General features: G+C 71.5%; 106 protein-coding genes (2 of these 106 running past the window's edge). 36 read left to right on the top strand and 70 right to left on the bottom strand.

All coding sequences use genetic code 11. The annotated features are described in order from the left end of the window. Positions 1–164, bottom strand: the 5' portion of a protein-coding gene (locus tag O1G22_RS33920) for a glycerophosphodiester phosphodiesterase (RefSeq protein WP_270084798.1). It extends 1024 nt beyond the left edge of the window; the window shows 164 of its 1188 coding nt (coding positions 1–164); its start codon is at positions 162–164; its stop codon lies beyond the left edge, outside the window. A 272-nt stretch (positions 165–436) separates the two neighbouring features. Here O1G22_RS33920 and O1G22_RS33915 point away from each other — a divergent pair, with 272 nt between their 5' ends. Then, positions 437–1108, top strand: coding sequence for a lysophospholipid acyltransferase family protein (locus O1G22_RS33915; RefSeq protein WP_333492408.1), 672 nt, complete (start codon positions 437–439; stop codon positions 1106–1108). A gap of 111 nt (positions 1109–1219) precedes the next feature. On the opposite strand, the gene O1G22_RS33910 is transcribed toward O1G22_RS33915, so the two are convergent. From O1G22_RS33910 to O1G22_RS33890, 5 genes are all read right to left on the bottom strand, one after another. Further along, positions 1220–2743 (bottom strand): MFS transporter, encoded by a 1524-nt coding sequence (locus tag O1G22_RS33910; RefSeq protein ID WP_270084796.1) that lies wholly within the window; start codon positions 2741–2743, stop codon positions 1220–1222. Then, positions 2740–3291 (bottom strand): TetR/AcrR family transcriptional regulator, encoded by a 552-nt coding sequence (locus tag O1G22_RS33905; protein WP_225098207.1) that lies wholly within the window; start codon positions 3289–3291, stop codon positions 2740–2742. The genes O1G22_RS33910 and O1G22_RS33905 overlap by 4 nt, the downstream gene beginning before the upstream one ends. An 83-nt stretch (positions 3292–3374) precedes the next feature. Then, the gene (locus O1G22_RS33900) at positions 3375–4346 is read right to left on the bottom strand and encodes an aldo/keto reductase (RefSeq protein ID WP_270084795.1); all 972 of its coding nucleotides are present in this window, start codon (positions 4344–4346) and stop codon (positions 3375–3377) included. Between the two features lie 56 nt (positions 4347–4402). Further along, a complete protein-coding gene (gene argH, locus O1G22_RS33895; RefSeq protein WP_225098209.1) occupies positions 4403–5830 on the bottom strand; it encodes an argininosuccinate lyase in 1428 nt (475 codons plus the stop codon). A gap of 50 nt (positions 5831–5880) precedes the next feature. After that, positions 5881–7077: an argininosuccinate synthase gene (locus O1G22_RS33890; protein ID WP_270084794.1), complete on the bottom strand. Its 1197-nt coding sequence runs from the start codon at positions 7075–7077 to the stop codon at positions 5881–5883. Positions 7078–7247: 170 nt separating this feature from the next. Here O1G22_RS33890 and O1G22_RS33885 point away from each other — a divergent pair, with 170 nt between their 5' ends. The 3 genes from O1G22_RS33885 to O1G22_RS33875 all read left to right on the top strand — a co-directional run bounded on the left by O1G22_RS33885 (position 7248) and on the right by O1G22_RS33875 (position 9538). After that, on the top strand, positions 7248–8123 hold the full coding sequence (locus O1G22_RS33885) for a hypothetical protein (protein WP_270084793.1): 876 nt from the start codon (positions 7248–7250) through the stop codon (positions 8121–8123). Between the two features lie 119 nt (positions 8124–8242). Continuing rightward, on the top strand, positions 8243–8830 hold the full coding sequence (locus O1G22_RS33880; protein ID WP_270084792.1) for a pyridoxamine 5'-phosphate oxidase family protein: 588 nt from the start codon (positions 8243–8245) through the stop codon (positions 8828–8830). 3 nt (positions 8831–8833) lie between these two features. Further along, on the top strand, positions 8834–9538 hold the full coding sequence (locus O1G22_RS33875; protein ID WP_270084791.1) for a L,D-transpeptidase family protein: 705 nt from the start codon (positions 8834–8836) through the stop codon (positions 9536–9538). Positions 9539–9590: 52 nt separating this feature from the next. Here O1G22_RS33875 and O1G22_RS33870 read toward each other — a convergent pair whose 3' ends face one another. Both O1G22_RS33870 and O1G22_RS33865 read right to left on the bottom strand, forming a co-directional pair. Beyond that, positions 9591–11072 (bottom strand): sensor histidine kinase, encoded by a 1482-nt coding sequence (locus O1G22_RS33870; protein ID WP_270084790.1) that lies wholly within the window; start codon positions 11070–11072, stop codon positions 9591–9593. Next, entirely contained in the window at positions 11069–11809 is a 741-nt protein-coding gene (locus O1G22_RS33865) for a response regulator transcription factor (protein ID WP_225098215.1), read from the bottom strand. The genes O1G22_RS33870 and O1G22_RS33865 overlap by 4 nt, the downstream gene beginning before the upstream one ends. 263 nt (positions 11810–12072) lie before the next feature. Between O1G22_RS33865 and O1G22_RS33860 the strand changes: the two genes are divergently transcribed. The 7 genes from O1G22_RS33860 to O1G22_RS33830 all read left to right on the top strand — a co-directional run bounded on the left by O1G22_RS33860 (position 12073) and on the right by O1G22_RS33830 (position 19983). After that, a complete protein-coding gene (locus O1G22_RS33860; protein ID WP_270084789.1) occupies positions 12073–13425 on the top strand; it encodes a ferredoxin reductase family protein in 1353 nt (450 codons plus the stop codon). Between the two features lie 10 nt (positions 13426–13435). Further along, entirely contained in the window at positions 13436–13948 is a 513-nt protein-coding gene (locus O1G22_RS33855) for an FMN-binding protein (RefSeq protein WP_270084788.1), read from the top strand. A gap of 68 nt (positions 13949–14016) precedes the next feature. Further along, positions 14017–15399: a ferredoxin reductase family protein gene (locus O1G22_RS33850; protein WP_270084787.1), complete on the top strand. Its 1383-nt coding sequence runs from the start codon at positions 14017–14019 to the stop codon at positions 15397–15399. Positions 15400–15415: 16 nt separating this feature from the next. Further along, positions 15416–16246, top strand: a complete 831-nt coding sequence (locus tag O1G22_RS33845) for an FMN-binding protein (RefSeq protein ID WP_270084786.1) — start codon at positions 15416–15418, stop codon at positions 16244–16246. 4 nt (positions 16247–16250) lie between these two features. Continuing rightward, a complete protein-coding gene (locus O1G22_RS33840) occupies positions 16251–17042 on the top strand; it encodes an FAD:protein FMN transferase (protein WP_270086619.1) in 792 nt (263 codons plus the stop codon). 257 nt (positions 17043–17299) lie between these two features. Beyond that, on the top strand, positions 17300–19111 hold the full coding sequence (locus O1G22_RS33835; protein WP_270084785.1) for an ABC transporter ATP-binding protein: 1812 nt from the start codon (positions 17300–17302) through the stop codon (positions 19109–19111). Beyond that, positions 19108–19983, top strand: coding sequence for a serine/threonine-protein kinase (locus tag O1G22_RS33830; protein ID WP_270084784.1), 876 nt, complete (start codon positions 19108–19110; stop codon positions 19981–19983). Before O1G22_RS33835 ends, O1G22_RS33830 begins: the two co-directional genes overlap by 4 nt. Before the next feature lie 16 nt (positions 19984–19999). Here O1G22_RS33830 and O1G22_RS33825 read toward each other — a convergent pair whose 3' ends face one another. The 9 genes from O1G22_RS33825 to O1G22_RS33785 all read right to left on the bottom strand — a co-directional run bounded on the left by O1G22_RS33825 (position 20000) and on the right by O1G22_RS33785 (position 29863). Further along, positions 20000–20767, bottom strand: coding sequence for a hypothetical protein (locus tag O1G22_RS33825; RefSeq protein WP_270084783.1), 768 nt, complete (start codon positions 20765–20767; stop codon positions 20000–20002). Beyond that, positions 20757–21344, bottom strand: a complete 588-nt coding sequence (locus tag O1G22_RS33820) for an RNA polymerase sigma factor (protein WP_270084782.1) — start codon at positions 21342–21344, stop codon at positions 20757–20759. Before O1G22_RS33820 ends, O1G22_RS33825 begins: the two co-directional genes overlap by 11 nt. Before the next feature lie 110 nt (positions 21345–21454). Next, a complete protein-coding gene (locus O1G22_RS33815) occupies positions 21455–22000 on the bottom strand; it encodes an arginine repressor (RefSeq protein WP_225098224.1) in 546 nt (181 codons plus the stop codon). Positions 22001–22007: 7 nt separating this feature from the next. Beyond that, entirely contained in the window at positions 22008–23225 is a 1218-nt protein-coding gene (locus O1G22_RS33810; RefSeq protein WP_270084781.1) for an acetylornithine transaminase, read from the bottom strand. Beyond that, positions 23222–24130, bottom strand: coding sequence for an acetylglutamate kinase (gene argB / locus O1G22_RS33805; RefSeq protein WP_270084780.1), 909 nt, complete (start codon positions 24128–24130; stop codon positions 23222–23224). The genes O1G22_RS33810 and argB overlap by 4 nt, the downstream gene beginning before the upstream one ends. Continuing rightward, positions 24127–25278 carry a bifunctional glutamate N-acetyltransferase/amino-acid acetyltransferase ArgJ gene (gene argJ, locus O1G22_RS33800; protein ID WP_270084779.1) on the bottom strand — a complete coding sequence of 384 codons (1152 nt, stop codon included), beginning with the start codon at positions 25276–25278 and terminating at the stop codon, positions 24127–24129. Before argJ ends, argB begins: the two co-directional genes overlap by 4 nt. Next, positions 25275–26303 (bottom strand): N-acetyl-gamma-glutamyl-phosphate reductase, encoded by a 1029-nt coding sequence (gene argC / locus O1G22_RS33795; protein ID WP_270084778.1) that lies wholly within the window; start codon positions 26301–26303, stop codon positions 25275–25277. Before argC ends, argJ begins: the two co-directional genes overlap by 4 nt. Before the next feature lie 217 nt (positions 26304–26520). After that, a complete protein-coding gene (locus tag O1G22_RS33790; RefSeq protein ID WP_270084777.1) occupies positions 26521–29094 on the bottom strand; it encodes a YfhO family protein in 2574 nt (857 codons plus the stop codon). Positions 29095–29269: 175 nt separating this feature from the next. Continuing rightward, on the bottom strand, positions 29270–29863 hold the full coding sequence (locus O1G22_RS33785; protein WP_270084776.1) for an ABATE domain-containing protein: 594 nt from the start codon (positions 29861–29863) through the stop codon (positions 29270–29272). A 97-nt stretch (positions 29864–29960) separates the two neighbouring features. Between O1G22_RS33785 and O1G22_RS33780 the strand changes: the two genes are divergently transcribed. From O1G22_RS33780 to O1G22_RS33770, 3 genes are all read left to right on the top strand, one after another. After that, positions 29961–31193, top strand: a complete 1233-nt coding sequence (locus O1G22_RS33780) for a cysteine desulfurase (RefSeq protein WP_270084775.1) — start codon at positions 29961–29963, stop codon at positions 31191–31193. A gap of 44 nt (positions 31194–31237) precedes the next feature. Next, positions 31238–31684 (top strand): carboxymuconolactone decarboxylase family protein, encoded by a 447-nt coding sequence (locus O1G22_RS33775; RefSeq protein ID WP_270084774.1) that lies wholly within the window; start codon positions 31238–31240, stop codon positions 31682–31684. Between the two features lie 250 nt (positions 31685–31934). Beyond that, a complete protein-coding gene (locus O1G22_RS33770; RefSeq protein ID WP_270084773.1) occupies positions 31935–32387 on the top strand; it encodes a DUF6314 family protein in 453 nt (150 codons plus the stop codon). Here O1G22_RS33770 and O1G22_RS33765 read toward each other — a convergent pair. Continuing rightward, the gene (locus tag O1G22_RS33765) at positions 32369–32962 is read right to left on the bottom strand and encodes a histidine phosphatase family protein (protein ID WP_270084772.1); all 594 of its coding nucleotides are present in this window, start codon (positions 32960–32962) and stop codon (positions 32369–32371) included. The genes O1G22_RS33770 and O1G22_RS33765 overlap by 19 nt on opposite strands. A gap of 88 nt (positions 32963–33050) precedes the next feature. Beyond that, positions 33051–33488, bottom strand: coding sequence for a GNAT family N-acetyltransferase (locus O1G22_RS33760; RefSeq protein WP_270084771.1), 438 nt, complete (start codon positions 33486–33488; stop codon positions 33051–33053). Between the two features lie 48 nt (positions 33489–33536). Between O1G22_RS33760 and O1G22_RS33755 the strand changes: the two genes are divergently transcribed. Then, the gene (locus O1G22_RS33755) at positions 33537–34151 is read left to right on the top strand and encodes a DUF6461 domain-containing protein (RefSeq protein WP_270084770.1); all 615 of its coding nucleotides are present in this window, start codon (positions 33537–33539) and stop codon (positions 34149–34151) included. Here the strand turns inward: O1G22_RS33755 and O1G22_RS33750 are convergent. Beyond that, the gene (locus tag O1G22_RS33750; protein WP_270084769.1) at positions 34148–35581 is read right to left on the bottom strand and encodes an aminotransferase-like domain-containing protein; all 1434 of its coding nucleotides are present in this window, start codon (positions 35579–35581) and stop codon (positions 34148–34150) included. The two genes, O1G22_RS33755 and O1G22_RS33750, sit on opposite strands and share 4 nt — an antisense overlap. On the opposite strand from O1G22_RS33750, the gene O1G22_RS33745 reads away from it, so the two are divergent. Continuing rightward, entirely contained in the window at positions 35580–36491 is a 912-nt protein-coding gene (locus O1G22_RS33745; protein WP_270084768.1) for a DMT family transporter, read from the top strand. The genes O1G22_RS33750 and O1G22_RS33745 overlap by 2 nt on opposite strands. A 20-nt stretch (positions 36492–36511) precedes the next feature. Then, a complete protein-coding gene (locus O1G22_RS33740) occupies positions 36512–36709 on the top strand; it encodes a DUF1918 domain-containing protein (protein ID WP_270084767.1) in 198 nt (65 codons plus the stop codon). 1 nt (position 36710) lies between these two features. Here O1G22_RS33740 and O1G22_RS33735 read toward each other — a convergent pair whose 3' ends face one another. After that, entirely contained in the window at positions 36711–37946 is a 1236-nt protein-coding gene (locus O1G22_RS33735; RefSeq protein ID WP_270084766.1) for a glycoside hydrolase family 10-like protein, read from the bottom strand. 169 nt (positions 37947–38115) lie between these two features. Here O1G22_RS33735 and O1G22_RS33730 point away from each other — a divergent pair, with 169 nt between their 5' ends. After that, a complete protein-coding gene (locus O1G22_RS33730; RefSeq protein ID WP_225098241.1) occupies positions 38116–38991 on the top strand; it encodes a 3-hydroxybutyryl-CoA dehydrogenase in 876 nt (291 codons plus the stop codon). A gap of 191 nt (positions 38992–39182) precedes the next feature. Beyond that, entirely contained in the window at positions 39183–39440 is a 258-nt protein-coding gene (locus O1G22_RS33725) for a hypothetical protein (protein ID WP_270084765.1), read from the top strand. Here O1G22_RS33725 and O1G22_RS33720 read toward each other — a convergent pair. The 10 genes from O1G22_RS33720 to infC all read right to left on the bottom strand — a co-directional run bounded on the left by O1G22_RS33720 (position 39437) and on the right by infC (position 50340). Continuing rightward, the gene (locus O1G22_RS33720; RefSeq protein ID WP_270084764.1) at positions 39437–39973 is read right to left on the bottom strand and encodes an NUDIX hydrolase; all 537 of its coding nucleotides are present in this window, start codon (positions 39971–39973) and stop codon (positions 39437–39439) included. The two genes, O1G22_RS33725 and O1G22_RS33720, sit on opposite strands and share 4 nt — an antisense overlap. Before the next feature lie 76 nt (positions 39974–40049). Beyond that, complete coding sequence (locus tag O1G22_RS33715; protein WP_270084763.1) at positions 40050–41390, bottom strand: NsdA family TPR-like regulatory protein; 1341 nt, start codon at positions 41388–41390, stop codon at positions 40050–40052. Between the two features lie 101 nt (positions 41391–41491). Further along, positions 41492–42547, bottom strand: coding sequence for a PP2C family protein-serine/threonine phosphatase (locus O1G22_RS33710; protein WP_270084762.1), 1056 nt, complete (start codon positions 42545–42547; stop codon positions 41492–41494). Between the two features lie 284 nt (positions 42548–42831). Then, positions 42832–45354 (bottom strand): phenylalanine--tRNA ligase subunit beta, encoded by a 2523-nt coding sequence (gene pheT, locus O1G22_RS33705; RefSeq protein WP_270084761.1) that lies wholly within the window; start codon positions 45352–45354, stop codon positions 42832–42834. After that, positions 45354–46475, bottom strand: coding sequence for a phenylalanine--tRNA ligase subunit alpha (pheS, locus tag O1G22_RS33700; RefSeq protein WP_225098247.1), 1122 nt, complete (start codon positions 46473–46475; stop codon positions 45354–45356). Before pheS ends, pheT begins: the two co-directional genes overlap by 1 nt. 125 nt (positions 46476–46600) lie before the next feature. Beyond that, positions 46601–47743 (bottom strand): sensor histidine kinase, encoded by a 1143-nt coding sequence (locus O1G22_RS33695; RefSeq protein ID WP_270084760.1) that lies wholly within the window; start codon positions 47741–47743, stop codon positions 46601–46603. Positions 47744–47793: 50 nt separating this feature from the next. Beyond that, entirely contained in the window at positions 47794–48654 is an 861-nt protein-coding gene (locus tag O1G22_RS33690) for a TrmH family RNA methyltransferase (RefSeq protein WP_270084759.1), read from the bottom strand. 226 nt (positions 48655–48880) lie between these two features. Beyond that, positions 48881–49264, bottom strand: coding sequence for a 50S ribosomal protein L20 (gene rplT / locus O1G22_RS33685; protein ID WP_006141703.1), 384 nt, complete (start codon positions 49262–49264; stop codon positions 48881–48883). A 106-nt stretch (positions 49265–49370) separates the two neighbouring features. Continuing rightward, positions 49371–49565 (bottom strand): 50S ribosomal protein L35, encoded by a 195-nt coding sequence (rpmI, locus tag O1G22_RS33680; protein ID WP_004933563.1) that lies wholly within the window; start codon positions 49563–49565, stop codon positions 49371–49373. A gap of 112 nt (positions 49566–49677) precedes the next feature. Continuing rightward, the gene (gene infC / locus O1G22_RS33675) at positions 49678–50340 is read right to left on the bottom strand and encodes a translation initiation factor IF-3 (RefSeq protein ID WP_225098250.1); all 663 of its coding nucleotides are present in this window, start codon (positions 50338–50340) and stop codon (positions 49678–49680) included. A 368-nt stretch (positions 50341–50708) separates the two neighbouring features. Between infC and O1G22_RS33670 the strand changes: the two genes are divergently transcribed. Next, positions 50709–51065, top strand: a complete 357-nt coding sequence (locus O1G22_RS33670) for a DUF1844 domain-containing protein (RefSeq protein WP_158919391.1) — start codon at positions 50709–50711, stop codon at positions 51063–51065. A 1-nt stretch (position 51066) separates the two neighbouring features. Here O1G22_RS33670 and O1G22_RS33665 read toward each other — a convergent pair whose 3' ends face one another. Then, positions 51067–51798: an SseB family protein gene (locus O1G22_RS33665; protein WP_270084758.1), complete on the bottom strand. Its 732-nt coding sequence runs from the start codon at positions 51796–51798 to the stop codon at positions 51067–51069. Positions 51799–51939: 141 nt separating this feature from the next. Between O1G22_RS33665 and O1G22_RS33660 the strand changes: the two genes are divergently transcribed. Continuing rightward, a complete protein-coding gene (locus O1G22_RS33660; protein WP_270084757.1) occupies positions 51940–52890 on the top strand; it encodes a serine hydrolase in 951 nt (316 codons plus the stop codon). Positions 52891–53051: 161 nt separating this feature from the next. On the opposite strand, the gene mycP is transcribed toward O1G22_RS33660, so the two are convergent. Together mycP and O1G22_RS33650 are read right to left on the bottom strand one after the other, a co-directional pair. After that, positions 53052–54269 (bottom strand): type VII secretion-associated serine protease mycosin, encoded by a 1218-nt coding sequence (gene mycP, locus O1G22_RS33655; RefSeq protein ID WP_270084756.1) that lies wholly within the window; start codon positions 54267–54269, stop codon positions 53052–53054. After that, positions 54266–55315 (bottom strand): hypothetical protein, encoded by a 1050-nt coding sequence (locus O1G22_RS33650; protein WP_270084755.1) that lies wholly within the window; start codon positions 55313–55315, stop codon positions 54266–54268. The genes mycP and O1G22_RS33650 overlap by 4 nt, the downstream gene beginning before the upstream one ends. Positions 55316–56879: 1564 nt before the next feature. Between O1G22_RS33650 and O1G22_RS33645 the strand changes: the two genes are divergently transcribed. Further along, positions 56880–58082 (top strand): amino acid deaminase/aldolase, encoded by a 1203-nt coding sequence (locus O1G22_RS33645; protein WP_270084754.1) that lies wholly within the window; start codon positions 56880–56882, stop codon positions 58080–58082. Between the two features lie 6 nt (positions 58083–58088). On the opposite strand, the gene O1G22_RS33640 is transcribed toward O1G22_RS33645, so the two are convergent. The 3 genes from O1G22_RS33640 to O1G22_RS33630 are packed head-to-tail and all read right to left on the bottom strand — an operon-like array spanning position 58089 to position 61623. Beyond that, positions 58089–58871, bottom strand: a complete 783-nt coding sequence (locus O1G22_RS33640) for a 3-oxoacyl-ACP reductase (RefSeq protein ID WP_270084753.1) — start codon at positions 58869–58871, stop codon at positions 58089–58091. Then, a complete protein-coding gene (locus tag O1G22_RS33635; protein ID WP_270084752.1) occupies positions 58868–60241 on the bottom strand; it encodes an aldehyde dehydrogenase family protein in 1374 nt (457 codons plus the stop codon). The genes O1G22_RS33640 and O1G22_RS33635 overlap by 4 nt, the downstream gene beginning before the upstream one ends. Positions 60242–60264: 23 nt before the next feature. Next, positions 60265–61623, bottom strand: a complete 1359-nt coding sequence (locus O1G22_RS33630) for a glutamine synthetase family protein (protein ID WP_270084751.1) — start codon at positions 61621–61623, stop codon at positions 60265–60267. 96 nt (positions 61624–61719) lie between these two features. Between O1G22_RS33630 and O1G22_RS33625 the strand changes: the two genes are divergently transcribed. Together O1G22_RS33625 and O1G22_RS33620 are read left to right on the top strand one after the other, a co-directional pair. Beyond that, complete coding sequence (locus O1G22_RS33625; RefSeq protein WP_270084750.1) at positions 61720–62457, top strand: FadR/GntR family transcriptional regulator; 738 nt, start codon at positions 61720–61722, stop codon at positions 62455–62457. A gap of 53 nt (positions 62458–62510) precedes the next feature. Continuing rightward, positions 62511–63200, top strand: coding sequence for a gamma-glutamyl-gamma-aminobutyrate hydrolase family protein (locus O1G22_RS33620; protein WP_270084749.1), 690 nt, complete (start codon positions 62511–62513; stop codon positions 63198–63200). Between the two features lie 45 nt (positions 63201–63245). Here the strand turns inward: O1G22_RS33620 and O1G22_RS33615 are convergent, their stop codons facing one another. Beyond that, positions 63246–64169, bottom strand: coding sequence for an aminoglycoside phosphotransferase family protein (locus tag O1G22_RS33615; protein WP_270084748.1), 924 nt, complete (start codon positions 64167–64169; stop codon positions 63246–63248). 52 nt (positions 64170–64221) lie between these two features. Next, a complete protein-coding gene (locus O1G22_RS33610) occupies positions 64222–65145 on the bottom strand; it encodes a LysR family transcriptional regulator (protein WP_270084747.1) in 924 nt (307 codons plus the stop codon). A gap of 70 nt (positions 65146–65215) precedes the next feature. Here O1G22_RS33610 and O1G22_RS33605 point away from each other — a divergent pair, with 70 nt between their 5' ends. Continuing rightward, the gene (locus tag O1G22_RS33605) at positions 65216–66352 is read left to right on the top strand and encodes a TDT family transporter (protein WP_270084746.1); all 1137 of its coding nucleotides are present in this window, start codon (positions 65216–65218) and stop codon (positions 66350–66352) included. Here the strand turns inward: O1G22_RS33605 and O1G22_RS33600 are convergent. Continuing rightward, complete coding sequence (locus tag O1G22_RS33600; RefSeq protein WP_270084745.1) at positions 66300–67022, bottom strand: helical backbone metal receptor; 723 nt, start codon at positions 67020–67022, stop codon at positions 66300–66302. The genes O1G22_RS33605 and O1G22_RS33600 overlap by 53 nt on opposite strands. Then, positions 67019–67591 carry a helix-turn-helix domain-containing protein gene (locus tag O1G22_RS33595; protein WP_270084744.1) on the bottom strand — a complete coding sequence of 191 codons (573 nt, stop codon included), beginning with the start codon at positions 67589–67591 and terminating at the stop codon, positions 67019–67021. Before O1G22_RS33595 ends, O1G22_RS33600 begins: the two co-directional genes overlap by 4 nt. Before the next feature lie 338 nt (positions 67592–67929). Between O1G22_RS33595 and O1G22_RS33590 the strand changes: the two genes are divergently transcribed. Together O1G22_RS33590 and O1G22_RS33585 are read left to right on the top strand one after the other, a co-directional pair. Next, positions 67930–68850, top strand: a complete 921-nt coding sequence (locus O1G22_RS33590; RefSeq protein WP_428986430.1) for a 5'-3' exonuclease — start codon at positions 67930–67932, stop codon at positions 68848–68850. Between the two features lie 113 nt (positions 68851–68963). Further along, a complete protein-coding gene (locus O1G22_RS33585; RefSeq protein WP_270084743.1) occupies positions 68964–69809 on the top strand; it encodes a siderophore-interacting protein in 846 nt (281 codons plus the stop codon). Between the two features lie 13 nt (positions 69810–69822). Here O1G22_RS33585 and O1G22_RS33580 read toward each other — a convergent pair whose 3' ends face one another. Together O1G22_RS33580 and O1G22_RS33575 are read right to left on the bottom strand one after the other, a co-directional pair. Further along, positions 69823–70761 (bottom strand): 5'-nucleotidase, encoded by a 939-nt coding sequence (locus O1G22_RS33580; protein ID WP_225098441.1) that lies wholly within the window; start codon positions 70759–70761, stop codon positions 69823–69825. A gap of 40 nt (positions 70762–70801) precedes the next feature. Then, complete coding sequence (locus O1G22_RS33575) at positions 70802–71383, bottom strand: GNAT family N-acetyltransferase (RefSeq protein ID WP_270084742.1); 582 nt, start codon at positions 71381–71383, stop codon at positions 70802–70804. Positions 71384–71470: 87 nt separating this feature from the next. Here O1G22_RS33575 and O1G22_RS33570 point away from each other — a divergent pair, with 87 nt between their 5' ends. Further along, positions 71471–72406 carry a pseudouridine synthase gene (locus O1G22_RS33570; protein WP_270084741.1) on the top strand — a complete coding sequence of 312 codons (936 nt, stop codon included), beginning with the start codon at positions 71471–71473 and terminating at the stop codon, positions 72404–72406. 106 nt (positions 72407–72512) lie between these two features. Here the strand turns inward: O1G22_RS33570 and O1G22_RS33565 are convergent, their stop codons facing one another. From O1G22_RS33565 to O1G22_RS33490, 16 genes are all read right to left on the bottom strand, one after another. After that, positions 72513–74000 (bottom strand): cytochrome P450, encoded by a 1488-nt coding sequence (locus O1G22_RS33565; protein WP_270084740.1) that lies wholly within the window; start codon positions 73998–74000, stop codon positions 72513–72515. Positions 74001–74045: 45 nt separating this feature from the next. Next, positions 74046–74666: a GTP-binding protein gene (locus O1G22_RS33560; RefSeq protein ID WP_270084739.1), complete on the bottom strand. Its 621-nt coding sequence runs from the start codon at positions 74664–74666 to the stop codon at positions 74046–74048. After that, positions 74647–75069, bottom strand: a complete 423-nt coding sequence (locus O1G22_RS33555) for a DUF742 domain-containing protein (RefSeq protein ID WP_270084738.1) — start codon at positions 75067–75069, stop codon at positions 74647–74649. Before O1G22_RS33555 ends, O1G22_RS33560 begins: the two co-directional genes overlap by 20 nt. Beyond that, complete coding sequence (locus O1G22_RS33550) at positions 75066–75470, bottom strand: roadblock/LC7 domain-containing protein (protein WP_067134384.1); 405 nt, start codon at positions 75468–75470, stop codon at positions 75066–75068. The genes O1G22_RS33555 and O1G22_RS33550 overlap by 4 nt, the downstream gene beginning before the upstream one ends. Continuing rightward, positions 75467–77134, bottom strand: a complete 1668-nt coding sequence (locus tag O1G22_RS33545; protein ID WP_270084737.1) for a sensor histidine kinase — start codon at positions 77132–77134, stop codon at positions 75467–75469. Before O1G22_RS33545 ends, O1G22_RS33550 begins: the two co-directional genes overlap by 4 nt. Before the next feature lie 350 nt (positions 77135–77484). Beyond that, complete coding sequence (locus O1G22_RS33540) at positions 77485–80337, bottom strand: DEAD/DEAH box helicase (protein ID WP_270084736.1); 2853 nt, start codon at positions 80335–80337, stop codon at positions 77485–77487. 117 nt (positions 80338–80454) lie between these two features. Then, positions 80455–81399: a twin-arginine translocase subunit TatC gene (gene tatC, locus O1G22_RS33535; protein ID WP_270084735.1), complete on the bottom strand. Its 945-nt coding sequence runs from the start codon at positions 81397–81399 to the stop codon at positions 80455–80457. A gap of 47 nt (positions 81400–81446) precedes the next feature. After that, positions 81447–81734, bottom strand: coding sequence for a Sec-independent protein translocase subunit TatA (gene tatA / locus O1G22_RS33530; RefSeq protein ID WP_225098276.1), 288 nt, complete (start codon positions 81732–81734; stop codon positions 81447–81449). A gap of 235 nt (positions 81735–81969) precedes the next feature. Further along, positions 81970–82164: a hypothetical protein gene (locus O1G22_RS33525; protein ID WP_225098277.1), complete on the bottom strand. Its 195-nt coding sequence runs from the start codon at positions 82162–82164 to the stop codon at positions 81970–81972. 10 nt (positions 82165–82174) lie between these two features. Beyond that, positions 82175–82435 (bottom strand): hypothetical protein, encoded by a 261-nt coding sequence (locus tag O1G22_RS33520; protein WP_225098442.1) that lies wholly within the window; start codon positions 82433–82435, stop codon positions 82175–82177. A gap of 176 nt (positions 82436–82611) precedes the next feature. Next, positions 82612–83592, bottom strand: coding sequence for a helix-turn-helix transcriptional regulator (locus O1G22_RS33515; protein WP_270084734.1), 981 nt, complete (start codon positions 83590–83592; stop codon positions 82612–82614). Between the two features lie 15 nt (positions 83593–83607). Next, positions 83608–84585 (bottom strand): helix-turn-helix transcriptional regulator, encoded by a 978-nt coding sequence (locus O1G22_RS33510; protein ID WP_270084733.1) that lies wholly within the window; start codon positions 84583–84585, stop codon positions 83608–83610. 119 nt (positions 84586–84704) lie between these two features. Further along, a complete protein-coding gene (locus O1G22_RS33505) occupies positions 84705–85076 on the bottom strand; it encodes an FKBP-type peptidyl-prolyl cis-trans isomerase (protein WP_270084732.1) in 372 nt (123 codons plus the stop codon). A gap of 85 nt (positions 85077–85161) precedes the next feature. Continuing rightward, the gene (locus O1G22_RS33500; protein WP_270084731.1) at positions 85162–86166 is read right to left on the bottom strand and encodes an FKBP-type peptidyl-prolyl cis-trans isomerase; all 1005 of its coding nucleotides are present in this window, start codon (positions 86164–86166) and stop codon (positions 85162–85164) included. 143 nt (positions 86167–86309) lie between these two features. Continuing rightward, entirely contained in the window at positions 86310–87671 is a 1362-nt protein-coding gene (gene pafA, locus O1G22_RS33495) for a Pup--protein ligase (protein ID WP_270084730.1), read from the bottom strand. Between the two features lie 9 nt (positions 87672–87680). After that, positions 87681–88940, bottom strand: a complete 1260-nt coding sequence (locus O1G22_RS33490) for an MFS transporter (RefSeq protein ID WP_270084729.1) — start codon at positions 88938–88940, stop codon at positions 87681–87683. Positions 88941–89183: 243 nt separating this feature from the next. On the opposite strand from O1G22_RS33490, the gene O1G22_RS33485 reads away from it, so the two are divergent. Further along, positions 89184–90200 (top strand): LacI family DNA-binding transcriptional regulator, encoded by a 1017-nt coding sequence (locus O1G22_RS33485; RefSeq protein ID WP_270084728.1) that lies wholly within the window; start codon positions 89184–89186, stop codon positions 90198–90200. 93 nt (positions 90201–90293) lie between these two features. Here O1G22_RS33485 and prcA read toward each other — a convergent pair whose 3' ends face one another. From prcA to arc, 5 genes are all read right to left on the bottom strand, one after another. Then, positions 90294–91049: a proteasome subunit alpha gene (gene prcA / locus O1G22_RS33480; RefSeq protein WP_225098286.1), complete on the bottom strand. Its 756-nt coding sequence runs from the start codon at positions 91047–91049 to the stop codon at positions 90294–90296. A gap of 64 nt (positions 91050–91113) precedes the next feature. Next, entirely contained in the window at positions 91114–91959 is an 846-nt protein-coding gene (gene prcB / locus O1G22_RS33475; RefSeq protein ID WP_270084727.1) for a proteasome subunit beta, read from the bottom strand. 201 nt (positions 91960–92160) lie between these two features. After that, positions 92161–92379, bottom strand: coding sequence for a ubiquitin-like protein Pup (locus tag O1G22_RS33470; RefSeq protein WP_225098288.1), 219 nt, complete (start codon positions 92377–92379; stop codon positions 92161–92163). 172 nt (positions 92380–92551) lie between these two features. Further along, a complete protein-coding gene (dop, locus tag O1G22_RS33465; protein ID WP_346434242.1) occupies positions 92552–94063 on the bottom strand; it encodes a depupylase/deamidase Dop in 1512 nt (503 codons plus the stop codon). Positions 94064–94306: 243 nt separating this feature from the next. Further along, positions 94307–96073, bottom strand: coding sequence for a proteasome ATPase (gene arc, locus O1G22_RS33460; RefSeq protein ID WP_270084726.1), 1767 nt, complete (start codon positions 96071–96073; stop codon positions 94307–94309). A 539-nt stretch (positions 96074–96612) separates the two neighbouring features. On the opposite strand from arc, the gene O1G22_RS33455 reads away from it, so the two are divergent. Then, positions 96613–96915 carry a ferredoxin gene (locus O1G22_RS33455; protein WP_225098290.1) on the top strand — a complete coding sequence of 101 codons (303 nt, stop codon included), beginning with the start codon at positions 96613–96615 and terminating at the stop codon, positions 96913–96915. A gap of 31 nt (positions 96916–96946) precedes the next feature. On the opposite strand, the gene O1G22_RS33450 is transcribed toward O1G22_RS33455, so the two are convergent. The 3 genes from O1G22_RS33450 to O1G22_RS33440 form a co-directional block, all read right to left on the bottom strand. Then, a complete protein-coding gene (locus tag O1G22_RS33450; protein ID WP_270084725.1) occupies positions 96947–97519 on the bottom strand; it encodes a hypothetical protein in 573 nt (190 codons plus the stop codon). A 224-nt stretch (positions 97520–97743) separates the two neighbouring features. Next, positions 97744–98643 carry a tRNA (adenine-N1)-methyltransferase gene (locus O1G22_RS33445; protein ID WP_270084724.1) on the bottom strand — a complete coding sequence of 300 codons (900 nt, stop codon included), beginning with the start codon at positions 98641–98643 and terminating at the stop codon, positions 97744–97746. 38 nt (positions 98644–98681) lie between these two features. After that, complete coding sequence (locus O1G22_RS33440; protein ID WP_270084723.1) at positions 98682–100223, bottom strand: site-2 protease family protein; 1542 nt, start codon at positions 100221–100223, stop codon at positions 98682–98684. Positions 100224–100401: 178 nt separating this feature from the next. On the opposite strand from O1G22_RS33440, the gene O1G22_RS33435 reads away from it, so the two are divergent. Beyond that, positions 100402–101292 (top strand): RecB family exonuclease, encoded by an 891-nt coding sequence (locus tag O1G22_RS33435; RefSeq protein ID WP_270084722.1) that lies wholly within the window; start codon positions 100402–100404, stop codon positions 101290–101292. 14 nt (positions 101293–101306) lie between these two features. Then, a complete protein-coding gene (locus tag O1G22_RS33430) occupies positions 101307–101978 on the top strand; it encodes a response regulator (RefSeq protein ID WP_067050555.1) in 672 nt (223 codons plus the stop codon). A 326-nt stretch (positions 101979–102304) separates the two neighbouring features. Here the strand turns inward: O1G22_RS33430 and O1G22_RS33425 are convergent, their stop codons facing one another. The 3 genes from O1G22_RS33425 to metH all read right to left on the bottom strand — a co-directional run bounded on the left by O1G22_RS33425 (position 102305) and on the right by metH (position 108778). Further along, entirely contained in the window at positions 102305–103909 is a 1605-nt protein-coding gene (locus O1G22_RS33425) for an ABC transporter substrate-binding protein (RefSeq protein WP_270084721.1), read from the bottom strand. A 448-nt stretch (positions 103910–104357) separates the two neighbouring features. Beyond that, on the bottom strand, positions 104358–105053 hold the full coding sequence (locus tag O1G22_RS33420; RefSeq protein WP_270084720.1) for an HAD family hydrolase: 696 nt from the start codon (positions 105051–105053) through the stop codon (positions 104358–104360). Between the two features lie 209 nt (positions 105054–105262). Continuing rightward, entirely contained in the window at positions 105263–108778 is a 3516-nt protein-coding gene (gene metH, locus O1G22_RS33415) for a methionine synthase (protein ID WP_270084719.1), read from the bottom strand. Between the two features lie 340 nt (positions 108779–109118). Here metH and O1G22_RS33410 point away from each other — a divergent pair, with 340 nt between their 5' ends. From O1G22_RS33410 to O1G22_RS33395, 4 genes are all read left to right on the top strand, one after another. After that, positions 109119–109883: an IclR family transcriptional regulator gene (locus tag O1G22_RS33410; RefSeq protein WP_225098298.1), complete on the top strand. Its 765-nt coding sequence runs from the start codon at positions 109119–109121 to the stop codon at positions 109881–109883. A 346-nt stretch (positions 109884–110229) separates the two neighbouring features. Next, a complete protein-coding gene (locus tag O1G22_RS33405) occupies positions 110230–111024 on the top strand; it encodes an MIP/aquaporin family protein (protein ID WP_270084718.1) in 795 nt (264 codons plus the stop codon). A gap of 63 nt (positions 111025–111087) precedes the next feature. Beyond that, the gene (gene glpK / locus O1G22_RS33400) at positions 111088–112626 is read left to right on the top strand and encodes a glycerol kinase GlpK (protein ID WP_270084717.1); all 1539 of its coding nucleotides are present in this window, start codon (positions 111088–111090) and stop codon (positions 112624–112626) included. Positions 112627–112667: 41 nt separating this feature from the next. Beyond that, positions 112668–113590 carry the 5' portion of a glycerol-3-phosphate dehydrogenase/oxidase gene (locus O1G22_RS33395; RefSeq protein WP_270084716.1) on the top strand. Its footprint extends 694 nt past the window's final position, so 923 of the gene's 1617 nt are visible here — the first part of the coding sequence; it begins with the start codon at positions 112668–112670; the stop codon falls past the right edge of the window.

Genomic DNA, 113590 nt, shown 5'->3' with positions numbered 1-113590 from the left:
CCCCGTCCCGCGGACCTGGCCGGCCTGGCCTGCGCCGCACCGGCCGTACCCGGCAGCCCGAGGACCGCTCCGCCGGCGCCGAACACCGCCGCGCCGAGGAGCGCCCGCCGTCCGGTGCCCTGTCCCGTGCCCTGATTCCGCTCGTTCGCCTGGTCGCTGACCATCAGCGTCTCCTGCCGTCCACGTTCGCGTCTTTGAAGTCGGGGCGATCGTAGGGTCGCGCACATGACCGAAGGGAGACCTGAGCCGGAACACCGGGGTGACGCCATGTGTCCTGTGCGGTGTCCGGCCGAGGGCGGGACCTGCGGGTAAACCCGTGTCAACAGTTCGTAAGACCTGGGTGAACCGGACGTACCCGATGTGCGTTCGGCCGGGGACCGCGAGTAATGTCCTCACCTGCACAGACTCATAACGCCTCTCGGCATCGGAGGACCCGTTGTCCCGCTTCCGGCTCATCAAGGCAGTGCTCGGACCGATCATGCGCCTGATGTTCCGCCCACAGGTGGAGGGCGTGGAGCACATCCCGGGGGACGGCCCGGTGATCCTGGCGGGCAATCACCTCACCTTCATCGACTCGATCGTGCTGCCGCTGGTCACCAAGCGGCAGGTGCACTTCATCGGCAAGGACGAGTACGTCACCGGCAAGGGCGTCAAGGGCCGGCTGATGGCGTGGTTCTTCACCGGCGTCGGCATGATCCCGGTGGACCGGGACGGGGCCAACGGCGGTGTGGCGGCGCTGATGACCGGGCGGCGGGTCCTGGAGGAGGGGCGGATCTTCGGGATCTACCCCGAAGGCACGCGCTCGCCCGACGGCCGGCTGTACCGGGGGCGCACCGGTATCGCGCGGCTGACGCTGATGACCGGTGCGCCGGTGGTTCCCTTCGCCATGATCGGCACGGACAAGTTGCAGCCGGGGGGTTCCGGGATTCCGCGGCCGGGCAAGGTGACGGTCCGTTTCGGTGAGGCGATGGAGTTCTCGCGGTACGACGGGATGGACCGGGACCGGTATGTGCTGCGGGCGGTGACCGACTCGGTGATGGCCGAGGTCATGCGGTTGGGCGGGCAGGAGTACGTGGACATGTACGCCACGAAGGCCAAGGCGGCCTAGCGCCGCCGGCAGTTCGGCCGGTTTTCGGGCGCGGGTTTGTGGTCGCTTTTCGCGCCCAAGCGGCGGAGCCGCATATCGGATACAGCCCCGCGCCCCTTCGGGGCGCTCCCCTCATCCGGCACTTTCCAGTTTCTGGTTCTTCAGCAGGAACCACGCCGCCACCGCCGTTCCGAGCAAAACCGCCGCTCCTGCGCCCGAGGCCAGGTGGAGGCCGTGGACGAAGGAGTCCCGGGCCGCGTCCAGCATCTCGGCGGCCATGTGCGGAGCCATGTGCTGCGACGCCTCCACCGCCGCGCCCAGTGACTCGTGGGCCTGGGGCGGGGTGCCCGCCGGGCCGGTGAAGTCGCGGTAGACGCCCGTCACGATCGAGCCCAGCAGGGCGATGCCCAGGGCCGCGCCCAGCTCGTACGCCGTCTCGGAGACCGCCGAGGCGGCGCCCGCCTGTTCCTTGGGCACGCTGGAGAGGATCACGTCGGCCGTCACCGTGAAGGAGAAGCCGGCGCCGATGCCCACGACCAGCAGTGCGGCGCCGAGGACCGGGTAGCCCGTCGACGTGCCCAGGGTGGTGAGCACGGCCAGGGCGAGGCCCACCGCGGCGAGGCCGCCGGAGACCACGGCCCGGACCGAGAAGCGGCGGGCGGCGGCGCCCGCGATCAGGCCGGCCACCACCGCGCCGACGGCGGCGGGCAGTTCGGCGAGGCCCGCCTCGAACGGACGCCTGCCCTGGACGAGTTGCAGGTACTGGGAGAGGAAGAACACCAGGCCGGACATGCCGAGCACGGTCAGCAGGTCGGCGAGGACCGCCCCGCTGAAGCCACGGTGCCGGAACAGCCGCATGTCCAGCAGCGGGGCCGGCATGGTGAGCTGGCGGTGGACGAACCCGTAGAGCGCGGCCGCGCCCAGCAGGCCCGCGGCGAGCGGGGGCCAGGTGACGCCGTGCGTGGCCAGCTCCTTGACCGCGTACACCACGCCGATCATGCCGACCAGCGACAGCAGGACGCTCATCAGGTCCCAGGGGCCGGGGTTCGGATTCCGGGACTCGGGCAGCGTGCGGATGCCGACGAGGACCAGGACCGCCATCACCGGCAGGTTGATGAGGAAGACCGAGCCCCACCAGAAGTGTTCGAGCAGGAAGCCGCCCACGATGGGGCCGACGGCCGTACCGGCTGAGGCGGTCGCGCCCCAGATGCCCACGGCGAGGCTGCGCTCGCGCGGGTCGTGGAAGAGGTTGCGGATCAGGGCGAGGGTGGCGGGCATCAGGGTCGCGCCCGCGACACCGAGCAGCGCCCGCGCCAGGATCATCAGCTCCGGTGTCGTGGCATAGGCGTTGAGCACCGATATCGCGCCGAACGCCGTGGCACCGCCGAGCAGGATCCGCTTGCGGCCGATACGGTCGCCGAGGCTGCCCATGGAGACCAGCAGACCGGCGATGACGAAGGAGTAGACGTCGCCGATCCACAGGAGCTGGGTGCCGGAGGGGTTGAGGTCTTCGCTGATGTAAGGGGTCGCCAGGCCGAGGACGGTGGCGTCGACGGCCACCAGCAGCACGGCCAGGACGAGGACGCAGAGCGCGAGCCAGCGGCCCGGTCGCTGCTCCGCCTCCGCCGCGCGGGCCGGCTGCAGGGTGCTGGTCATGGTTCCTCTCTTCGCACGGCGCCGCCGAGCAGCAGCTCGGCGACCATGGTCGGGAAGTCCCGGGCGGCCACGCGGCCGTCCAGGGTGGCCCAGGCGCACGAGGCGATCAGGCCGTACAGCGCCTCGGTGAGCCAGACCGGGGTGAGGTCGATGCGGAATTCGCCCGCTTGCTGGCCACGCAGGAACACCGCGCCCATCCGGGCGTCCAGGCTCTGCCAGCCGTCGTTCTGGCGGTCGCCCTCCCACAGCTGGCTCTCGCCGTAGAGGAAGGCGAGCAGCCCGGCGGCGGGCTGGATCTCGCGCACCAGCCGTCGTACGGCCTCGCTCGCGGGCCCTTCGTCCAGCCGGGCGCGGTCCACGGCCGCCTCGCACTCCGCGATACCGAGCGCCTCCAGCGCCCGGACGAGCGCGTCGCGCCCGGCGAAGTGCCGGTGGAGCGTGGCCCGGCTGATCCCGGCGGCCTTGGCGACCTCGTCCATGGTCGCGGTGGATTTACGGGTCAGCAGGGCGGCTGCGCTGCGCAGCACGTGGTCACGATCCAGGGCCATGAGACAAGGGTAGACCATGTGAGACGTCTTTGTCTCATGTTAGGCATACGTGACTCACGGCCGCCGGTCGCCCCAGGTGCGCGTCAGTGCCAGGGCAGCTCCCCGCGCCGCTCCCAGTAGGCGCGCGGGTCCTCGGCGAGCGTGGCGAGGCGGGTCAGCTGGTCCACGTCGAGGTCGACGGCGGGGGCGTGCAGATTGGAGAAGAGCTGCGGGACGGTCGCGGCGCCGGAGAGGACCACACCCACCCAGGGCTGGCGCAGGATCCAGGCGAGGGCCACGGCGTCACAGCCGAGGGAGGTCTCCTCGGCGACGGCCGTCAGCGTCTCCGGCGCGTGCGGCGCGGCGAGCCGGCCGTTGGCCATGCCCTCCTTGACGATCACGGTGAGCCCGGCGTCGTGCGCCTCGGCGAGGGCGGGTGCGGCCGAGGTCTCCAGCGCGTTGTACGTCGACTGGACGGTACGGAAGAGGCGCTCGCCGCCGACGGTGATCTCCAGGGCGGCCCGGATCGCGTCGGCCTGGGCCGGGCCGCTGGTGGAGAAGCCGATGGTCAGTCCCTGGGCGGCGGCCTCGGCGAGCCGTGCGTGCAGGTCCTTGTCGGTGAGGGCCGGGCTGTCCGGGGTCACCGAGTGGATCTGGTAGAGGTCGAGCCGGTCGCCGAGCAGCGCGTCGGTCTCGGCGCGCTGGCGGTCGTACGTCGCCAGGCTGTGGTCCTTGACCTCGTGCGTCTCGGCCTGTGCCGACCAGCCGGCGGTGTAGGAGTAGCCCCACTTGCTGCCGACGACCACGTCGTCGGCATCGGGGTGGGCGTTCAGCCAGTCGGCGAGGAACTCCTCGGAGCGGCCGTAGGAGCGGGCCACGTCGAAGTAGCGGACGCCCTGGGCGTAGGCGGCGTCGAGGAGTTCGAAGGTACGGGCGCGCAGGGCCTCGACACTGCGGTTCTCTCCGAGGTCTTCTTCGCGGCCGAGGTTGATGTAGCCGGGGCGGCCGACGGCGGCGAGACCGAGACCGATGTGGCAGGTCGGCGTCGTGGCGTGCGCGAGACGGGCGAAGGGCATCGCGGGCTCCGTTCGGTCGGCTGACTGCGACCAACGTAACCCGCGATGCCCTCACGTCACTTCTTTGCGTCCGCCCACTGATGCTGCGCCGCCACGTCCGCCTTGACCTCGGCCAGCTGGACCGCGACCGCGCTCGGCGCCGTACCACCGCGCCCGTTGCGGGACGCGAGGGCGCCCGGGACGTTGAGGACGGACCGCACCTCGGGCGTGAGATGCGCCGAGATCTTCGCGAACTGCTCGTCGGTCAGGTCGTCCAGTTCCTTGCCCTCGGCCTCGGCGACCTTGACGCACTCCCCCGCGACCTCGTGCGCCACGCGGAACGGCACGCCCTGCTTGACCAGCCACTCGGCGATGTCGGTGGCGAGGGAGAAGCCGGCCGGGGCCAGTTCCTCCATGCGCGCGCGGTTGACCGTGAGGGTGGCGATCATGCCGGTGAAGGCGGGCAGCAGGACCTCCAGCTGGTCGCAGGAGTCGAAGACCGGCTCCTTGTCCTCCTGGAGGTCACGGTTGTACGCGAGCGGCAGGGCCTTGAGCGTCGCCATCAGGCCGGTCAGGTTGCCGATCAGGCGGCCGCTCTTGCCACGCGCCAGCTCCGCGATGTCCGGGTTCTTCTTCTGCGGCATGATCGACGAGCCCGTGGAGAACGCGTCGTGCAGGGTCACGAAGGAGAACTCCTTCGTGTTCCAGATGATGATCTCCTCGGCGATCCGGGAGAGGTTCACGCCGATCATCGCGGTGATGAAGGCGAACTCGGCGACGAAGTCACGGGAGGCCGTGCCGTCGATGGAGTTGCCGACGCTGCCGTGCTCGAAGCCGAGGTCCTGCGCGACCGCCTCCGGGTCGAGGCCGAGGGAGGAGCCGGCCAGGGCGCCGGAGCCGTACGGCGACACCGCCGTGCGCTCGTCCCACTGGCGCAGCCGCTCCGCGTCCCGGGACAGGGACTGCACGTGGGCGAGGACATGGTGGGCGAAGAGGACCGGCTGGGCGTGCTGAAGGTGGGTGCGGCCGGGCATCGCGACGTCCGAGTGGGCCTCGGCGAGGCCGATCAGGGCGTCCTGGAGGTCGGCGATGAGGCCGCCGATCGTCCGGGCGTGATCCCTGAGGTACATCCGGAAGAGGGTCGCCACCTGGTCGTTCCTCGACCGGCCGGCGCGCAGCTTGCCGCCGAGGTCCGGGCCGAGGCGCTCCAGCAGGCCGCGCTCCAGAGCGGTGTGCACGTCCTCGTCGGCGATGGTGCCGACGAACGCGCCGGAGGCCACGTCGGCCTCCAGCTGGTCCAGCCCGGCGATCATGCGCCGCAGCTCGTCCTCGGTGAGGAGGCCGGCCTTGTGCAGCACGCGCGCGTGGGCACGCGAACCGGCGATGTCGTAGGGCGCGAGCCGCCAGTCGAAGTGGACGGACGCGGACAGCTTCGCCAGGGCCTCGGCGGGACCGTCGGCGAAACGGCCGCCCCAGAGCCGTACGTCACCGCTGTTGCTGCTCACTTGCGCTGCTCCTAGAGAGGGTGGGTCGGTGGTGCGAGGTCTGCGTCAGGTTATGCCCGCAGATCACGCCGGGCGGCGATCTTCGAGGACAGGCTGTAGATGTCGATGAAGCCCTTGGCCGCGGCCTGGTCGAAGGTGTCGCCGGTGTCGTAGGTGGCGAGGTTGAAGTCGTACAGGGACGACTGCGAGCGCCGGCCGGTGACGACCGCGCGGCCGCCGTGCAGGGTCATCCGGATGTCGCCGGTCACCTGCTGGCTGGCCTCGTCGACGAAGCCGTCCAGCGCACGCTTGAGCGGGGAGAACCACTGGCCGTCGTAGACCAGTTCGCCCCAGCGCTGCTCCACCTGCCGCTTGTAGCGGGCGAGTTCGCGCTCGACGGTGACGTTCTCCAGCTCCTGGTGGGCGGTGATCAGGGCGATCGCGCCCGGTGCCTCGTACACCTCGCGGGACTTGATGCCGACGAGGCGGTCCTCGACCATGTCGATCCGGCCGATGCCCTGGGCGCCGGCTCGTTCGTTGAGCTGCTGGATCGCCTGCAGCACGGTGACCGGCTCGCCGTCGATCGCGACCGGCACGCCCGCCTCGAAGGTGATGATCACCTCGTCGGCCTCGCGGGGCTGCGCCGGGTCGGCGGTGTACTCGTAGATGTCCTCGATCGGGGCGTTCCAGATGTCCTCCAGGAAGCCCGTCTCCACCGCACGCCCGAAGACGTTCTGGTCGATGGAGTACGGGGACTTCTTGGTGGTCGCGATCGGGAGCTGCTTGGCCTCGCAGAAGGCGATCGCCTTGTCCCGGGTCATCGCGTAGTCGCGGACCGGGGCGATGCACTTCAGGTCGGGGGCGAGGGCGACGATGCCGGCCTCGAAGCGGACCTGGTCGTTGCCCTTGCCGGTGCAGCCGTGGGCGACGGTCGTGGCGCCGTGCTTGTGCGCGGCGGCGACCAGGTGCTTGACGATCACCGGCCGGGAGAGGGCGGAGACCAGCGGGTAGCGGTCCATGTAGAGGGCGTTGGCCTTGATCGCCGGAAGGCAGTACTCGTCGGCGAACTCGTCCTTGGCGTCGGCCACTTCGGCCTCGACGGCCCCACAGGCGAGGGCACGCTTGCGGATGACGTCCAGGTCCTCGCCGCCCTGGCCGACGTCCACCGCTACGGCGATGACCTCGGCGCCCGTCTCCTCGGCGATCCAGCCGATGGCGACGGAGGTGTCCAGACCGCCCGAATAGGCGAGTACGACGCGCTCGGTCATGGTTTCTCCTCACACCTGCAATCCCGATATGCATGAGTATGCAGAGGTCTGCATGATTCGTCAATTCTCGGGAGTCTTGAACAACGGCAATCGCTTTCCCGTACTCCTCGCCGAACGCAGGCGCCGCGTCTCACCGCTGAACCCACTCCTGACCCAAGTGAGGCATCCGCATGTCCAGGGCTCTTCCGAAGTACAACAAGCATCGTGTGGCCTTCATCGGCGGCGCTGCCGCCGTGGTGCTGTCCGGCGCCGTGATCGCCGGCTCGGCTCTCGCCGGGACGCCCGACAAGAGCGACGGCACGACGAACGCCCGCACGCTGGCGGCGAGCCCCGGCACGATCAGCTGCCCGGACGTCGCCTCCAAGCTCCCGGCCGTACCGGCGTCCGCACAGGCCGAGGTCAACCGCAACCTCACCCTGCTCCAGACCCAGATCCAGGAAGCCAACACCCGCCTGCAGAACACCGTCGGCCAGGGCGGACCCAACTTCGTCAACAACGCCATCCTCGGACCGCTGAAGGACAAGCGGATCTCCACCATCGACCGCATCGCCATCGCCATCGGCCGCAAGGGCACCAAGCCCACCGGCCTCGACTCCCTGGCCGCCTGCACCCTGAACGCGGGCGGCACGAACGCCGGAGGCGCGAACGCGGGTGGCGCCAACGCGGGCGGCGCGAAGGCCGGTGGCGGCACCGCGTCGAACGGCACGGCGGGCCGGCAGTCGGGCGGGGCGGCGGCGAGCGGGAACACCGGGGCCGGCACGATCAGCTGCCCGGACGTCGCCTCCAAGCTCCCGGCCGTACCGGCGTCCGCACAGGCCGAGGTCAACCGCAACCTCACCCTGCTCCAGACCCAGATCCAGGAAGCCAACACCCGCCTGCAGAACACCGTCGGCCAGGGCGGACCCAACTTCGTCAACAACGCCATCCTCGGACCGCTGAAGGACAAGCGGATCTCCACCATCGACCGCATCGCCATCGCCATCGGCCGCAAGGGCACCAAGCCCACCGGCCTCGACTCCCTGGCCGCCTGCACCCTCACGAAGTGAGGTAGCAGGCAGCTCGGGCCGCCCCGACGAGCGCCGGCCGGGGCGGCCCCGGTGTCCGTCCGCCGGACTCCCGACAATTCCTTAGACAAGCGAAGGAGTTGCGTCGATAATCGATTGACATGGGAAAGACGTATGAACGCATCGACGGCAGGCTCCGCACGTTCATCGAGGAGCAGCCCCTGTTCTTCACCGCGACCGCCCCGCTCTCCGGCGACGGCACGGTCAACCTCTCCCCCAAGGGTCTGAAGGGTTCCTTCGCCGTCCTCGACGAACTGACCGTGGCCTACCTGGACTTCGCCGGGTCCAACGCCGAGACCATCGCGCATCTGCGGGAGAACGGACGGATCACCCTGATGTGGTGCGCCTTCCAGGGCCCGCCGAACATCGTGCGGGTCCACGGCCGGGGCGAGCCGGTCTTCCGTGACGACCCGCGTTTCAAGGAGCTGCTCGCGCACTTCCCGGACATCGACCCGACCGCGCACGGGCTGCGCGCCGTCATCGTCGTCCACGCGGAGCTGGTGCGGGACACCTGCGGGTACGCCGTGCCCTTCATGGCCTACGAGCAGGACCGTGACCTGCACACCAAGCGCTTCGCCCGTGAGGACGACGCCTCGCTGAGCACGTACTTCGAGAAGAAGGAGCACGTGGCGACGAGCCTGGACGGACTACCCGGGCTGCCGTTGCCGCTGCCCCCGTCTACCGTCTGAGGCATGCGCCCCGGTGTCGCCCTCGCCCTCGTCTCCGCGTCCTCGCTCGCCCTGCTCGGCTCCGCGCCGGACCCCGGGGCCGTACCGCTGCCCGCGCGGATGGCGGACACAGGCGGCGGCCGCCAGCTGATCACCGCTCAGGCGCCCCGCGCGGACTCGACGTCGGGGACGGTCACCTGGTGGGACCTGCGGGACGGGCAGTGGGCGCAGGCGGGCTCGGCACCGGCGCGGTTCGGGGCGAACGGCCTGGTGGAGGGGGCCACACGCACACAGGGGACGAACACGACACCGACCGGGCTCTACGGCCTTCCCTTCGGCTTCGGGATCAAGCCGGCGCCGGGCGGGACACGCGTCGCGTACCGGGCGGTGAAGGACGGCTCCTGGTGGTGCCAGGACAACGACTCCACGTCGTACAACCGGTGGGTCGAGCCCTTGCCGGGCGACTGCCGGGCGTCCGAGTCCGAGCATCTGGCCTCTTACGCGGACCAGTATGCGTACGGGCTGGTCATCGGGTTCAACTACGAGCAGCCTGCGCGCGGGCGCGGCGCCGGCATCTTTCTGCATGTCAACGGGCGTGCGGCTACGGCTGGTTGTGTGTCGGTTCCGGAGGAGGCCATGGTGCGGATTCTTCGGTGGGCCGAACCCGAGAAGGCTCCGCATGTCGCTATTGGGACCGCTGAGGGAGTTACAGCGCTTTCCCGGTACTGAGCTGCTGTGCGCCCACGCGGCGGAGCCGCATATCGATACAGCCTCGCGCCCCTTAACTTGGCAAGCTCACCCGGAACGTCGTGGACCCCGGCCGGCTCTCCAGCCCCACGCTTCCCCCGTGCGCCTCCACCACCGCCGCCACGATCGACAGTCCCAGCCCCGCTCCACCGCCGGAGGCATCCGCGCGGCGGCGGTGGTCGGCCCTGGTGAAGCGTTCGAAGACGCCCGGCTGGACCTCCTCGGGGACGCCGGGGCCGTCGTCGTGGACCGAGAGGACGGCCGAGTCCGGGGCGGTTTCCAGGGTCACCGTCACCTTGGTGCCCACAGGTGTGTGCAAACGCGCGTTGGCCAACAGGTTGGCCAACACCTGATGGAGGCGGTGGGCGTCGCCGGGGACCGTGACCGGGTCCTCGGGGAGGTCCATGGACCAGCGGTGGTCCGGGCCCGCGGCCCGCGCGTCCGTGACCGCGTCCAGGACCAGGTGCGTGAGGTCCACCGGCTGCCGCTCCAGCGGGCGGCCCGCGTCCAGGCGGGCCAGCAGGAGCAGGTCGTCCACCATCTCGCCCATACGGGAGGACTCGCCCTTGATGCGCTCCAGGGCGCGGGTGACCTCGGGCGGCACCGGGCCGGGGTGCAGGAGGGCCAGTTCGGCGTGGCCGCGGACCGAGGCGACCGGGGTGCGCAGCTCATGGCTGGCGTCGGCGGCGAAACGGCGCAGCCGCTCCTCGCTGGCGTGCCGCTTGGTCAGGGCGTCCTCGACGTGCCGGAGCATGCGGTTGAACGCCGCCGCCACCTGGCCGACCTCGCTGCGCGGGTCACTGGCCGGGGCGCGCGGCGGCAGCGCCACCTCGCCGCTGGCCAGGGGCAGCTCGCTGACCCGGGTGGCGGTCGCGGCGACCCGGCTCAGCGGGCGCAGCGACCAGCGGACCCACAGCGCGCCGGCCACGCCGGCGGCGGTCAGGGCCAGGCCGAAGACGACCACCGCGACCAGTTCGAGCCGTTTCACGGCGGCCCGTACCGGCTCCGTCGGCAGGCCGGTCACCAGCACGTCGCCGTCCTTGCCCCGCCACGCCATCAGGCGGTAGTCGTGCAGGTGGTGCGACAGGCACACGGTGTGGCCCCGGCCGTCCACCGGCAGCCTGGCCAGGGTCGCCCGGTCGGCGGCGGTCAGGGTGACGTCGAGGCCCTGCCGGTCGCTGGCGGGCACCACCGCCACACTGGTGACCTTGCCGTTCAGCAGGCGGGCGCCGAACGTCCCGGCGGCCTGGCGGCGGGTGTCGCCGTGCTCGTCGCCGTCCCGGTCGGAGGGCTTGTACGTGCCGTGCTCCAGGCTCTGCGGGAAGGCCGGCCCGGCCTGCTGCAGCTGCTGGTCGAGCCGACTGGTCAGGAAGCCGTTCAGCTCGACGACGGCAGCCACGCCGACCGCGGCGCAGCTGATCGCGAGGAGCACGACCAGTCCGGCGATGAGCCGGGCACGCAGGGTGCGGGGCCGGGGCACCCGGGTCAGGCGGGCGCGCGGGCGGAAGCGGCTCACTTGGTCACCGGTTTCAGGACGTAGCCCGCCCCGCGCACCGTGTGGATCATGGGTTCGCGGCCCGCGTCGACCTTCTTGCGCAGGTAGGAGATGTAGAGCTCGACCACATGGGCCCGGCCGCCGAAGTCGTAGGACCAGACCCGGTCGAGGATCTGCGCCTTGCTGAGCACGCGGCGCGGATTGCGCATGAGGAAGCGGAGGAGTTCGAACTCGGTCGGCGACAGCTCGACCAGCTCGCCGGCCCGGGTCACCTCGCGGGCCTCCTCGTCCATCACCAGGTCACCGACGACCAGCCGCGGCCCGTCCTCCAGCTGGCGGGCCATGCCCGCGCGGCGCAGCAGGCCGCGCAGCCGGGCGACGACCTCCTCCAGGCTGAAGGGCTTGGTGACGTAGTCGTCGCCGCCCGCGGTGATGCCGGCGATCCGGTCCTCCACGGCGTCCCGTGCCGTGAGGAAGAGCACACAGACGTCGGGCTTCACCGCGTGCAGCCGGCGCAGCACGTCGAAGCCGTCGGTGTCGGGGAGCATCACGTCGAGCACGACGGCGTCCGGCAGCAGCTCGCGCGCGGTGCTGAGGGCCGAGGCGCCGTCGCCGGCCGCGCGCACCTCCCAGCCCTCGTAGCGCAGGGCGCCGGTGAGCACCTCCGCGAGGTCGGGGTCGTCGTCGACGACGAGGACGCGCAGCGAGGTGCCGTCGGGGCGGGTGAGAGCCGGGCGGCCGGAGCGGGTGGTGTTCATCGCGCTTACCAGCATCACCCCTGTCCGCGGGTGCGCGGTGCCGTCCGCCCTCTGAGTTTGCTGTGAGTGCGCTCACCGTTCGCCGTCCCGTCCCCTCCCTTCTCCTGCCTTCCGCCCCCTTCCACACCCGTCCCGCTGAACACCGGATGAGAAATCCCTCTGAGTCCGCTGTGGAAACCCCTGGTCAGGGGCTTGCTCAGAGGTGGCTCAGAGATTCGCCCGGCACAGTTGCCCGGCATGACGGACGAAAGGGTGTTGATTCCATGACCACGGTCGAGACACGGCGGACGGCCCCGCCGGGGCCCGTGACCGCCCGGCGCTCCCCGGCGGGGCCCGTGCTGGCCGCGGTGTGGGCCGGGGCGGCGGGCGCGGTGGCGCTGTGGTGGGCCGACACCGGTTCCGTGGTCGGCACGGCCGGCTGGCTGACCGGCGCCGGGCGGATCGCCGGCCTGCTGTGCGGGTACGCCTGTGCGGTGCTGGTCGGCCTGATGGCGCGGGTGCCGCTGCTGGAGAACCGGGTCGGCTCGGACCGGGTGGCCCGCTGGCACGCGATGGCCGGCCGGTACACGATCTGCCTGCTCGTGGCGCACATCGTGCTGATCCTCACCGGGTACGCCGCCCAGGACCACGCCTCGCTCTGGCACGAGACGGTCACCGTCGTCCTGGACTATCCGGACATGCTCAAGACGACCGCCGCCACGGTGATCCTGTTCGCGGTCGGCATCACCTCGGCGCGGGCCGTGCGCCGCCGGACGAGCCACGAGTTCTGGTACTACGTCCATCTGCTCACGTACGCGGCCGTCTTCCTGGCCTTCTTCCATCAGCTGTCCCTGGGGAACGAGTTCAACGGCAAGCCGGTGGCGACCGCGCTCTGGTACGCCCTGTACCTGGGCGTCGCGGCCCTGGTGCTGTGGTTCCGGATCCTCGCCCCGGTCCGGCTCAACCGGCGCCACCAACTGCGGGTGGACTCGGTCCACTTGGAGGCACCGGGTGTGTACTCGGTCGTCGTACGCGGGCGGCGGCTGGACGAACTCGGCGCGCGGCCTGGGCAGTTCCTCCGCTGGCGGTTCCTCGGCGCGGGCATGAGCTGGACGTCGACGCCGTACTCCCTGTCGGCGCCGCCGCGCCCGGACCTGCTGCGCATCACGGTCAAGGCGCTCGGCGACCACAGCGCGGCCGTCGCCCTGCTGCGGCCCGGCACCCGGGTGTGGGCGGAGGGGCCGTACGGCTCCCTGACCGCCGACCGGGCCACCAGCCACCACTCGCTGCTGATCGCGGCCGGAGTCGGGGTGACCCCGCTGCGGGCGCTGTTCGAGACGCTGCCCGGCGAGGTCACCCTGCTGTACCGGGCGCGCGGCGCGGAGGACCTGGCGCTCGGCGGTGAGCTGGAGGCGATCGCGCAGTGGCGCGGCGGGCGGGTGCTGTACGCGCTGAACGGGCCGGGCGGGGAACGCCCCGACATCTCGGCCGCGTCGCTGCGCGCGACCTTCCCCGGCCTGGCCGGCCATGACGTCTACATCTGCGGGCCGCACGGCTTCGCGCAGGACGTCTACGAGGCGCTGCGGGCGGCCGGGGTGCCGGACCGCCGTATCCACCACGAGTCGTTCGAGCTGTGAGGCAGGACCTGTGCACGTGTTGAAGAAGAACCGTCCGCTCCGCCGCATCATGCTGGCCAGTGCCGCCACCGTCTCCGGGATCGTCCTGCTGCTGTCGCTGAAGCCGCACACGAGCCCCACGCTGGTCACGGCGAACGCCAACTCCCCTGCGGTGTCGAGCAGTTCGTCCCCGTCGAGTGGAGCGAGTCCGTCGACCGGATCCGGCGGATCCACCGGGTCGGGGGGCTCCACCGGTTCCACGACCGGCACCAAGACCGTCACCGGCGACACCGTGCAGACCCGCTGGGGTCCGGTCCAGGTGCGGGTGACGATCAAGGGCGGGAAGATCACGGACGTGACGGCCCTGCAGTACCCGCAGGACAATCCGCGCGACCAGGAGATCAACAGCTACGCGCTCCCCCAGCTGCGGCGCGAGGCGCTGGCGGCGCAGAGCGCGCAGATCGACATGGTGTCGGGTGCCTCGTACACCAGCACCGGCTACAAGCAGTCCCTGCAGTCCGCGCTGGACTCGGCGGGCCGCTGAACACCGGGCGCGTGCGGCACGTATCTGTGGGCCGAGGGCCGAGTCCCCCGAGTCCCCACGGAGGAACCGTGACCACCACCCTTGCGGGCGGCCGTGCCGCCCGCCGGCAGACGATGCGCCGCATCCGCCCACGCCGCTCCCCGGCCGTCCCGCTGCTGCTCGCTGTCTGGGCCGGCGCGGCGGCGGTGCTGTGGCTGTGGTGGCAGAACACGCCGTCCATCGCCGACGACAACAGCAGGATCCTGAACGCGGGCCGCATCACCGGCCTGCTCGCCGGCTATCTGATGGCGCTGGTCGTGCTCCAGATGGCACGCGTGCCGGCGCTGGAGCGGCGGGTCGGCTCGGACCGGGTGACCCGCTGGCACGCGATGAGCGGCCGCTACACCCTCTGCCTGATCGTCGCGCACGTCTTCCTCACCATGTGGGGGTACGCGCTCCAGGCGGGCAAGTCGCTGAGCTACGTCGTCCAGCAGACCGTCGACTCCGTCGAACAGCTGCCCGACATGGGCAAGGCGGCCATCGGCATGGGCCTGTTCGTGCTCATCGGGCTGACGTCGGTCGGCCCGATGCGCCGCAGGATGCCGTACGACACCTGGTACCACGTGCATCTGCTGACGTACGCGGCGGTGTTCCTGACGTTCTGGCACCAGATCACCACCGGCAACGACTTCGCGGTCCAGCCGATGGCCAAGACCTTCTGGTACGGCTTGTACGGCACCGTCACCGTGCTGGTGATCTGGTACCGCGTGTTCACCCCGATCCGGCTGAACCTCCGGCACCGGATGTACGTCGAGGCCGTCATCGAGGAGACCCCGGGCATCGTGTCGGTGCTGATCGGCGGGCGCAGGCTGCACCGGATGGGCGCGGAGGCGGGCCAGTTCTTCCGCTGGCGCTTCCTCGCCCCGGGCATGCGCTTCAGCTCGCACCCGTACTCCCTGTCGGCCGCGCCCCGCCCGGACATGCTGCGGATCACCGTGAAGGCGATCGGCGACCACAGCGCCCGGCTGCGCGAGCTGGCACCCGGCACCCGGGTGTGGGCAGAGGGCCCGTACGGGGCGATGACCGCGCAGCGGCGCAGCCGGGGCAAGGTGCTGCTGGTCGCGGGCGGGGTCGGGATCACGCCGATGCGGGCGCTGTTCGAGACGCTGCCCGGCGCGGCCGGCGACATCACCCTCCTCTACCGGGCCAACACCACCCAGGACCTGGCCCTGTGGGACGAGCTGGCGAAGATCGCCGACGAGCGGGGCGCCCGGCTGATGTACGCGGTGAACAGCCCCGACGGCGAGCGGCCGGACATCTCCGCGGAGAACCTCCAGCGGAAGATCCCGGACATCGACCGCCACGACGTGTTCATGTGCGGCCCGCCCGGGTTCGCGCAGTCGGTGTACGAGGCACTGCGCGGCGCGGGGGTCCCCGCCCGCCGCATCCACCACGAGTCGTTCGAGATGTGAGCGGGGTCAGGGAAAGATGAGGAAGAGCCACCCGATTCGGCGGGTCGTACTGGCGACCGCCGCGACCGTGTCCGGTGTCGTCCTGATGCTGTCGCTGAAGCCGGCGTCCGACCCGGCGGCGGCCGCGGCGGGCACGGCCCCGCAGCAGACCGCGGCCGGGCAGGAGGCACCGCAGGGCGGGACCCGGCCGGCCGGTGCGGCCACCGGCACGGTGACCGGGGACGCCACGCAGACGCAGTACGGGACGGTGCAGGTACGGCTGACCGTCGCGGGCGGCAGGGTCACCAAGGCGGAAGCGGTCCAGGCACCCAAGGGCGGACTCAGCGACCAGAAGACGGCGATGGCCGTCCCCAAGCTCAACCAGGAGGCCGTCGCGGCGCAGAGCGCGCAGATCGACGCGGTGTCCGGGGCGACGTACACGAGCAACGGGTACAAGAAGTCGCTCCAGTCGGCACTGGACCAGATGAAGAAGTCCGCGCCCTCCGCGCCGTCCGGATCGTCCGGGACATCCGGCTCGTCCAAGGCATCCGGCTCATCCGGTGCGGGCGGCTCTTCGGGTGCCGCACAGGCCCGTACCGTCACGGTCACCGGGAAGGTGGCGCAGACCCAGTACGGCCCGGTGCAGGTGCGGATCACGGTGAGCGGTGGCAGGATCACGCAGGCGTCGGCGGTGCAGGCGCCCCAGGGCGGGCTGAGCGACCAGAAGACGGCGATGGCCGTGCCGAAGCTGAACCAGGAGGCGGTCGTGGCCGGGAACGCGAACATCGACGCGGTGTCGGGAGCGACCTACACCAGCACCGGCTACAAGCAGTCGCTCCAGTCGGCACTGGACCAGGCCGGTGGCTGAGGCGATGGCCGGGCCGGCCGAGGCTCCCGCCGCGGTGCGTCACGCGGAGGAGGTCATGGGGACCGTCTTCTCCTTCGACGTCCGCGGCGGGGAACCACACGCGGTCCGCGCGGCCCTTGAGGAGGCGGTCGCGGACCTGCACCGGGTGGACGCGCTGTTCTCCACCTACCGGGAGGACAGCGAGGTCTCGCGGCTGGCGCGGGGCGAACTGACCGTCGCGGACTGTTCCCCCGAGATGGCCGAGGTACTGGACCTCGCGGCCGAGGCGGAGCAGCTGAGCGAGGGCTGGTTCAGCCCGCGCTACCAGGGCCCCCTGGACCCCACCGGCATCGTCAAGGGCTGGTCCGCCGAGCGGGCGGCGCGGCTGCTGGCGGAGGTGGACGGGGTGTGCGGGGTCAGCGTGAACGGCGGCGGTGACGTCCAGCTGCTGGGCGCGCCGGAGCCACAGCGCCCCTGGCGGGTCGGGGTCGCCGACCCCCTGCGTCCCGGCGGGCTGGCGGCGGTGATCTCGACGGCGGGGGTGGCCGAGCTGTCGGTGGCGACGTCCGGCACGGCCGAGCGGGGCGCCCACATCGTGGATCCGCGCACCGGGAGGTCGGCGGTGACGGATCTGGTGGCGGTGACGGTCGTAGGGCCGAAGCTGACCTGGTCGGACTGCTGGGCCACGGCGGCCTTCGCGATGGGTTCCCGGGCGGGGCTGGCCTGGCTGGAGTCGCTGCCGGACGTGGAGGGCCTGCTGATCACCGCCGGCGACGAGGTGCGGTGCACCGGGGGGCTGGCGGCGCGGCTGGGCTGATTCCGGGATTCGTCCAGAAACTTTTTCCGGAACGCCATCCAACTCGGCTCCTGGGACGTAACTCCTATACCGGATGTTTCAGGAGGAACCAGATGGCGATCTTCAGCAAGCTCATGCCTGCTCTCCACCATGACGACCACAGCACCCACCGCAGGAGGGACTTCAGTTCCGGGCACGACAACGACCACGGGGACATGCACCACAACCATCGTCGTACCCACCACCACCGTCGGACCGGTCACCGGAGGTGACCTCGGATGCGGGCTGAGCGGGCCGGGGGTCGAGGGATCCGGTCCGCTCACGCCGTCGTGCCGCCCGCGCCCGCCGTGCCGCCGCGCGAGGTGTTCCGGAGGTTCTGGCCGTACACCCGCGGCGGCCGGCGCTGGCTCGTGCCCCTCGTCGTCCTCGGTGCGGCCGGCCCCGCCGTCGAGGCGGCCGAACTCTGGCTCTTCAAGAGCGTCGTCGACGAGGTGCTGGTGCCCCGGCAGCTGGGCCCCTTTCTGTGGATCGCGCCGGCCTATCTGGGGCTCGTCGTCTGCTCCGGAGTTCTCGGCTTCGCCGACGACATGACCTCCGCCTGGGTCGGTGAACGCTTCCTGCTCGCACTGCGCTCCGACGTCTTCCGGCACGTCCAGGGGCTGTCGCTCGGCTTCTTCGAACGCCGGCGGCTCGGGGACGTGCTCTCCCGGGTCACCGGCGATGTCGACGCGGTCGAGACGTTCCTGCTCTCGGGGGTGGCCGACGTCCTCTACTACGTGATCCAGCTGGGCGTCTTCCTCGGCCTGCTGTTCTATCTGCGCTGGGACCTCACCCTGCTCGCCCTGGTCATCGTGCCGCTGTTCTGGGGTGCCGCCCGGCACTTCTCCCGGCGGATCAAGGAGGCGTCGCGGGAGCGCAGGAGGCGCAGCGGCTCGCTCAGCGCGATCGCGGAGGAGTCGCTGGGCAACGTGGCGCTGGTGCAGGCCTACAACCGGCAGGGCTGGGAGGAGCGCCGGTTCGACCGGGAGAACCTCGGCAGGTTCCGGGCGGTGCTGGACTCGGCGCGGCTGCACGCGGTGTACCGGCCGGTGGTCGAGCTGATCGAGGTGAGCGGAGGCCTCGCGGTGATGGGGCTCGGCACCTGGAAGCTGACGCAGGGGCAGCTCACCCTGGGCGGGCTGCTGGTGTTCCTGGCGCTGATCGGCAAGCTCTACGGCCCCGTGCACGGTCTGTCCCAGCTCGGCACCACCTTCTACGCGGCCTCCGCCTCGGCCGAGCGGATCATCGAGCTGCTCGACGAGCGGCCCCAGGTCGCGCCGGCGCCGGGGGCCCGCCGGCTGGGCCGGGCACGGGGTGCGCTGGAGTTCGACGGGGTGTGGTTCCGCTATCCCGGCACGGTGTCCTGGGCGCTGTCGGACGTGTCGTTCCGGGTGGCCCCGGGCGAGACGCTGGCGCTGGTCGGGGCCAGCGGGGCCGGCAAGTCGACGGTCGCCAAGCTCCAGTTGCGCTTTTACGACCCCGACCGGGGAGCGGTCCGGCTCGACGGGACCGATCTGCGGGAGCTGCCGCTGTTCGACGTCCGCGAGAACGTCGCGGTGGTGCTCCAGGAGACGCTCGTCTTCCACGGCACCGTACGGGAGAACATCGCCTACGGCCGGCCGGGGGCGAGCGAGGCGGACATCGTCGCGGCGGCGCGCGCCGCGGACGCCCACGAGTTCATCGAGCGGCTCCCGGAGGGCTACGACACCCTGGTCGGCCAGCGCGGCCGCACCCTGTCCGGCGGGCAGTGCCAGCGCCTGGCGATCGCCCGCGCGATGATCAGGGACGCGCCCGTGCTGCTGCTGGACGAACCGACCACCGGGCTCGATGTGCGGTCGGGCCGGCGGATCATGGAGCCGCTGCGCCGGCTCATGGCCGGGCGGACGACCGTGGTCATCTCCCACAACCTGCTGACCGTCCGCGACGCCTCGCGGATCGTGGTGCTCGACCATGGCCGGATCGTGGAACACGGCGCTCACGACGACCTGCTGCGCAGCCAGGGGCCGTACGCCCGGCTGCACCGGCTCAGCGCGGGCACGGTGCTGTCATGAGCGGCCGCGCGACGCACGGCGGTGGCCCCGCGCCCCTCGTCCCGGGCACGAAGCCGGCGCCGGGGTACGAGATCCTGGCGCATCTGACCCGCACCGGCTGGCTCGACGTGTACGACGCGTGGAGCGCGGAACGGGCCTGCCGGTGCGTGCTCAAGACCGTGCGGCCGGACCTGCGGGGCGAGGAGCGGCTGGGCGAGCGGCTGCTGCGGGAGGGCCGGTGGCTCCGGGAGTTCAGCCATCCGCACCTGGTCCGGGGGTACGAGACCGTCGAGTCGCCCGAGCCGCTCGTCGTCCTGGAGACGCTGACCGGCGAGACCCTGTCCCACCTCGTGGCCCGGGTGCGGCGGCGGCCGGCCGCCGCCGATGTGGCGCTGCTCGGCGTGCAGTTGTGCTCCGCGGTCCACTATCTGCACGGCCGGGGGCTGCTGCACCTGGACCTCAAGCCGTCCAACGTGGTGGTGGAGCGCGGTCATGCCAAGGTGCTGGACCTGAGCGTCGCCCGGCCGCCCGGACCGGCGCCCGCCGGCGTGGGCACGTGCTGCTACCTGTCTCCGGAGCAGGCCCGCGGCGGTCCGCTCACGGCCGCCGCCGACGTGTGGGGTATCGGCATCACGTTGTACGAGGTCGCGTGCGGTGACGTGCCGTTCGACTGCGGCGGGACCGTGGACGAGTCCGAGGACGACGGCGCGGATGTGGCGGACGGCTGGTATCCGCAGGCCGAGGAGGCGGCTGTGCCGATCGCGTCCCGGCGGCGGCTGCCGCGCGCGCTCGCCGCGGCCGTCGACGCCTGTCTGCGGGCCGACCCGGCGGCGCGGCCCACGGTCGCGGAGCTGGCCGAGGCCCTGGAGACAGCCCTGCCCCGGCACCCGTGACGCGGACCGGCCCGCTTCACACCTCGGACTCCACGACCTGACCCATGTGCAGCTGGGCCGTGGCGAGGACGGTGCCGTCGGCCATCGTCAGCCGGGCACCGGAGACGGTCGAGAGGTCGCCGGGTACGGGCACGCCCCACCCGCCGTGTCCGCCGGCCAGGGGGAAGTCGCCGACGCGTGTGGTCGTACCGTCGGCGTGCTGGAGGAGACAGGTGACCTTGCCGGTGTACGAGCCGTGCGGGCCGGTGAGATCGACGGACACGAAGATCCAGCCGGGGCTGCCGGGGTGGGCGTAGACCTCGCCGACGGGGCCCCCGCCGCCCGTGGTGGGCATCATGTTCCCGACCAGCATGGGTTCGGACTCGGCGGCGGGCCCGGACGAGGCGACGACGTCCTCGACAGCGGTGCCGATCGCCCAGCCCGCGAACCCGACGGCGACGGTGAGCGCCGTGGCGAGGGCCGCGAGCCGCAGCCGGGCCCGGCGGGCGCGCCCGCGCAGGCCGCGGGAGGCGCGGCCGGCGGCGGCCGTGGGGCTTTCGTGCGCCGCGACCTGCTCGGCCAGCCTGCGCGCCACCCGGGTCTCGAAGCCGGGCGGTGGCTCGCGGTCCGGGAGCAGGCCGATCAGCCGGTCGCCGACCTGGGTCAGCTGGCTGACGTACTCCCGGCAGTCCGCGCACCGGTCCAGGTGGGCGACCGCCTCGGCGCGCTCCCGGCCGGGCAGCACGCCCAGCGCCAGCTCGGCGCCGATCTCCCGCAGCTTGTCGCAGTTCGCGTCACTGGACATGGTCGCCTCGCTTCGGAGACGCGAGTGTGGTGCGCAGTTTCGTCATGGCGGCCCGGATCCGCGTCTTGGCCGTGCCGAGCGGGATCCGCTCCGCGTCGGCGATCTGCTGGGCGGTCATTCCGTAGACGCCCGCCATCACCAGGGCCCTCGCCTGTTCCCGGGGCAGCCGTCCCACGGCGGCCCGCAGCTGGGAGGAGGTCTCCTCGGCCAGCGCCCACTGCTCGGGGGTCTCGGTGACGGCGCCGATGAGGGCGTCGAGGTCCTCCGGCGCCATCGGCTCGGTCCGCCGCGCCCGTACGGCGTCGACGGCGAGGTTGTGGGCGATGCTCGTGAGCCAGGTGGCGACCGAGCCGCGGCGCGAGTCGTAGATCTGCGCATGACGCCACGCCCGCTCGAACGTCAACTGGGCGACGTCCTCGGCGAGTTGCTCGTCCCCGGTGACGGCCATGGCAACCCCGAAGACCCGGTGCTGGAATCTGCGTACGAAGATGACCGCGAGGTCCGGATCACCGGTGGCGAGCCCGGACAGCAGCGCCTCGTCCGGGAGGCGGCCCACGGGGGACCGGAAACCCGACACACCCCTGTATACGGTCGACGGCCGCCAGGGGATTGCCCGCCCGCCTGCCCGCCCGTCGCGGAAGATCACATTCCCATTCTCCGCCGACGGGTGGGGTGCCGCATGCGGGCTCAGTGCCCGTTCTGCGCCAGTCGCAGCATGTGGTCCGCCAGCGCCTGACCGCCGGTCGGATTCCGACTGATCAGCATCAGGGTGTCGTCACCGGCGATCGTGCCCAGGATGTCGTGCAGCTCGGCCTGGTCGATGGCCGAGGCCAGGAACTGGGCGGCACCCGGCGGGGTGCGCAGGACCACGAGGTTGGCCGAGGCCTCCGCGGAGATCAGCAGCTCCTGGGACAGGCGCCGCATCCGCTCCTCCTTCGCCGACTCCCCCAGCGGAGCGCGCGGCGTGCGGAAACCGCCCTCGCTCGGCACCGCGTAGATCAGGTCGCCGTCGGTGTTGCGGATCTTCACCGCGTTCAGCTCGTCGAGGTCCCGGGAGAGCGTCGCCTGGGTGACGCTCAGCCCGTCGTCGGCGAGCAGCTTGGCCAGCTGGCTCTGCGACCGCACCGGCTGCCGGTTGAGGATGTCCACGATCCGGCGGTGCCGTGCGGTGCGGGTCTGCGGTACGGCGGGCCCGGCACCCGCCGCCTGCTCGTGGTCCTGCGCCTCGCTCATCGTCGTCTCATTCTCCGGATCGTCCGTCCCCGTCGATCGGGTTCGCTGCGTCGAGGATGCCGGGCAGCGCCTGGAGCAGCGCACCCACCTCGTCGTCGCGGAGATTCAGCGGCGGCATGAGCCGTACGACGTCGGGGGCGGGCGCGTTCACCAGGAACCCGGCCTCCTGGGCCGCCTGCTGCACCTGCGGTGCGCGCGGCCCGGTGAGCACGATACCCAGCAGCAGACCGGCACCCCGAACATAATCGATCAACGGGTGGCCCAGCGCCTCGATTCCCTCGCGCAGGGCGGCGCTCTGCCGCTTGACGTTCTCCAGCAGGCCCTGGTCGGCGATGGTGTCGAGAACGGCGAGCCCGGCGGCGCAGGAGACGGGGTTGCCGCCGAAGGTCGTGCCGTGGTGCCCGGGGTGGAGGAGTTCGGCGGCCCGGCCGAAGGCCACCGTGGCGCCCAGCGGCAGTCCGCCACCGAGCTGCTTGGCCAGGGTGACGACGTCGGGCAGCACGCCCTCGTGGGCCTGGTACTCGAACCAGGTGCCGGTGCGCCCGATGCCGGTCTGCACCTCGTCGAGGACCAGCAGGGCACCGGTCGCGGCCGTGATCGCGCGCGCGGCCTTCAGATAGCCGGCCGGGGGTACGACCACCCCGTTCTCGCCCTGGATCGGCTCGATGATCACCAGAGCCGTCTCCTCGGTGACCGCGGCGGCGAGCGCCTGCGCGTCGCCGTACGGAACGTGGGTGACGTCACCCGGCAGCGGGCGGAACGGGTCCTGCTTGCCGGGCTGGCCGGTGAGCGCGAGGGCGCCCATCGTACGGCCGTGGAAGCCGCCGGTCGTGGCGACCATGTGGGTCCGCCCGGTCAGCCGGCCGATCTTGAACGCGGCCTCGTTGGCCTCGGCGCCGGAGTTGCAGAAGAAGACCCTGCCCTCGCGGCCGAAGAGCGTCAGCAGCCGCTCGGCGAGGGCGACCGTGGGTTCGGCCATGAAGAAGTTGGAGATGTGGCCGAGCGAGGCGATCTGCCGGCTCACCGCCGCCACGATCGCCGGGTGGGCGTGACCGAGGGCGTTGGTGGCGATGCCGCCGACGAAGTCGAGGTACTCCCGGCCCTCGGCGTCCCAGACCTTCAGGCCTTCGCCGCGCACGAGGGGCAGCCGCGGGGTGCCGTAGTTGTTCATGAGGGCGCCCTGCCAGCGCGCCGTCAGCTCGCCGTTGCCCGTGTTGTCCGTCATGACTGTTCCCCCTCGGCTCCGTCGGGCACGACCATCGTGCCGATGCCCTCGTCGGTGAAGATCTCCAGCAGGATCGAGTGCTGGACCCGGCCGTCGATGACGCGGGCGGTCGTGACACCGTTGCGTACGGCGTGCAGGCAGCCCTCCATCTTCGGCACCATGCCGGAGCTCAGCTCCGGCAGCAGCTTCTCCAGTTGGGAAGCGGTGAGGCGGCTGATCACCTCGTCGGAGTTCGGCCAGTCCTCGTAGAGTCCCTCGACGTCGGTGAGGACCATGAGTGTCTCGGCGCCCAGAGCAGCAGCGAGTGCCGCAGCCGCCGTATCAGCATTGACGTTGTAGACATGTCCGTCGTCCTGCGAGCGGGCGATCGAGGAGACGACCGGGATGCGGCTGTCCGCCAGGAGCGCCTCGATCGCGCCGGTGTCGATGTCGGTGATCTCGCCGACCCGGCCGATGTCGACCCGTTCGCCGTCGATCTCCGGGGTGTGCTTGGTGGCGGTGATGGTGTGGGCGTCCTCGCCGGTCAGGCCGACGGCGAGCGGGCCGTGCTGGTTGAGCAGGCCGACCAGTTCGCGCTGCACCTGGCCGGCGAGCACCATCCGTACGACGTCCATGGCGTCCTCGGTGGTGACGCGCAGGCCCGCCTTGAACTCGCTGACGATGCCGTGCCGGTCGAGGGCGGCGCTGATCTGCGGGCCGCCGCCGTGCACCACGACCGGCTTGAGGCCGGCGTGGTGCAGGAACACGACGTCCTGCGCGAACGCGGCCTTCAGGTCCTCGTCGATCATGGCGTTGCCGCCGAACTTGATGACGACCGTCTTGCCGTTGTGCTTGACCAGCCAGGGCAGCGCCTCGATGAGGATCTGGGCCTTGGGGAGCGCGGTGTGTTTACGCGTGGTGCTCATGAGGAGTAGGCGCTGTTCTCGTGGACGTAGTCGGCGGTCAGGTCGTTGGTCCAGATCGTCGCGGTCTCGGCGCCCGCGGCGAGGTCGGCGACGATGTGCACCTCGCGGTAGCGCATGTCGACCTTCTCGCGGTCCTCGCCGACCGAGCCGTTCTTGCACACCCAGACGCCGTTGATGGCGACATTGAGCTGGTCCGGCTCGAAGGCGGCGCTCGTGGTGCCGATCGCGGAGAGGACCCGGCCCCAGTTGGGGTCCTCGCCGTGGATCGCGCACTTGAGGAGGTTGTTGCGGGCGATGGAGCGGCCCACCTCGACGGCGTCCGCCTCGCTGGCCGCGTTGATCACCTCGACCTTGATGTCCTTGCTGGCGCCTTCGGCGTCGCCGATGAGCTGCCGGCCGAGGTCCGCGCACACCGTCTCCACGGCGGCGGCGAACTCCTCGTACCCGGGGGTGATGCCGGAGGAGCCGGAGGCGAGCAGCAGGACGGTGTCGTTGGTGGACATGCAGCCGTCGGAGTCGACCCGGTCGAAGGTGACCTTGGTGGCGGAGCGCAGGGCGCGGTCCAGGGTCTCGCTGTCGAGGTCGGCGTCGGTGGTGAGGACGACCAGCATGGTGGCGAGGCCCGGCGCGAGCATGCCGGCGCCCTTGGCCATGCCGCCGACGGTCCAGCCGTCCTTGGTGACGACCGAGGTCTTGTGGACGGTGTCGGTGGTCTTGATGGCGATGGCGGCCTTCTCGCCGCCGTGCTCGGAGAGCTGGGCCGCGGCCGTCTCGACGCCGGGGAGCAGCTTGTCCATGGGGAGCAGGACACCGATGAGTCCGGTGGAGCAGACGGCGACCTCGATGGCGCCCCGGCCGAGTGCCTCGGCGACCTTCTCGGCGGTGGCGTGGGTGTCCTGGAAGCCCTTGGGGCCCGTACAGGCGTTGGCGCCGCCGGAGTTGAGGACGACCGCGGAGACCTGGCCGCTCTTGAGCACCTGCTCGGACCACTGCACCGGTGCGGCCTTCACGCGGTTGGAGGTGAAGACGCCCGCGGCGGCACGGCGGGGCCCCTCGTTGACCACGAGGGCCAGGTCCGGGTTGCCGTTCTCCTTGATCCCGGCGACGATGCCTGCCGCCGTGAATCCCTTCGCTGCCGTCACGCTCACGGCGCAACTCCGATCGTCGTCAGCCCGGTGGACTCGTCGAGACCCAGGGCGATGTTCATGCTCTGGACGGCACCGCCCGCGGTGCCCTTGGTGAGGTTGTCGATGGCGCTGATCGCGATGATGCGGTCCACCTCCGCGTCGTACGCGACCTGCACCTGAACGGCGTTGGAACCGTAGACGGACGCCGTCGCGGGCCACTGGCCCTCGGGGAGCAGGTGGACGAACGGCTCGTCGGCGTAGGCCTTCTCGTACGCGGCCCGCAGGGACTCCGCCGTGACGCCGGGCCTGGCCGAGGCGCTGCACGTGGCGAGGATGCCGCGGGGCATCGGGGCCAGCGTCGGTGTGAAGGAGACCCGCACGGTTTCGGCGGCCACCCCGCTGAGGTTCTGGATCATCTCGGGGGTGTGCCGGTGGCCGCCGCCGACGCCGTAGGGCGACATGGAGCCCATGACCTCGCTGCCGAGCAGGTGCGGCTTGGGCGCCTTGCCCGCGCCGGAGGTGCCGGACGCGGCGACGATCACCGCCTCGGGCTCGGCGAGTCCGGCCGCGTAGGCCGGGTACAGGGCGAGGGAGACGGCGGTGGGGTAGCAACCGGGCACCGCGATGCGCTTGGACCCCTCCAGCGCGGCGCGGGCACCCGGCAGTTCGGGCAGGCCGTAGGGCCAGGTGCCGGCATGCGCGGAGCCGTAGAACCGCTCCCAGTCGGCCGGGTTCTTCAGCCGGAAGTCGGCGCCCATGTCGATCACGAGAACGTCGGGGCCGAGCTGTTCGGCGACGGCCGCGGACTGCCCGTGCGGCAGCGCCAGGAAGACCACGTCGTGCCCGGCGAGCGCCTCGGGGGTGGTCTCGTCCAGCACCCGGTCGGCCAGCGGCAGCAGATGCGGCTGGAGCGCGCCGAGCCGCTGTCCGGCGTTCGAGTTTCCGGTCAGCGCACCGATCTCGACCTCGGGGTGTGCGAGGAGCAGGCGCAGGACTTCGCCGCCCGCGTATCCGCTCGCTCCGGCCACCGCCGCACGTACCGCCATGTCATCCTCCTCTTGATGGCATGACTATACGTATCGCCGCAGTTTTATGCAACGCCCGTGGCTGTCCGCACACCGGCGGACGCGACCGTGGGGCCGCCGCCGCCGGCGCCAGGTCCCGCATGGGGGCGGCCGGCGATCAGGAAATCGGTCGGGCGTTTCAGGGAAAAGCGACCCGGTCGCGCCGAGCGGAAATGACTTCAAGGAGTTTCAAGGAATTTCAGGGAATGAGGTCTTTCGTACGTTCCCCTTCGGTCGCCGTCACCAGGAAATCCGGGCGAGGTGCGCGCCGGCGGCGGACGGCGGGAATGGCGGTGAGCAGGACGAAGGCAATCAGTGAGACCGCCCCGACAGCCGTGCCCAGCCGCAGGCCGGGTGGGCGGAAGGTGCAGGTGAGGCTGGTCGACGTACCGTCCAGGGGGACGGCGACGAGCCCGTGGTGGTTCAGCGCGGGCCGGGCCGGGCCGTCGCCCGTGGCGCACCGCCAGCCGGCGATCCGGGGCGCGGCGAGCACCGCGATCCCCTTGCTGTGGGCGGGGAGCACGGCCCGTACCGTGCCGTCGGAGACGGTCACGTCGGTGGCTCCCGTGGCCGTCAGCCGGGCGGCGGCCGTACTCAGCCGGGCGGTGTCGAGGCAGCCGACAGCACCGGCGGAGATGCTGCTGGGGCGGTTCGGGGTCAGCTGGATGCGGACCTGTCCGGAGGCGGGGGTGCGGCCGAGCGGTGCCATGGGGGCGCGGTTGCGCGGGTACGACGAATCGAACCGGGCGGCGGCCCCGGAGAACCGCGCGGTGCCCGAGAAGTACGGTGCCCACAGATGCACCTGGGTCCCGGCCGGGCAGCGGGCCGTGACCGTCGGCCGGGTCCGGGCGTTGCCGGTGCCGACCTGGCCGTCCGCGACCGGCCTGCCGGTGTCGTCGTACACGGTGACGCGGGGCACGGTGTAGACGCGGGTGCCGAGCAGCAGTTCCTGGTTGCGGTACGGCGACGGCCCGAAGGGCGCCGGGTCGGACGCGGGCCGTACGGTCACCAGGGGCGGCACGGCCCGCCGGGTGACGGTCGACGGGCCGTCGTCCGCCGGCCGGTGGGTCCGGTGCGGGTCCGGCGGGTTGTGGACCCGGGCGCCGACGGAGAACACGACGTCGGTGACGGCGTTGTCCAGGCTCTGCAGACTGCGCCCGCCCGAGGTCCAGCCGCCGCCGAGTGCGGTGAGGGTGCGGTAGAGGACGTCCGAGGTGAAGCTGCTGTAGTACTGGGCACCCTGACCGCCCACCAGCAGTGGGTCGTTGGCGACGGTCTGCTCGCGGCCGGGGTCGGTACGGTACCGGGGCCAGCCGTCGGCACCGGCGATCGCCGCCGCCTGCCGGTCCTGCCGCTGCCCCCAGGGCGCGTAGTCGTCCAGCAGCTCCAGCCGGAGCTTCGTGGTGTCCGCGGAGGTGACGGCCGCCTCCCCCGCCTGCGCGCCCAGCAGGATGACGACGGCCAGGCCGGCGAGCCGGGTGCGCGGCCCGGCGCGGTACAGCAGGGCGAGTCCGCCCAGGGTGCCTGCGACGGCGAGCAACAGCACCGGCCAGGTCGCCGGGCGGACCAGCGTGCTGCGGCTGGCGACGGCGGTGATCAGGGCGAGCAGCGCGGTCGCGGCGCCGAGGGCGCGCCAGTCGGGCGGGCCGTACGCCAGGGCGTGCCAGGCGGCGATGACCAGCAGCCCGCACAGCACGAAGGTCTGCCGGTAGGAGCTGCCCTGCGGGACGGCGAAGGCGTGCCAGGCCAGGCTGGTGGGCGCCCACTGGAGCGACAGGGTGACCGCGAGCACCAGGGCCGTCCAGCCCGCGCGGACCCGGCCGGGGACCGCGCGGTGGAAGGGCAGCGCGAGGGCGAGGACGAGGGCGGTGATGCCGACGTAGAGGCCTGGGGTGCCGAAGCCGTACGTCGTCGGCAGCAGCCGGGCGAGCAGATCGTCGGCCGGCGCCCGCGTGAACTGCCGGAAGTGGCCGGGAGAGGCGTGCTTGGTCCCCAGGTAGATGACGATGGCGAGCGGGGCGGCCAGGCCCATGCCGAGGACGGCGGTGAGGACGGCACGGCCGGCCGTGGCGAGGGCCTCGCGGCGGGAGGGGCGGGCGAGCAGCAGGCGCAGCAGCAGGACCAGGCCGGCGCCGAGGGTGGCCATGTAGGCGGTGTAGAAGTTGGCGATCCAGGCGAGGGCGACGAGGAGCACACCGGCCGCCCGGCGGCGCCGCCCGAGGGTCCACTCGCCGACCAGGCACAGCAGCGGCAGGGCGATCAGGCCGTCGAGCCACATCAGGTTGTAGTCGGCGTCCGCCAGGGTCCAGCCGCACAGCGCGTACGACGCCCCGAGCAGACCCGCCGCCCACCAGCGGCCGGGGCGCAGCGTCAGCAGGAGCCAGGCCATGGCGGCCGCGGCGCAGGCGATCTTCAGGACCGTGATGACGTAGACCGCGAGGTCGATCTCGTCCCGGGGGAAGAGGGCGACGAGGAGCGCGAACGGGCTGCCGACATACATGCCGAGGTCGGGCAGGAAGCTGGCGCCGTACCCGGACTGCCAGTTGACGAGGAGGCCGCCGTCGGTGTGGCCGTGCAGCAGGTCCCAGAGGTGGGCGTGGTAGGGCACGTACTGGTTGCCCAGGTCGTTGACGGTGCGGGTGCGGGGGCCGAAGGGAAAGCTGCGGGCGAGGACGCCGGCGGCGCAGTACACCGTGGCCGCGACGGCCGCGGCGAGCAGGGCGGCGGCGCGTGCGGGCTTACGGCACCCGTCGGGCGAGGCGGTGCGGTCCATCGAGCGGAAGTCCTCAGCGAATTCTTCGAGATCTCGGAAATTTCGCCGACTTAGACAGGGCGGCTTTATGAATGGTTGTGCCCTCGCCGGAAAAAGGCGCCACCGGATCGGACATGGCGAAGATACGGTGAATTCTGGGGGCCTTGGGGAAACGGCGGATTTCAGCCGGGTGAGATCAGGGTGAATGGCCCTTTCGGGCGGCGTAGGCCCGGGCCGCCCGGACCCGGTTGCCGCACTGGGTGGTGCACCAGCGGCGGGCGCCGTGGGAGCGCAGGAACCAGCGGGCGCAGCCCTGGGCGGCGCACTCGGTGAGCTGACCGGCGTCGGCGCCGGTGAGCAGGTCGGTGGCGTCCTCGGCGAGCTGGGAGAGCGCGGCGGCGGCCGGGTTGCCGGTGTCGGGGACGTCGGCGCGGCGGGGGCCGTCGGCGGTCCAGGCGAGCCGGGGGGTGGCGGGGGCGGCTGCGAGGGCGGCGTTCAGGGTGTCGAGGGCGTCGGCGGCGGGAGGTGTCCCGGCGGCGCGGGCCTCGAACAGGCCGCGCAGCGCCTCGCGGAGACTGCGCAGCCGGCCGGACTGCCTGCCGTTGAGATCGACCCGGTCGGGCAGCAGCTCGTGCCGGACGAGCCACAGATGGGCGGCCTCGGTGTCGTCGAGCAGGTCGACCCGGCCGTGGCTGACGGTGAACCGGGTGTTGACGAGCGCCAGCGCGACGTAGCGGTCCTCGCCGGGGACCGGGAGCTGATGCAGGTAGACGGGGGCCTCATGATCCATGTTCTCATGGTAATCCTTGCGATTCTCCGTGAGGAGGGCTTAGCGTGCCTCACGGAGAACTTCCGAAAATGCCGTGAGACATGAGAGGTGGACCGCCGTGGCCTTCGACGTGGACGCGCTGCGCAAGGACTTCCCGATCCTGGAGCGGACCCTGGACGGTGGCGTGCCGCTCGTCTACCTGGACTCCGGTGCCACCACGCAGAAACCTCTCCAGGTCCTGGACGCCGAGCGGGATTTCTACCTGACCCGCAACGCGGCCGTGCACCGCGGGGCGCACCAGCTCGCGGGCGAGGCCACGGAAGGCTACGAGCAGGCGCGGGCCACGGTGGCCCGGTTCATCGGGGCCGCCGCCGACGAGGTGGTCTTCACCCGGAACACCACCGAGGGCATCAACCTCGTCGCCTACGCGCTGGGCAACGCCGGCCGGCTCGGTCCGGGCGACCGGATCGTGGTGACGGAGATGGAGCACCACGCGAACCTCGTCCCCTGGCAGCAGCTGGCCGAGCGGACCGGGGCGCGGCTGGACTGGTTCGGCCTCACCGACGAGGGCCGGCTCGATCTGTCCCGGGCCGACGAGCTGCTGGACGAGCGCACCAAGGTGCTCGCCCTCACCCACCAGTCCAACGTCCTCGGCACGCTCAACCCGGTGCGCGAACTGGCCGACCGCGCCCATGCGTTCGGCACCCTGGTGGTCGTGGACGGAGCCCAGTCGGTGCCGCACCGCCCGGTCGACGTCACGGACCTGGGCGCGGACTTCCTCGCCTTCTCCGGGCACAAGATGCTCGGCCCGAACGGCGTCGGTGTGCTGTGGGGCCGGGCGGAGCTGCTCGCGGGTCTGCCGCCGTTCCTCACCGGCGGCTCGATGATCGAGATCGTGGAGATGGACCACAGCACCTTCCTGCCCCCGCCCCAGCGCTTCGAGGCGGGCGTGCCGGTGACCTCCCAGGCGGTGGGTCTGGCGGCGGCGGTGGAGTACCTGGAGCGCCTGGGCATGGCGGAGGTGGCGGCGTACGAGGACACGCTCACCGCCCGCGCCCTGGCCCTGCTCGCCGAGGTCCCGGGCGTCCGGATCGTCGGCCCGTCCGGCCTCGCCGACCGGGGCTCGGCCGTCTCGTTCACGGTCGACGGCATCCACCCGCACGACGTCGGCCAGGTGCTGGACGACCGGGGCGTGGCCGTCCGCGTCGGCCACCACTGTGCCCGCCCGATCGTGCGGCGCTACGGCATCCCGGCGACGACCCGGGCGAGCTTCTACGTCTACAACACCCTGGCCGAGGTGGACGCCCTGGTGGAGGGTGTGCGGGCGGCTCAGCGGTACTTCGGGGTCTGATCACGCTTGCGTTGGAGTGTGCTCCAACTCCTACGGTTCCGGTCATGAACAACGGACAGAGCACCACCCGTGAAGAGCGCTTCGCCCACGGCCTGGAGGTCCTGCAGAAGGTCGACGGTGAGGCCGGGCAGCGGGTCGTCGACTCGCTCGCGGACATCAGCCCCGAGCTGGGCCACCAGATCGTCGCCTGGGCCTTCGGGGAGATCTACGACCGGCCCGGACTCGCCCCGCGCGACCGGCAGCTGGTCACCCTGGGCATGCTCACCGCGCTCGGCGGCTGCGAGGCCCAGCTGGACGTGCATGTGAACGCGGCCCTGAACGTGGGCCTCACGGCGGAGCAGATCACGGAGGCGCTGCTGCACTCCGCCGTGTACTGCGGCATACCGAAGGCGCTGAACGCCACCTTCGCCGCGAAGAAGGTCTTCGCCGAGCGTGGGCTACTGCCCCTCGGACAGCAGCCCACCCAGGAGACGCCGGCTACGTCTGCTTGATCACCTCTGCTTGATCCTCAGGAAGGTGACCGGGGACGCCGGGAAGACCGGTCGTGGCGAGCAGAACGGCGCTCGCTCCCAGACCGAGTCTCCAGCGGGCGGTGCGTGACATGGATACTCCGCGGCTCTGAGGTGTCCGGACAACAGATTGTTCGAAATATCAGACACTGGTCAGCACTTCGAACGCACGGTAAGAGGAGGGATGCGAGCACGTCAATGGGGCGAACGCGGCGACCCGTAAGCTCGACCCATGGATGTGCAGCCGCGGTACTGGCCCGTCGGCGATGTGCTGGCGTACCTGGCCGGGCGCTGGCGCGTCGAGCGGAGCGTGCGGGATCGGGCGAGCGGGGACGAAGGGCACTTCACGGGAGTGACCGTCTTCAGCGCGCTGGACGACGGCGGCCTGCTGCACGAGGAGTCCGGGGACTTCACCTGGCAGGGCGTGACCCGGCCCGCGACACGAACGCTGCGATTCCTGCCCGGGTCCGTGCCGGGCACGGCTGACGTGCGGTTCGCCGACGGGCGGCCCTTCCACGAGCTGGACCTGAGCACGGGGTGGTACGTCGCCGGCCATCCGTGCGCGGCCGACTTCTACCGCGGCGTGTTCACCGTGCGGGACGCCGACCACTGGCGCACCGTGTGGGGGGTCGGCGGCCCGGCGAAGGATCTGCTGCTGACCACCGACTATGTGCGCGAGGGCTGAGCGGGGACGCCGTCGAAGCGGAGGTTCCAGCGGCCCGCGCGGCCGGTGACGGTGGTCGTGGACAGCGGGCGCACGTCGATGTTCCAGTAGCTCGCGGGCGGCGCCTTCAGTGCGTAGACCAGGGCCGCGCGGACCACGGCGGGCTCGGCGACGGCGACGATCCGGCCGCCGTCCCCGACCGGCCGGGTGTCCAGCCAGCCGCCCACCCGGGAGATGAAGGCCAGCAGGGACTCGCCACCGTGCGGAGTGCCGCACGGATCGGCGAGCCAGGCGTCCACCGCGTCCGGCTCACGGGCCATCGCCTCACCCAGGGTCAGCCCGCGCCAGCGGCCCATGTCGCAGTCGCGCAGGGCGAGCTGGACCAGCGGGGCGTACCCCAGGGCGTCGCCGGTGGCCCGGCTGCGCGGGGTCGGCGAGCAGTAGCGCAGCTCGGCGGCGGCCAGCGGCAGCAGCTCACCGGCCGCACGCTGCACCTCGTCCCAGCCGCCCTGGTCCAGCGGCCGGTCGTCCTCGAACCGCTCCGCGAGCAGCGGGGTGCTGCGCGCGGCGGCGACGAACGTCACCCTCAGTGGCATGCGGTGATGGTGGGCCGAGGGAGAGCGCAGGTCAAGGGGTGTTACCTGCGAGTTACGGCGGATATGTGGGCGCTCACCCGAAAGTTCTTCACGTGAAGAGGTGGATCATCCACTGCTCGGGACGCTCCAGCGGCTGGAAGCCGGCCTTCTCGTACACCCCGTGCGCGTCGTGGGTGGCGAGCAGCATGCGGCGCAGGCCGTACGGCTTGAGGTGGTCGCGGATGCGGCCGACGAACGCCGTGCCGACGCCCTTGCCGCGCACCGACGGGTCGACGTACACATCGGCGAGCCACGCGAACAGCGCCTCGTCGGTGACCACGCGCGCGTACGCCACCTGCGCCCCCGAGGCCCGGTCGTACACCCCGAAGTTCAGCGAGGACGCCATCGCCCGCTCATGCTTCTCGCGCGGCCGGCCGATCGCCCAGTAGGCGTCGGTCGACAGCCAGGTGTGGACGCGGTCGACGTCGACGCGGGCGGTGTCGGCGGAGAACTCGTAGCCGTCGGGGAGTTCGGGCGTATCGCTCATCGGCCGATGATCGCAGAAGTGTCCGTGCCACCTGACATCCTTTTTCCCATGAACGGGATCACGACCGCCGCCGACTACGGCTGGCTCAAGGAGCGGTACCAGGGCCTCCTGGAGGCCTACTGCCTCACACTGGTGGAGAACATCACGCCCGATCAGCTGCTGCGGGAGCTTCGGGCGGAACCCGAGGGGCGGGTGACCGGGGTGGCGGAGCTGGCCGAGCCGTCGTACGACGCCTGGGACGAGTACGAGGACGAGAAACTGCTCGTCGGCGTCGCGGCCGTCGGCGACTGGACGCTGATGGTCGAGTACAACGGGTACGTCGGCAACCGCTCGGAACTGATGGATCCCGTCTGCCGGGGCCGTACGGTGGTCTCCCACTTCCGGAACGTCAACGCGGTGGACAGTTTCTCCTGGTCGCAGGACGGCGTGACACGTCTCGGCTTCGAGCCGCTGTTCCCCGCTCAGCGCCATGGCAGCGACCCTGACGCCTGCCTCACCGAGATGCGGGAGGCCGGCTTCGACCTGCGTTCCGACGACGAGCGGGACTTCGCCGGGCACACCGAGGCCGCCTTCGCGCTCGCCGAGCGGATCACCGGGGTGCGGCTGACCCCGGAGCTGTTCGAGGAGCTGGAGATCACCTGCGGCCTGGTGACCCTTCCCTAGAGCACCTCCTCGCACGCCGCCCGCAGCCGCCGTACGCCCTCCGCGATCTCCCCGGTCCCGGCGACCGCCGCGAAGCTCAACCGCAGGTGGGCCGCGGGGGGTTCGGCGCTGAAGTAGGGGCGGCCGGGGGTGATGGCGACACCCGCGCGCAGGGCGGCGGCGGTGAGGGCCGCCTCGTCGGCGCCGTCGGGCAGGCGCAGCCAGAGGTGGTAGCCGCCGGACGGGACGTGGGGCAGGGCGAGTTCGGGCAGGTGCCGGGCGAGACCGGCCGTCATGGCGTCGCGCCGCTCCCTCAACTCGGCCGAGAGCGCCCGCAGATGGCGGGGCCAGGCCGGGGAGCCGACCAGTTCCAGGGCCGCCTCCTGCAGCGGCCGGGGCACAAAGAAGCTGTCCACGACCTGGATGGCGCGCAGCCGTTCCAGCACCGGGCCGTGCGCGGCCAGGGCGCTCACCCGGAAGCTGGGCGAGGTCGCCTTGGTCAGCGAGCCGACGTGCACGACGACGCCGTCGAGGTCGTCGGCGGCCAGCGGGCGGGGCAGGGGGCCGGCGTCGGCGTGCACGAGGCGCCGGACGAAGTCGTCCTCGACGACGAACGCGCCGGCCTCGCGGGCGATGCGCAGCACCTCGGCCCGCCGGTCCGGGGCGAGGACGGCGCCGGTCGGGTTCTGGAAGAGGGGCTGGCAGACGAACACCCGGGCGCCGCTGGCCCGGAAGGCGTCGGCGAGCAGGCCGGGCCGTACGCCGTCGGGGTCCACGGGCACCGGCACCGGGCGCAGCCCGGCCGCGCGGGCGAGGGCCAGCATGCCGGGGTAGGTCGGTGACTCCACGAGCACGGGGGCGCCGGGCGGGGCGAGCGCGCGCAGGGCGGTGGCCAGGGCGGACTGCCCGCCGGCCGCGATCAGCACCTCGGCCGCCGTGACGGCACCGCCGATCCCCCGCGCGAACCACTCGCGCAGCTCGGGCAGCCCCTCCAGCGGCGGCCTGCCCCAGGCGCCGGGCCGCCGTCCGGCCCGGGCCAGGGCGGCCGCCATGGCCCGCTCGGGCTGGAGGGAGGGATGCAGATAGCCGCCGCTGAACTCCAGCACCCCGGGCGGCGGGGTGGCCAGCGAGACCGTGACCCCGGAGGCGTCCACCGTGCGCGGTACGAGCTCGGCGGCGCCGTCGGCGCTCAGTGCGACCTCCTGCCAGGAGGTGTCCCCGGCCGGCGGCTCCGTGGCCCGCGGCCGGGCGCGGAAGGCACCGGCGCCGGGCCGGGTGACCACCAGCCCCTCGGCGGCCAGCTGGGCCAGCGCCCGCGAGACGGTCACCGGGCTCACCCGGAACCGCTCGACCAGGGCCCGGCTCGACGGGAGCTTTCCACCGGGAGAGTAGCGGTCCAGATCCCGTCGGAGCCATTCCGCCAGCTCACTCACACTGCTACGCTCATGCATGAAGACACAGAGTAGCGCTACTGTCCCGAGCTCGATAGCGGTCACCGTCCCGCGCGAGCGGCATGGCCTCGGTACGGCCCTCGCCTTCCTCGGCGTCGCCTCCTTCTCTCTGACCTTCCCGGCCACCGCCTGGGGGCTGGAGGGATTCGGCCCGTGGTCGCTGGTGGCCGCGCGCTGCGTCCTCGCGGCACTGGTCGCGGGCGGCTGTCTGCTCGCTCTGAAGGTCCCGCTGCCGGATCGACGGCATCTGCCGGGGCTCGCGGTCGTGGCGGCCGGCGTGGTGCTGGGCTTCCCGATGCTGACCACGCTCGCCCTGCAGACCTCCACCACCGCGCACGCCGCCGTCGTGGTGGGGCTGCTGCCGCTGACCACCGCGGTGCTGTCGGCCGTGCGCATGGGCAGCCGCCCCTCGCGCCGGTTCTGGCTGGCCGCGCTCGCGGGGGCCGCGGCCGTGGTCGCCTTCACCCTCACCCAGAGCGGCGGCGCGCTGACGGCCGCCGACGGCTACCTTTTCGCGGCCCTGCTGGTGTGCGCCGCCGGATACACCGAGGGCGGCCGGCTGGCCCGGGTGATGCCGGGCTGGCAGGTCATCGGCTGGGCGCTGGTGCTGTGCACGCCGCTGACCGTCCCGGCCGCCGCGGTGGCGCTGTCCTACGAGCCCGTCCAGCTCACCTGGCACGGGATCGCCGGTCTGCTGTGGGTGGCGCTGGGCTCGCAGTTCCTCGGCCTGGTCGTCTGGTACCGGGGGATGGCGGCCATCGGCATCCCGCGGGCCAGCCAGTTGCAGTTGGCTCAGCCGCTGCTCACACTGGTGTGGTCGGCGCTGCTGCTGGGCGAGCACTTCACGGCGGCCGCTCCCCTGACTGCCGTCGCCGTCCTCGTGTGCATCGCCGTCACACAGCGGTCGTGATCGTGAGGAGGGCCTGCGAGATGCGCGCATCCAAGGGCGACCACCTGATTCAGCACGGCAGGGTGGTCGGTCAGCACGACCAGGAATCAGAAGTGGTCGAAGTACTCGGTCCCGAGGGCAACCCGCCCTACCGCGTCCAGTTCCAGGACGGACACCAGGCGATCCTGTCCCCCGGACCCGACTGCCAGGTCAAGCACAAGGAAGAACCACAGCGCTAGCTCACCGCGGTGGCTTCGCCGGTCGCTCGTAGTGATCGGCGACCACGCGTGCCATCGCACCGATCGGATCGGCCGCCACGTCCTTGGCCGCGAAGAAGACGTGCCCGCGCACCTGCGGGTACCGCGCGGCGAGCGTGAGGTGCCGGGACAGCTCGACGGGGTCCTGCCAGGCTGGCGGCTGCCCGGCGGCCCCCGCCTTGTACAGGGCCTCACCGATGTACAGGTGCGTCCCGGTGCCCTGCGCGACCGAGGCCCACCAGTCGGCCAGCTTCGCGTAGTCGGCGGCGGCGAAGCCGATGTTCCAGTAGATCTGCGGGACGACGTAGTCGATCCAGTGCTCGCGGACCCAGCGCCGGGTGTCGGCGTACAGGTCGTCGTAGGTCTGCGCGCCCGCCTGGGTGTCCGAGCCGCGCGGGTCGGTCGAGGCGTTGCGCCACACCCCGAAGGGGCTGATCCCGAACCGGGTGCCGGGCCGGGTCCGCCTGATGCCGTCGGCCATCTCCTCGACGAGCCTGTTGATGTTGTCCCGCCGCCAGTCGGCCCGGCTGCCGAAGGCGCCGCCGTAGCGGTCGTAGGCGTCATCGTCGTCGAAGGTCTGCCCGGCGACCGGGTAGGGGTAGAAGTAGTCGTCGAAGTGGACGGCGTCGACCGGGTACCGCGCGACCGCGTCGAGCATGGCCCGCTGGACGAAGGCGCGGACCTCGGGCAGGCCGGGGTTGTAGTAGAGCCTGCCGCCGTACGGCACCACCCAGTCGGGGTGCTTGCGGGCCGGGTGCGAGGGGGCCAGCCGGCCGGGGTCGGTGTGGTTCGCGATCCGGTACGGGTTGAACCAGGCGTGCAGCTCCAGGCCCCGGGCGTGGGCCTCGCGCACGGCGGTGCCCAGCGGGTCCCAGCCCGGGTCCTTGCCCTGGGTGCCGGTGAGGTACTCGGACCAGGGCTCGTACGGGGACGGCCACAGGGCGTCGGCGGTGGGCCGGACCTGGAACATCACCGTGTTCAGCCGGTCCCGGACCGCCTTGTCGAGATGGACGATCAGCTCCGCGCGCTGGTCGGCGGCCGGCAGGCCGGGCTGTGACGGCCAGTCCCGGTTGGCGACCGTGGCGACCCACACACCGCGCATCTCGGCCCTCGGCCGGTGATCGGGCCCCTCGGTACGCGGTACGGCCCTCGCGCCGGGCGCCGTGACCAGGGACGACAGCACCGCCAGCGTGAAGGCCCGCCGTGCCAAGTGCCCCATCCGTACACCCCCATACGCTGCGGATCCGCTCCGTCACGGATCGTTCCGCGCTCCAGGATGCCCCTACCCACGCGATCGATCATCGATACTTGGCGGTAACGTGCACGATCGGAGCAGGCGCCGAAACCCGGAGGTCCTGCGAGTGCCGTAGATCAGCGAAGGGGTCGATGTGACGGGCATCCCAGCGGGAGACATTGCGCGCGTCGGAGTCGTGGGCTGCGGCCAGATGGGCGCGGGCATCGCCGAGGTGTGCGCCCGCGCCGGACTGGACGTGAAGGTCGCCGAGACCACCGGCGAGGCCCTGGAGATCGGCCGCACCCGGCTGTACAACTCCCTGGCCAAGGCCGCCCAGCGCGGCAAGATCACCGAGGAGGAGCGGGACGCCACGCAGGCGCGGCTCAGCTTCACCACGGACCTCGGCGAGTTCGCCGACCGCGACCTGGTGATCGAGGCCGTGGTGGAGAGCGAGCCGGTGAAGACGGAGATCTTCCAGGTGCTCGACCAGGTGGTGACCCGCCCGGACGCGATCCTCGCCTCCAACACCTCCTCGATCCCGCTGGTGAAGCTGGCGGTCGCCACCTCCCGCCCGGACCATGTCGTCGGCATCCACTTCTTCAACCCGGCCCCGGTGCAGCAGCTGGTCGAGCTGATCCCGGCGCTGACCACCTCCGAGGGCACCCTCAGCCGCGCCCAGCTCTTCGCCGAGAAGGTGCTCGGCAAGCACGCCATCCGTGCCCAGGACCGCTCCGGCTTCGTGGTCAACGCACTGCTCGTGCCCTACCTGCTCTCCGCGATCCGGATGTTCGAGTCGGGCATCGCCAGCCGCGAGGACATCGACAACGGCATGGAGATGGGCTGCGCCCACCCGATGGGCCCGCTGAAGCTGTCCGACCTGATCGGCCTGGACACCATCGTCTCCATCGCGAACAGCATGTACGCCGAGTACAAGGAGCCCCTGTACGCCGCTCCCCCGCTGCTCCAGCGCATGGTCGAGGCGGGCCGGCTGGGCCGGAAGACCGGGTCGGGCTTCTACACCTACGGCTGATTACTCCCTGCGACGCCTGGGCCCGGCACCGGAACTCGGTGCCGGGCCCATCTGTTTCACTCCCCGTGTGCGCGCCGGGCTCGCATATGCCCGTCGCACACGCTCCCCGTGCGCCCACCAGGCGAGTTGACTCTTCATGCCCATGCAACGGATGTGGAGGACCACATTCGGCCACAGAGAGGAATGAAACCGTGACCACCGATTCCGATCATTCCGTGGTCCAGGAAGAACTCGCAGAGTTACGTCGCCGCCTCGACGTCGCGTACGCCCGGGTCGAGGGAGGTCTGGCACTGCTCAGTCACCGCACCAAGGAGACCGCCAAGGAAGTGGACGAGCTGAACTCCCGGATGATCTCCCTGGAACACGCGCGCTGGCCACTGCCCTCGCTCGCCGCCCTCACGGCCCTCGGAGCCCTCGTCGTGACGGTCTGGCAGGCACTGGCCCGCTAGCCTTCGGCGAGCCTGAGGTGGTGCAACAGCAGTAACGCGGCCGCCATGTTGGCGGCCGGGACCTCCCCACGGGCGATCAGATCCGGCACGAGTTTGAGCGGTACCCATTCCCGCCGGTCCGACTCGAAGTCGTCCACGGGATGTCCGACGTACTCGCCCCGGTCGGACCAGTAGATGTGGTGCCGGGCGTCGGAGAGGCCGTTGGACGGCTCCACGGTCATGAGGTGGTGCAGGGGCCCCGGCCGCCAGCCGGTCTCCTCCTCCAGTTCCCGGGCGGCCGCCACGGCGATGTCCTCGCCGTCCTCGACGACACCCGCGGGCAGTTCCCAGCCCCAGCTGTCGGTGATGAAGCGGTGCCGCCACAGCAGCAGCACCTCGCCCGCCTCGTTGACGACCGTGGCCACGGCCACCGGCCGCAGCCGGATCAGGAAGTGGTCCAGATGCCGGCCGTCCGGCAGCTCGACATCAGCGAGATTGACGCTGAACCAGCGATTTGCGTACACAGTTTGTTCGTTCTGCTTCGTCCACTGCACGGTTCTGCCACCTTCCGCCGAGTAAGTGGCAATATCGCAGCAGGGACGGAGTACCCACAGAGGGCCTGCACCGGGCCTACAGCGGTACGCGCAGTGCCCCGTCGATGAGTTCCGCGGCCTCGGCGGTACCGGCCGAGCCGCAACTCACCAGGTGCTCGCGTACCGCGCGGAGTCTGTCGCGCAGCCGCTGGGACTCCATTCCGCGGGCCTGCTCGGCCATCTGCACGGCGGTCGCCACCGCCTTGTCGGCCTGTCCCTGGCGCAGTTCGATCGTGCAGAGCATGGCGAGCCGGTGCACCCGCCCCCGGTCGTGGGCGGGGTTGTCGACGGCGGCCGCCGCGTGCTCCCGGGCGGCGGCGATCTCACCGAGGCTGAGCAGCGCCTCGGCCACCTGCACATTGACCAGGCCCGGCTGCACATAGCCGGTCTCGTCGGGCTCGTACCCGCGCCGGATCCGCTCGGCGGCCGTCTCCGCGCGCCGGATGCACGCCAGCGCGCTGCCGGCGTCGCCGAGATGGGCGTACGCCTTGGCCTGCATCGCGTACAGGTCCGAGGCGAGCGCCGGCGTGATGTGCCGGCCGGCGGCCCGCAGCGCGGCCTCCGCGAAGGCGACGGCCTGCCGGTACTCCCGCATGAACAGCGACTGGTTGACCAGCAGCGCTATCACATAGGCGCCGAGTCCCCGGTCCCCACTGGCCTTTGCGAGCCTGAGCGCCTGGTGGAAGTAGCGCTGCGCGAGTCCGTGCGCGTCGGAGTCATAGGCGCAGATACCGGCGACGGCGACCAACCCGCCCGTCGCCCGGTGCAGTTGGCGCCCGGTCGCGTCGGTGTAGCTGCCCCGCAGCAGCGGCGCCGCCTCGGCGTTGAGGAAGCCGACGATCCGGGTGCGGGTCGCGATACCGCCGGCCTTGCGGTACATCTGCTCGTAGTGCGCCCGCGCGGCGCGCAGCATCTCGATGTCGGCCGTGGTCACCCGGTGCCGGCCACCGCGTGACACGTCCACGTCCTCGGGCGGGTTCTCCCACTCCCACACCGGCATGACCGCCGGGGTCCCGGTGACCGCGGGGGCGCCCAGCACATGCGGCCGCTGCTGTTCGTCCGAGCGCCACAGGGCGGTGGCCCGCTCCACGAAGCCCGACAGCGACCCGGCGTGCGCGGTGCTCGGCTCGCCGGGCACGCCGAGACCGATGTCGTCGAGCGTGACAGGACGATGGAGGCGGCTGGCGAGCACCTCACAGATCAGGTCGGGCACCTGACCTCGTGGCCGCTGGCCTTTCAACCACCGTGCCACGGCGGTGTGTTCGTACCGGAGGGCGAGACCGCGTCTCCGGCCGGCCTGGTTGACATGGGCGGCGAGACCGGCGTGCGAGATGCCCGCCTCGTCCAGGATCGCGTCGAGCAGAGTGTTGGGCTGCATGGAATGCCCCCCGAGTGGCCTGGTGCGGTCAGCGTAGTGGCTCCGCCTTCACACGGGGTGTGAACGGAACACCTGCATCCGCGCTGTGCACGCGGTGTCGCTCAGCGTGTTCTGCCGGTTGACTGGGGTCCCGGCCAAGCTTCCGGCTCCCCCTCGAAAAGCGGCGGCTTGGCCGGGGTGAGCAGCTTGCCCCTCGCTCGTTCGTTCCGCAGGACCAGCAGTGCCACGTCGTCCGTCGGACTGCCCGCCGTGTGGTGCAGGAGAGCCGAGAACAGGGCGCGCAGGAGCGACTGCGGCGACACCGGCTGATCGCCCACGGCCTCCCTGAGTGCCGTCGGCAGGGAGAAGAAGCGGCCCTTGGCGTCCCTGGCCTCCTCGGCGCCGTCCGTGAAAAGGACGAGGGAGTCGCCGGGGAAGAGCCGGCCACAGGCGTGGGCTTCCAGTTCGGTCGGCAAGGGGAAGGGGCCCAGCGGCGGGAGCGGGTCGACGCGGCTGAGCGGCTCCACACGCGTGCCGCTGATCCGGTACGGCCAGGGATGACCGCAGTTGAAGGCGTGCAGCTCGCCGTCCGGGCCGACCTCCAGGAGCAGGACGGTGACGAACTCCTCCGCGACCGGATGTTCGGTGCGGGCCCGCTCGCTCAGGTGGCGGGCGAGGGCGCGGTCCAGCCGGCGGAGCACACGGCCGAGTTCGGGCTCGTCGTGAGCCGCCTCGCGGAAGCTGCCGAGGACGGCGGCGACGGTGCCGAGGGCGGACAGACCGTGCCCTCGTACGTCGCCCATGACCACGCGCACCCCGTGCTCGGTGGCGATCGCCTCGTACAGGTCCCCGCCGACGCAGGCGCCCCGGTCCGCGGACAGCTGGGCGGCGGCGACGTGCAGCCCGCCGAGACGCGGCGGCAGCGGACGCAGTACGACGCTCTGCGCGGCCCGCGCCACCCGGCGGGCCTGCCGCAGCTCACGCAGCAGGGCGCGCCGGACATGGAATATGAGCCCGGTGCCGACGGCGAAGAAGACGGCGCTGGTGACGATGCGCGCCCCGAGCCCGGCCTGCTGGGCCAGCGGACAGCCGAACTTGTACCCGACCGCGACGCCGCCCCAGACCATGGGTAGTACGGCGCCCCGCGCGGTGGGTGCCCGTGCCTTGATACGGATCATGCCTCTGGTCCCCCATGGAGTCCCTGACCGAGCAGACGGACCGACCCCGAAAGGCCGGTCCGATTCTGTCGAGGGCATGGTCCGGGAGGACCGGATCGGCTCCGATTCCCACTCAAATGAGTGAGCCGACCCGAGCCGACTCGCATTTATGCAGCTGGCAGAGGGGTCGGCGCCCCCGAAGGGGCGCGGGGCTGTGCTCAATGTGCGGCCCGCCGCGTGGGCGCGAGCGACCATGACGAACCCGCAGCCGCCGAACGAGCACAGCTCCCCGCCCCGTAGGCGAACTAGCCCCGCAGAACCGCACCCGTACGCTCGCCCGCGAGGGCAACCGCGGCATCCCGGGCAGCAGACGCCTCATCCACGGTCAACGTACGGTCCCCGGCCCGGAAGCGGAGCGCGTACGCCAGCGACTTCCGGCCTTCGCCCAACTGCTCCGCGTTCTCGTACACATCGAACAGCCGGATGGACTCAAGCAGCTCACCCGCACCCTCCCGCAGCGCCGCCTCGACCTCCGCGGCCGGGACGGGCAGGTCGACCACGAGGGCGACATCCTGCGTGGCGACCGGGAACGTGGAGATGCCCGGCGCCTGCGGAACACCGTCGCCGACGGCCTCCAGCGCGTCCAGGTCGAGTTCCATCGCGCAGGTGCGCTCCGGCAGCCCCAGGGCCTTCAGCACGCGCGGGTGCAGCTCGCCCGCGTGGCCCACGACCCGCTCCGCACCGTCGGCGACGATGAGCAGCTCGGCACAGCGGCCGGGGTGCCACGGGCCGTACTGGCCCTTGCGCACGATCAGCTCGGCACCAGCCTCACGGGCGACGGCACGCGCCGCCTCCACCGTGTCGGCCCAGTCCGCCGGACGGCCCTTGCCCCACCAGCCGGCCTGCTCGCGGGCCCCGCTCAGCACCGCGGCCACGTGCCGCGGCTGCTCGGGCAGCACAGCGCCCAGCGCGGCGATCTCCTCGTCGGTCGGACGCCGGTCGACGGGCAGGTGCGTGGCGACGCCCTGCTCCCCGCGCGGGTGGAAGACCAGGCCCGTCTCGAACAGCGCCAGGTCATGGCTGCCCCGGCCGGCGTTGCGCCGCAGCGCGCCGAGCAGGCCCGGCAGCAGCGTCGTACGGAGCGCGGGCTCCTCGTCGCTCAGCGGGTTGACGAGCTTGACGACGCGGCGGGCCGGGTCGTCGGCCTCCAGGCCGAGCTGGTCGAAGACCTGCTCGCCGACGAACGGGTAGTTCGGGGCCTCGACGTAACCCGCGCCGGCCAGGACCCGGCCGACCCGGCGGTGCAGGCGCTGACGGTGGGTCAGGCCGCGGCCCGAGGGGAGCTTGGGCAGCGTGGAGGGCAGGTTCTCGTAGCCCTCCAGACGGATGACCTCCTCGGCGAGGTCGTTCGGGTCGACCAGGTCGGGCCGCCAGGACGGGACGGTGACGATCAGCTCGTCCTGCCCGTAGACGTCGCAGCCGACCTGCTGGAGACGGCGTACGACGGTCTCGCGGCCGTAGTCGACGCCCGCGACCTTGTCCGGGTGGTTCGCCGGGATGCTGATGGTGTGCGGGGCCGAGGGCGCGATGATCTCGGTGACGCCGGCCTCCGCCGTACCGCCGGCGAGGAGGACCAGCAGGTCCACCGTGCGCTGGGCGGCGGCCGCGGCGGCCTGCGGGTCGACGCCGCGCTCGAAGCGGCGGGACGCCTCGGACAGCAGCTTCTGGCGACGGGACGTACGGGCGATCGCGACGGCGTCGAAGTGCGCCGCCTCGATGACCACGTCGGTGGTGCCGTTCACGCCGTTCTCGGTGACCTCGTGGTCGGCGATCTCGGTGTTGGCACCGCCCATGACGCCCGCGAGGCCGATGGGGCCGCGGTCGTCGGTGATGACCAGGTCCTCGGCGTGCAGCTTCCGCTCGACACCGTCGAGGGTGACGATCTTCTCGCCCTCCTGGGCCCGGCGCACGCCGATGGTGCCCTGGACCAGGGACCGGTCGTAGGTGTGCAGTGGCTGGCCCAGCTCCATCATCACGTAGTTCGCGACGTCGACGGCGAGGGAGACCGGGCGCATGCCGACCTTCTGCAGCCGGCGCTGGAGCCAGATCGGGGAGCGGGCCTCGGGGCGCAGGCCGGTGACCGTGCGCGCGGTGAAGCGGTCGCAGCCGAACGGGTCGGTGACCTGGACCGGGTAGCCGTAGGCGTTCGGCGCCGGTACGTCGATCAGGGCCGGGTCGCGCAGCGGCAGGCCGTAGGCGATGGCGGCCTCGCGGGCGACGCCGCGGATGGACAGGCAGTCGCCGCGGTTGGCGGTGACGGCGATGTCCAGGACCTCGTCGACCAGCTCCAGCAGCTCGATGGCGTCCTTGCCGACCTCGGACTCCGGCGGCAGCACGATGATGCCGTGGGTGCCGTCGTCGCCCATGCCCAGCTCGTCGGCGGAGCAGATCATGCCGTGGGACGTCTTGCCGTAGGTCTGGCGGGCGGCGATGGAGAAGCCGCCGGGGAGGGTGGCGCCGGGGAGGACCACGACGACCTTGTCACCGACCTGGAAGTTGCGGGCGCCGCAGACGATCTCCTGGGGCTCGCCGGTGCCGTTGGCCTGGCCGACGTCGACGGTGCAGAAGCGGATCGGCTTCTTGAAGCCCTCCAGCTCCTCGATGGTCAGCACCTGGCCGACGACCAGCGGGCCCTTGAGGTCGGCGCCGAGCTGCTCGACGGTCTCGACCTCCAGGCCGGCCGAGACGAGCTTCTCCTGGACGTCGCGGCCGGTTTCCGTCGCCGGCAGGTCGACGTACTCCCGCAGCCAAGAAAGCGGGACCCGCATCAGATCTCCATCCCGAACGGCCGGGTGAACCGGACGTCACCCTCGACCATGTCTCGCATGTCTTCGACGTTGTGGCGGAACATCAGCATCCGCTCGATGCCGAACCCGAAGGCGAAGCCGCTGTACTTCTCCGGGTCGACGCCGCAGGCGGTGAGCACCCGCGGGTTGACCATGCCGCAGCCGCCGAGCTCGATCCAGCCCTCGCTGGAGCAGGTGCGGCAGGGCCGGTCGGGGTTGCCGACGGACTCGCCCTTGCAGACGTAGCAGAGCATGTCCATCTCGGCGCTCGGCTCGGTGAAGGGGAAGAAGTTCGGCCGCAGCCGGGTCTTCATGCCCTCGCCGAACAGCGACTGGACCATGTGGTCCAGGGTGCCCTTGAGGTCCGCCATGGTCAGGCCCTCGTCCACGGCGAGCAGCTCGACCTGGTGGAAGACGGGCGTGTGCGTGGCGTCCAGCTCGTCGGTGCGGTACACGCGGCCGGGGCAGATCACGTAGACCGGCAGCTCGCGGTCGAGCAGCGAGCGGATCTGGACCGGCGAGGTGTGGGTGCGCAGCACGACACCGGACTCCGTGCCGCCGTCAGGGCCCTGCACGAAGAAGGTGTCCTGCTCGCCGCGGGCCGGGTGGTCCGGGCCGATGTTCAGGGCGTCGAAGTTGAACCACTCGGCCTCGACCTGCGGGCCCTCGGCGACCTCGTAGCCCATGGCCACGAAGATGTCCTCGATGCGCTCCGAGAGCGTGGTCAGCGGGTGCCGGGCGCCGGCCGGGACGCGGTCGTACGGCAGCGTGACGTCGACCGACTCCTCGACCAGGACGCGGGCGTCGCGCTCGGCCTCCAGCTCGGTCTGGCGGCCGGCGAGGGCCTTGTTCACGGCGCCACGGGCCATGCCGACGCGCTTGCCGGCCTCGGCCTTGGCGTGCGGGGGCAGGGCGCCGATCTCGCGGTTGGCGAGGGCCAGCGGGGAGGCCGGGCCGGTGTGGGCGACCTTGGCCTCGTGGAGCGCGTCGAGGGAGTCCGCGGCGGCGAAGGCGGCGAGCGCCTCGTCCCGCATGCGCTCGATCTCTTCCGGTTTCAACGTCTCGACCTCGACAGGGTCGTACGACTTATTGGGTGCCGACATCTCTTCCCGTGCTTCCGATTGGCTGGCGGATGGTCCCCGAGACCGTTGGTGGGCCGTGTGAAGGACACAAAGGTGCCAAAGGCCGAGTCTAACGGGGTGGAGGTGTACGAAGAGCCCGCGGGCCGCTAGGCGAGATACGCCGGGGCCGCCACGGGCAACGTAAATCGGAACTCGGCGCCGCCGACGGGGGCGCGGCCGACCGTGATGGTGCCGCCGTGGGCTTCGACGATGCCCTTGACGATGTACAGCCCGAGGCCCGTGCCACCGCGCTTGCTGCCCCGCCAGAAGCGGGTGAAGACGCGGTTCATGGATTCCTCCGGGATGCCGGGACCCTCGTCGCTCACCGTGACCGACGTGCCGGTGTCCTCGCCGTCGCGCGGGGATGCGCAGGGCGTGACGTCTATCGTGACGGTTCCCTCGCCGTGCCGCACGGCATTTTCGATGAGGTTGCTCAGCACCTGGTCGACCTTGTCGGGGTCGGCCCACAGGGCGGGCAGCGGCTGTTCGATGCGCAGCAGGAAGCGGTCGGCGGGCTGGCCCGCGGCGACGTAGGCCTGGATGTGCCGGGAGACGGCGGCCCCGATGTCGACGGGCTGGCGGCGCACCTCCAGGCGTCCGCTGTCGATCCGGGAGATGTCGAGCAGCTCGGCGATGAGCCGGGTGACCCGGTCGGCGTCGGCGTCGACGGTCTCCAGCATCAGCCGTTTCTGGTCGTCGGTGAAGCGCTCCCACTTGGCGAGCAGCGTGGCCGTGAAGCCCTTCACGGAGGTCAGCGGGGAGCGCAGCTCGTGGGCGACGGTGGCGATCAGCTCGGCGTGGCTGCGCTCGGTGCGGCGGCGGGCCTCGGTGTCGCGCAGGGAGACGACGACACGCTGGACTGGCCCGAGAGGTTCGGCGCGGACGTAGCGGGCGGAGACGAGCACCTCCCGCCCGCCGGGCAGCAGCAGATTCCGCTCGGGCTGCCGCACCCGGATGGCGAGCCCGCCGTAGGGATCGGTGAGCTGCCACCACCGGCGCCCCTCCAGATCCTCCAAGGGCAGCGCCTTCTCCAGCGGCTGCCCGAGGGCGTCGGCAGGGGGTACGGCGGTGATACGGCCGGCGGCGGCGTTGAAGCGGACGACCCGCCCGTGCTCATCGGCGACGACGAGGCCGTCGGGCAGCTCGTCGGGATCGAGGCCCGCACAGTCGCCGTGCCGGGGCGTGGGGGTGCGCCGCGCGTCCCGCCCCTCCGGTCCCCCCGGCGCGGTCCTCGTGCCGCCCACACTCATCCCCGTACCCCACCTCTCCGACGGCGCAGGGCCCCGAGGTCGTCACCCTACTAGCTCTCGGTGACGGAGCGGCACCCTCCGGAGGCGCGCTGTGCACGGGCCGACGCGTAGAGACATACGGCGGCGGCGGTGGCCAGGTTCAGGCTCTCGGCCTTTCCGTGGATGGGGACGCGTACGACGGCGTCGGCGAGGGCGCGGGTCTCCTCGGGCAGTCCCCAGGCCTCGTTCCCGAACACCCAGGCGGTGGGTCCGCCCATGCTCCCTTTGTCCAGCTCCTCGTCGAGGTCGCGGTCCCCGGCCCCGTCGGCGGCGAGGATGCGCACCCCGGCGTCCTTCAGTCCCTGCACGGCCCGCTCGACGGGCACGCCGACGGCGACGGGCAGATGGAAGTGGGAGCCGACGGAGGCGCGTACGGCCTTGGGGTTGTACAGGTCGACGGAGGCGTCGGTGAGGACGACCGCCTCGGCGCCGGCGGCGTCGGCGCACCGCAGCACGGTCCCGGCGTTCCCGGGATCCCGCACATGGGCGAGCACGGCGACCAGCTTCGGCCGGGCGGCGAGGATGTCGTCGAAGGAGGTGTCCAGGAACCGGCACACCCCGACCAGCCCCTGCGGGGTCACGGTGGTGGAGATGTCGGCGATGACGTCCTCGGCGGCCAGATGCACCCGGGCACCGACGCTCCGGGCGGCTCCGACGATGTCGGCGTACCGCTCCGCGGCCTCGACGGTGGCGAACAGCTCGACGAGGGTGGGGGTGCCGTCCACCCGATGCCCGGCCGCCTCCCGGACGGCCTGCGGCCCCTCCGCGAGAAACAGCCGGTCCTTGCCCCGGAAGTTCCGCTTGGCCAGCCGGCGCGCTGCGCTGACACGGGCGGACCGGGGGGAGATCAGCTCGGGGCTGACGGGGGGCATCCTCTTCTTCACCTTCAGGAGATTTCAACGTGCGGCGCTTTTTCAACTGCGGCGCTGCAGCCGACCCAGGGGCGCGGGGCTGTGCCGATATGCGGCTCCACCGCGTGGGCGCGAGAAGCCCCACCGGCCCGCAGTCGAAAGACCACCTGGGGACCCCAAACAACAGGACCCGCAAGCCATGAAAGCCTGCGGGTCCAGTGAGCGTCGGCTCAAAGCCAGCGCAGCGTCACGCAGCCTTGGGCGCGTTGACGTCGCTCGGCAGCGCCTTCTGCGCGACCTCGACGAGCGCCGCGAAGGCGTTCGCGTCGTTGACGGCCAGCTCGGCCAGGATCTTGCGGTCGACCTCGACGTTCGCGGCCTTCAGACCCTGGATGAAGCGGTTGTAGGTGATGCCGTTGGCGCGGGCAGCGGCGTTGATGCGCTGGATCCACAGCTGACGGAAGTCGCCCTTGCGCTTCTTGCGGTCGTTGTAGTTGTAGACCAGCGAGTGGGTGACCTGCTCCTTGGCCTTGCGGTACAGACGCGACCGCTGACCGCGGTAGCCGGAGGCCTGTTCGAGGATCGCCCGGCGCTTCTTGTGGGCGTTGACTGCCCGCTTGACGCGTGCCACTTGTTAACTCCTTGTAGCGGGGCCGTGGTGGTACTCACACGACCCGGAAACGGCTGGGTCCCGGTGTTGGCGTACGGCGCTCAGGGGTTGGCGAGCGCCGGGTACGTCACTTGCCGAGAAGCTTCTTGATCTTCGCGGCGTCGCCCGGGGCCATCTCGGCGTTGCCGGTGAGGCGACGCGTGACGCGGGACGACTTGTGCTCAAGCAGGTGGCGCTTGCCGGCGCGCTCGCGGAGCACCTTGCCGGAGCCGGTGACCTTGAAGCGCTTGCTGGCACCGCTGTGCGACTTGTTCTTCGGCATAGCGCCGTTATCTCCTCGTCGGTGGCGCTCCGGTGCCCGGTCGTGAAACCGGGCACGGTGGAGCGTCGCTCTACTTTCGGTTACATCCTCGGGGACATGGTGTCCCCCGGGATCACGCCTCGGCGGGCTCCTCGGCGGACGCCTCAGCCTCGGCAGGGTTCTGCGAACGACCGGGGTGGGCCTTCGCCTCCGCCTTGCGGGCTTCCTGCGCCTGACGGGCCTCGGCCATGGCCTCGGTCTTCTTCTTGTGCGGACCGAGGACCATGATCATGTTGCGGCCGTCCTGCTTCGGGTTCGACTCGACGAAACCGAGGTCCTGGACGTCCTCCGCGAGCCGCTGCAGCAGTCGGTAGCCCAGCTCGGGCCGGGACTGCTCGCGGCCACGGAACATGATCGTGATCTTGACCTTGTCGCCCTGCTTGAGGAACCGGACGACGTGACCCTTCTTGGTGTCATAGTCGTGCGGGTCGATCTTCGGCCGGAGCTTCATCTCCTTGATGACCGTGTGCGCCTGGTTCTTGCGCGCCTCACGGGCCTTCATGGCCGACTCGTACTTGAACTTCCCGTAGTCCATGAGCTTGCACACGGGCGGACGGGCGTTCGCCGCGACCTCGACCAGGTCCAGGTCGTACTCCTGCGCAAGCTCCAGTGCCTTCGCCAGCGGGACGATGCCCACCTGCTCGCCACTGGGACCGACAAGTCGCACCTCGGGAACGCGAATCCGGTCGTTGATGCGGGGCTCGGCGCTGATGGATCCTCCTCGGTAGCACCACACGGTTGTCTGGCGGACAGCCGCGTATGTCTCTTTTCGTAAGACCTAACCGCGCCGAAGCAACAAAAATGCCCCGGACGATCACAGGCGGGGCTCCAAACGCACTACCGGAGCACCGCCGCGATGCCGCGGGGCGCACTTCGGGCGGCTCTCCATCGTCCGTACGGAACGATGGCGGCCGCCTGACCGGGGTGACCCGCCGTCCCTGAGGACGGTCAGGTGGGAGATCGGAGCCTCCACTTGTGGGCCGGACGCTCTGGTGTTGGCAGGGCATGTCCAGCCGGTCGTCCACCAGGTTAGCAGGATCGCTTGACAAGGCCTAATCGGGAACCCGTGATCCCCGTCATCAGCGACCGCTTATCGTGTGGGGCATGAGTGAGACCCCTCCTGAGAATCCCGACTTCGACGCAATGACCCGCGATATCGCCGAGGTTCCCGCCGTCGAGGTGATCGTGACGGTCGCCGTCAACCTGATGAGCGCCGCCGCCGTGAAGCTGGGGCTGAGCGAGGAGGGCGAGAAGTACAAGGACCTGGACGAGGCCCGCAAGCTGATCACCGGTCTCGCCGGTCTGCTGGACGCGAGCGCGACCGAGATCAGCTCCTTCCACGCGGCCCCGCTGCGCGACGGCCTGAAGTCGCTCCAGCTGGCCTTCCGCGAGGCGTCGATCGTCCCGGACGAGCCGGGCCAGGGACCGGGCGAGAAGTACACCGGCCCGGTCTACGGCTAGATCATCCGCGTACGTACAAGGGCTCGCCCGGAGGCGTGGTCCCGGCCGGCAGCAGTGCCAGGTCGAGGCCGCGCACCAGGCGGGCCCTCAGTGTTTCGTCTGCGGCGAGGCGTTCGGCGACCGCGCGGGCGGCCTGGGCGGGCGCGGCGGCCGGGTCGAGGACGAGGGCGAGGGTGCCGTCGGCCTGTCCGGGGCCGAGGTGGGCGCGCAGCACGGCGGGCTCCGCCGCCACGGCCGTACGTACCGCCTCCCGCACGGCCGGGTCGGCCAGCGGGTCCGTGCTGGTGCGACCCTCGGCGAGGGCGAGCAGCGCGGGTCCGGTCAGCTCGAACGGCACCGGTCCGGCGAGGTCCAGCACGAGCGTGTCGGCCTTCTCGTGCGCGACGGCCTGCAGCGCCTGGTGCAGCGGTACGGCGACCGGGCGGGCCGCGGGGTCCCAGCGGGCGAGCGAGTCGGTGGAGGTGAAGGCGGGCAGCGCGGTGCGGTGGCCGGCCTTCAGGGTGGGTACGGCCATGTCGCTGGTCTTCTCGCGGCGCAAGCCCTTCTCGTCCTCCTCGACCTCACCGAGCACGGCGACGACGGGCACGAGCAGCCGGGCGCCCCTGAGCGCCTCCAGGACGGGCCCGAGGGCGCTGCGGTCCTCGGCCCAGGCGGCGAGCGCGGCGCTCAGCCGGGGGTCGGCGGAGCCGTCGTCGTCGGAGAAGCCGGGGTCGGGAATGTTCTTGTTCGCCACGGTCACCGACCCTATCGGGGCGAGCCCCACCGGCCGCCTTGGGGGCGAGCGCCGGGCCTTCACGGGAATCTCAGGAACCGCTGAGCTTCGTCTCACCTGCGTCCGACGGGGCGCACAGTCCGCGCGCCGAGCATCGCGGCCATGGAGTCCTCCGGAGCCCGCCGGGGCCGTCGCAGGCGCCCGTCCCGGCGCCGTCCGCTGCTGCACACCGCGCTGGCCGTGGTCGCCGTCACCGGGGTGACGGCCGAGGGCACGGTCTATGTCAAGGCGCGGGCGCACGCGGGGGCCGCGGCCGTATCGTCGGCGGCGACGCCCGCGGCCTCCCTCTCGGCCGCGGCGAGCGAGGAGGCGACCGTGACGAAGGCGGCGGTGGACCGGGACGCGCTGCTGAGCGAGGCGATGGCGACGGTGAGCGTGCCGTCGGGCGCCGAGGTGTCGGCGGCCGTGCTGGCGGTGGGCTCCGGGGAGAGCGCCGGGTACGGCGAGGCGGCCTTCGACACGGCGAGCATCGTCAAGGTCGACATCCTGGCCGCGCTGCTGCTCCAGGCGCAGGACGCGGGCCGGCAACTGACGGCGACGGAGCAGGCGTACGCCACGAAGATGATCGAGAACAGCGACAACGCCTCCGCGACGCAGCTGTGGCACACGATCGGGCGCGCGGACGGCCTGGACGCGGCCAACAAGCGTCTCGGGCTGACGTCGACCTCCGGCGGCGACGGCGAGCTGTGGGGGCTGACCCAGACCACGGCCGCCGACCAACTGGTGCTGCTCCGGCAGGTGTTCGGGGACGATGAATCGCAGCTGAGTGCTGCCTCCCGGGCGTACGTCCAGGGCCTGATGGGGTCGGTCGAGACGGATCAGCGGTGGGGGGTGTCGGCCGCCGGTGACGCCGGCTCCTGGGCGCTGAAGAACGGTTGGCTGGCGCGCAGTACGACGAACCTGTGGGACGTGAACAGCATCGGACGGGTCACGGTGGACGGCACCGGCTATCTGGTGGCGGTGCTGTCGAAGGGCACCGGGACCCAGGCGGAGGGCATCGCGCTGGTGGAGGCGGCGGCGAAGGCGGCGGTGTCGGCGTTCACCGGCGAGTGATCTTCCTTCCGAAGTCAAGTGACCTGGGATTCAAGGCACTTGACGCCGAACGGAAGGTGATCTCCAGCTGCGCGGCCGGCCGGACCCCGGGCATCTGCTGCGGGGCGCCTCGCCGCGCCACCCGGAGATCGAGTACATCGCCGGTCGGCGGCCCGGACGCCTCAGGCGCCCCCGTCCGTGCGCTGCCTGCGCCCCCGCCACAGCACCACGCCCGCCACCAGCAGCACCCCGCCGGTGCCGCCGGCCAGCGGGCCCGCCCAGTCGGCGGTCGAGGAGGTGGCCTTGGGGGCGTCCGGGCCGCTGCCGAAGTACTTCTTGCCGTACGACGCCACGCGCAGACTCTCCGGCCGGAGCCGGCCGGCCGCCTGCAGTGCCGCCGCCGGGTCGATCATGCCGTAGCCGCGGGAGTCGTCCCGGCCGCCGACCGGCGCGTCCCGGGCGGTGTCCTCCAGGAGCTTCTTGATCTGGGCCGGGGTCAGACCGGGGTGGGCGGCCTTGATCAGGGCGGCCGCGCCGGAGACGAAGGCGGAGGCGGCCGACGTGCCCCAGCCCTCGTAGTACTTGTGGTCGGGGTCGGCGATGACCACGTCGACGCCGGGCGCGCTGACCGCGGCGTACCAGCGGCGGGTGGAGAAGGAGGCGCGGGTGCCGTAGCGGTCGACGGCGGTGGCGGCGATCACGCCGGGGTAGGCGGCCGGGTAGGAGATGTGGTCGCCCTTCTCACCGCCGTTGCCCGCGGAGGCGACGACGACCACGCCCTTCTTCAGGGCGTACTGCACGGCCTCGTCCTCGCTCGGCTCGGGGTGCGCGGAGTTCGAGTCGTCGCCGAGGGAGAGGTTGATGACGTCGGCGCCGTGGTCGGCGGCCCAGCGGATGCCGTCGGCGAGGGCGTTGCCCCGGATCGTACGGGCCTTGGTGCGGGCGGGGTCGCCGTCCTCCAGGATCACCCGGACGGGCAGGATCTTCGCCTCGGGGGCGACGCCCATGACGCCGGCGGAGTTGCCCGGTCCGTGTCCGTGCCCGGCGATGATGCCGGCCATGGCGGTGCCGTGCCGGGCCCAGGTGCGCTCGCCCTGCCGGGCGCCGAAGCCGATCATGTCCTGGCCGGGCAGGACGTTGCCGGCGAGGTCGGGATGGTCGGCCTCGACGCCGGTGTCCAGGACGGCGACGGTGACGCCCCGGCCCTTGGTGGTCTGCCAGGCCTCGTCCAGGTGCAGGGCGTCGAGGCCCCACTGCTGGGCGCGGATGCCGTCGGCGTGGGCGGCGGCGGACGGCAGCAGGGTGAGGGCGCCGGCGAGCAGCAGGCTCACCGCGGCTCCGGCGGGGGCCGGGCGCCGGTGGCCGCGTATCGATCGCCTCGAACGCCTCGATCCCGTCATGAGGGTTTCTCCGTGGCCGTGCCGATGTGCTGGCGCAGGCGCCGTGCGATGCGGTCGGCCAGGCCCTGGGCCTCGTTGCCGAGGCCCGCCTGGGCGGGTGCGGTGGTGGCGCTGGGGCTGACGGCAGCGGCGGCGGGCTGGGGCTCGTCGACGGTGCGGCCGTCGGCCCAGCCGGAGACGGCGTAGGCGACGACCGGGGCGTCGGTGAGGACGGAGACGGTCCAGGAGGCGCGCTGCTTGTCGCCGAAACCGGCCGCGAGGGTGCCCTCGGCGGCGTACGGCCGGGGCATCAGGTCGGTGCGGCGGTCCAGTCCCTCGGTGCGGAAGCGGGCGGCGAGCGCGGACATGGCGGCGGGGTCGGCGTTCGTGAACAGCAGGCCGACGGTGGTGACGTAGCTCTGGGTGGCGTCGGTGTAGGTGGCGCGCAGCAGCCGCTGACAGCCGAGCGGGGTGAGGACCTTCTGCAGCAGCGGGTCGAAGGCGTGGGCGCAGCCGCTGTCCGGGGCCACGGCGATCCTCGTCCAGGTGCGGTCGGCGCCGCCGGGTCCGGCGCCGGTGCCCGCGACGGTGGGCGGGAACAGCTGGTCGACGGGCACGCTGTGCCAGAGCGTGGCGGCGGTGGTGAAGTGGTCCACGGCGGCGGTGTCCCCGCCGTCGCCGGTGAGCCAACTCCCGGTCACAGCACCGCCGATGAGGCCGAGGCCGAGCACGAGGCAGGCGGCAGCGGCGGCGGTGTGGGGGCCCACCCGGTGCCGGGCGGGCTCCGCGAAGGCCTCGGGCTGCCCGAACGACACGACGGGCCGCGCGGCCGCGCCGGCGCTCCAGGACAGCGCCGGGTCCGGACCGGCGGAGGGTGCGGGCGGGGTCGGGCCGACGGGGTGGGCGGGCGCCAGCGGACTCCAGGCGCGGGCCGAGGAGGCGGATGAGGAAGCGGGTATGGAACCGGTACGCGACTCGGCGCCGACCCCGGCGGACTCGGGGGTGGCACCGGGGCGCTGGGATTCACGGGACCCGGGAATCGGCCGGAGCCGGGCCGTGGTCTCCACGGCAGGTACCGGACGAAGCCGGGCGGTCGTCTCGGAGGGGGTCTCCGCGGGGCCTCCCGGCCGCCGTGACTCCTGCCCGGGCCGCGCCGCGGGACGCGCGGCGGAACCACCCGGACCGGAACCGTCGTGCCGCCCCGTCCGCCCCGCACGCGGCGGCACGTCGGGGAACCGAGCCGAGGCAGGCGGCGGAGGCGGACTCACCGCCTCGACCCCCTCAGGCACGACAGGCTTCCCCCCACCGCCCCGACCATCACGCGCCCCCTCGCCACCGGTCGGCCGACCGGCACGCGGGGTGAAGACGGACGGCTCGTCATCAGGGTCATCGAACAGTTCGGTGTCCGCCAGGTGCGTGGGGGCAGTGCCGACGGAACCATCGGGCGCGGTGCCGGCGGGGTGGCGGGGGACGGTGCCGCCAGAGCCGCCCGGCGCGGTGCCGGCGGGGTGGCTTGGAGCAGTGTGGGCCTGGCGGCCGGGGGTGGTGCCGACGGAGTCGGCGGGCGCGGTGCCGGCAGGGTGGCTTGGAGCAGTGTGGGCCTGGCGGCCGGGGGTGGTGCCGACGGAGTCGGCGGGCGCGGTGCCGGCGGGGTGGCTTGGAGCGGTGTGGGCCTGGCGGCCGGGGGTGGTGCCGACGGAGTCGGCGGGCGCGGTGCTGGTGGGGTGGCGCGGGACGGTGCCGGCGGGGTGGCTTGGAGCAGTGTCGGCCAGACGGCCCGAGGCCGCGTCGGCCAGGCGGCCGGGCGCGGTGCCGACGGAACCGCCGGGCACGGTGGAGGGGCGTGTCGGGGGCTGCGGGCGTACCGGACTCGACGGGTGGGCTGTGGTGGACGACGGCGTAGGGGTTGGCGGCACAGCCGGGTGGGACGGCGGCGCAGACGCACTCGCCGGGGTCGACGGACCTGGCGAGGACGACGGGCGCGGCGGCACAGGCGGACGCGACGGACCGGGCAGCCCCGACGGCCCTGACGGCCCCGACAGGCTCGGCGAAGACATCGGACGCGGCGGCGCAGCCGGACTCACGGGATTCAACGGGCCCGGCGCATGCGACGGACGCGGCGCGGTCGGACTCGACGGATTCACCGGAGCCGACGGACCCGGCGCATGCGACGACCGTGGCGGAGTCGACTGCCCCTGCAAAGGAGCCGGACCCTGCCCAGTAGCCGGACCCTGCCCAGTAGCCGGGCCCTGCGCAGCAGACGGGCGCTGCGAAGGAGACGCATCGTGTGCGGCGGACGGGGCCGGTGGAGAAGACGGGCGTGGTGGGATCGGGGCGTGGCGGGCTTCCGTGCTCATGCACCCCCCGTTTCCTCGTGCCCGGGCCGTCGTCGCGTACGTGGGCCGCCGTGCTGCTCGGCCGCGCCCGGTGCGCAAAGCTCCGTCCGGGCACGCATACCCGTACGGCCGGACCGGCATCCCGGTTCAGGTGAAACGGGAGGGCGCGTTCCGTCGTACGTGCGCGTCACTCTACGGGTTGTCCGTCGGAGAATCAGAACCAGTCCGCGCGCCCGGGGCATCTGCCCGGAACGTCCCCCTACCCTGCGGTAATTCTGTCTGGCAGGCTTCCGTCATGACTGCGCTCGCCGCTGACCGGGCCCGTTACGACCGGGCCACCGCCCATCTCGACGCCCCCCTCGCGATCGTGGACCTGGACGCCTTCGACGCCAACGCGGAGGATCTGGTCCGCCGGGCCGCCGGGAAGCCGGTCCGGGTCGCCAGCAAGTCGGTTCGCTGCCGGGCCCTGCTGGAACGGGTCCTGGCCAAGGACGGCTTCCAGGGCATCATGTCGTTCACCCTGGCCGAGTCGCTGTGGCTCGCGCGGTCCGGATTCGACGACATCCTGCTGGCGTATCCGTCCGCCGACCGTTCCGGCTTCGCGGAGCTGGCCGCCGATCCCAAGCTCGCCGGCGCGGTCACCGTGATGGTGGACGACGTCGCCCAGCTCGACCTCATCGACGCGGCCCGTGAGGGTGGGCGCGAAGTCGTCCGTGTCTGCCTGGAGTTGGACACCGCGCTGAAGCTGCTCGGCGGCCGGGTGCGGGTCGGGGCCCGGCGCTCCCCGCTGCACTCCCCCGCCCAACTCGCCGACATGGCACGGTCGGTGGCCCGGCGGCCGGGTTTCCGGCTGGTGGGGATCATGGGGTACGAGGGGCACATAGCGGGGGTCGGGGACGCGGTCGCCGGGCGGCCGCTGCGGTCCCGGGCGGTCCGGCTCATGCAGGCGGCGGCCCGCCGGGAGCTGGCCGAGCGGCGGTCGGCGGCGGTGCGCGCGGTGCGGGCCGTCGTCCCCGGCCTGGAGTTCGTCAACGGCGGCGGCACGGGCAGTGTGCAGCACACCGCGGCCGAGGGGGCGGTGACGGAGATCGCGGCCGGTTCGGGGCTGTATGTGCCGCGGCTGTTCGACAACTACACGTCCTTCACCGGGCGGCCCGCGGCCCTCTTCGCCCAGCCCGTCGTACGGCGCCCGGGGGTCGGGGTCGTCACGGTGCTCGGCGGCGGGTACCCGGCCTCCGGCGCCGCCGGTACCGACCGGCTGCCGGTGCCGTATCTGCCGGAGGGCCTGGCGTACGACCCGCAGGAGGGCCCGGGTGAGGTGCAGACCCCGCTGCTCGGCTCGCCCGCCGACGACCTCCTCATCGGCGACAAGGTGTGGTTCCGGCACGCCAAGGCGGGCGAGCTGTGCGAGCGCTTCGAGGCCCTGCACCTGATCGAGGGGGACACGGTCACCGCGACCGTGCCCACCTACCGGGGTGAGGGGCACACGTTCCTCTGACGCGTCCTACAGCGGCGTGACGTACGCGCCCGCGATTCCCCCGTCCACCAGGAAGTCGGAGGCGTTGACGAAGGAGGAGTCGTCGCTGGCCAGGAAGGCGACGGCGGCGGCGATCTCCTCGGCCTCGGCGAACCGGCCGACCGGGATGTGCACCAGGCGGCGGGCGGCCCGCTCCGGGTCCTTGGCGAACAGCTCCTGCAGGAGAGGGGTGTTGACCGGGCCGGGGCACAGGGCGTTGACCCTGATCCCCTCCCGCGCGAACTGCACGCCCAGCTCACGGGACATGGCGAGCACGCCGCCCTTGGAGGCGGTGTACGAGATCTGGCTCGTGGCCGCGCCCATCCTCGCCACGAAGGACGCGGTGTTGATGATGGAGCCCTTGCCCTGGCGGCGCATGTAGGGGATCGCGGCCTTGCAGCACAGGTACACGGAGGTGAGGTTGACCTCCTGCACCCGCTTCCAGGCCTCCAGGCCGGTCTCCAGGATGGAGTCGTCGTCCGGCGGGGAGATGCCCGCGTTGTTGAAGGCGACGTCGACGCTGCCGTAGGTGTCGTACGCCGTCTTGAACAGCGCTTCGACCTGCTCGGGGTCGGTGACGTCGACCTTCACGAAGAGTCCGCCGACCTCGTCGGCGACGGCCTTGCCGCGGGCCTCGTCGACGTCCGCGCAGACGACGTGGGCGCCCTCGGAGGCGAGCCGGCGGGCGGTGGCGAGGCCGATGCCGCTGCCGGCTCCGGTGACGACGGCGGTGCGGCCGACCAGGCGGCGGCAGATGATGTCTTCGGTCACTGTGCGGGACCCTCCGTGCTGATGAAGACGTTCTTGGTCTCGGTGAAGGCGGTCAGGGCGTCGGGGCCGAGTTCACGGCCGAGGCCGGACTGCTTGAAGCCGCCGAACGGGGTCCAGTAGCGGACGCTGGAGTGGGAGTTGACGGACAGGTTGCCGGCCCGGACGGCCTGGGACACGCGCAGGGCGCGGCCGAGGTCCCGGGTCCAGATCGAGCCGGACAGGCCGTAGGGGGTGGCGCCCGCGAGACGGATCGCGTCGGCCTCGTCGGTGAAGGGGAGGAGGACGGCGACCGGGCCGAAGATCTCCTCGCAGGCCGCCGCGCTGTCGTGCCGCTCCCCCGTCAGGACCGTCGGCGGGAACCAGAAGCCGGGGCCGTCGGGGGCGCTGCCGCGCAGGGCGGGGGCGTCGTCGGGGACGTACGACCGTACGCGCTCCAGCTGCTGACGGGAGATCAGCGGGCCCATCTGGGTCTTCTCGTCGGCGGGGTCGCCCACGACCACGGCGGCCAGCGCGTCGGCGAGGAAGTCCCGGGCCTCCTCCAGCACCGTCTCCTGGACGAGGATGCGGGTGCGGGCGCAGCAGTCCTGGCCGGAGTTGTCCAGGAAGGAGAACGGGTCGAGGGCGGTTTTCAGGTCGGCGTCGGCGAAGACGACGTTGGGGCTCTTGCCGCCGAGTTCCAGGGTGACCGGCTTCACGAGCTTGGCGCAGCGCTCCATGACCTCGCGGCCGGTGCGGGTGGAGCCGGTGAACACGATCTTGGCGACGTCCGGGTGGTCCACCAGGGCACGGCCGGCGGTGTGGCCGTGGCCGGGGAGGACCTGGAAGACGTGCTCGGGCAGGCCCGCCTCCAAGGCGAGTTCGGCCAGCCGCAGAGCCGTCAGCGGAGTGGTCTCGGCGGGCTTGAGGACCACCGCGTTGCCGGCCGCGAGCGCCGGGAAGGAGCCCCAGGCGGCGATGGGCATCGGGAAGTTCCAGGGGGCGATCACGCCGACCACGCCGAGGGGTTCCTGGAAGGTGACGTCCCAGCCGCCGGGGACCGGGATCTGCTTGCCGAGGAGGCGTTCGGCGCCGCCCGCCGCGTAGAGCAGCAGGTCACGGGCGTTGCCGGCCTCCCAGCGGGCGTTGCCGACGGTGTGGCCCGCCTCGCGGACCTCCAGCCGGGCCAGTTCCTCGACGTGGGCGTCGACGGTGTCGGCGAAGCGGCGCAGCAGCCGGGCCCGGTCGGCGGGGGCGAGGGCGGCCCACCGGGTCTGGGCGCGTACGGCGCGTACGACGGCGGCGGCCACGTCCTCCTCGCTCGCGGCGGGGACGGTGGCGACGACCTCTTCCGTGGCGGGGTTGAGGACCTTCAACTCGTCTGAGTCGGACACGGATCGACCTTTCACAGGCTGGTTCACAGGCGTTCGAAGGAGCGGCGCAGCTCCCAGTCGGTGACCGCGGCGTCGAAGGCCTCCAGCTCGACGCGCGCCATGTTGCGGTAGTGGGCCACGACCTCGTCGCCGAAGGCGGCCTTGGCGACGGGGCTGTTCTCCCACAGCTCGGCGGCCTCGCGCAGGGTGGTCGGGACGTGCTCGAAGTCCGCGGTGTAGGCGTTGCCGGGGCAGGGTTCGGGGAGTTCCAGCTTCTGCTCGATGCCGTACAGGCCGGCCGCGACGAGACCGGCGACGGCGAGGTACGGGTTGACGTCGCCGCCGGGCAGGCGGTTCTCGAAGCGCAGGGAGCGGCCGTGGCCGACCACGCGCAGCGCACAGGTGCGGTTGTCGTGGCCCCAGGCGACGGCGGTGGGCGCGAAGGAGCCGGGCTGGAACCGCTTGTAGGAGTTGATGTTGGGGGCGTAGAGGAGGGAGAAGTCGCGCAGGGCGGCGAGCTGTCCGGCGAGGAAGTGCCGCATCACGTCGGACATGCCGTCGCCGTCGGCCATGGCGTTGGTGCCGTCGGCGTCGGCGAGCGAGAGGTGGATGTGACAGGAGTTGCCCTCGCGCTCGTTGTACTTGGCCATGAACGTGATCGAGACGCCCTCCTGCGCGGCGATCTCCTTGGCGCCCGTCTTGTACAGGGCGTGCTGGTCGCAGGTGACGAGGGCCTCGTCGTAGCGGAAGGCGATCTCGTGCTGGCCGGGGTTGCACTCGCCCTTGGCGGACTCGACGGTGAGGCCGGCGCCGGCCATGTCGTTGCGCAGGCGGCGCAGCAGGGGCTCGATGCGGCCGGTGCCGAGGATGGAGTAGTCGATGTTGTACTGGTTGGCGGGCGTGAGCCCTTTGTAGCCCGCGTCCCAGGCCGCCTCGTAGCTGTCCTTGAAGACGATGAACTCCAGCTCGGTGCCGACCTGGGCGGTGTAGCCGAGCTCGGCGAGCCGCTCCAGCTGGCGGCGCAGGATCTGGCGGGGCGCGGCGACGACCGGGGTGCCGTCGTTCCAGGCGAGGTCGGCGACGAGCAGGGCGGTACCGGGGTGCCAGGGGATACGGCGCAGGGTGCCGAGGTCGGGGTGCATGGCGAAGTCGCCGTAGCCGCGCTCCCAGGAGGACATCGCGTAGCCGTCGACGGTGTTCATCTCGGTGTCGACGGCGAGGAGGTAGTTGCAGCCCTCGGTGCCGTGGTGCAGGACCTCGTCGAGGAAGAAGCGGGCGGCGAACCGCTTGCCCTGGAGGCGCCCTTGCATGTCGGGGAAGGCCAGGACGACAGTGTCGATCTCACCGCTCGCGACAAGGGCGTGCAGTTCCTCGACGCCGAGCGGGGGTGTGCGGTCTGCCACGGGAGAGCCTCCTTCGGCGCCTTCGCGCTTTTTCGGCCGGGCCGGGAGCCATAAGGTATTGCTCAGAACCATTGCTTGGGAAGGGGGTACGGCCGGATGTCCTGGGAGAGTGATGCTCAGGGGGTGGGTGACCGGCTCGCTCCGGTGCTGCGGCCGGTGCGGGCGGGCAACGGCTTCGAGGAGGCGCTGGAGCAGATCCTCCAGGTCGTGCGGCTCGGCCTGGTGCCGGGCGGGGAGCGGCTGCCGGCCGAGCGGGAGCTGGCGGAGCGGCTCGGGATCAGCCGGGTGACGCTGCGCGAGGTGCTGAAGGTGCTCCAGGACCAGGGGTTGGTGGAGGCGCGGCGCGGGCGGTACGGCGGAACGTTCGTGCTGCCGCGCGCGGACGCCGGCGGCGAGGACGAGCTGCGGCGGCGGATCGCCGAGGTGGACATCGAGGACGTGCTGCGCTTCCGCGAGGTGCTGGAGGTGGGCGCGGCCGGGCTGTGCGCGGCGCACGGGCTCGACGACGAGCGGGCGGACCGGCTGCGCGAGGCGCTGGCCCGCACCCACGACGCCCCGCTCGCCGACTACCGGCGCCTGGACACGCTGTTGCACCTGACGCTGGCCGAGCTGTGCGGCTCACCCTCCCTGACGGCGCAGTACGCGGCGGTCCGGGCCACGGTCAACGACCTGCTCGACTGCATCCCGCTGCTGGTGCGCAATCTGGAGCACTCCCAGCGGCAGCACACCGCGCTGGTGGAGGCCGTGCTGGACGGGGACGCGGACGGGGCGCGGGAGATGATGCGCGAGCACTGCGCGGGTACGGCGGCCCTGCTGCGGGGCTTCCTCGCCTGAGCGCGCCCTTGTAAAGGTACGGATATAAACCTTTGATTTCCGGGGAGGGTGGCATGACGACCGTACGACCACTGATCGGCATCAGCACGTATCTGGAGTCCGGCACGCGCTGGGGCGTGTGGGAGCTGGACGCGGCGCTGCTGCCGGTCGGCTATCCACGGCTGGTGCAGCGGGCCGGCGGACTGGCCGCGATGCTGCCGCCGGACGCGCCCGAGCGCGCGGCACAGACGGTGGCCCGGCTGGACGGGCTGGTCGTCGCCGGCGGCCCGGACGTGGACCCGGCCCGGTACGGCGCCGAGCGCGAGCCCCGCACGGGTCCGCCCGCGCCGGAGCGGGACGCCTGGGAGCTGGCGCTGATCGACGCGGCGCTGGCGGCCGGGGTGCCGCTGCTGGGGATCTGCCGGGGCATGCAGCTGCTGAACGTCGCCCTCGGCGGCACACTCGTCCAGCATCTCGACGGGCACGCGGAGGTGGTCGGGGTCTTCGGCCGCCATCCGGTCAAGCCGGTGCCGGGCACGCGGTACGCGGGCATCGCCCCGGAGGAGACCGCCGTACCGACCTACCACCACCAGGCGGTCGACCGCCTCGGCCGGGGCCTGGTCCCCTCGGCGTACGCGTCGGACGGCACGGTCGAGGCGGTGGAACTGCCGCCGGCCGAGGGGTGGGTGCTCGGCGTGCAGTGGCATCCGGAGATGGGTGAGGACCTGCGGGTGATGCGGGCCCTCGTCGCTGCCGCGGGCTGAGCCGGGTCACTACCCCGGGCCGGGCGGAGCGGCCCCGGCGCCATGTCACAGCCGCTGTCTCAGCCAGGCCAGCGCCGCGTCTCCCTGGGCGCGCTGGAAGGGGCGCAGGGTGGGCAGGCCGGGCGGGGCCGGGTTCAGGGAGCTGCGCAGGAAGTAGCCGGTGAGGGCGGTCAGCGTGGCGGTCACCGCGTCCGGGTCGGCGTCCCGGCCCAGGGGGTGGCTGGTGAACACCTGCTCGGGGTCGGGTCCGCCCTGCGCCCGCACGCAGGGCAGCATGACGAGCAGGTCGAACCAGGGCGCGGCGCGCAGCGCGTGGGGCCAGTCCACGAAGACGACCCCGCCGTCGGCCGTGAGCAGGACGTTGTCCGCGCGCAGGTCGGCGTGGGCCAGGGTGTCCCCCGCGGCGCCTTCGGGCCAGCGGGCCTCCAGGGCGGCGAGGTCGGCCAGGTGGTCGGCGGTCCACGCGCCGAGTCGGCCGCGTACGTCGCCGGCCTCGCCGTCGAGGAGCCGGCGCCAGCCGCTGAAGCTCTCCGCCAGATCCTCGGCGACGGGCGGAACGTCGAGCGGGCACGGGGTGCCGGTGCGGGCGAGCACGGTCACGGTGTCGAGCACCCGGCGCAGCTCGTCGGGCTGCCAGGGCACCTGGGGCTGGCGTCCGGTCACCTCCTCGAAGACCAGCGCCACCCAGGTGCCGTCGTCGTACGTCCCGAGCAGCCGGGGCGCGGGGACGGTGAGCGGGAGCGCGGCGGCGTTGCGTGCCTCGCGGCGGTGCGGACGCCTGCGGCGGGCGGGGCGGTGGGGCAGGTCGCCAAGGGTTTTCTCTGCGGGTGTGGGGGTCGGGACTTCGCCGTTGAACTCACGGTGGTCTGCCGAGTGCCGGTTAGTGGGTGGCTGATCGCGCAGTTCCCCGCGCCCCTTGGGGAACCGCAGTGCCGCCAGCTGCATGGCACCGCCCGCCGCTGCGGGCAAGCGACCCCACCCCGTCCAGCCCCAGCCCCAGCCCCAGCCAAGCCGCGCCCTCTCACCCCCGCGTCAGTGACAACAACTCCCGTGCGGGCCCCGCCGGTCGATGCCCGGTAGGCCAGACCGCCCTCAGATCGCGCCGCAGCGAAACACCCTCCACCGGGATGCTGACCAGTCGGCGCATCGCCAGTTCCTCCCCCACCGCCAGCTCGCTGAGGACGGAGGGGCCCGCTCCGCTGACCGCTGATGCCTTGACCGCTGTGGTCGAGGACAGTTCGATCAGGGGGCGGGCGAGGCCGCCGAGGGCCGCGTCCAGGACCTGGCGGGTACCGGAGCCGCGCTCGCGCAGGATCAGCGGGGTGGCCGCCAGCTCCTCCGCCGTGAGGGGGCGCCGGCGGCGGGCCCAGGGATGGCCGGGGGCCGTGACGACGATCAGGCGGTCGCGGGCGATGACCGTGGAGTCCAGGCCGGTCGGCACGTTCAGGCCTTCCACGAAACCGAGGTCCGCCTCGCCGGACAGCAGCAGTTCCGCGACCTTTGTCGAGTTGCCGGCGAGCAGGGACACCGCCGTGTCGGGGCGCTCGGCGTGCAGTGCGAGGAGCCAGCCGGGCAGCAGGTACTCGGCGATGGTCATGCTCGCCGCGACCCTGAGGCGTGAGTCCCGTCGGTCCCGCAGCGCCCGCGCCCCCGCGTCGAAGGCGGCCGCCGCCTCCACCACCCGGCGCGCCCAGTCCGTCACCAGCGCGCCGGCGTCGGTGAGCCGGGAACCGCGCGGCGAGCGGTCGACCAGGGCCACCCCCAGCTGCCGTTCCATCGAGCGGATCCGGCTGCTGGCGGCGGGCTGGGTGATGCCGACCTCGCGTGCGGCCGCGCCGAGGCTCCCCAGCCGCGCCACCGCCAGCAGCAGCTCCAGTGCGGCCAGATCCGGCACCCGGTGCGCCAGGGATGCCGTGCGCTCGTACTGCCCCTCCACCTCACTCATAAGACCAGCTTATGCCCTGATAGAAGCGAACTCCCTGGTCAGCCCCTGATCCTGGCGGGATCGTCAGGGCATGGTCATCGCAGCCCATCCCGCCCCCTCCCCCGTCCCCTCCCTCCGGCGCGCCGCCCGGGTACGGCACCTCGGTCCGAACTGGTACGCCGCCGTCATGGGCACCGCCATCGTCGGCTCGGCCGGTGTCGCGCTGCCCGGACACGGGGCGGTGCCGAGCGGTGTGCTCGCCGGGGTCTGGGCGCTGTCCCTGATCGCGCTGACGGCGCTACTCGCCGCCCGCACCCTGCACTGGGTCCACCACCGCGACCAGGCCCGTGCCCACCTCCTCGACCCGGCCATGGCGCCCTTCTACGGCTGTCTGTCCATGGCCCTGCTGGCGGTCGGAGCCGGTGCCATGACCGCCGGGCTGCCCCTGCTCGGCACGGGGACGGCGGTCGCGCTGGACACCGTGCTGTTCAGCGCCGGTACGGCGGTCGGGCTCACGGCCGCCGTGGCCGTGCCGTACCTGATGGCCGTGCGCCATCGCGCCGAGCCCGTGGCGGCGACCCCGGTGTGGCTGCTGCCACTGGTCGCGCCGATGGTGTCGGCCGCGCTCGGTCCGCTGCTCGTGCCGCATCTGCCGGCGGGGCAGCCCCGCGAGACCCTGCTGCTGGCCTGCTTCGCGCTGTTCGGGCTGAGCCTGTTCATGACGCTGCTGATGCTGGCGCTCGTCTTCGCCCGGCTGGTCACCCGCGGTCCGCTGCCGCTCGCGCTCACCCCGACCCTGTTCCTGGTCCTGGGCCCGCTCGGGCAGTCCACGACCGCGCTCGCCAAGATCGCGGACGCGGCTCCCGGCGTCGTACCGGCCCCGTACGACCGCGGTCTCGGTGTCCTCGCCGTGCTCTACGGGGTGCCGGTGATGGGTTTCGCGCTGCTGTGGCTGGCGCTCTCCGTCGCGCATGTGGTGCGGGCCCGGCGTCACGGCATGGGCTTCGCGATGACGTGGTGGGCGTTCACCTTCCCCGTGGGCACGTGTGTCACCGGCGCCGCGGCCCTCGCCCGGCACACGGGCCTCGGGTGCTACGACGCGCTGGCCGTCGCGCTGTACACCGTCCTGGTCGGCGCGTGGCTGGCCGCCGCCACCGGGACCGTACGCGGCCTGCTCAGCGGCGAGCTGCTCGCAGGGCCTCGCCCAGCGCCCTCGGCGCTTCGGTGAGCGAAGGGCCGTACCACGTCAGATGCCGACCGCTGACCAGCGCGCAGGGCAGCCCGGGGAAGGCCTCGGGGCCGTCGCCGGCGGCGAAGCGGTAGGGCTCGTCGGGCAGGACGACCAGGTCCGGGGCCGCCGCGCGCAGCTCCTCCAGGGGGACGCGGGGGTAGCGGTCGGGGTGGCCGGCGAAGACGTGGTCCACGCCGAGGCGGGCCAGCACGTCACCCGCGAAGGTGTCCCGGCCGAGCACCATCCAGGGCCGGCGCCAGATCGGTACGACCGCCCTCGTGCGCGCCGTCGGCTCCGGCAGGGCCGCCCAGGCCGCCTCCGCCTGCGCCAGCCAGCCCGGCCGCTCCGGCGCCCCGCACGCCCCGAGCACCCGCGCCAGCTCGGCGAAGGCCTGCGGCACCCCGCGCACCTCGGTGACCAGCACGTCGAGACCCGCCGCACGGAGGGCGTCGAGGTCGGGCGCGCGGTTCTCCTCCTCGTTGGCGATCACCAGGTCGGGGGCGAGGGCGAGGATGCGGTCGAGCCCGGGATTCTTCGTGCCGCCGATCCGGGTGATCTCCAGGTCGGCCGGATGGGCGCACCAGTCGGTGGCGCCGACGAGGGCGCCGGGAAGGGTGCGGGCGACGGCTTCGGTGAGGGACGGGACGAGGGAGACGACCCTCTTCAACGAGACCTGTCCTGAACTGCCTCGATGTGCTCCGCCACCGCCACCACGACCACCCGGGTGTCCGGCACCGTCGCCCGCCAGCGATGCCGTACCCCACCGGTCAGATACAGGGTGTCGCCGCGGCCGAGGCGGTACGCGCGGCCCTCGGCCTCGATCTCCACCGCGCCGTCGGCGACGTACATCAGCTCGTCGTTGCGGTGCTGGAACTCACGGCCGGCCTCGTGGTCGCCGGTGAACTCGGAGGCGTGCAGCTGGTGGTGGCCGCGGACCAGGGAGCGGGTGCGCGGCTCGCCGTCCCCCTCGGTGCCCGGGTCGGCACGGACGACGTCCACGCTGGCGGCCGGATCGGCGGCGGCGAGGAGTTCCACGGCCGTGGTGCGCAGGGCGTCGGCCAGCTTCTCCAGGGACGCGCGGCTGGGGCGGGCCCGGTCGTTCTCGACCTGGCTGAGGAAGGGCACGGACAGGCCGCTGCGCTCGGCCACGACGGCGAGGGTCAGTTCCAGCGCGCGGCGGCGCCGGCGGACGGCCGCGCCCACCCGCACGGGCTGTTGCTCTTTGTGGTCGCCCATCGCTCCGGCTCCCTCCCTCGCTCGTCGTGCCTCGGTCGCTCCTGATGACTTCTCTGCACCCTACGCATGTTCGGCAAACCGTTTCACGCGCCTGCCACATCCCTGTCATGTCCCCGTGTCCCCACCCTCACGGTTCACGCCAGTATGCCGGGGTCGGGGAGCAGGTGGGAGGGGTGTCCGGGTCGGCCGCGAAGATGCCGACCACCTGGGCCGGGAACGCCGGTTCGGGCCAAGGGAGATCACGTTCCGTGATTGGCCGGATCCTTGTCGTACGCGGATACGCGACAACGGGGTCGCCGAGCGGGGTGGGTGTCGGTGCCGTGCGGCATGATGCGAGCGTGACCGGACGACTCATGCTGCTCGACACCGCATCGCTGTACTTCCGCGCCTACTTCGGCGTCCCGGACTCCGTGAAGGCTCCCGACGGCACGCCGGTGAACGCCGTGCGCGGGCTGCTGGACTTCATCGACCGGCTGGTCAAGGACCACCGGCCGGAGCAGTTGGTGGCCTGCATGGACGCCGACTGGCGCCCGCAGTGGCGGGTGGACCTCATCCCGACGTACAAGGCGCACCGGGTCGCCGAGGAGCACGAGGTGGGGCCGGACGAGGAGGAGGTGCCGGACACCCTGGCCCCGCAGGTGCCGGTCATCGAGGAGGTGCTGGACGCCATCGGGATCGCCCGGGTCGGGGTGGCGGAGTACGAGGCGGACGATGTGATCGGCACGTTCACCGCGCGGGCCCAGGGCCCGGTGGACATCGTCACCGGCGACCGCGATCTGTACCAGCTGGTGGACGACGCGCGCGGGATCCGGGTGCTGTACCCGCTGAAGGGCGTCGGCACGCTCCAGCTGACGGACGAGGCGGTGCTGCGCGAGAAGTACGGTGTCGACGGCCGGGGGTACGCGGATCTGGCACTGCTGCGCGGCGACCCGAGCGACGGCCTGCCGGGCGTGGCCGGGATCGGCGAGAAGACGGCCGCCAAGCTGCTCGCCGAGTTCGGTGATCTGGACGGGATCATGACGGCGCTGGACGACCCCCGGGCGAAGCTCACGCCGTCGCAGCGCAAGCGGCTGGACGAGGCCCGGCCGTATGTGGCGGTCGCGCCGAAGGTGGTGCGGGTGGCCGCGGACGTGCCGCTGCCGGACGTCGACACGGCGCTGCCGCACGCCCCGCGCGACCCGGAGGCGCTGGAGCGGCTGGCCGGGCGCTGGGGGCTCGGCGGCTCGCTGCAGCGGCTGCTGACCACGCTGGCCGCCTGACCCCGACCGGAATATTCCGGCAAAGGGCGCCCACCGCGGCCCCGGAAGAGAGGTGTTGCACCGGAGCGAGGTGCTAACTTAGGTAAACCTAACCAATTCGCAGGAGGTCCGTGATGGCAGAGCGCCCGGGACGCAAGCCGCGCAAGACCCGTACCGCCCAGGTGGTGCGCACCGAGCGGCTGACCCCGCACATGCAGCGTGTGGTGCTCGGCGGCGAGGGCCTGACCGACTTCGCGGCGGACACCTGCACCGACCACTATGTGAAGCTGCTGTTCGGCCCGGCGGGCGTGACCTATCCGGAGCCCTTCGACCTGGAGCGGATCCGCGAGGAGTTCCCCCGGGAGCAGTGGCCGGTGACCCGGACGTACACCGTGCGCGCCTGGGACCCCGAGCATCTGGAGATGACGCTGGACTTCGTCGTCCACGGCGACGAGGGTCTGGCCGGCCCGTGGGCCGCCCGGGTGCGGCCCGGCGAGACCGTGCGCTTCATGGGCCCCGGCGGCGCCTACGCCCCCGACGCGGAGGCCGACTGGCATCTGCTCGCCGGTGACGAGAGCGCGCTGCCCGCCATCGCCCGTGCCCTGGAGACGCTGCCCGCGGGGGCCGTGGTGCACGCCTTCGTGGAGGTGTCCGGGCCAGAGGAGGAGCAGAAGATCGACTCCGCCGCGGCGGTCGTCTGGCTGCACCGCGGGGACCGGCCGGTCGGCGAGGCCCTGCTGGCGGCCGTGCGGGGGCTGGAGTTCCCCGAGGGCCGGCTGCACGCGTTCGTGCACGGCGAGGCGGGCTTCGTGAAGGAGCTGCGCCGGCTGCTGCGGGTCGAGAAGCAGATCCCGCGCGAGGACCTGTCGATCTCCGGGTACTGGCGCCTGGGCCACAACGAGGACGGCTGGCAGGCCTCCAAGCGCGAGTGGAACGCCCGTATCGAGGCCGAGCAGGAGGACGGCGCGGCGGCCGCCTGAGCACCCCGCGCCCTCAGGGTGCCGTCTCGTTGATCCTGCCGAACGGGACGTGGACGCTGGGCGTGGTCCGGGACGTGCTCTCCAGGTGGGTCACCTGGTCGTCGAAGAAGAGGTGCGGCCGGAGCACCGCCATGACCGCGCCCTTGTCTATGCCGCCGAGGAAGAAGGCGTCGTTGACCCGCACACCCCACTGCTTGAGGCTGTTCACGGCCCGCTCGTGGGCCGGGGCGTTGCGCGCGGTCACGATGGAGACGTGCACCCGGACCACGTAGTCCGGGTCGGCCTCGCGCCGTTCGGCCTCCCGGCGCTGGATCCGGTTCACCCCGGCGAGGAAGTCGCGCAGCGGCCCGGGGTCGTGCGGGGTCGCCGCGTTACGGGCCTCGTGGGCGCGGAACTCCTCCAGGCCGCCGGACTGGTACACCCGCTCGGCGGCGTCACCGGCGAGCACCCCGTCGAAGTCGAACGCGATCCGCAGCTCCGGATCGGCGGGGTCGTCGGCGTACGCCGAACCGAGCACATGCCCGGCCGGCAGGCCCGCGGCGACCGCCTCGCGCACGTCGGCGCCGTTCGCGGACAGGAACAGGGACATGTTCAGCGCCGTGACGAACGCGTACGGCGCTCTGCCCTGCATGAACACGGCCCGGCTGATGGGCAGTTCATGGGCCTGGATCGACCGCATGACCCTCAGGCCCGTGTCGGGGTCGTTGCGGGAGAGGATGATGACCTCGACGAGCGGATCGCCCGGCTCGCCGAGGTCGTTCAGCGACAGCAGCCTGCGGAGGAACGCGAACGCCACTCCGGGCCGCAGTGTGTCGTCCAGATGTGCTTCCTGGTAGGCCCGGTAGGCCTCCTCGCCCTGTTCGCGGAAGACGGCGTCCGACTCCCGCAGATCGAACAGGGCGCTGGAGGCGACACCGACGACGAGTCGGCCCGCGAGGTCGTAGGGCGGCATGCCCTCCATCTTCACACCGTCCGGCCCCTCGGACGTCCGGTCAGTCGCCTCGCACGCGTGCGTGCAGATGCACGTCGTGCCAGCCGTCGGGATGGAGCAGGGCACTGCGCTTGGTGCCCTCCGGGGCGAAGCCGGCCTTCACGGCCACCCGGCAGGAGGCCTGGTTGGCGGTGGCGTGCGAGAGTTCCAGGCGGTGCAGGCCGACTTCCTCGAACGCCCACCGGGACAGGGCGGTGGTGGCCCGTACGGCGACACCCCGGCCGCGCGCCCGTGCCACCGTCCAGTAGGCGACCTCGGCGACACCGTCACCGAGCACGATGTCGCGCAGCGCGACCCGGCCCAGCAGTTCATCGCCGTCCGCGGCCACGACGGCCCACTGGGCCTGCCGCTCGCCCCGCCATTCCCGCTGCCACTGGCCGATCCAGCCGGCGGCCTCCTCCTCGGAGTCGCAGGACCTGATGTGCCACTGATGCATCAACGGGTCCTGGAAGGCCGCGTGCACGGCGGGCGCGTCCTGTGCCTGCCAGGGGCGCAGCAGAAGGCCGTCACCGGTGGGAAGGGTGGGCTGGGGGGTGCGGGCGAGGGTTCCGGCCGGCACGACCGGCTGCGTGAGACTGGGCATGATCCATATCCTGACGGCCGCCCGGTCGCCGGCCCACCCCTTTTCCCCGGCGTCCCGCCGGCCCGGCACCTCGTACCCTTGACCTCGATGAGACGCCGTACCCCGCCCCCGCCCGCCCCGCTCCCCCAGCGCGACGGGGTGGATCCCGTACGGGTCCGGCTGCCCCACGACGGGGCGTGGGCCACCGTCCGGGAGCATCTGGTGGAGCGGCTCACGGGGGCCGGGCCCGGGACGGTCGAGGGCATGTTCGCCGCCGGGCTGATCGTCGGCGCCGACGGGCGGGCGGTGGCGCCGGACGCGCCGTACGAGCCGGGCATGTACGTGTGGTTCCACCGCGAGCTGCCCGCCGAGGTGCCGGTGCCGTTCCCGGTGGAGGTGGTGTACCGGGACGCGCACATCGTCGTGGCCGACAAGCCGCACTTCCTCGCCACGACACCGCGCGGCGGGCATGTCACCGAGACCGCGCTGGCCCGGCTGCGCCGCGAGCTGGACCTTCCGGCCCTGAGCGCCGCGCATCGCCTGGACCGGCTGACGGCGGGGCTGGTGCTGTTCACCGTACGGCCCGAGGAGCGCGGCGCGTACCAGAACCTGTTCCGGGACCGGCGGGTACGCAAGGAGTACGAGGCCGTCGCGCCGTACGACCCCGCGCTGACCTTGCCCCGCACCGTGCGCAGCCGGATCGTGAAGGAGCGCGGGGTGCTGGCGGCCCGCGAGGTCGAGGGCGAGCCGAACGCCGAGACCTATGTGGAACTGGCCGGGCACCAGGGCGGGTTGGCCCGGTACCGGCTGGTACCGGCGACCGGGCAGACCCATCAGCTCCGGGTGCACCTGAACGCGCTCGGCGTACCCATCCTCGGCGATCCCCTGTACCCGGTGGTAACCGCCCCGGTACCGGCCGACGACTTCCGGCAACCGCTCCAACTGCTCGCCCGGCGGCTGGAGTTCACGGACCCGGTCACGGGGGTGGAGCACAGGTTGGTCAGTGAGCGAGTGCTCCACACCTGGGCTTCGCAGCGGGGCTAGGGGGAGCGCCCCGAAGGGGCGCGAGGGACGGCGCGACCAGCCATAACGAACCCGCAGCCGCCAGACGACCCCATCGTGGCGCCCCGGAACGCGCCCCCGGAACGCGCTACTCCCCCCGCCACCACCGCATCAACCGCCGCCAAACCCCCGGCCCCCGAACCGGCTCAGGCGCCGCAGGCATCGGCACCGGCATGGGCGGCACTGCGGGCCGGGGTTCGGCCGTCGGAGTCGGGTCCGAACGCCGAGTACCAGTCGGCCAACCGGACTGCTGAACCGGCGGGGCCCCATGGCGCGGCGCGACGTCGACGTCCTGCTGCGGCTTCGGCTCGAAGCGCACCGGCAGCGCCACCAGATGCCGGGAGGCGATGGACGAGCGCCAGCGCAGGTCCTCCTCCGGGCAGTCGAGCTGGACGTCGGGCAGTCGCATCAGCAGCGCGTCGACACCGACGTCGGCGATGGCACGGCCGATGTCCTGGCCGGGGCACTCGTGCGGGCCGCCGCCGAAGGCGAGATGCGAGCGGTTGCCCTGCATGCTCGCGGACAGGTCCGGGCGGATCCGCGGGTCGAGGTTGCCCGGCGCAGGCGCGAAGAGCAGGCCGTCGCCCTTGCGGATGCGCTGCCCGCCCAGCTCGGTGTCCTGCTTGGCGTAGTAGCCGAAGACGGTGCTGAACGGCGGCTCGTCCCACAGGGACTGCTCGATCGCCTCCGGCACCGTCATCTGGCCGCCGCTGAGCTGGGCGCGGAAGCCCGGCTCGGTGAGGACCATGCGCAGCGCGTTGGCAAGCAGGTTCGCGGTGGCCTCGTAGGCCGCGAAGAGGACGAGCCGCAGGTGCTCGCGGACCTCGTCGTCGGTGAGCCCGGCCGGGTGGGTGACGAGGTGACTGGTGAAGTCGTCGTCGGGCAGGGCACGGCGCCGGGTGGTGAGCCGGCTCAGCGCCTCCATCACATAGGTGTGGCTCTGGATGGCGGTCTCGGTGCCCTTGAGGGCGTCCCGGGCGGCCTGGACCATCCGGTCGTCGTACTCCTCGGGCATGCCGAGGATCTGGCACATGACGGCCATCGGCAGATGCTCGGCGAACTGGGAGACCAGATCGGCCCGGCCCCGTTCGCAGAACCGGTTGACCAGGCTCTGGGTGTAGCGGCCGATGTGCCGGCGCATGCTGCGGTGGTCGATGGTGTCCATGGCCGCGGTGACCGCCGCGCGCAGCCGCTGGTGCTCGTCGCCCTCGGCGTGCGAGCAGATCGGCTGCCAGGCGATGTGCGGCATGAGCGGGTGGTCGGGCTTGACGGTGCCGTCCAGCAGCGGGGTCCAGATCCGGCTGTCGCGGGTGTACACGGAGGAGCTGCGGACCATGTGGATGTTCTCGGCGTGCCCGAGGACCACCCACATCGGCACGTCGTCGTGGAGCAGCGCGGGGGCCACGGAGCCGTGTTCCTCCCGCAGGCTCTCGTAGAGGACGCCCAGGTCCTCGGCGTCGGGGCCGTAGAGCCGGCGCAGTCCGCCGGGGCCGAGGCCGTGCGCGGGGCAGCCCGGCGGCGGGCCGGAGACAGGGTCGGTGTCGGTGTCGGTCAGGGATCGGGGTTCAGACGTCACGGTGTCGCTCCGGAACGAAAAGATGCGGGGGTCGGTCGGTGGGGGTCAGGTGAGGGCGCCGGACAGGGCGATGGAATGCAGGAAGCGCATCAGGGTCAGCAGCACGTCCTTGCTGGACGCCCGGCGCCGTACGTCGCACTCGACGATCGGGATCTCCGGGGTCAGGTCCAGCGCGGTGCGCAGTTCCTCGACCGGGTAACGGGGCGCGTCCGGGAAGGTATTGACGGCGACGACGAAGGGCACACCGCGCTCCTCCAGCCGGCCCATGACGTCGAAGCTGACCTCCAGCCGCCGGGTGTCGACGAGGACGACCGCGCCGAGCGCGCCTTCGAACAGGCCGTTCCACAGGAACCAGAAGCGTTCCTGGCCGGGGGTGCCGAACAGATAGAGCACCAGCTTGTCGGTGATGCTGATGCGGCCGAAGTCCATGGCCACGGTGGTGGCCGTCTTCGATTCGGAGCCGTAGTTGTCGTCCACGCCGATACCGGCCTGGGTCATGGTCTCCTCGGTGGTCAGCGGCCTGATGTCGCTGACCGAGCCGACCATGGTGGTCTTGCCGACACCGAAGCCGCCCACGATCACGATCTTGACCGCGGACTGCGCCGTGTGCGGCAGATGATCCTCCGTGCGCGGTCCGGGGATCGTGTCAGAGCCGTTGAAGTCCATGCATCACCGCTTCGAGGAGTGAACGGTCGGGGAGCGCCTGGCGGACGATCGGGGCGCGCGCCTGCACCAGTCCCGTCGTGATCATGTCGGTGATCAGTACGGTCATCGCGCTGAACGGCAGGCTCAGATAGGCCGACAGCTCGGCGACGGACAGGGGGGCGGCACACAGCCGCAGCACCGCCGAGTGCTCCGGCGAGGCGTCCGGCTGGGGTGCGGAGCGCGCCACGATTAACGTCACGAGGTCGAGTTCGGCGCGTGCGCCGTCCTCGGATTCGGCGAAGGCGTAGAGCCGTTCGGGGTTCTTGGGCTCGGCCTGGCCGTCCGCCGTCTTGGGCGCGGACGGCTTCGGCAGCGAAGGGGGCGGCGGGAGCGGCTGGCGCCGTTTGCGTCGTGGAGGAGTCATACGGTCTGCCCGTTCCGCCGGGGCGGACTGGTGAGGTGGGCACCGATCCGCACGACGAGGTCGCGCATCATGCCGCTCATCCGGCCGGGCTCGCAGGTCACGTCGGCGAGTACGGCGAGGAAGGCGTTGTCACCGGCGTTCATCAGGTAGAAGTAGCCGCCGTCGATCTCGAAGACGACGACCTGCATGTCACCGGCGCCCGGGAGCTCCTGGATGATGGCGCCGGCCAGGCTCTGCACGCCCGCGCAGGCGGCGGCCACCCGGTCGGCGGCGTCGGGGTCGCCGCCGTAGCGGGCGATGCGCAGTCCGTCGGCGGAGAGGACCACGATCATCTCGATGCCCGGCACGCCGTCGTTGAGTTGCTTGAGCATCCAGTCGATGTTGCCGCGCTGCTGGATCACTTGAGGTCCCCCTCGTCGTCGGCCTCGGTGGCGCCCTCGACGGGCTCGTCCGGGTAGTCTTTGAGCAGGTGCACGTACTTTTCCGGGTGCCTTGTGAAGTCGGTCAGTTCGGGCCCGGTGGCGCCCTCGGGCATGCCCTCGCGCAGGCCGTTCCAGAAGTCCTCGATGCCCTGACCGATCGGCCGTTCCCGGAGCTTCTTGATCTCGGGGTCCAGCTCGGGCTCCGGTTCGGGCTTGTGCTGCGACCAGATGGTCGGCCTGCCCTCGCGCTCGGCGCGCTCGATCTCGGCCTGCTCCGCGTAGCGCTGGCTGAGCGGGGTCTTCACCTTGCTGCGGCGCTGCGGCAGACCGCCTGCCGTCCACTCGGTGACGATGGGGACGTCGTCCTCCATGGAGATGCCGGCAGGGATCTTGGGGCTGGTGGGGCGGCGCCTCTTGGGGCGGCGCTTCGGGCCCTCCACGGCGCCGAGTTCCTTCATGGGGATGCCGGTGGCACCGATGCCGTGGGCGGCGCCCACGCCGGGCTCGGTGGTCGTCATGACGCGCGGCACGACGAGGATCGCGCGGACACCGCCGTACGCGGAGGCCCGCAGCGAGACCTCCATGTCGAACATCTTGCACAGGCGGCCCACCACGGCGAGGCCGAGGCGCGGGTTCTCGCCCAGGTTGTGGGCGTCGTCGCCGTTCTTGGCGTCCTCGATCATCCGCTCGACGCGGGCGCGGGACTCCTCGTTGAGGCTGACGCCGGCGTCCTCGATCTCGATGACGATGCCGGTCTGCACCTCGGTGGCGGTGACGTGCACCTTGGTGGTGGGCGGCGAGTAGCGGGTGGCGTTGTCGAGGAGTTCGGCGGCGGCGTGGATGACCGGCTCGACCGCCGTGCCCTTGATGTTGATGTTGACGATGGAGTTCAGCTGGATGCGGCGGTACTCCAGGATGCGCGACATGGCGCCGCGCAGCGTGCTGTAGAGGGAGACCGGCAGGGGCCACTGGCGGCCCGGCCGGCCGCCGCCGAGGACGGAGATGGTGTCGGCGAGGCGGCCGATCAGCGAGGTGCCGTGGTCGATGCGCAGCAGGTCGTCGAAGACCTCGGGGCTGCGGCCGTGGTCCTCCTCCATCTCCCGGAGTTCCTTGGCCTGCTGGTGGACGATGGCCTGGACGCGGCGGGCGATGGTCACGAAGGAGCGCTCGGTGGCGTCACGCATCGAGATCTCACGGTCGGCGCCGCGCAGCGCGACATGGAACAGCTCGCGGTAGATGTCGGGCAGGGCCCGCAGTTCGGGATCGGCGTCGTAGACGTCGATCAGTACGTCCCTGATGTACTGGCCGGCGCGCAGTCGCAGCAGACCTGTGGGGATGATGTCCGTGGCGAACTTGTGGATCAGCTCGTCCTGGGCGGCGATCCGGTGTTCCAGATACGCGGCGTGACGGGCGTGCTCGGTCTGTTCCTCGCGCAGCCTGCGGCCGCGGCGGGCGGCCTCTCCGCCCATGGCGAGGACCAGGAGCAGGGCCAGGGCCCCGACCGCGCCGACGACGATCCGGGCGGAGGCCGGCGCCAGGGCGATGGCCCCGCCGGTCGCGGCTGCCATCAATATGGCCGGCGGCAACAGCACGCGCGCATAGGGACGTTCACGGCGACCGGGAGGCTTCTGAACACTCACCATGGATGCCTTCTGAGACGAATCGGCTGGGTGTCGGGGGTGCTTGTGGGGGGAAGGTTCATAGAACTGTCGGGATCTATCGCATGTTTGGGAACAGGCGCACGAATTCACCTCAACTCGGTGCGCCGCGGGCGAGCTTAGTCCGACCGGATCATCGCCGTGTCATATTCGGCAAGCACCTGAAATCGCCCCCGCAACAGGAGTACGCTCGACCCCATTTACACGCTGAGCTTCCATTCGAACACATTGCGTAGTCGCATGCGGGCATGCGAAAGCAACTCACCGTAATGAGTGAAAGGGGCCGCGGATGCGACCCCTTCAGACGACCTCTTCAGACAGCGAGCGGGACGGGTTCAGCCCACGGACGAGTAGGCGACGACACCCCGCAGCACCTGATCCACGGCCTTACGGGCGGCCTTGGCCACGGTCGAGCCCTCCACAGGAGCCGCCGCGGAGATCTGCCCCAGCACGTCGATCACCTGTTTGCACCACCGCACGAAGTCGCCGGCCGGCATCTCCGCCTCGCGCAGCACCTCGTCGAGCCCCTTCCCGGAGGCCCACATGTACGCGGCCCAGGCGAAGCCGAGATCCGGCTCGCGCTGGCCGACGCCCTCGGTCTGGCTGATCCGGAACTCCTCCTCCAGACCGTCGAGCCGGCCCCAGATCCGGACCATCTCGCCCAGCGCCGCCTTCGCCTTGCCGGAGGGCAGCTTGGGGGCGAGCGCGTCGTCGCCGACCCGGGCCTCGTACACCAACGCCGAGACACACGCGGCGAGTTCGGCCGGGCCGAGACCCTCCCAGACGCCCTCGCGCAGGCACTCGCTGGCCAGCAGGTCGAGTTCGCCGTACAGCCGGGCGAGCCGCTTGCCGTGCTCGGTGACCTCGTCGCCGCGCAGATAGTCCAGCTCGGTCAGCAGGGCCACGATCCGGTCGAAGGTCCGCGCGATGGTGTTCGTACGTCCCTCGATCCGGCGCTCCAGCTGCGAGGTGTCACGCAGCAGCCGGTGGTACCGCTCCGCCCAACGGGCGTGGTCCTCACGGTCGTTGCAGCCGTGGCAGGGGTGCGCGCGGATCGCCGTGCGCAGCCGGGCGATCTCGCGGTCGTCGGCGGCCTGCGAACGCTTCTTGCGGGCCCGCTCCGGCGGGATGTGTCCGGCCTTGGTGCGCAGCGCGGAGGCGAGGTCCCGACGGGACTGCGGCGAGCGCGGGTTGAAGGACTTCGGGATCCGCATCCGGTCCAGCGGCTCGACCGGTACCGGGAAGTCCATCGACGCCAGCCGCTTGACCTGCCGTTCGGCGGTCAGCACCAGCGGGCGCGGGCCGTCGTGGTGGTCGAAGCCGCGGTGCCCGGTGGCGCGGCCGGCCGGCAGACCCGGGTCCAGCACGAGCGCGAGACCGGCGTACTTGCCCGTGGGCACGTGGATGACGTCGCCCGGCTTCAGCCGCTCCAGGGCGCCGGCGGCCTCGGCACGGCGCTGGTTGGCGCCCTGCCGGGCCAGCTCGGTCTCGCGGTCCTTCAGCTCGCGACGCAGCCGCGCGTACTCCTCGAAGTCGCCGAGGTGGCAGGTCATCGACTCCTTGTAGCCCGCGAGTCCCTCTTCGTTGCGCTGCACCTGGCGGGAGATCCCGACGACCGACTTGTCGGCCTGGAACTGCGCGAAGGAGGTCTCCAGCAGCTCGCGCGAGCGGTGCCGGCCGAACTGCTCGACCAGGTTGACCGCCATGTTGTACGACGGCTTGAAGCTGGAACGCAGCGGGTACGTACGCGTGCCCGCGAGGCCGGCCAGGTGCTCGGGGCTCATCCCGCGCTGCCACAGCACGACGGCGTGGCCCTCGATGTCGATCCCACGGCGGCCGGCGCGGCCGGTGAGCTGGGTGTACTCGCCCGGGGTGATGTCGGCGTGCTGCTCGCCGTTCCACTTGACGAGCTTCTCCAGCACCACCGAGCGGGCGGGCATGTTGATGCCGAGGGCGAGGGTCTCGGTCGCGAAGACGGCCTTGACCAGGCCGCGCACGAACAGCTCCTCGACGACCTCCTTGAAGGTCGGCAGCATACCCGCGTGGTGCGCGGCGATGCCCCGCTCCAGGCCCTCCAGCCACTCGTAGTACCCGAGGACGTGCAGGTCCTCCGTCGGGATGGAGGCGGTGCGCTCCTCGACCAGGGCACGGACCCGCTCCCGCGCCTCCTCGTCGTTGAGCCGCAGGCCCGCGTACAGGCACTGCTGGACGGCGGCCTCGCAGGCGGCGCGGCTGAAGATGAAGGTGATGGCCGGAAGCAGACCCTCGGAGTCCAGCCGCTCGATGACCTCGGGGCGGCCCGGCGTCCACACCCGCGAGCGCTGTCTGCGCTCCCGCTCCCGGTCGGCCTCGCGCATCGCCCGGCCGCGGCGGCGGTCCTGGTACGACGGTCTGGTGGCCTCCATGCGGGCCAGGCGGGCCAGGTCGGGGTTGACGGCCTTCTTGTGGCCCTCGCCCTCCTCGAACAGGTCGTACATCCGGCGCCCGGCGAGCACGTGCTGGAACAGCGGCACGGGCCGGTGCTCGGAGACGATCACCTCGGTGTCGCCGCGGACGGTGTCCAGCCAGTCACCGAACTCCTCGGCGTTGGACACGGTCGCGGACAGTGACACCAGGGTCACCGACTCGGGGAGGTGGATGATCACCTCTTCCCAGACCGCCCCGCGGAAGCGGTCCGAGAGGTAGTGCACCTCGTCCATGACCACGTAGCCGAGGCCGAGCAGGGTCTGGGAGCCGGCGTACAGCATGTTCCGCAGGACCTCGGTGGTCATCACGACCACCGGGGCGTCCGAGTTGATGCTGTTGTCGCCGGTGAGGAGGCCGACCATGCCGTCCCCGTAGCGGCGGCACAGATCGGCGTACTTCTGGTTCGACAGCGCCTTGATGGGTGTCGTGTAGAAGCACTTCTTGCCCTGCCGGAGGGCGAGGTGGACGGCGAACTCGCCCACGATCGTCTTGCCCGAGCCGGTGGGGGCGGCCACCAGCACGCCCTTCCCCGCCTCAAGCGCCTCGCAGGCCTCGATCTGGAAGGGGTCGAGGCCGAAGTCGTACATCTCGCGGAAGGACGCGAGCGCGGTGGCCTGCTCGGCTGCCCGCCTGCGGGCTGCCGCGTACCGCTCGGCCGGTGAGAGGTCCTCTGTCATCGTGCTTTCGAGCGTACCGGGCCCCACTGACAACCGGACGATCATTATCCCGATCGTGTGCTCCGCGACACCACGACGCCGGCGCCACGACGCCGACACGACGCTGCCCCCGTCCGGCCGGACGGGGGCAGCGTGCGCGGTGCGCTGAGGACGGGGGCGGGATCAGGTCACGTCGTCGTAGCCGTTGACCCGGTCCGTGCCCGGCAGCTCAGGAGCGCCACTGGCGCTCACGGCCTCCACCTCGCCGATCTCTTCGGGTGTGAGGTCGAGCTGGGAGGCTTCGTCGTCCCCGGGGCCGGCGGCCTCCCGACGTGCCCGGCGCCGGTCGTTGAACATCGAGATCCCGACCGCGATGAAGTAGAGGACCCAGATCGGTGCGGCCAGCGCCAGCATCGTCAGCGGGTCCGTGCTGGGCGTGGCGACGGCCGCGAACGCCGTGATGCCGACGATCATGGCGCGCCACCAGCCGAGCATCCGCCTGCCGGACAGGATGCCCGTGAGGTTGAGCATGACGAGCAGCAGCGGCATCTCGAAGGCGAGGCCGAAGACCACCACCATGCGTGTGACCAGGTTGAGCAGGTCGTCCAGCGGAAGCAGGTTGTCCACCCCGGAGGGCGTGAAGTCGATGAGGACCTTCGCCGTGGTGGGCAGCACGTTGTAGGCGAGGTAGCCGCCGCCGAGGAAGAGGGGGAAGCCGAAGCCGACGAACGCGTAGGCGTACTTCTTCTCGTGACGGTGCAGGCCCGGCGCGACGAACGCCCACAGCTGGTAGAGCCAGACCGGGGCGGCCATCACGATGCCGGCCATGAGGGACACCTTCAGCGCGAGCGTGAAGGGCGCCAGCAGACCGTTGATCGTGATCCGGGCGCACGTCTCGTGTTGCTTCGACTTCGCCAGTTCCTCGAAGGACTGCGAACACCCCACCGAGTGCAGCACCGGCTTGGTGAGGAGATTGATGATGTCCTTGTAGAAGAAGGCGGCCACGACCGTGACGATCAGGATCGCCAGGACACCCTTCGCGAGCCGGTTGCGCAGCTCACGCAAGTGATCCGCGAGAGGCATCCGCCCCTCGGGATCCGTCTCCTTCTTGCGGGCAGACTTGAGCAACCCACATCCTCATCTCGTGCAGCGGACCGGATGCCCCGGTCCTCGCGTCAGCGCTGGGTGGTCGTGTCCGTCGGCTCGTTGACCGGCCGGGAGCTGGTCACGTCGCCGGGCGCGGCCTGGATCGTGCGCTGAGCCGGGGACTGCTCCTCGGCGGGCTGGGCGGAGGCGGTGGACTGCTTGCCGTCGTCCTTCATCGCCTTGGCCTCGCTCTTCAGGATGCGCGCGGACTTGCCGAGCGAGCGAGCCATGTCCGGAAGCTTCTTGGAGCCGAACACGAGGACGATCACGAGAACCAGGAGCACCAGGTGCCACGGCTCAAGTGCGTTGCGGAACATAAGTCTTCACCTTCTCACTGAGGCGGGCGGCTGGGCATGGCCGACGGGTCGGACAAGTGTCTGACCATCGTGCTGGCAGCGATCGTAACGCCCAGGGGTGAACGTAGAACAATCCCCGTGCATACTCCCGCTCTCTGCGGACCGCGCCTCGTTTCCGGGCCGCGACCAGCAGCGTACCTGGCCGGACCGGCAAGGTGACAGGTCGAAGTGACCCAAAGCGCACGGCCTGCGGTGATCAGAGCGCATCGACAGCACGGGCCGTGCTGACGGCCGCCCGCTCCAGATCCTCCGCCGCCCTGTTGATACGGCGCGCGGAATCGGCGACCTGCTGCCCGAGGCGCCGCGCCTCCAGGAAGACCCGGACGGCGAGCACCCCCAGGACAGCGAGACCCAGGAAACCCACGGCTACCGCGAACATCGGCCAGAACATGACGTCGAGACTAGACGGTGGAGTGCAGGCGCAGCGTCCTGACCCCACCGCCGGTGAGCAGCTCGACGATCCGCTCCCCGGCGGGCTTGCGAACGGCGGCACCGCAGTCGGGGCAGGTGAAGGAGTAGAACGTCGTACGGCTGGACGCGCCGATGGCGAGGCGCAGTGCGCTCGCGGCCAGCTCGAAGCGGCCTCGGCAGTCCGGGCAGCCCGCCTTGAACATCACGGGGACGACTCTCCTCATCCCGGCGAAGGCGGTTGCCACCGTCATCTCAGCCGCACCGGACCCGGACACCGGAGACTCGCTCACCAGCCTCGCCTCTCTCTTCTGGTCATTCGCCCGCCGTCGTGCCTTTGGTATGCCGTCGTGCCTTGGTATGCCGTCGTGCGTCTGCGGCGCCATCGTGGCTGGCTGCGCAGTTCCCCGCGCCCCTTCGGGGCGCTGCCTCACTCGGCGTACGCCGCCAACGCCTCGGCGGCCGCCCTCCGGGCGCTTTCGGCCAGCTCCGGCGGGGAGACGATCCGGCCGTCGGCGCCGAGGCGCAGGGCCAGTCGGCGCAGGGAGGCCGGGTCGGGTGTGCGCAGAGTGATACGCAGGCCGCCGTCGGGAAGCTCATCGGCGCTGTCGTGCGGGTAGTACTCGGCGACCCAGCGGCCGCCGGGGCCCACCTCGACCACGACCTCCGGGTCCTCGGCGGCTGGCTGCACCAGGGCCTCGGAGAGGTCCCGCAGCTCTATCTCGGGCGGCGCGGAAGGCTCGTCCAGGATTCTGATCTCGGCCACCCGGTCGAGCCGGAAGGTGCGCCGTGCCTCGGAGCGGCGGCACCAGGCCTCGACATAGGTGTGTCCCACGCTGACCAGGCGGATGGGATCGATCTCGCGCTCGGTGACCTCGTCGCGGGCCGGGGAGTAGTAGCGGATCCACAGCCGGCGGCGCTCGGAGATGGCCCGGTCGACGTCGGCGAAGACACCGCCCTCGGACTCGAAGGTCACCGACAGCCGGGCGCTGGCCCCGGCGGCCTCGCCGGCCGCGGCCTCCACCTTGGCGGTGGCGCGCAGCAGGGCCTGGCGGTCGCTCTCGCGCAGGCCGGGCAGGGTGGAGACCGCGCGGGCGGCCACGAGCAGCGCGGTGGCCTCGTCGGCGGCGAGCCGGAGCGGCTCGGCGGCCTCCTCGCCGAGCGCGGCCGGGTTGTGCCACCAGATGCGCTCGCCGTCGGTGTCGATGTCCAGCAGGTCGCCGCCGCGGAAGCTGGTGCCGCACATGGGCAGCAGATCGAGGTCGGCGACCAGCTCGTCCTCGGTGATGCCGAAGGCGCGGGCGACGTCCGCGATCCGGGCGCCGGGGCGCTCCCTGAGATACGTGACCAGGGAGAGCATCCGCCGGGTCTGGTCGATGGCGTTCACGGGCCTGACCGGTTTGCCTGCCATGGTTGTACTCCCCCCTCAGCCCTTGGCCACGGCGCGCAGCCGGTCCACCACGTCCGCGCGCAGCTCGGCCGGCTCCAGGACCACCACGTCAGGTCCGAACTCGACCAGCCAGGCGTCCAGACCGTGCCCGTACGGAATCTCCAACTCGTCCCAGCCGTCGCCGAGTTCCCGGACGCTGGTGGCCTTCGCCCGAAGGGGGTAACCGGAGCCGGAGCGCAGCCGGATCAGCGCCGTGCGGTCGGCGATCTCCCCGGCCCAGCTCGCCACGGTCTCGCGTACGGTGACGACGTCCGGCACGGGGGCGGTGAAGCCCGTGCCGCGCGAGCGGACCCGGCCGGTGATCCGGGAGAGCCGGAAGACGCGCTCGGCGCCCCGGTCGCGGTCGAATCCGGCCAGATACCAGTGCCCGCGCCAGCACTCCAGGGCCCAGGGCTCCACGTGCCGGGGCTCGGGGCGGGCGGCGGAGGCCTTGCGGTACTCGAAGACGACCGGGCGGCGGTCGCGGCAGGCCAGCATCAGGGGCTCGAAGGCGGTCTCGTGGACCGGGATGCGCGGTTCCAGGGCGCCATGCGCCTCGTAGGGGTCGACGTCCTCGGGCAGTCCGGCGGCGCGCAGCTTCTGCAGGGCGCCGCTGGCGGCACCGGCGAGGCGGGCCTGCTGCCACACCTTGGCGGCGAGTCCGAGCGCCGCGGCCTCCTCGGCGTCCAGGGTGATGGGCGGCAGGCGGTTGCTGTCGCGGCGGGCGAGATAGCCGACCTCGCCGTCGAGGTTCTCCACGGTCTCGATGACCAGGCCCAGCTCGCGCAGGTCGTCCTTGTCCCGCTCGAACATGCGGTTGAAGGAGTCGTCGCTGCCCGCCCCGCCGGTCTGCGCCCTGGCGGCCTCGACGTATGCCTCGATGGAGTCCCGCAGCTCACGCTTGCTGAGCGGCCGCCGTGCCCCGAGCAGGCACAGCGCGAGGTTCATCAGCCGCTCTGCCTTGGCAATGGCCATCGACGCCCTTCGCCTCCCCTTTTCATGCTTCCGACCGATGACCGTACCGCTCCTCGGTGCGGTGGCAAAAGCGAGGGCCCATGCCCGGGCAGGCATGGGCCCCGAGTGATCGGATCCGATCAGACGGCGATGAGGTCCACCACGAAGATCAGCGTCTCGCCGGCCTTGATCGCCGGGGTCGGGCTCTGGTCGCCGTAGGCGAGGTGGGCGGGGATGGTCAGCTGGCGGCGGCCGCCGACCTTCATGCCCTGGACGCCCAGGTCCCAGCCCTTGATGACGCGGCCCCCGCCGAGCGGGAAGCGGAACGGGGTGCCCCGGTTCCAGCTGGCGTCGAACTCCTCGCCGGTGCTGTAGGAGACGCCCACGTAGTGCACGGTGACGGTCTGGCCCGCCTGCGCGACCTCGCCGTCGCCCTCCCAGATGTCCTTGATCTCAAGGTCGGCCGGGGCCGGGCCCTCCGGGAAGTCGATCTCGGGCTTGTCGATGCTCACGTCAAAAGCTCCTGCTTGTGTACGACACGAATCGCGGACAGTCTTTCATCTCCACAGGCGTCCCGCCCGCCTCGGGCACCGGGCGCTACATCGCCGCGAGGATGTCCACCGTGAACACGAGGGTGGAGCCCTTCTTGATGACACCGCCGCTCGGCGGGGTGTTGCCGTAACCCAGCTCCGGCGGGACGACGATCAGCACCCGGCTGCCGATCTTCTTGCCGGTCAGACCCAGTGCCAGGCCCTTGACCGTCTGCTGCATCTGCTGCAGGGAGAACTGGGCGAGCCGGCCCGAGCCGTACGTCCGCTCGAAGGTCTTGCCGCTGTCCCAGACCAGGCCCTGGAACTGGCACAGGACCGCCTGGTCGGCCTTGAGCTCGGCGCCGTCGCCCTCCAGGACATACTCGGACACGAGCTTCTTCGGCGGGGCGGTCTTCGGGACCGTGACCTTCGGGACGTTGCCGTCGGTGTCGGTGGCCACCTTGGGCAGGGCCGCGTCGGTCTGCGCGACCGCCTTGCCGTGCGCGGAGCTCTTGGAGTTGAAGGAGTCGATCAGGTCGATCACGAAGACCAGCGTGTCCGTGCCCTTGATGCCCGCCTGCGCGTTGCCCGACGTGCCGTAGCCCCAGGTGGGCGGCACGGCGATCTCGATGCGGCTGCCGGTCTTCTTGCCCATGAGCGCGTACCGCCAGCCGTCGATGATGCTGCCCTGGGCCAGCTGCATCACCAGCGTGCTCTTGCGGTCGTAGGAGTTGTCGAAGACCTTGGCGGTGTCCCAGATCTGGCCCAGGTAGTTGGCCTGGATGAAGTCGTTCTCGGCGACCGTGCGGCCGCTGCCCGCGATCACGGTCCTGACCGCGAGGTTCTTCGACGGCTCCCCGGTACCCTTCGCGACCGTCGGCTTCTCGCCGAACTTCGTGCCCGCCGTGATCGCCGGCAGCGGTCCCTCCACGATCTTCGGCGGGGGTGCCGTGGACACCGAGGGCGTCGGCGAGGCGCTCGCCTTGCTGGAGGCGGACTTGTTGTCACCGCACGCGGAGAGGGTGACCAGTCCCGCGGGTACGGCGGCGAGGAGGAGTGAGCGTCGGCGCACGGAAGGGCCTCGTAATCGGTCGATCTTGTGGATTGGCGTGCGCGCAACTCTACGACGCGAGAAGGGCGCCGTACGGGAAACGTACGACGCCCGTGTGGCGTTCCGGCAATTCGGTGCGGAAACGCTTGACTCGCTTGTCTTCGTCACATTCCGGCGATGAGCTTCTCCACCCGGTCGTCCACGGAACGGAACGGGTCCTTGCACAACACGGTGCGTTGTGCCTGGTCGTTGAGCTTGAGGTGGACCCAGTCGACCGTGAAGTCCCGGCGCTGTTCCTGGGCGCGGCGGATGAAGTCGCCGCGCAGCCTGGCCCGAGTGGTCTGCGGGGGAACCGACTTGCCCTCGAAGATCTTCAAGTCGTTGCAGATCCGCGCGGCTTGGCCCTTGCGCTCCAGCAGGTAGTACAGGCCGCGGCGGCGGTGGATGTCGTGGTAGGCGAGGTCTATCTGCGCGACCCGCGGGTGCGACATGGTCATGTTGTGCTTGGCCCGGTACCGCTCGATGAGCTTGTACTTCATGACCCAGTCGATCTCGGTGGCGATGCGGTCCAGTTCCTCGGTCTCGATCGCGTCGAGGGTGCGGCCCCACAGCTCCAGGACCTGGGCGACGGTGCCGGTGCGGATGCCGCGGCGGTCGCAGAAGTCCACGGCCTTGTCGAAGTACTCGCGCTGCACCTCCAGCGCGGAGGCCTCCCGGCCGCTGGCCAGGCGGACCTTGCGGCGGCCGGTGATGTCGTGGCTGACCTCGCGGATCGCCCGGATCGGGTTTTCCAGGGTCAGGTCGCGCATCACGGTGCCCGCCTCGATCATGCGCAGCACGAGGTCGGTCGCGCCGACCTTGAGCAGCATGGTCGTCTCGGACATGTTCGAGTCGCCCACGATGACGTGCAGCCGGCGGTAGCGCTCGGCGTCCGCGTGCGGTTCGTCGCGCGTGTTGATGATGGGCCGCGAGCGGGTCGTGGCCGAGGAGACGCCCTCCCAGATGTGCTCGGCGCGCTGGCTGACGCAGTACACGGCGCCGCGCGGGGTCTGGAGCACCTTGCCGGCGCCGCACAGCAGCTGCCGGGTGACCAGGAAGGGGATGAGGATGTCCGCGAGCCGGGAGAACTCCCCGTGCCGGGCCACCAGATAGTTCTCGTGGCAGCCGTAGGAGTTGCCCGCCGAGTCGGTGTTGTTCTTGAACAGGTAGACGTCGCCTGCGATTCCCTCCTCGTGCAGGCGTCGTTCCGCGTCCACCAGGAGTCCTTCGAGAATGCGCTCGCCGGCCTTGTCGTGGGTGACCAGTTCGATCACGTTGTCACATTCGGGGGTCGCGTATTCCGGATGTGAGCCCACGTCGAGATAGAGCCGGGCGCCGTTTCGCAGAAAGACATTGCTGCTGCGGCCCCATGACACGACACGGCGGAAGAGGTACCGCGCCACCTCGTCAGGCGACAGGCGGCGCTGTCCCCTGAACGTGCACGTGACGCCGTACTCGTTCTCCAGCCCGAAAATGCGGCGGTCCATGACTGAACATTACGCCCGATCCCCTGAGCTGAAACGGGGTTCGACAGCACGATTTGGATCATTTTCCGATGAAGCCGCAACGACCTCACCGCACGCGGGAGCTGCGAGGACCCGTGCGGTGGTGAGCAGGACCAGCAGGGACACGGCCCCCGCGACACCGGGCACGGCGAAGCCCCACACCGTGCCGCCGGCCTGGACGACGGGTCCCGCGAGGCCCGTGCCGACCGAGGCGCCCACGGTGAACGTCGTCACGAGCCAGGAGAACGCCTCGGTGACGGTCCCGCTCGGCGCGTGCCGGTCGACGATGATGAACGCGCAGGCGATACAGGGTGCGAGGAACACTCCGGACAGGACCGTGAGCAGCACCATGGCCGGCGCGCCCGGCACCAGCGTGAGCGGCAGGTAACACACCGCCAGAAGGGCCACCAGGAACCGCAGTCGCCGCTCGGGCGCACCGGCCCACCGGCGGGCGCCGTAGACCGTACCGCCGGCGAGCGCGCCGAGGCCGAGCCCGGCCATCATCCAGCCGTAGACCGCGTCGCCGCCGTGTCCGTCGGCGTACGACACCGACGCGACCGTGATGGAGCCCAGCGCGATGCCGATGAACAGGAAGGCGCCGAGCAGGGCGAGCAGGCCGGGCGAGCGCAGGGCGCCGAGCCAGTGCGCCTCGCGCGGGGCCGAGCGCCACGCGCGCGAGGGCGGCGAGACGACCACGGAGAGCGCGCCGAGGACGCCCAGGAGGTTCAGCACGAGCAGGGCGGCGCGCTCGTCCCACAGGGACACGCACAGGGTCACCAGCAGCGGCCCCACGGTGAACATGACCTCCTGCGCGATCGCGTCCATGGCGTACGCGGTGTGCACCTGCTCCTCGCGGCGCAGCACCGACGGCCACAGGGCACGCAGGCCGCCTTCCAGGGGCGGGGCGAACAGCCCGGCCACGGCGACGGACGCGTAGGCGAGCGGCAGCGGGTCGGTGCCGGACAGGGCGAAGACGGTCATGGAGAGGGCGGCGAGGAGGGCGGCGGGCAGCTGGACGCGCGGCTGGCCGTGCAGGTCCACGAGCCGGCCCAGCACCGGCTGGCCGACCGCGTTGGCGACGCCGTAGACGGCCGCGAGGGCGCCGGCGAGGCTGTACGTGCCGCCCTCGGCGCGGACGAACAGCACCAGGGCGATCGCGGCGGTGGCGTTGGGCAGCCGGCCCACCAGGGTGCCGGTGAGCAGCCGCAGCGCGTGCCGCGCCCGGAGTATCTCCAGGTATCCGGTGGCCATGCCCTGCCCCTCAGCAGATCGCGCGGAGCGCCTCGACGCCCGACGTGTTACGTATAACTTGCTGCTTCATACGTACCATGTGCGCTGTTCGGACGTCCAGACGACGGGAGTGAGCCGGAGGGCGCGCCGGTGTCGAGGGCGCGAGCGCGCGGAGGCCCGAAGGGTTGAGCACGGTCGCGCCCTCGACACCGGCTGAGAGCGCCCCGGAGGCGAACGACCCAAAAAGAAGGGAGCGCACCCGCGGTGGCACGCAGCAGTACGCGCCCGACCAGCCGTGACGTCGCCCAGGCGGCCGGGGTCTCGCAGGCCGCCGTCTCGCTCGTGCTGGGCGACAAGTGGCGCGGCCGTGTCTCCGAGGCCACCGCCGAGCGGGTCCGCGAGGCCGCGCGCGACCTCGGCTACCGTCCCAACCTCGCCGCCCGCAACCTCCGGCTCGGCCGCACCCGCACGGTCCTGCTGGTCGTGCCCGCGCTGACGACGGAGTTCTTCGCGGGCGTCTACACGGGCGCCGCGCGCGTGGCGGCCGAGAACGGCTTCGGGGTCGTCCTGTATCCCTCCCCCGAGGGCATCGGCCCGGCCCGCGACCCGTTCGCCTCCGCGCAGGCGGCGCTGGACGGTGTCATCGCCTCCTCCATGGCCGCCGACGCGCTCACCGCGATCCGCGGCGACCAGCTGCCGCTGGTCATGCTGGACAGCGACCCGGAGGGCAGCATGGGCGCGGCCACCGTGAACCTGGACATCGCCGACGGCGTCCGCCAGGTCACCGACCATCTGCTGGGCCTCGGCCACCGCCGAGTGCTGCATCTCGCCGCGGACGTGCCCTCCTGGACCTTCGAGATCCGCGCGCGCGAACTGGCGGCACGCATGGCGGCCGTGCCGGGCACCCAGGTCCGTACGGCCAGGGCCCCGATCTCCATCGAGGACGCCCTGGCCGCGACCGAGGCCGCGCTCCGGCTGCCCGGCCCCCGGCCGACGGCGGTGGTCTGCGACGACGACAAGCTGGCCGCCGGCGCCTACAAGGCCGTCCGCCGGCTCGGCCTGCGCATCCCGGACGACATCTCGGTCACCGGCCTCGACGACCTCGCCCTGGCCACCGCCCTCGACCCCGAGCTGACGACGGTACGACTGGACGCCGAGCTCTTCGGCGAACGGGGCATGCGGGCCCTGCTGGCGGTCCTGGAGGGCGAGGAGCCCGCGGGCGGGGACATCCCGGTCCAGCTGGTCGTCCGGGCCTCCACGGCCCCGCCACCGGGCGTCTAGTCCGGCTCAGCGCGGATGTGCCGCGCCCGGACACCGCTGTGCCCCGGCCGGGACTGCGGCCGGGGCACAACCTGAGCGGCAGGGGGTGGCGGGCTACTCCTCCCCGGACTCCTCGGGCTCCTCGGCGGTCTCCGCCTCGGTGGCCCCGCCGTCCGCCTCCAGCAGGCGGGCGAGCTGGCGGCCGACGATGCGCTTGAACTTGCGCTTCTGCGGACGTGTGCGGTCCAGCACCGCGACCTCCAGGCGATCGGCGGGGATCTCCCGCTGGGTGCCGTTGGGGTCGCGGGACAGGGCCTTCACGGCGAGCTGCAGCGCCTCGGCCAGGGTCATGCCGTCGCGGTGCTCGCGGTCCAGATAGGTGCTGATCTGCTCCGGGTTGCCGCCGACCGCGACCGAGCCGTGCTCGTCCACGATGGAGCCGTCGTGCGGCAGCCGGTAGATCTGGTCGCCCTCGGCGGTCTCCCCCACCTCGGCGACGATCAGCTCCACCTCGTACGGCTTCTCGGCGGCCGAGGAGAAGATCGTGCCCAGCGTCTGGGCGTAGACGTTGGCGAGGCCACGGGCGGTGACGTCGTCGCGGTCGTAGGTGTAGCCGCGCAGGTCGGCGTAGCGGACGCCGCCGATGCGCAGGTTCTCGTACTCGTTGTACTTGCCTGCGGCGGCGAAGCCGATCCGGTCGTAGATCTCGCTGAACTTGTGCAGCGCGCGGGACGGGTTCTCGCCGACGAACACGATGCCGTCGGCGTACTGCAGCACGACGAGGCTGCGGCCGCGGGCGATGCCCTTGCGGGCGTACTCGGCCCGGTCGGCCATGGCCTGCTGGGGTGAGACATAGAACGGCGTCGACACCGGTTATCCGTCCCTTTCTGTCATGGTCACTGGATCACCTTGATAAGAACCGGGGGCCGCTGCCTCAGAGCAGGGCGGCCTTGGGGCCGTCGGGCTCCTCCAGGCGGCGCTGGAGCACCGCGCGGGAGAGCTCCGAGGACTCGTCCTCGGTGAGCCGGCGGAAGCCGTCCTCGGTGATCACGGTGATGATCGGGTAGATCCGGCGGGCGACATCGGGACCACCGGTCGCCGAGTCGTCGTCTGCCGCGTCGTAGAGGGCCTGGACCACCAGCGTGGTGGCCTGCTCCTCGGTCAGGTCGTCACGGAACAGCTTCTTCATCGCACCGCGCGCGAAGATCGAGCCGGAGCCCGTCGCCGCGAAGTTGTGCTCCTCGCTGCGGCCGCCCGTGACGTCGTAGGAGAAGATGCGCCCCTTCTCGCGGTCCAGGTCGTACCCCGCGAAGAGGGGGACCACGGCGAGGCCCTGCATGGCCATGCCGAGGTTGGAGCGGATCATCGTCGACAGCCGGTTCGCCTTGCCCTCCAGGGACAGCTGGGCGCCCTCGACCTTCTCGAAGTGCTCCAGCTCCAGCTGGAAGAGCTTGACCATCTCGACGGCGAGACCCGCGGTGCCGGCGATGCCGACCGCCGAGTACTCGTCCGCCGGGAACACCTTCTCGATGTCCCGCTGCGCGATGATGTTGCCCATCGTCGCGCGCCGGTCACCGGCGAGCACCACGCCTCCGGGGAACGTCACGGCCACGATGGTCGTGCCGTGCGGCGCCTCGATCACGCCCTGGGTGGGCGGCAGCTGCCGGTTGCCGGGCAGCAGCTCGGGCTGGTGCTCGGAGAGGAAGTCCATGAACGAAGAAGAGCCTGGCGTCAGGAAGGCAGCTGGTAGACGCCCGGTGCCACGAGTATTGGCTTCCACAAGTTTCCTTCCACGTAAGCGATATGCCACGGACCCTACCCGGGTCGGGGCGGTGATCCACATGCCCGGCGGACCCTGTACCGGGAACGAAGACTGCTCGCGGACCGGACTCCTCCGGCCGCGAGCAGCGCTTCGTCGTCCGCTCATCGGCCACTCACTACTCCCCCACCCTCGAACCTTTGATTCGAAGGCAAGGACGGGCTACTGTCCGCCCTTTTGCACGAAGGAGCGCACGAAGTCCTCGGCGTTCTCCTCCAGGACGTCATCGATCTCGTCCAGGACGGAGTCCACGTCGTCGGACAGCTTCTCGTGGCGCTCCTTGAGGTCTCCCTGGGCCTGCGCGTCCTGCGCCTGCTCCTCGACCTCTTCGGTGGAGCGTGTGGCCTTCTGCTGGCCGCCGCCGGTGTCCTTGGTTGACATAACCCTCACCCCGCTCAGTTCGCCTGCCGATCGGTGATGATCAGACCCTACAAGCCGGGTCCGACATCGTCCCCGCAGTTTCCACAACGTGCGGGGACCACCTCGATGATTCCCGGGCGGTGGGATTTCCACCCTGGCCGCCCGGGCTGGTACGTGTACCCGCCGGCCGCTCTCAGCCGCCCGACAGCACCCTGACCAGGTCTTCCGCCGTGCGGCAGCGGTCCAGCAGCTCCTTGACGTGATTTCGCGTTCCGCGTAGCGGTTCCAGGGTTGGGACGCGCTGGAGGGAGTCGCGGCCGGGGAGGTCGAAGATGACCGAGTCCCAGCTCGCGGCGGCGACGTCGTCCGCGTACTGCTCCAGGCAGCGGCCGCGGAAGTACGCGCGTGTGTCCTCCGGCGGCTTCGTACGGGCCCGGTCGACCTCGGACTCGTCCAGCAGCCGCTTCATGCGTCCGCGGGCCGCCAGACGGTTGTAGAGCCCCTTCTCGGCTCGTACGTCGGCGTACTGGAGGTCGACCAGGTGCAGCCGGGCGGAGTCCCAGTCGAGGCCGTCACGGCGGCGGTAGCCCTCCATCAGCTCGCGCTTGGCGACCCAGTCCAGCTCGCCGGCCAGACTCATCGGATCGTTCTCAAGCCGGTTGAGAGTGTCCTCCCAACGGCTCAGGACGTCCTTGGTCTGCTCGTCCGCGTCCGCGCCGTAGCGCTCCTCGACGTACTTGCGGGACAGCTCGAAGTACTCCATCTGCAACTGGACCGCGGTGAGTGTGCGGCCGCTGCGGAGCGTGACCAGGCGCTTGAGGCCGGGGTCGTGGGAGACCTGGTGGAGGGTGCGCACGGGCTGGTCGACCGCCAGGTCCACCGCGATGAAACCGTCCTCGATCATGGAGAGCACCAGGGCGGTCGTGCCCAGCTTCAGGTACGTCGAGATCTCGGACAGGTTCGCGTCGCCGATGATCACGTGCAGCCTGCGGTACTTCTCGGCGTCGGCGTGCGGCTCGTCGCGGGTGTTGATGATCGGGCGCTTCAGCGTCGTCTCCAGGCCGACCTCGACCTCGAAGTAGTCCGCGCGCTGGCTGAGCTGGAAGCCGTGCTCGTGCCCGTCCTGGCCGATGCCGACGCGGCCCGCTCCGGCGAAGACCTGACGGGAGACGAAGAACGGCGTCAGGTGGCGCACGATGTCCGAGAAGGGGGTCTCCCGCTTCATCAGGTAGTTCTCGTGCGTCCCGTAGGAGGCGCCCTTGTTGTCGGTGTTGTTCTTGTAGAGGTGGATCGGCTGGGCGCCGGGGAGCTGCGCGGCCCGCTCGGCGGCCTCGGCCATGATGCGCTCGCCGGCCTTGTCCCACAGCACGGCGTCGCGCGGGTTGGTCACCTCGGGGGCGCTGTACTCGGGGTGGGCGTGGTCGACGTACAGCCGCGCGCCGTTGGTGAGGATCACATTGGCGAGGCCGATGTCCTCGTCGGTGAGCTGGCTGGCGTCGGCGGCCTCCCTGGCGAGGTCGAAGCCCCGCGCGTCCCGGAGCGGATTCTCCTCCTCGAAGTCCCAGCGGGCCCGGCGGGCCCGGTGCATCGCCGCCGCGTAGGCGTTGACGATCTGGGACGAGGTGAGCATGGCATTGGCGTTGGGGTGGCCGGGGACGGAGATCCCGTACTCCGTCTCGATGCCCATTACTCGCCGTACGGTCATGCGGCCCTCCTTGCCCGGCGGCACCCTCGGTCGTGGGCGCCGCTCACGTACCGCTGGCGCTCCGGTGCGTGTGCGGTGCCCGTCCCCGCACTGCGCGACTCGGCGGTAGGAACGAGCCTAGAACGCCTTTGCGCTGGTGGGGAGATCATTTGCGTCATTGCCTGCTCCGGTCGTGGCCCGTGTCGGCCAGAAAAAACAGAGGGCTGCGGGTACCCGGTGAGGGCACCCGCAGCCGCCCTGCCTTTACAGGTACTGACCGGTGTTCGCCACCGTGTCGATGGAGCGTCCGGTGTCCGCGCCCTGCTTTCCGGTGATGAGCGTACGGATGTACACGATCCGTTCGCCCTTCTTTCCGGAGATCCGGGCCCAGTCGTCCGGGTTGGTGGTGTTGGGCAGGTCCTCGTTCTCCTTGAACTCGTCCACGCAGGCCTGGAGCAGGTGGGAGACGCGGAGACCCTTCTGGCTCTTTTCGAGGAAGTCCTTGATCGCCATCTTCTTGGCGCGTCCGACGATGTTCTCGATCATGGCGCCGGAGTTGAAGTCCTTGAAGTAGAGGACTTCCTTGTCGCCGTTGGCGTAGGTGACCTCCAGGAAGCGGTTCTCCTCGGACTCGGCGTACATGTGCTCGACCGCCGTCTGGATCATGCTCTGGACGGTGGTGGCCTTGTCGCCGCCGTGCTCGCCGAGGTCATCGGAGTGCAGCGGGAGGCGCTCGGTGAGGTACTTGCCGAAGATGTCCTTGGCCGCCTCGGCGTCCGGCCGCTCGATCTTGATCTTCACGTCGAGCCGGCCGGGGCGCAGGATGGCCGGGTCGATCATGTCCTCGCGGTTGGAGGCGCCGATCACGACCACGTTCTGCAGGCCCTCGACACCGTCGATCTCGGCGAGCAGCTGCGGGACGATGGTGTTCTCCACGTCCGAGCTGACGCCGGAGCCACGGGTGCGGAAGAGGGACTCCATCTCGTCGAAGAAGACGATGACGGGGGTGCCCTCGCTGGCCTTCTCCCGTGCACGCTGGAAGACGAGACGGATCTGCCGCTCGGTCTCGCCGACGTACTTGTTGAGCAGCTCGGGACCCTTGATGTTCAGGAAGAAGCTCTTGCCCGCGGCCTGGCCGGTGACCTCGGCGACCTTCTTGGCCAGCGAGTTCGCGACAGCCTTGGCGATGAGCGTCTTGCCGCAGCCGGGCGGCCCGTAGAGCAGCACGCCCTTGGGCGGCCGCAGCTCGTGCTCCTTGAACAGGTCGGGGTAGAGGTACGGCAGCTCGACCGCGTCACGGATGGCCTCGATCTGGTTGCCGAGACCGCCGATCTGCTCGTAACCGATGTCCGGGACCTCTTCGAGGACGAGCTCCTCGACCTCGCTCTTGGGCACGACCTCGTAGACGTAGCCGGAGCGGGGTTCGAGCAGCAGGGCGTCGCCGGCGCGGATGGTGATGCCGAGCAGCGGCTCGGCGAGCCGCACCACCCGTTCCTCGTCGGTGTGCCCCAGCACGAGGGCGCGCTCGCCGTCCTCCAGGATCTCCTTGAGGGTGACGATGTCGCCGACGCTCTCGAACTCCATGGCCTCGACCACGTTGAGCGCCTCGTTGAGCATGACCTCCTGGCCGCGCCGCAGGTCGTCCAGGTCGACACTCGGGCTGACGTTCACCCGGAGCTTGCGGCCGCCGGTGAAGATGTCGGCGGTGCCGTCCTCGTTCGCCTGCAGGAAGACCCCGAAGCCGGCCGGCGGCTGGGCGAGCCGGTCGACCTCTTCCTTGAGGGCCACGATCTGGTCGCGAGCCTCGCGGAGGGTGTTGGCCAGTCGTTCGTTCTGGGCGGACACGCCGGCCAGGTTGGTCTGCAGCTCGACGATCCGCTCTTCGAGAATCCTCGTGTGTCGCGGAGAGTCGGCGAGCTTGCGTCGCAGGACGGCGATCTCCTGCTCAAGGTAGGCGATCTGCCCGGCCGGGTCGTCGGACCCTCGTCCCGGGCGGATGCCGCGGTTCATGTCGTCGTCGTGGGCTGCCACGGTCCTCACCTCCTCCAAGGGGAGCTGGACGCTTCCAGACCCTACCTGGGTGGGTGTCGATTGAAACCCCTAGATCACCAAGACTGTCAAGGTGTGTCGTCGGTCACCCGGTGCGCTCTCCCTCGCACGGAGGGGATACCCACTCAACGTGATGTGGAAGCAGTTTGTTCCGGGCATCGCGTGGGCGAAACCCTTCAAGGATGGCCGGAGTTGACCGGTCCGGGCCGGTCGGCCCGCACGCGGGCAGCCCGCGGCACGCTCTTACGATCATCACGCAGAGCGACGGTCCGGGCGGACGGTGTCACCGCCGGTCCGGCCTGAAGTGGTCGTTCCTGTGGCCGGGACTCCCCCGTCCTGGCCGGGACTCCCCGATCCCGGTCGGGCGGTCGTACCCGAGCGGGATCGGGCGGAAACCCGGTCACCGGCGGAACAAGGCCCAAATGCGGCGGAGGTAGGGTCGAGGGACGTTCGACAGCCGCTGGAGCGGACCCGGCCGGCGCCAGGCCCCGGCCGCCCGGCGAACCGGAAGGGCAGGAGAAGTGACCGTGCAGCAGGAGGCCCCGGGCGGCGAGGCGCTGGAGGTCTGGATCGACCAGGACCTGTGTACCGGCGACGGGATCTGCGCCCAGTACGCCCCCGAGGTGTTCGAGCTGGACATCGACGGGCTGGCCTATGTGAAGGGCGCGGACGACGAGCTGCTCCAGTCCGCGGGGGCGACGACTCCCGTACCGCTGCCGCTGCTCACGGACGTGGTGGACTCGGCGAAGGAGTGTCCCGGCGAGTGCATCCATGTGCGCCGCGTTTCGGACAAGGTCGAGGTGTACGGGCCCGACGCGGAGTGAGTCCGGCCGGGCCCGGTGCCGGGCGTCCGGGTCAGACGCCGCGGGCCGCTCCGGGCGAGGAGCGTATGAACGCGCTGCCGTTCCACTGCCACTTGGCCGGGGTCTTCAGGTCCGGGCAGCAGTTGGGCACGGCGTCCGAGGAGTAGCCGAGCAGGGTCGCGCCGACCGCACGCGCGCGCAGCGAGAAGTCCGTGACGGTCAGCCGGTCCTGCGGCTTCACGAGCGTGGCGACCACGCGGGGCGTCCCGCCGTCGGACGGGCGGGTGATGACGTAGACCCCGTCCGGCGGGGTGCCCATGGCGGAGTCGCAGTGCACCACCGCGACCGTCTCCGGTCTGCCGTCGCCGTCCAGGTCCCCGCTGGCCTGCTTCGCCACCACCGCCTTCACCGGGCCGCAGTTCAGCGGGAACTCCACGCCGTTGGTGCCGGGCGGTGCGACGGCCACATGGACGGTCTTGGGCTGTGCGCCGGTGGCGGCCGTGGCCGAGCCGGGCTGCACGACGGAGGAGAGGGCCACGACGCCGGCGACGGCCGTGGCGGTGGCGACCCAGTGGATGGGCCTGGTGTGGGTGTGGGCGAGCTCCGGAACGGCGGATTGCTGCACTAGGAGTGTCTCCTGTGAGGGCTGTGCCGGTGGGGGGGGTGGCCAGCATGGTGCCACACGTCACAACCCGGGGGAACGGCGGGGTCCGAGGTGACGAACACGGGCCGCCGGGATTGCTCGGTTTGTGGCACCTCTGTCAACAGAAAGGCGCTGCGGCCGAGTTCCGGAGGCTTTCCGGGAACTCGGCCGCAGCGCCCGTACGTTGGCTGCGGTACGCGGCCGCGTCAGCGGCCGCCCCCGTCGGCGTTGGGGCCGGCGTAGTCCTCGCCGTAGGCGCCCTTGGCGGGGCGGCGGCGGCGCATGGGCGGCTCGACGCCGTCCGCGAGGCGGCGGGCGGTGAGCAGGAAGCCGGTGTGGCCGATCATCCGGTGGTCCGGGCGGACGGCCAGGCCCTCGATGTGCCAGTTGCGGATCATGGTCTCCCAGGCGGTCGGCTCGTTGAAGCAGCCGATCTCCCGGATGGACTCCACGGTCCGGGCGAGCTGGGTGGTGGTGGCCACGTAGCAGCACAGGATGCCGCCGGGGACCAGCGCCTTGGAGACGGCCTCCAGGCACTCCCAGGGGGCGAGCATGTCGAGGATGACGCGGTCGACGTCGGTGTCGGACAGGTTGTCCTGGAGGTCGCCGACGGTGAGCTGCCAGGCGGGGTGCGGGCCGCCGAAGTAGCGCTCCACGTTCTGTTGGGCGATCTCCGCGAAGTCCTCGCGGCGCTCGTAGGAGTGCAGCATGCCCTGGTCGCCGATGGCGCGCAGCAGGAAGCTGCTGAGCGAGCCGGAGCCGACGCCGGCCTCCACGACGCGCGCGCCGGGGAAGATGTCGGCGAAGGCGAGGATCTGCCCCGCGTCCTTCGGGTAGACGACGGCTGCCCCGCGGGGCATGGACAGGACGTAGTCGGGGAGCAGGGGGCGCAGCGCGAGATAGGCCACGTTGCCGGTGGTGCGGACAACGCTGCCCTCGGGAGCACCGATCAGTTCGTCGTGCGGGAAGGAGCCCTTGTGGGTGTGGAAGTTCTTCCCGGCTTCGAGCGTGAACGTGTAGTGGCGGCCCTTGGGGTCGGTCAGCTGAACCTGGTCCCCGACCTTGAAGGGCCCGCGCCTGCGGGCGGCACCGGTCGGTTCGGACATGTGAACAGACTACCGGGGTTTGTGGGGGCCGCCGACCACTACGACGGCCTGGCCATGGCCTTCACGAAGGCGCGCTCCACGTCCGCCGCCGACAGCACGCCGTAGATCTCGCCGGTCTCCTCCACGACCAGGTACTCGGTGGCCGGGGTGGCCCGCAGGACGTCCAGGAGGTCCTCGCCGGCCAGCTCGGCGGAGACGCGCATGCCCTCGGTGAGGTCCTGGGCGAGGCCGCTGACCGCGACCCAGGGGCGGCGGTGTTCGGGTACGCCGACGATGGCGGCCTCGCGGACCAGGGAGATCGGGTTGCCGTGGGCGTCGACCACGACGAGGGCGCGGGCGCCGGCGGCGTTGGCCCGGCGCAGGGCCTCGGACAGCGGGGTGTCGGTCTGCACGGGTACGGCCCGCCGGGTGAGGGTGCGGGCGCGCAGCTCGGGGAGGTGCTCGCGGAGCCGGGCCATGCGCAGGCTGTTGCCGGCGCCGGTCCAGATGATCGCGGCGAGGATGGCGGCGAGCAGGGCGTCGGTGACGGTGTCCATGCCGCTGACCTGGGTGCCGTCGCCGCCGAGCGCGCCGGAGCGGTTCATCAGCGGCAGACCGACCAGGACCGCGACGGCGAGGGCGCGGCCGACCCAGGCGGCGGCGATGGTGCCGCTCATCGGCCTGCCGGTGATCTTCCAGACGACGGCGCGGAGCATACGGCCGCCGTCCAGGGGCAGGCCGGGCAGGAGGTTGAAGGCCGCCACGATCAGGTTGGAGATCATCAGCCCGGCGAGCAGGACACCGGGCACGGAGCGGGGCTCGACGGGTTTCAGGGCGAGGTAGAACAGGCCGGCGAGGACGAGGGAGAGCAGCGGCCCGACGAAGGCCAGCACGAACTCCCGGCCCGGGGTCTCGGCCTCCTTCTCGATCTCGGAGACACCGCCGAAGAACTGGAGCTGGATGCGGCGCACCGGGAGCTTGAAGCGGATCGCGGCGACCGTGTGGGCCAGCTCGTGGACCAGCACGGAGGCGTAGAAGGCGACGGCGAAGAACAGGGAGACCAGATAGCGGGCGGCACCCAGCTCGGGCAGCACGCGGTCGAGCTGGCCGCCGAACACCCAGGTGATCAGCACGGCGACGAGGAACCAGCTGGGCGCCACGTACACCGGCACCCCGAAGGGCCGCCCCATGAGAATGCCCCCGCCCGGCTCCTTGGGCCGCGGCTGCGGCGGCTCGCCTTTGGCGATACCGGAGTGAGCGAGGGAGCGGTGCTCGGAGGGGGACGCGTCCCGGTGCTTGTCGGCAGGGGTGGCCGCGTCGTCGGCGAGGGTGGTGTTCCTGTCGGGGGAATCCCCGTCCTCCGCGTCCCTGTCGGGGGAATCCCCGTCCCCCGCGTCTCCGCCCTGGGCGCTCCCGACCTCGGTGTTCCCGTCCCGGGCATCCTCGCCGCGGGCGTCCCCCTCGTCGTCCGGGGAGCGGCCGGTCCCCGGGGTGTCGGGCTGGTCGGCGGGGGCGGTCGTCGGGGCCGTAGGAACTGCGGGGTGCTCGGCCGGCTCGTCGTTGCCGGACCGCGGCTGCCCGCTCCCGCCGCTCACGTCCACGGTGTCCCCTCGTTCGAAGCGTCTTCCGCGCCTGCCGGGCGGAAGGGTCTGAGGTCGATGGTATGCGGCCGTCGCGGCACGTTTCGCCCCGGCACCCCCTGTGTTCGCCCCGCAGTTGCGCGGGCGGCGCGGGCGGGGAGTGGGTTACTGTCAGTGGTGGGCCGTAAGGTCTGTGGGCATGGACAGCAGCTTCGAGGACGCGGCGGCCGAACGCGTCGCCATGGCGCCCACCTCCCTGTCGCCCTCCCGGGCCGGCGACTTCATGCAGTGTCCGCTGCTGTACCGGTTCCGGGTGATCGACCGGCTGCCGGAGAAGCCGAGCGAGGCGGCGACCAGAGGCACGCTGGTGCACGCCGTGCTGGAGCGGCTGTTCGACGCGCCCGCCGCGGAGCGGACCGCGCCGAAGGCCAAGGCGCTGATCCCGGGCCAGTGGGACCGGCTGCGGGAGAGCCGGCCGGAGGTGACCGAGCTGTTCGCCGACGATCCGGAGGGCGAGCGGCTGGCGCGCTGGCTGGCCGAGGCCGAGCAGCTGGTGGAGCGCTGGTTCACGCTGGAGGACCCGACGCGGCTGGAGCCCGCCGAGCGGGAGCTGTTCGTCGAGGCCGAGCTGGAGTCGGGGCTGCGGCTGCGCGGGATCATCGACCGGGTCGATGTGGCGCCGACGGGTGAGGTGCGGATCGTCGACTACAAGACGGGCAAGGCACCCCGGCCCGAGTACGCCGAGGGCGCGCTGTTCCAGATGAAGTTCTACGCCCTCGTGGTGTGGCGGCTGAAGCAGGTCGTGCCGCGCCGCCTCCAGCTCGTCTATCTGGGCAGCGGGGACGTGCTGACGTACGACCCGGTCCCCGCCGATCTGGAGCGGGTCGAGCGCAAGCTGCACGCGCTGTGGGACGCCATCCGGCAGGCCACGGAGACCGGCGAGTGGCGCCCCCGCCCGACCAAGCTGTGCGGCTGGTGCGACCATCAGGCGCACTGCCCGGAGTTCGGCGGCACTCCCCCGCCCTATCCGCTCCCGGTGAGGGCGCCCGAGTCCGAGGCAGGGTCGCAGGGCAGAATGGGCCCGGACTAGCGAAGGAGTGTCACGTGGCCATCCGCGTCCTACTGGTCGACGACCAGCCCCTGCTGCGTACGGGTTTCCGGATGATCCTGGAGGCCGAGCAGGACATCGCGGTCGTGGGCGAGGCCGGTGACGGCCTGCAGGCCCTCGATCAGGTACGGGCCCTGCAGCCGGACGTCGTCCTGATGGACATCCGTATGCCGCGGATGGACGGGGTGGAGGCGACCCGGCAGATCACCGGGCCCGACCGGTCCGGCCCGGCGAAGGTGCTCGTACTGACCACGTTCGATCTCGACGAGTACGTGGTGGAGGCGCTGCGCGCCGGGGCCAGCGGCTTCCTGCTGAAGGACGCCCCCGCCAACGAGCTGGTGCAGGCGATCCGCGTGGTCGCGGCCGGGGAGGCGATGCTGGCGCCGAGCATCACGCGCCGGCTGCTGGACAAGTACGCCACGCATCTGCCGTCCGGCGAGGAGCCGGTGCCGGACACCCTGCACACCCTCACCGACCGTGAGGTGGAGGTGCTGAAGCTGGTGGCGCGCGGCCTGTCCAACGCGGAGATCGCCGCCGACCTGTTCGTCAGCGAGACCACCGTGAAGACGCATGTGGGGCATGTGCTGACCAAGCTGGGCCTGCGGGACCGGGTGCAGGCGGCGGTGTACGCGTACGAGAGCGGGCTCGTCCGCCCCGGCGCACAGTAGGCACCAGGAGCGTACGACGGCGAAGGGCGCCCCTCTCCCGTGGAGAGGGGCGCCCGTGCCGTAGACGCCGTCGCCGCCGAACCGACTTCATGTCGGCTGGGGAAGGTCGCGTCGGGGACCTTCCGATGGGCGACGGCCGGGCCACACCGCTCCCCGATCCGGAGCCGGTCGAAGCCGGTGGCCAGTCCCGCCACGATGGGCAGAACTGGCCACTGGTTGCGCAAGTTCACTGCATGCGCTTGTCGTCGGTTCCGTCACCCCGGGGCCACTGTTCCGGCCCCGGGGACCGGGGCAGCCGTCCCTGGCCCCGGATGAAGGAGCGCCCGTCAGCCGCTCACACCACGGCCGAGCTCCCACAGCTGGAGCGTCGAGGAGGAGTTGAGGGCGTACGCCACACCCGTGATGTCGTCCCGTGCGGCGATGTACTGCTTGCCCTGCCACAGCGGCAGGATCGGGACGTCGTCGGCGACGGTGTCCTGGATCGCGGTCAGGCTCTTGGTGGCGGCGGCCCGGTCGGCCTCGCGACGGGACGCCGGGATCAGCGTGTGCTCGATCGTGGGGTTGGAGTACGGCGAGCCGAGGGTGTTGTTCTCGTCCAGGAACGGCGCGAGGAAGTTGTCGGCGTCGGGGAAGTCGGGGAACCAGCCCATGCCGTAGACGTCGTACTGGCCCTTCTTCTCGGCCGGCCGGAACTGGTCCCAGGGGTGGCCCTGGATGGAGGCGTCGAACAGGCCGCTGTCGTTGAGCTGCTTCTGCAGGACCTCGAACTCCTGCTTGGTGGCCGAGCCGTAGTGGTCGGTGGTGTAGTGCAGCGTCAGCTTCACCGGGGTGGTGATGCCGGCCTTCGTCAGCAGGTCCTTCGCCTTGGCGACGCTGGGGTTGCCGTACTTGTTGAAGAACGAGTTGGAGTGGCCGGTGATGGTCGCCGGGACCAGCGAGTACAGCGGCTCGGCCTGGGTCCCGTAGACCTTGGAGACCAGTTCGCCGCGGTTGATCAGCTGCGCCATGGCCTGGCGGACGGCCTTGGACTTCACGCTGGTCGCGTCGGTGTTGAAGGCCAGGTAGCGGATCTCCAGGCCCGGCATCTCCACCAGGTCGACCTTGTTGCCGGTGCCGGCGTCCAGCTTCTGGATCTGCGCGGGGTCCATGGTGCGGGTCATGACGTCGATGTCGCCCTTGTCGATCGCCGCGCCCATGGCGCCGGCGGAGTCGTAGGAGCGCATCACGACCTTGCTGTTGTTCACCGTCACCGCGCCCTTGTACGAAGGGTTCTTGGTGAAGGTGGCGCTGACGATCGTGTTGTCCTTGACGTCGGCCTGGAAGGTGTAAGGACCGGAGCCGTCCAGCGAGAAGCCGTCGCGCAGCTTGCCCTGCTGGTAGTCCTTCGGGTTGACGATGCCCGCGACCGGGGTGGACAGCTTGTACGGGAAGGTGGCGTCGGCCGCGTTGAGGTGGAAGATGACCTCGTTGTCGCCCTGCGTCTCGATCGTGTCGATGGTGTTCAGCAGCGAGGAGACGCCGCTGTCGGCCTTGATGCGCAGGGCACGCTCGATGGAGAACTTCACGTCCTGGGCGGTCACCGGGTCGCCGTTGGCGAACTTCAGTCCGTCGCGCAGCTTGCAGGCGTAGCGCTCGCTGCCGCTGTCGGTGAAGCCGCAGCTCTCGGCGGCGTCCGGGACCAGGTCGCCCTCGCCCTTGGGCAGGGTCATCAGGGTCTGCACGGTCTGCCGCAGGATGTTCCAGGTGCCGACGTCGTAGGCGTAGGCCGGGTCGAGGGGCGCAGGGGCATCGCTGGTGGCGGTGAACCGGTCCGTGGTGCCGACGACGATCGCGTCGCCGCTCTTGCCCCCGCTGCCGGATCCGCCGCACGCGGCGAGAACCGGGGTGAGCAGGCCGGCCACCGCCGGCAGCACCAAAGTCTTACGGTTCATGCGGGAGTTTCTCCAGAGCTGTTCGGGTCCGTGTATCCGGCACGCAGGGGTGGAGGCGGCGGAAACGCGGGGGGTTACGGCGATGTTCTCGCGATGAGATTAGTCCGCGCCCGCAGGAGGGTTCACGGCCCCGCGAGTTGACCGGCCATCACGCAGTGAAACCGGCTGTGGACACACCGAAAACCCGACAGCGGCAGGATTAGTGCAGCTTCCCCCCAATCGGGACACAAGGACCGGCCCTCGCTCCCCGAACAGGGACGACCAGCACACTCACGCAGGGTTGTCGAGGCCCGCCGGGGTGGGGAACGTCACACTTCCAACTGTGCGGGCAGTCAGTGGAATTCGGCCGCGCGCCCGGCCACGAATTCCACTCGGGTGTACTTCCCCGGAAATATGTCCAGCGCGATCATTGGGATACCCCCCGTGAACAGCTGACGCATTTCCGTCATCAGGCCGCCATCAGGCCCCGCAGAAATGCCAGGTCGACCTCTTCCAGGGAGGTCACCACGGTGCGTCCCGCGGCCGGGGCGATGGGGGCGACGGACGGTACGGCTACCACCCGGCAGCCCGCGGCCTCGGCGGCGGCGACCCCGGTCGTGGTGTCCTCGACGACCGCGCAGCGGGCCGGGTCGGCGCCGAGCCCCGCCGCGGCGAGCAGATACGGGTCCGGGTAGGGCTTGGTGCGCGAGACCTCGTCGCCCGCGATCGACAGGGCGAAGTACTGGGGGCCGAGCATGCCCAGCACACGGTCGATGATGCGCCGGTGGGAGGCCGAGACCAGGGCCGTGGGAACGGCCTGTTCGTGCAGTTCGGCGAGCAGCCGGGCGGCGCCGGGCATGAGCGGCAGGGCGCGGCCGATACGGTCCTCGAAGCCCTCGTTGAGCAGCGTCGTGAGCTCGGCGAGGGTGACGTCGGCACCCGTGGCCTCGATGAGGAACCCGGCGCTGCGGGTCATGGGCCCGCCGACGACGACATGCCGCCAGGACTCGTCCAGGGTGTGGCCGAGGGCGGCGAAGACCTCGACCTCGACGTCCCACCAGAAGCCCTCGGTGTCCACCAGGGTGCCGTCCATGTCCAGGAGCACCGCCTGCAGCGTCGAGCCTTCGGCCGTACGGGTTCCGAGCGCGGGGACCGTGGCTGTCATCCACGCACCTCCTTGGGGGACGAGCAGGCCGGTTCCCGTGCGGGAACCGGCCTGCGGTGGGCCGACAAGTGTACGTCGCATGCGCCCGAAGCGCCTCGTTTATCACTGGAGCGAGGGGGTACCCCGTGAAACACGCGGGCGCAGGCCAGGGGGCCCTTCGGCATGCGCGCGGAGATCCCCCGGCGACCCCCGGCCGAGCCCCGGAGGGCTCAGCGGGCGTTGAAGTACTTCGCCTCCGGGTGGTGGATGACGATCGCGTCCGTGGACTGCTCGGGGTGCAGCTGGAACTCCTCGGACAGGTGGACCCCGATCCGCTCCGGCTGGAGCAGCTCGGCGATCTTCGCGCGGTCCTCCAGGTTCGGGCAGGCGCCGTAGCCGAGCGAGAAGCGGGCGCCCCGGTACTTCAGGGCGAACATGTCCTCGATCTCGGCCGGGTCCTCGCCGGCGAAGCCCAGCTCGCTGCGGACGCGGGCGTGCCAGTACTCGGCGAGCGCCTCCGCCAACTGCACGGACAGGCCGTGCAGTTCGAGGTAGTCACGGTAGGAGTTGGCCTCGAACAGCTTGGCCGTCTCCTCGCCGATGCGGGAGCCGACGGTGACGACCTGGAGGCCGACGACGTCCGTCTCCCCCGACTCCTCCGGGCGGAAGAAGTCGGCCAGGCACAGCCGGCGGCCCCGGCGCTGGCGCGGGAAGGTGAACCGGGTGCGTTCGTTGCCCCGCTCGTCCAGGATGATCAGGTCGTCGTCCTTGGAGACACAGGGGAAGTAGCCGTAGACGACGGCCGCTTCGAGGAGGTTCTCCGTCTGGAGCCGGTCCAGCAGACCGCGCAGCCGCGGGCGTCCCTCGCTCTCCACCAGGTCCTCGTACGACGGTCCCTCGCCGGTGCGGGCCTGCTTGAGCCCCCACTGGCCCTTGAAGAGGGCGCCCTCGTCCAGCCAGCTCGCGTACTCCTTGAGCTGGATGCCCTTGACGATCCGGGTGTCCCAGAACGGCGGGGTCGGCACGGGGTTGTCGGTGGCGACGTCGGAGCGGACGTGGCCCTCCTCGGGCCGCTCCTCGACCTCGACGGCGGCCGCGGCACGCACCCGGCGCTGCTTGAGCTCGGGCAGCTTGGCTCCGGGGACCCCGCGCTTGACGCCGATCAGGGCGTCCATCAGCCGCAGGCCCTCGAAGGCGTCACGGGCGTAGCGGACCTCGCCCTCGTAGAGCTCGTGCAGGTCCTGCTCGACATAGGCGCGGGTCAGGGCGGCGCCACCGAGGATGACCGGGAAGCGTGCGGCCAGGCCGCGCTGGTTCAGCTCCTCCAGGTTCTCCTTCATGATCACCGTGGACTTCACCAGCAGACCGGACATGCCGATCACGTCGGCCCGGTGCTCCTCGGCCGCCTCCAGGATCGCGGAGACGGGCTGCTTGATGCCCAGGTTGACGACGTTGTAGCCGTTGTTGGACAGGATGATGTCGACCAGGTTCTTGCCGATGTCGTGCACGTCGCCGCGCACGGTCGCCAGCACGATGGTGCCCTTGCCCTCGGCGTCCGACTTCTCCATGTGCGGTTCGAGGTAGGCCACGGCAGCCTTCATCACCTCGGCGGACTGCAGCACGAACGGCAGCTGCATCTGGCCGGAGCCGAAGAGTTCACCGACGACCTTCATGCCGTCCAGGAGGGTCTCGTTGACGATGTCCAGAGCCGGACGGTCGACGAGGGCCTCGTCCAGGTCGGCTTCCAGGCCGTTGCGTTCACCGTCGATGATCCTGCGCTTGAGGCGCTCCTCCAGCGGGAGGGCGGCCAGCTCCTCGGCCTTGCCGGCCTTCAGCGACTTGGCGGTGGCGCCCTCGAAGAGCTGCATGAGCTTCTGCAGGGGGTCGTAGCCCTCGCTGCGCCGGTCGTGGATCAGGTCGAGGGCCGTCTGCACCTCTTCCTCGCTGAACCTGGCGATCGGCAGGATCTTCGACGCGTGGACGATCGCCGAGTCCAGGCCCGCCTTGACGCACTCGTCCAGGAAGACGGAGTTGAGCAGGATGCGGGCGGCCGGGTTCAGGCCGAAGGAGATGTTCGACAGGCCGAGGGTGGTCTGGACCTCGGGGTGGCGGCGCTTGAGTTCCCGGATGGCTTCGATGGTGGCGATGCCGTCCTTGCGGGACTCCTCCTGACCGGTACAGATGGTGAAGGTCAGGGTGTCGATGAGGATGTCCGACTCATGGATGCCCCAGTTCCCGGTCAGGTCGGCGATCAGCCGCTCGGCGATCTCCACCTTCTTCTCGGGGGTGCGGGCCTGGCCCTCCTCGTCGATCGTGAGCGCGATCAGCGCGGCACCGTGCTCCTGCGCCAGCTTGGTCACGCGTGCGAAGCGGGACTCCGGGCCGTCGCCGTCCTCGTAGTTCACCGAGTTGATCACGGCGCGGCCGCCGAGCTTCTCCAGGCCGGCCTGGATGACGTCGACCTCGGTGGAGTCCAGCACGATCGGCAGCGTGGACGCGGTCGCGAAGCGCCCGGCCAGCTCCTCCATGTCGGCCACGCCGTCCCGGCCGACGTAGTCCACGCACAGGTCCAGCATGTGCGCGCCCTCGCGGATCTGCTCGCGCGCCATCTCCACACAGTCGTCCCAGCGGGCCTCCAGCATGGCCTCACGGAACTTCTTCGACCCGTTCGCGTTCGTCCGCTCGCCGATCGCCAGGTAGGAGGTGTCCTGACGGAACGGGACGGTCTGGTAGAGCGAGGCCGCGCCCGGCTCGGGGCGCGGGTCGCGCGCGGGCGGGGTCACGCCCTGGACGCGCTCGACCACCTGACGCAGGTGCTCGGGGGTGGTGCCGCAGCAGCCGCCGATCAGGGAGAGGCCGTAGTCCCGTACGAAGTTCTCCTGGGCCTCGGCCAGCCCCTCGGGGCCGAGCGGGAAGTGGGCGCCGTCCTTGGTCAGCACCGGCAGGCCCGCGTTCGGCATGCACAGCAGGGGGATGCGGGAGTGCCGGGTGAGGTAGCGCAGGTGCTCGCTCATCTCGGCCGGGCCCGTCGAGCAGTTCAGGCCGATCATGTCGATGCCCAGCGGCTCCAGTGCCGTCAGGGCCGCGCCGATCTCCGAGCCCAGCAGCATGGTGCCGGTGGTCTCGAAGGCCATGGACACCAGCAGCGGGACGTCCACGCCGAGGCGCTCCATCGCGCGCCGGGCACCCAGCACGGAGGCCTTGGTCTGCAGGAGGTCCTGGGTGGTCTCCACGATCAGGGCGTCGGCGCCGCCCGTCAGCAGGCCCTCGGCGTTCGCCTGGAAGCCGTCCCGGAGGACGGTGTAGCCGATGTGGCCGAGGGTGGGCAGCTTGGTGCCGGGGCCGATGGAGCCGAGGACCCAGCGCCGGCGGCCGTCCCCGGCGAAGAACTCGTCGGCCACCTCGCGGGCGATGCGGGCGCCGGCCTCGGACAGTTCGTGGACGCGGTCGGCGATCTCGTACTCCGCCATCGCCGCGTGGTTGGCGCCGAAGGTGTTGGTTTCGACGCAGTCGACGCCCACCGAGAAGTACGCCTCGTGCACCGAGCGCACGATGTCGGGGCGGGTCAGGTTGAGAATCTCGTTGCAGCCCTCAAGCTGCTGGAAGTCGTCGAGCGTGGGTTCCTGGGCCTGGAGCATGGTGCCCATGGCTCCGTCGGCGACCACCACACGGGTGGCGAGCGCCTCTCGGAGCGCGGACACCCGGGTCCGGCTGTCGGCGGAAGGGGACGGCGGCAACGAGGCCATGAAGGGGCTCCCTAAGTGCGACGGCTGTCGGCTTTGCGGTGTCCCGGTGTACCGGCGGGATGCCGCACGGCGTCAGAGTAACCGGCGGTCGGCTTGGATGGGCAGCGGCGTCCACGAGGCGGACTCGGGTGGCGCTCGCGTCACACTCGGGCCACGTGTGATGTAACAGGTGTCGACCGACCATTAGCGGGAGGTCGGCATGGACCGGTAGTGTTCGACATTGCCGAACGCTGGGTAGCAGGACATGAACACGGTGCCGACGCGGTCGGCACCGGCCGACGGCACGGCGGCGTTCGCCGGAGGTTCGTCGGCAGTCGAAGGGGACGGAGGCAGGACGGCGATGGCACGGAACATCCAGTCGCTCGAACGGGCGGCCGCGATGCTACGGCTGCTCGCGGGTGGCGAGCGCAGGCTGGGCCTGTCGGACATCGCCTCGTCGCTGGGCCTCGCCAAGGGCACGGCCCACGGCATCCTGCGCACCCTCCAGCAGGAGGGTTTCGTCGAGCAGGACGACACCTCCGGGCGCTATCAGCTGGGCGCGGAGCTGCTCCGCCTCGGCACGACCTATCTGGACGTGCACGAACTGCGGGCGCGGGCCCTGGTGTGGACCGACGACCTGGCCCGCTCCAGCGGGGAGAGCGTCTATCTGGGCGTCCTGCACCAGCAGGGCGTGCTGATCGTGCACCACGTCTTCCGGCCCGACGACAGCCGGCAGGTGCTGGAGATCGGCGCCATGCAGCCGCTGCACTCCACGGCGCTGGGCAAGGTGCTCTCGGCGTACGACCCGGTGGCGCACAGCGAGGCGCTGGAGACCGAGCGGAAGGCCTTCACGGACCGCACGGTGTCCGACTGGGACGACTTCGAGCATCTCCTCGACCTCACGCGCGCGCGTGGGTACGCGGCCGACGTGGAGGAGACCTGGGAGGGCGTGGCGTCCATCGCCGCGCCCATCCACGACCGGCGCCGGATGCCCGTGGGTGCGGTCGGTATCACCGGCGCCGTGGAGCGGCTGCGCCCGGACGGCGAGCTGCGGCCCGAGCTGATCGCGGCGGTGCGCGACTGCGCCCGCGCGGTCTCCAGGGACCTGGGCGCGGGACGGTTCTGAGCGCCCGTTCTCCCTACTGGGGGTTGACCGGAACGCCGGGCGGCGTTCCGGTTCTCGCCCTACCCTGAAGTGGACATATCGGACAAGAGCTCACGACTGCACTCGAAGAGTGATAGCTGGATGCGATCAATAACGATCCTGTTTTCGATAACAGAACCCTTGACGCACGCGTAAGGCCGAAGCAAGACTCCCGTCCATCGGTCGGCATTGTCGAACACCTACCGGCAATACGCGCTAGAGTGTGACAACGCCAAGGGCCGGCATCGCTCTCACCCCCGAGGGCGCCTGAACCCCCGGTGGGACCCGGGGTTCGGCCAACCCTGGACGAAGGACAAAGGAGTCGCGGGTGTCCAGCTCCGACATCTTCATCGGCGAGACCATCGGTACCGCCATACTCATCCTGCTCGGCGGCGGCGTCTGCGCGGCCGTCACGCTCAAGGCCTCCAAGGCCCGTAACGCCGGTTGGCTCGCCATCACCTTCGGGTGGGGCTTCGCCGTTCTGACGGCCGTATACATCTCCGGACCCCTCTCCGGTGCGCACCTCAACCCCGCCGTCACCGTCGCCCTTGCCATCAAGAACAGCGACTGGAGCAACGTCCCGGTCTATCTCGCCGGCCAGCTGCTCGGCGCGATGATCGGCGCGGCCCTGGTGTGGGTCGCCTACTACGGCCAGTTCCACGCCCACCTGACCGACAAGGAGATCGTCGGCGGTCCGGGCGCCCAGGACACGGCGGCCAAGGCCGTCGAGGCCCAGGAGACGGGCGCCGGCCCGGTCCTCGGCATCTTCTCCACCGGCCCGGAGATCCGGAACGTGGCGCAGAACCTCGCCACGGAGATCATCGGCACCGTGGTGCTGATCCTCGCGGTCCTCACGCAGGGCCTGAACGACAAGGGCAACGGCCTCGGTGTCCTCGGCGGACTGGTCACCGCGCTCGTGGTGGTGTCGATCGGTCTGTCGCTCGGCGGCCCGACGGGCTACGCGATCAACCCGGCCCGCGACCTGGGCCCGCGCATCGTGCACGCCCTACTGCCGCTGCCCAACAAGGGCGGTTCCGACTGGAGCTACGCCTGGATCCCGGTGGTCGGCCCGCTGATCGGCGCCGCTATCGCCGCAGGCATCTACAACGTCGCCTTCGCCTAGCACACGCCTCGCAGCACGCGCCGTACGTACCGCCCCTCACCACGGATCTTTCAGGAGCACACAGTGACCGACGCCCACACCGCAGGCCCCTTCATCGCCGCGATCGACCAGGGCACCACCTCCTCGCGCTGCATCGTCTTCGACCGGGACGGCCGGATCGTCTCCGTCGACCAGAAGGAGCACGAGCAGATCTTCCCCAAGCCGGGCTGGGTCGAGCACAACGCCAACGAGATCTGGACCAACGTCCAGGAAGTCGTCGCCGGGGCCATCCAGAAGGCCGGCATCACCCGTGACGACATCAAGGCCATCGGCATCACCAACCAGCGCGAGACGACCGTGCTGTGGGACAAGAACACCGGTGAGCCCGTCCACAACGCCCTTGTCTGGCAGGACACCCGCACCGACGCGCTCTGCCGGGAGCTGGGCCGCAACGTCGGCCAGGACCGCTTCCGCCGCGAGACCGGCCTGCCGCTCGCGTCGTACTTCTCCGGTCCGAAGGCCCGCTGGCTGCTCGACAACGTCGAGGGGCTGCGGGAGCGCGCCGAGGCGGGCGACATCCTCTTCGGCACCATGGACACCTGGGTCATCTGGAACCTGACCGGTGGTGTCAACGGCGGCAAGCACGTCACCGACGTCACCAACGCCTCCCGCACCCTTCTCATGAACCTGCACACGACGCAGTGGGACGAGAAGATCGCCGAGTCGATCGGCGTGCCGCTGCAGATCCTGCCCGAGATCCGCTCCTCCGCCGAGGTCTACGGCGAGATCAAGGGCGGCAAGCTCGGCGAGCTGCTCGGCGGCATCCCGGTCGCCTCCGCGCTCGGCGACCAGCAGGCGGCCCTGTTCGGCCAGTGCTGCTTCGCCGAGGGCGAGACCAAGTCGACCTACGGCACCGGCACCTTCATGGTGATGAACACCGGCGACAAGATCATCAACTCCTACGCCGGTCTGCTGACCACGGTCGGCTACAAGATCGGCGAGCAGCCGACGGTCTACGCCCTGGAGGGCTCGATCGCCGTCACCGGCTCGCTGGTCCAGTGGATGCGCGACCAGATGGGCCTCATCTCCACCGCCGCCGAGATCGAGACGCTCGCGCTCTCGGTCGAGGACAACGGCGGCGCCTACTTCGTGCCGGCCTTCTCGGGCCTGTTCGCCCCGCACTGGCGTTCCGACGCCCGCGGTGTGATCGCCGGTCTCACCCGGTACGTCACCAAGGCGCACCTCGCGCGCGCCGTCCTGGAGGCCACCGCGTGGCAGACCCGGGAGATCGCCGACGCCATGGTCAAGGACTCCGGCGATGAACTGGTGGCGCTCAAGGTGGACGGTGGCATGACCGCCAACAATCTGCTGATGCAGACGCTCGCCGACGTCCTGGACGCGCCCGTGGTGCGCCCGATGGTCGCGGAGACCACCTGCCTCGGCGCCGCCTACGCCGCCGGCCTGGCCGTCGGCTTCTGGTCCAGCACCGACGAACTGCGCGCCAACTGGCGCCGGGCCGCCGAATGGACCCCCCGCATGGACGCGGAGACCCGCGACCGTGAGTACAAGAACTGGCTCAAGGCCGTCGACCGGACCATGGGCTGGATCGAGGACGAGGACTGAGCTGCCCCCACGACAGCTCTGACGAGGAGTAAGTACCCGACATGACCAGTCAGTCCACCCTGAGTTCCGTGCCTGCCCTGGGGACGCACCCGGCCTCCGGCTCCAACCCGAGCCGGGCCGAGACCAGGGAGCAGCTCTCCAAGGCGTCGTACGACCTTCTGGTGATCGGCGGCGGCATCCTGGGCATCTCCACCGCCTGGCACGCCGCGCAGTCCGGCCTGAGGGTGGCGCTGGTCGACTCCGGCGACTTCGCCGGTGCCACCTCCTCCGCCTCCTCCAAGCTGCTCCACGGCGGTCTGCGCTACCTGCAGACCGGCGCGGTGAAGCTGGTGGCGGAGAACCACTTCGAGCGCCGTGCGGTCTCCCGTCAGGTGGCCCCCCACCTGGCGAACCCGCTCACCTTCTACCTCCCCGTGTACAAGGGCGGGCCGCACGGCGCGGCGAAGCTCGGCGCGGGCGTCTTCGCCTACTCCGCGCTCTCCGCGTTCGGCGACGGCGTCGGCCACCTGCTCTCCCCCGCCAAGGCGGCGCAGGACGTGCCCGAGCTGCGTACCGAGAACCTCAAGGCCGTGGCCGTGTACGGCGACGACCAGATGAACGACGCGCGCATGGCGCTGATGACGGTCCGCGCGGCCGTCGAGGCGGGTGCGGTCGTCCTCAACCACGCCGAGGTCACCGGCCTGCGCTGCACCCAGGGCCGGGTGACGGGCGCCGACCTGAAGGACCGCCTGTCCGGCGAGGAGTTCGGCGTCAACGCCCGCCTGGTGCTGAACGCGACCGGCCCGTGGGTCGACCACCTGCGCAGGATGGAGGACCCGAACGCGGCCCCGTCCATCCGTCTGTCCAAGGGCGCGCACCTGGTCCTCAAGCGCACCTCCCCGTGGAAGGCCGCGCTGGCGACCCCGATCGACAAGTACCGGATCACCTTCGCCCTCCCCTGGGAGGACATGCTGCTGCTCGGCAC

It is taken from the genome of Streptomyces camelliae (assembly GCF_027625935.1).
Classification (GTDB): domain Bacteria; phylum Actinomycetota; class Actinomycetes; order Streptomycetales; family Streptomycetaceae; genus Streptomyces; species Streptomyces camelliae.
The sequence above is the reverse complement of the archived record's forward strand: the minus strand, read 5'-3'. Positions and strand labels throughout refer to the sequence as shown.

Bases quoted from the DNA above. Each gene is read 5' to 3' on its own strand.
- O1G22_RS33555 (WP_270084738.1), bottom strand. From the start codon at position 75,069: ATGACTCCTCCACGACGCAAACGGCGCCAGCCGCTCCCGCCGCCCCCT.
- O1G22_RS33420 (WP_270084720.1), bottom strand. From the start codon at position 105,053: ATGACAGCCACGGTCCCCGCGCTCGGAACCCGTACGGCCGAAGGCTCG.
- O1G22_RS33510 (WP_270084733.1), bottom strand. From the start codon at position 84,585: ATGGCCATTGCCAAGGCAGAGCGGCTGATGAACCTCGCGCTGTGCCTG.
- O1G22_RS33790 (WP_270084777.1), bottom strand. From the start codon at position 29,094: ATGGACCGCACCGCCTCGCCCGACGGGTGCCGTAAGCCCGCACGCGCC.
- O1G22_RS33660 (WP_270084757.1), top strand. From the start codon at position 51,940: ATGGAGTCCTCCGGAGCCCGCCGGGGCCGTCGCAGGCGCCCGTCCCGG.
- O1G22_RS33410 (WP_225098298.1), top strand. From the start codon at position 109,119: ATGGCACGGAACATCCAGTCGCTCGAACGGGCGGCCGCGATGCTACGG.
- O1G22_RS33525 (WP_225098277.1), bottom strand. From the start codon at position 82,164: ATGTTCTGGCCGATGTTCGCGGTAGCCGTGGGTTTCCTGGGTCTCGCT.
- O1G22_RS33880 (WP_270084792.1), top strand. From the start codon at position 8,243: ATGGGAAAGACGTATGAACGCATCGACGGCAGGCTCCGCACGTTCATC.
- O1G22_RS33425 (WP_270084721.1), bottom strand. From the start codon at position 103,909: ATGAACCGTAAGACTTTGGTGCTGCCGGCGGTGGCCGGCCTGCTCACC.
- O1G22_RS33490 (WP_270084729.1), bottom strand. From the start codon at position 88,940: ATGGCCACCGGATACCTGGAGATACTCCGGGCGCGGCACGCGCTGCGG.
- O1G22_RS33765 (WP_270084772.1), bottom strand. From the start codon at position 32,962: ATGCCACTGAGGGTGACGTTCGTCGCCGCCGCGCGCAGCACCCCGCTG.
- O1G22_RS33580 (WP_225098441.1), bottom strand. From the start codon at position 70,761: ATGCCGCCCTACGACCTCGCGGGCCGACTCGTCGTCGGTGTCGCCTCC.
- O1G22_RS33890 (WP_270084794.1), bottom strand. From the start codon at position 7,077: ATGACCGAGCGCGTCGTACTCGCCTATTCGGGCGGTCTGGACACCTCC.
- O1G22_RS33645 (WP_270084754.1), top strand. From the start codon at position 56,880: ATGACTGCGCTCGCCGCTGACCGGGCCCGTTACGACCGGGCCACCGCC.
- O1G22_RS33785 (WP_270084776.1), bottom strand. From the start codon at position 29,863: ATGGATCATGAGGCCCCCGTCTACCTGCATCAGCTCCCGGTCCCCGGC.
- O1G22_RS33835 (WP_270084785.1), top strand. From the start codon at position 17,300: ATGCGGGCTGAGCGGGCCGGGGGTCGAGGGATCCGGTCCGCTCACGCC.
- O1G22_RS33610 (WP_270084747.1), bottom strand. From the start codon at position 65,145: ATGAGTGAGGTGGAGGGGCAGTACGAGCGCACGGCATCCCTGGCGCAC.
- O1G22_RS33585 (WP_270084743.1), top strand. From the start codon at position 68,964: ATGGCAGAGCGCCCGGGACGCAAGCCGCGCAAGACCCGTACCGCCCAG.
- O1G22_RS33760 (WP_270084771.1), bottom strand. From the start codon at position 33,488: ATGAGCGATACGCCCGAACTCCCCGACGGCTACGAGTTCTCCGCCGAC.
- O1G22_RS33695 (WP_270084760.1), bottom strand. From the start codon at position 47,743: ATGAGTGTGGGCGGCACGAGGACCGCGCCGGGGGGACCGGAGGGGCGG.
- O1G22_RS33520 (WP_225098442.1), bottom strand. From the start codon at position 82,435: ATGACGGTGGCAACCGCCTTCGCCGGGATGAGGAGAGTCGTCCCCGTG.
- argB (WP_270084780.1), bottom strand. From the start codon at position 24,130: ATGAGCACCACGCGTAAACACACCGCGCTCCCCAAGGCCCAGATCCTC.
- tatA (WP_225098276.1), bottom strand. From the start codon at position 81,734: ATGTTCCGCAACGCACTTGAGCCGTGGCACCTGGTGCTCCTGGTTCTC.
- O1G22_RS33825 (WP_270084783.1), bottom strand. From the start codon at position 20,767: ATGTCCAGTGACGCGAACTGCGACAAGCTGCGGGAGATCGGCGCCGAG.
- O1G22_RS33905 (WP_225098207.1), bottom strand. From the start codon at position 3,291: ATGGCCCTGGATCGTGACCACGTGCTGCGCAGCGCAGCCGCCCTGCTG.
- O1G22_RS33885 (WP_270084793.1), top strand. From the start codon at position 7,248: ATGTCCAGGGCTCTTCCGAAGTACAACAAGCATCGTGTGGCCTTCATC.
- argC (WP_270084778.1), bottom strand. From the start codon at position 26,303: ATGGCGGTACGTGCGGCGGTGGCCGGAGCGAGCGGATACGCGGGCGGC.
- O1G22_RS33575 (WP_270084742.1), bottom strand. From the start codon at position 71,383: ATGCCCAGTCTCACGCAGCCGGTCGTGCCGGCCGGAACCCTCGCCCGC.
- O1G22_RS33770 (WP_270084773.1), top strand. From the start codon at position 31,935: ATGGATGTGCAGCCGCGGTACTGGCCCGTCGGCGATGTGCTGGCGTAC.
- pheT (WP_270084761.1), bottom strand. From the start codon at position 45,354: ATGCGGGTCCCGCTTTCTTGGCTGCGGGAGTACGTCGACCTGCCGGCG.
- dop (WP_346434242.1), bottom strand. From the start codon at position 94,063: ATGACCGTACGGCGAGTAATGGGCATCGAGACGGAGTACGGGATCTCC.
- mycP (WP_270084756.1), bottom strand. From the start codon at position 54,269: ATGACGGGATCGAGGCGTTCGAGGCGATCGATACGCGGCCACCGGCGC.
- O1G22_RS33690 (WP_270084759.1), bottom strand. From the start codon at position 48,654: ATGCCCCCCGTCAGCCCCGAGCTGATCTCCCCCCGGTCCGCCCGTGTC.
- O1G22_RS33715 (WP_270084763.1), bottom strand. From the start codon at position 41,390: ATGCAGCCCAACACTCTGCTCGACGCGATCCTGGACGAGGCGGGCATC.
- O1G22_RS33840 (WP_270086619.1), top strand. From the start codon at position 16,251: ATGGCCGGGCCGGCCGAGGCTCCCGCCGCGGTGCGTCACGCGGAGGAG.
- O1G22_RS33740 (WP_270084767.1), top strand. From the start codon at position 36,512: ATGCGCGCATCCAAGGGCGACCACCTGATTCAGCACGGCAGGGTGGTC.
- metH (WP_270084719.1), bottom strand. From the start codon at position 108,778: ATGGCCTCGTTGCCGCCGTCCCCTTCCGCCGACAGCCGGACCCGGGTG.
- O1G22_RS33620 (WP_270084749.1), top strand. From the start codon at position 62,511: ATGACGACCGTACGACCACTGATCGGCATCAGCACGTATCTGGAGTCC.
- O1G22_RS33815 (WP_225098224.1), bottom strand. From the start codon at position 22,000: ATGAGCGAGGCGCAGGACCACGAGCAGGCGGCGGGTGCCGGGCCCGCC.
- O1G22_RS33860 (WP_270084789.1), top strand. From the start codon at position 12,073: ATGACCACGGTCGAGACACGGCGGACGGCCCCGCCGGGGCCCGTGACC.
- O1G22_RS33595 (WP_270084744.1), bottom strand. From the start codon at position 67,591: ATGGGCGACCACAAAGAGCAACAGCCCGTGCGGGTGGGCGCGGCCGTC.
- O1G22_RS33605 (WP_270084746.1), top strand. From the start codon at position 65,216: ATGGTCATCGCAGCCCATCCCGCCCCCTCCCCCGTCCCCTCCCTCCGG.
- O1G22_RS33910 (WP_270084796.1), bottom strand. From the start codon at position 2,743: ATGACCAGCACCCTGCAGCCGGCCCGCGCGGCGGAGGCGGAGCAGCGA.
- O1G22_RS33810 (WP_270084781.1), bottom strand. From the start codon at position 23,225: ATGACGGACAACACGGGCAACGGCGAGCTGACGGCGCGCTGGCAGGGC.
- O1G22_RS33445 (WP_270084724.1), bottom strand. From the start codon at position 98,643: ATGTCCGAACCGACCGGTGCCGCCCGCAGGCGCGGGCCCTTCAAGGTC.
- O1G22_RS33470 (WP_225098288.1), bottom strand. From the start codon at position 92,379: ATGTCAACCAAGGACACCGGCGGCGGCCAGCAGAAGGCCACACGCTCC.
- O1G22_RS33750 (WP_270084769.1), bottom strand. From the start codon at position 35,581: ATGCATGAGCGTAGCAGTGTGAGTGAGCTGGCGGAATGGCTCCGACGG.
- O1G22_RS33900 (WP_270084795.1), bottom strand. From the start codon at position 4,346: ATGCCCTTCGCCCGTCTCGCGCACGCCACGACGCCGACCTGCCACATC.
- O1G22_RS33515 (WP_270084734.1), bottom strand. From the start codon at position 83,592: ATGGCAGGCAAACCGGTCAGGCCCGTGAACGCCATCGACCAGACCCGG.
- rpmI (WP_004933563.1), bottom strand. From the start codon at position 49,565: ATGCCGAAGAACAAGTCGCACAGCGGTGCCAGCAAGCGCTTCAAGGTC.
- O1G22_RS33710 (WP_270084762.1), bottom strand. From the start codon at position 42,547: ATGATCCGTATCAAGGCACGGGCACCCACCGCGCGGGGCGCCGTACTA.
- O1G22_RS33755 (WP_270084770.1), top strand. From the start codon at position 33,537: ATGAACGGGATCACGACCGCCGCCGACTACGGCTGGCTCAAGGAGCGG.
- O1G22_RS33570 (WP_270084741.1), top strand. From the start codon at position 71,471: ATGAGACGCCGTACCCCGCCCCCGCCCGCCCCGCTCCCCCAGCGCGAC.
- O1G22_RS33745 (WP_270084768.1), top strand. From the start codon at position 35,580: ATGAAGACACAGAGTAGCGCTACTGTCCCGAGCTCGATAGCGGTCACC.
- O1G22_RS33625 (WP_270084750.1), top strand. From the start codon at position 61,720: ATGTCCTGGGAGAGTGATGCTCAGGGGGTGGGTGACCGGCTCGCTCCG.
- pheS (WP_225098247.1), bottom strand. From the start codon at position 46,475: ATGTCGGCACCCAATAAGTCGTACGACCCTGTCGAGGTCGAGACGTTG.
- O1G22_RS33865 (WP_225098215.1), bottom strand. From the start codon at position 11,809: ATGAACACCACCCGCTCCGGCCGCCCGGCTCTCACCCGCCCCGACGGC.
- O1G22_RS33435 (WP_270084722.1), top strand. From the start codon at position 100,402: ATGGACAGCAGCTTCGAGGACGCGGCGGCCGAACGCGTCGCCATGGCG.
- O1G22_RS33560 (WP_270084739.1), bottom strand. From the start codon at position 74,666: ATGGACTTCAACGGCTCTGACACGATCCCCGGACCGCGCACGGAGGAT.
- O1G22_RS33545 (WP_270084737.1), bottom strand. From the start codon at position 77,134: ATGGTGAGTGTTCAGAAGCCTCCCGGTCGCCGTGAACGTCCCTATGCG.
- O1G22_RS33670 (WP_158919391.1), top strand. From the start codon at position 50,709: ATGAGTGAGACCCCTCCTGAGAATCCCGACTTCGACGCAATGACCCGC.
- O1G22_RS33540 (WP_270084736.1), bottom strand. From the start codon at position 80,337: ATGATCGTCCGGTTGTCAGTGGGGCCCGGTACGCTCGAAAGCACGATG.
- O1G22_RS33875 (WP_270084791.1), top strand. From the start codon at position 8,834: ATGCGCCCCGGTGTCGCCCTCGCCCTCGTCTCCGCGTCCTCGCTCGCC.
- pafA (WP_270084730.1), bottom strand. From the start codon at position 87,671: ATGGACCGCCGCATTTTCGGGCTGGAGAACGAGTACGGCGTCACGTGC.
- O1G22_RS33735 (WP_270084766.1), bottom strand. From the start codon at position 37,946: ATGGGGCACTTGGCACGGCGGGCCTTCACGCTGGCGGTGCTGTCGTCC.
- O1G22_RS33830 (WP_270084784.1), top strand. From the start codon at position 19,108: ATGAGCGGCCGCGCGACGCACGGCGGTGGCCCCGCGCCCCTCGTCCCG.
- O1G22_RS33775 (WP_270084774.1), top strand. From the start codon at position 31,238: ATGAACAACGGACAGAGCACCACCCGTGAAGAGCGCTTCGCCCACGGC.
- O1G22_RS33845 (WP_270084786.1), top strand. From the start codon at position 15,416: ATGAGGAAGAGCCACCCGATTCGGCGGGTCGTACTGGCGACCGCCGCG.